This window comes from Mesorhizobium sp. M7A.F.Ca.US.010.02.1.1 (assembly GCF_004023085.1).
GTDB lineage: Bacteria > Pseudomonadota > Alphaproteobacteria > Rhizobiales > Rhizobiaceae > Mesorhizobium.
In genome coordinates this window covers 1-95,231 of record NZ_RZRV01000001.1, presented here as the reverse complement: position 1 = coordinate 95,231, position 95,231 = coordinate 1, and the positions used below count along the sequence as shown (strand labels likewise).

Genomic DNA, 95,231 nt, shown 5'->3' with positions numbered 1-95,231 from the left:
GCAAGGTGACAGCGTCAGTGTCATCCCGCCGCAATCGATGATCCGCTGGCCGGCCTATGGCGATCTTGCCACCTACCCCGCCCGACTTGTCGTCAAGCATCCGCAGTCGCTTGACTGGCAAACGGCAGCGGCGGTCTGGATGCAATATCTCACCGCTTATGGCGCGCTGATCGACATCGCCGGGCTGCACAGCGGAGACGCCGTCGTCATCACAGCAGCATCGAGCAGTGTCGGGCTTGCGGCGATCCAGATCGCCAACAAGGTCGGCGCGACCGCGATCGCGGTGACGCGGACATCGGCGAAGATGCGGGCGCTGCTCGAGGCCGGCGCGGCCGACGTCGTGGCCTCGACGGAGGAGGATCTGGCGGCGCGATTGAACCAGATCGCCGGGCCGCGAGGCGTGCGCGTCGTGTTTGATGCGGTCGGCGGCCCGATCTTCGAGCCGCTGACGGCGGCCATGTCGCATAGCGGCATCCTCATCGAATATGGCGGACTGAGCCACGCGCCGACGCCATTCCCGCTGCCAGCGTTGCTGAGCAAGACGCTGACACTGCGCGGCTACCTCGTGCACCAGATCACCGGTAACCCGGTAAAGCTGGAGGCCGCCAAGGCGTTCATCGTCGAAGGCCTGCAGAGTGGGGCACTAAGACCGATCATCGACCGGACCTTTGCGTTCGACCAGATCGTCGAAGCGCATCGGTATCTGGAATCAAACGAGCAGTTCGGCAAAATCGTGGTGATGATTTGAGCGGAGTTGACAAACAAATCGTTCCTGGGGGCGATATCGCTCTTGAAGGCGCCGAGTTGCATTCCTAACTGTCTCACGCGGGCCGGGCCCCTCTGACTATCGCTTTTGGCGATCGTGATGTCGGACCGCTTTAACGGGCCCGTTTCCATGTTTTCGGTCAAGCGGGCTCAATCTTTTTCGGTTTGGAGCCCCGTATGACATCTTCTCTTCTTGGCATGACTTGCCCCTCCTGCCGCGTTGCGCTCGTGATGAGCGAACGCCAGGGTATCGAAATCGACTACTGTCCGCAGTGCCGCGGCGTCTGGCTTGATCGGGGAGAACTCGACAAAATCATCGAGCGTTCCGGCAGGGAAGCGGCGCCCGCGCCGCAGCCACAGCCGGCAGCATTCTCCCAGCCGCAACACGGCCAGGGCCGCGACGACGATTATTCCCGCTCCCACGGCCACCGCTATCCGAAGCGGAAGAAATCATTTTTCGAAGAGTTGTTCGATTGACCGCATGACGCCGGCACCCGGCGGCGGCTGAAAACTTCCGAAACCGCAGAGACAAAGGTTCATCTCCGATGACTTCCCGTACAAGCCGATTTGCAGCCCTCTTTGCAGGACTGTTCCTGGCGTTTTCGATGGTTGCGATAGACCATGCCGAGGCGCGCCGCGGCGGCAGTTTCGGCAGTCGTGGCATGCGCACGTTCCAATCGGCACCGCCGACCAGGACCGCACCGGCCCCGACCGCTCCAGTCGAGCGTTCGATGACGCCCAACACCGGTGCGAACAACGCGGCCCGGCAGCCGCAGGCCGGCCCGCAGAGGCCCGGCTTCATGAGCGGTTTCGGTGGAACGATGATGCGCGGCCTGCTGCTCGGCGGCCTGCTCGGCCTGCTCGTCGGCCAAGGCTTCGGCGGCCTGGCCGGCGTGTTCGGTTTCCTGCTTCAGGCCCTGCTCATCGGTGGCGCGATCATGCTGGCTATCCGCTTCTTCCGCTCGCAATCGGCGCGTGGTCCTGCGCCAGCGCTCGCCGGTGTCGGCAATGCCCAGGCTTCGCAATTTGAGAACCGCGCAACGGCAGGGCAGCAGACTGCAGGCTCCTTCACAATTCCCGGCTTTGGCGGTGGTTCGGGCGGAAGCTCTCCGGCCATCGGTTCTGATGAGATCACGCTGGCTCAGACCGACCTCGACGCATTCCAGCAGCTGTTGACCGATGTCCAGGAAGCATTCGGGCGCGAAGACCATGCCGCTCTGCGCCGGGCTGTTACCCCCGAAATGGTGTCCTATCTGTCGGAAGAACTGGCCGACAACGCCCAGAAAGGTCTCAGGAACGAGGTAACGGACATCACCTTGCTGCAGGCCGACGTCGCTGAAAGCTGGCGCGAGGATGACCGCGACTATGCCACGGCCGCATTGCGCTACGAGTCTCGTGACGTGACGCGCGAACGGGCCAGCGGCAAGGTCGTCGAAGGCGACGAAGACCATTCGACAGAGACGACCGAGCTGTGGACCTTCGTGCGTGAGAATGGATCGAGCTGGAAGCTCTCCGCAATACAGCAGGCTTGAGCCCGGCCGGTTTCGCCCGAGGCCTCGATGCGGATGTGGTTGCGGTCGTTTAGCGCACGATCTTGACGCACATCGGCGTGCCGATCTCGATGGCGCGCCCGGTGTCGATCAGCATGCCGCTGTCGGCGTCGCGCGCGAAGATCGAGATGCGGTCGGCATTCTGGTTGGCCGAGAACAAATGGCCGCCTGACGGCGTCAACGCCAGGTTGCGCGGCGTCGCACCGCCGCAAGGGACATAGCCGACCAGGCTCAGCGCGCCGGTGTTCTGGTCGACCGCCATGATGACGACGCTGTCATGGCCGCGGTTGGAACCGTAGACAAAGCGGCCATCCGGCGACATCTGGATATCGGCGCAATGATTGCTGTCGCGCGCCTCGGCCGGCACCGCCGGCTTTGTGTCGACAATTGACAGCTTGCCGCTGGCTTCGTCCAGCGCCATCGACACGATGGTCGAATCCAACTCATTCATGACGAAGACGAAACGCCCGTTCGGATGCAGCGCCAGATGGCGCGGGCCGGCGCCCGGCGGCAAGGCGGATTCGGCAAGCTTGGTCAGGCTGCCATCCTGCTCGATCCGGTAGGACACCAGCCGGTCGATGCCGAGATCGGCAACGATGGCTGTTCCGCCGGCAATTGTTTCGGTGACGCTGTGGGCGTGCGAACGTTCCTGCCGCGCGGCATTCGGGCCGCTGCCCCTATGCGAGATGCTGGCCAGCGGCGCCGACAGCGCGCCGTCCTTCTCGAAACCATAGACAGCCACGGCCCGATCCGGACCGCCCTCGCCCATGCCGTAATTGGCGACCAGCAGCTTCGTCCCGTCGTGGGTGATGGTGTTGTGGGCGGTGATGCTGCCGAGCGATGGCTGCTTGTTCAGATAGCGGAGCGCGCCTGAGCCACGATCGAAGCTGTAGGCGGAGACGGTTCCCTCGCGCCAGGTGAAGACTTCCGAATTGGCGTAGATGTGCGAGCCGTTCGGCGTCACCGAGAGGAAGGTCGGATTGTCGACGTCATTGGTCTCGGCCAGTTTTCGTGTTTCCAGCGTCGTCTGGTCAAAGCTGTAGACGCCGAGACCGACACCCCGAGCGCCCTGAAAATACGGCGCCTCGCGGTTCAGGCTGCCGACAAAGACCAGACAATCCTCGCGCATGATTTCCTCCCTGCCCGCCTGCGCTTCGGCGCGCGGGAGCAGCCAAAATTTCGCCTGTTCACGCTTGCAACGCAACCCCATATGTGAAAATACTATTTACAAAAGAAGATTGACGGGAGGAGACGTCTTGCATTTCGACGCCTTGATGCGTTTTCCGGCAGCTGTGACGTGCCCCATACAAGGCTGGCGGTGCCGGCCATGAACGATTTCGCGCCCACCGTCGGTGTCGCCTCGACGCATCCCAAGAACATGCCTGGGGATCACGCCGCGCTGCCGGTGTGGAACGCCGAAAACTGGTTCTATGAGGATTGGCCGGTCGGGCAGAAGATCCGCTCGTTGCGACGGACCATGGCCGAAGGCGATAGCCATTTGTTCAACACGCTGGTGCTCGACATCCACCCCTATGTGCAGGACCAGATATTTGCCGAGAGCGAAGGCGTTTTCGGCAAGCGGCTGATCGCCGGCGCCTTTGTCTTCTCGGCTGGCCTCGGCCTGGTCGCCACCAATTGCGTCAACGCCTTTTCCTATGGCTACGACAAGCTCCGTTTCATAAAGCCTGTCTTCATTGGCGACACGATCTATTCGATCCGCTCCAACCTCGACAAGAAGCCCCGCTACAAGGAGATGGGGCTGATCCGCGCCAGCTATGAGGTTTTCAAGGGCGAAGGCGAGCTCGTTCTCTATTGCGAGCATCTGCAGACGGTGAAGTACCGCAACCCGGCCGACTTCGTCGGCAAGACGGAGAAATAGCATGCCGGCAGCAGCCGAATTGCCGCTCGCCGGTCTCGTCGTCGTCGACACGAGCCAGTTCCTGTCGGGCCCGTACTGCTCACTCAGGCTGCTCGATCTCGGCGCCCGCGTGATCAAGATCGAGCGTCCGGATGGCGGCGACCTGTCGCGCCGGCTCTATCTCAGCGACACCGAGATCGGCGGCGATTCCACCATCTTCCACGCCATCAACCGGGCCAAGGAAAGTCTTGCCATCGACCTCAAGAACGAGGCCGATCTCGAAGCGTTGCGCGGCCTCCTGGCCAGGGCTGACGTGCTGATCCAGAATTTCCGGCCGGGCGTCATCGAACGGCTCGGCCTGGACTATGAAGCGGTCCGCAAGATCAACCCGCGGCTCGTCTATGCTTCGATCAGCGGCTACGGCGAAGATGGGCCATGGGTCAAGCGGCCCGGCCAGGATCTCCTGGCGCAGGCGCGTTCAGGCGTGATGTGGCTGAACGGCGACGAGGACCAGGGACCGGTGCCGTTCGGCCTCGCCATCGGCGACATGCTGGCGGGTGCCGCCTGTGCGCAGGGCATTCTGGCCGCACTGGTGCGGCGCGGCATCACCGACCAGGGCAGCCATATCGAAACCAGCCTGCTGGAAGCGCTGGTCGATTTCCAGTTCGAGGTGCTGACGACGCATCTCAATGACGGCCGCCGGCTGCCCAGGCGCTCCAGCTTCCGCAGCGCGCATGCCTATCTGTCGGCGCCTTACGGTGTCTACCCGGCCAAGGACGGCTACCTCGCCATCGCTATGACGCCGATCCCCAAGCTGGCCGACCTCTTGTCGCTCAGCGAGTTGGCACCCTATCGCGACAAGCCTGCATCGTGGTTCACCGCGCGCGACGACATCAAGGCGATCATCGCGCAGCGGATCGCCACCAAAACCATCGACGAATGGCTTGATATCCTCGAGCCGGCCGACATCTGGTGCGCCAAGGTACTGACCTGGCCCGAGATGCTGGCAAGCGAGGGGTTTCAATCGCTCGATATGCTGCAGACGGTGACGCGCGAGGATGACGTCTCGATCCTCACGACGAGTTCGCCGCTCCGGGTCGATGGCATCAGGGCCAAGGTCGATCGGGCGGCGCCGCGCATCGGCGAGCACAGTGCCGCAATCCGCGCGGAGTTCGGCCTGTGAGCGTGCCCACACTCAAGGGCATGACCTGGAGCCACGCGCGCGGCTACGATCCGATGGTCGCCTGCTCGGCGCTGTGGCAGCAGAAGACCGGCATTGCCATCAACTGGGCCAAGCGCTCGCTGCAGGATTTCGAATCCTTCCCGGTGGAGGATCTGGCGCGCGCCTATGATCTCATCGTCATCGACCATCCGCATGTCGGCCAGATCACGGCCGAAGGCTGCCTGGAGCCGCTGGATGTCGCCGGACGCGAGGCGGAACGCACGGCCCTTGCCTCGGGCAGCGTCGGCCAGTCCTATCCGAGCTACAACTGGCAAGGACGGCAATGGGCTTTCCCGATCGATGCGGCAACCCAGGTCCAGGCATGGCGGCCGGATGCGATCGAGGCGCCACCGGCGCGCTGGAGCGAGGTGCTCGATCTCGCCCGGCAAGGCCGTGTGCTGCTGCCGCTGCGGCCGCCTCACGTGTTGATGGTGTTTTACACATTCGCAGGCAATCTCGGCCGTCCTTGCACCACCGATCCATCCCACGATCTCATCGATGTTGACGCCGGTAGCGAAGTGTTTGAAGCAATGCGCGAGATTGCAGCGCTCGTTGATCCGGCTTGCTTGGAGATGGATCCGATTGCCGTCTCGGAGCGCATGGCGGAGGCCGGTTCCAGGTTCGTCTGCGCGCCACTGATCTATGGCTATGTTTCCTATGCGACGACTGGCTTTCGGGCGAACCGGCTGGCCTTTGCCGATGTTCCGGTCATCGGTTCCGGCGGCCCGATCGGTTCGGCGCTCGGCGGCACCGGCATAGCCGTATCAGCCTTTTCCAAAGCCAGGGATGCCGCGATCAACTTTGCCTATTGGGTCTCGAGCGGCGATGTCCAGCGCGGCGCCTATGCCGCCGCCGGCGGCCAGCCCGGCCATGCAGCGGCCTGGGAAGATCAGGCCGTCAATGAAGCGACCGGCAATTTCTACCGGGACACGCGCGCGACGCTGGAGGGTGCATGGGTGCGGCCGCGCCATGACGGCTACATGGCGTTCCAGCAGGCCGCGTCCGAACGCATCCTTTCCGGCATGACCTTCCGGCATCAAGCCCGACAGGTCGTTGCCGATCTCAATCGCCTGTTTCGGGAGAGTTCCCCGGTGCAGGTGTCCGGCGCTGCCGGTGGAGGAGCCTGAACCAAACCGAACGGAGGAGAACAAGAATGACAGGAATGATCCGCGGCCTGCTGGCCGCAACGGCGCTTGCCTCGCTTGCAACGGCCGCCTTTGCACAGGATGTGCAAGGCGTCATCGGTGGACTGCCGACCGAACTCAAGGCGCAGTATGACGGAGCGCCCCAGAAGGTATTGCCTTCGGCCTGGGAGAATTTCAACGCGCCGCCAAAGCCGTGGAAATGGTGCCACTCGGAATCCTACCAGGGCAACCCGTGGCGGGTCACGGTGACCAAGGAGTTGAAGCGTCTTGTCGACGGGCTGATCGCCGACGGCACCGTCTCCAGCTTCGAGGTGTCGGATTCCAACAACGACGCCAGCCAGCAGATCAACCAGATCCGCGCCTTCATCGACAAGAAATGCTCTATCATCACGTCGGTGCCGGGCTCGGCGACGGCGCTCGACGATGCAATCGACGCTGCCGCCAAGTCCGGCATTCCGTTCATCACAGCGGCCGGCTCGGTGACGAGCCCCAACGCGATCAATGTCGATTCCAACTATGCGCGCTGGGGCTATGACATGATGACGGCGATCGCCAAGGCGCAGCCGGACGGCGCCAGCATCCTTCTGGTCGAAGGCATCGCCGGACACCCGATCGTGGTGCAGGAGCGCCAGGGCGCGGACAAGGCGCTGGCCGAAAATCCGAAGCTGAAGATTTCGCGCAACGTCAACGGCAACTGGACAGCCAACGTCACCAAGACCGTGGTGCTGCAGGCGATCGCCACCAACCCGGCGCCGATCGATGCGGTGTGGACGACAGGCAGCGAAAGCCGCGTCGTTGCCGAAGCCTTCGCAGAAGCCGGCCGGCCGGCGCCATTGATCACCGGCTCGATCACCGGCGATGCTTTGGGCTACTGGAAGGCCAACCCCGACAAGTACCGCTTCGAAGGCCATGCGGTGCTGCCGCACTGGACCGCGCAGACGCTGTTCCGCGTCGGCGAGCGTATGCTCGACGGCCAGAAGCCGAAGCTGAACACGCTGCTGATCCCGATCCCGCCTGTCCACACCGCCGATCTCGGTGCCTGGTACAAGGACTGCATGACGACGGATGCGGTGTCGATCTTCCCGATCCCGCCGACGGATCCGATGCCGGAGGAATGGCTCGACGCCTATTTCTCGAACCCGGCGCCGACCAAGGGCTGGGATTATTCGAAGGTGCCCGACGCCTGCGCAAAATAACGCTGCGCGAAACTAGCCTCTCAGCAGGCCGGCTCCTTTCGGGAAGCCGGCCTGCCAGCATCGAAATGCGACATGCTTGAAATCAAAACCATATCCAGACGCTATGGCGAGACGATCGCGCTCGCGGACGCATCGATCGCGTTTCGGGCGGGAACCATCCACACCATCCTGGGCGAGAACGGTTCGGGCAAGAGCACGATGGTCAAGCTGTTGTCCGGCATCGTCCAGCCGGACAGCGGCGTGATCCTGCTGCACGGCAAACCATTCTCTGGCGCCAATCCATCGGCCTTCCAGGCGCAAGGCTTCGCCACGGTGTTCCAGGAGGTGCTGATCGCGCCGGACTGCAGCGTCATCGATAACATCCTGCTCGGCCTCGACGGGCTGGTCCGGCGCGCTGTTCCCCGCAACGAGCGCCGTGACCGGGCGAAAGCCGCGCTGAAGCGCTTCGCGGTTACCGACGTCCCCCTCGACAAGCCAGCCGGCCTGCTGCCGCTTGCCGCGCAGCAATTGGTCGTTCTCGCCCGCGCGATCGTGCGCAACCCAAAGATCCTGATCCTCGACGAGGTCACCGCCGCGCTCGACTTCGCCGATCGCGAATCCGTCTTTTCCCTGATGCGCGCGCTGGCCGGCGAAGGCTGCCTGATCCTGTTCATCACCCACCGCATGGACGAGGTGATGTCGCTGTCGGATCGCATCTCGATCCTGCGCGGCGGCAGCGTCGTGCGCACCGAGGAGCGCGGCGCTTCGACGCCGGCTGAACTTCTCAAGGCGATGGCGCCACGCACGGCGGCGGAGCTGCAGCATGGCTGATCGCGCCGCCCTCACAGTTCGCGACCTCATCATCGCGCCCGGCGCCAGCCCGATCACGCAGGCGATCGCTCCAGGTGAGATCGTAGGCCTTGCCGGCCTCGACGGCCATGGCCAGGAACTGTTCCTCAAGATGCTGGTCGGCCTGGAGCCGCCGCATGGGGGCACAATCGTGCTCGACCTGCCCGGTGGTGAGCCTCGCAAGATCACCGGATTCCGCAAAGCCGTCTCCAGCGGCATTGCCTATCTACCGCGCGACCGGCGTGCGAACGGCATTTTCCCGTCGCAGTCGGTGCTCGACAATTTCGCCGTTTCGACTCTGTCGCGCGACACACGGCTCGGCCTGATCAGCCCGGCGGCGCGCAAGGCGCGCTACGACATCTACCGCGAAAAATTGTCGATCGCCGCACCCCGGCCCGATGCACCGATCACCACTTTGTCGGGTGGCAACCAGCAGAAGGTGCTGCTGGCGCGGGCCTTGGCGCTGGAGCCCGCGATCCTGCTCCTCAACGATCCAACGCGTGGCGTCGACGTGGCGACGCGGCATGTGCTCTACGACGTCTTTCGCGGGCTGGCGGCCGGCGGCATGGGGCTCGTCATCCTGTCCAGCGAGATCGAGGAGATTCTTCTCCTGTGCCAGCGCGTGCTGGTGTTCCGTGAGAATGAAGTCGCCGCCGAGATCGCCGGCGATGCGCTAACCACCGACAGCGTGATATTAGCCATGTTCGGACGTGCGGCATGAGCCAGATCTCCCGCCTCCTGTCACTTGGGCGAAGCGTCGGTTTGGCCGTCGTGCTGCTGATCTTGTTGCTTGCGATCAATCTTATTCTCAGCCCCGGACGGTTCCAGCCTGGATCCTGGGGCGCGCTGGTTGGCTTGGCGGCGCCCTTGATCGGTGCGGCCATTGCGTCCACGCCTGTCATCCTCGCCGGGCGTGGCGGCATCGACATCTCGGTCGGGCCATTGATGGGCTTCGTCAACGCTTTGACGATCCAGGTGCTGTTCCTCGGCGCCGGCATCTCATCACCCCTGGTGCTCGTTCCGGCGGCGCTGCTCGTCGGCGCGCTGGTGGGTGCTGCGAACGGCTTTCTGGCGACAATCGTGCGCATCCAGCCGATCGTCGCCACGCTCGGCACCTATTTGATCCTGACCGGCGTGACGCTGACCATCCTGCCGGCGCCAATCGGCCCGGCGCCGGCCTGGCTCAAGGCACTGTCCGGCCCGCTGTCGATGCTGCCGCTGGCACTGATGTTCATTGCCTGGTGGCTGGTGCGGCGTACGCCTTATTACGACCAGCTGATGGCGGTCGGCAGCGACGACCGGGCCGCCTACACCGCCGGCGTCGATGTCACGCGCGTGCGCTTCATCGCCTATGTCATGACCGGCATCTTCAGCGGATGCGCCGGGCTGATGCTAACCGCGCTGATCGGCTCCGCCGACCCCAATATCGGGCCGACCTACACGCTGATCGCCATTGCCGCCGTAGCACTCGGTGGCGTCAGCCTGGCCGGCGGCCGTGGCGGGGTCGCGGGTGCCGCGATCGGCGCCATCGATATCTTCCTGCTGCAAAGCGTGCTGACGACGTTCAACGTCTCGACCTTCGTGCTGCAGATCGCCTATGGCGCCATACTGGTGCTGGCCGTGATGCTGACAGCGCTGCAGGAACGTCTTGCCATGGGGAGACGCTGACATGGTTTTGCGCCAAAACCTCTTCGCGACAACCAACGCCCGCGTCGTCGGGGCCTTCTGTGTCGCCGTCCTTCTGCACCTTGCCGGTACGGTTCTCATTCCTGGCTACTCCTCGCCGTTTGCGGTGCGCGCCATGTTGGTCCTCGCTTCGCTGCTCGCCGTCGCCTCGATCGGCCAGACGCTGGTCGTCATCATGGGCGGCATCGACCTTTCGATCCCTTTCGTCATCGGCTTTGCCAATGTCGTGGCGGCGCAGCTTTATGGCGATGGCTGGAATTTTGTCCTGGTCTGCGTCCTCGTCAGTATGCTGGCGCTCTTCATCGGCGGGCTGAACGGGCTGATCTCGCGCAGCCTCGACATCCAGCCGCTCATCGTCACGCTCGGCATCGGCATGGTCGTGCAAGGGCTGGTGCTGCTGTGGACAGCCGGCTTCCCGTCGGGCTCCGCGCCGCAAGCGGTTTCCAGCTTCGTGTCGATCGGGGGATCGGCCGGACCGCTCCCGGTGCCGTGGCTGGTGCCGAGCCTTGTCGTGCTGGCCGCACTCGTCGTCCTGGTGCTGGAGCGAACGCCCTATGGCCGCCGGCTTTACGCGCTGGGCAGCAATCCGGGCGCGGCGCCACTGGCGCTGATTGACCCGGTTCGCATGTGGGTCATCACCTATGCGGCAAGCGCTTTCTTCGCCGCCGTGGCAGGGGTGCTGCTGCTCGGCTTCACCGGTTCGGCCTATGGCGATGTCGGCCAGCCCTATCTGTTCCAGACCATCGCGGCGGTCGTCGTAGGAGGCGCAGCACTTGTCGGTGGCCGGGGAAGCTATCTCGGCACGATCGCCGGCGTGCTGGTGCTGACCGAGATCAACACGCTGCTGATCGGCCTCGGCTTCCAGCCCGCAGCGGTGCAGGCCGCGCTCGGCTTCGTCATCGTGCTGCTGGTTTCGCTCTATGGCCGCGAACGGCACGTCTCGACAACCATCTGAAAGGACCAGTCAGTCGAGCCGCCACAGCTTGCGGGCATTGCCGGACAACAGCCTGTCGCGCTCGGAGATGCTGCAGCCCGAGAGCAATGCATGGGTCGCCGCCACCCAGGTCGACAGACCGCCGCCTAGCGTGCAGACCGGCCAGTCGCTGCCCCAGACGACGCGGTCCCAGCCGAATGAATTGATGGTGTGCTCGACGTACGGCCGCAACGTCTCAACCGTCCAGCTGCCGGCATCGGCATAGGCGACGACACCGGAGATTTTGGCCATGACATTCGGGCGCCGGGCGATGTCGCTCATATGCTCGCGCCATGGATGTTCGCTCTTGCCTTTGATGTCGGGGACGCCGCAATGGTCGAGGACGAACGTCACATCGGGTGCCAGGTCGGCAAGCACGATCGCCCTGGGGATCTGGTGCGGCAGCACGACGAGATCGAAGGTCAGGCCGGTGCCGCCAAGCCGCTTTATGCTGGCGCGAAACACCGCACCTTCCGAGAGCTCGTCGGGCACGACGTGGAGGACGCGGCGAAAGCCTTTTACGAACAGGTTTGCCCGCTGCCGTTCGAGATAGGCCGCGAAGTCCCCTTCCTCAGGACGGCAGGACGCGATCACCCCGGCCAGCATGCTGCTGGGCTGCCGTGACAGGCCTTCGACCCGAGCGGTTTCAGCCTCGATGTCGGCCGCATCGACATCGACCTCCATATGCAGCACGCGCTCGACGCCGACACGCTGCGCCTCCACGGCGTAGTCCTCATAGGAGAAATCGCGGTTGAGCGCCGGCACGCCGGCGAGCCAGGGATAGCGCAGGGCCGAGCGATCGATGAGATGCAGATGGGTATCGATGATCATGGTGAGGCTCCTCCCTCTGGCTTTTCAAATCATCTCACGGGGGAATTCTTCATTCAAATAAGAATTCACACCGATGAGCCGACTGCTGATCCAGCAAGGTGCGACAGCTTTTCACACGTTGCCAGCAACAGTTCGATCGTCCTGGTGATGTCGGGCGCGGAAGGCGCGTTGACCACGGTGATGTAGGGAATCGACAGCGCGGCGATCGCCTTGCCGTCGGAACTGCGCACCGGGGCGGACAGGTTGAAGACGCCGGCTGTCTGCATCGAGGCCATCATCTCGTAGCCACGGTCGCGGATCTGGTCGAGACGGGTGAAGAACTCGGTCGATTGCGCCGTCTTGTCGGTGCTGCGGACGTGTTCGGAAATCATCATCTGGCGCTCTTCCGGTGAGCGGAAGGCGAGCAGCACATGTCCCGAGCCGGTGTCGAACAGACTGATATGGGAGCCGACCCGGATCGATATGCCCCAGTAGTTCGGTGCTTCTTGCTGGCCGATGACGACGGCAGAACCGCGATCAAAAACAACGAGTTGGTTGGCCTGCTGCGATGTCTCGGCAAGCTCACGCATCAGCGGCGTCGCATAGGAGACCAGCCGCCGAACCGGCGCGTGCAACTGTGCCAGACCGAACAGTTTGAGCGTTAGCGAATAGCGGTCGCCGTCGAGGCGCGTGACGTAGCCGCGCCGCACCAGCCGGTCGAGCATGCGATAGAATTCGTTGGGACTGCGGTCGAGTTTCTTGGCGATTTCGGCCTGGGTCAGGCCGCCGTCGACGCCCGCCAGCAGTTCAAGGATATCGAGCCCCTTGTCGAGCGCCGGCGCGCGATAGCGCTCGTCTTCGCTGTCGTCCATGGGCTCATCCTCCAGTGAATTTCACCCTTCATATACGCAGGAACGTGCGCGGCGGAAACAAATTTCGCCTTGACGTGTCTATGAATGTTTTGTTTGTATATGAATGTAGCACTTCTTGTCATCAGACGAGTTGCGGTCGCCGCGGAGGCGGCACCAAGGGAGGATACCAATGAACAGACTGCTGTCCGGCGTGTGCGCCGGTGCATTGTTGCTCGCGTCAGGTGCGGGCGCTGCCCTTGCCGGCGACCTGCCCGGCAAGTTCGAAGGCGTGACCGTCGACGTGAAGCTGATCGGCGGCCAGCAATATGAAAAGCTCTACGAGCGCATTCCCGAATGGGAGAAGGCGACCGGCGCCAAGGTCAACATCCTGACCAAGAAGAACGGCTTCGACATCGACAAGGAGCTCAAGTCCGACATCGCCTCGGGCAGCACCAACTGGTGCGTCGGCTGGAACCATTCGTCCTTTGCGCCGCAATATACGGGCCTTTACACCGACCTCAGCAAATTGCTGCCCAAGGAAGAGATCGACGCTTTCGTGCCGTCGACGATCACGTCCGCAACCATCGACGGCAAGCTGGAGATGCTGCCGCGTGCGCAGTTCGACGTTTCGGCGCTCTACTACCAGAAGAGCCTGTACGAGAACGCCGACAACAAGACCAAGTTCAAGGCGAAGTACGGCTATGATTTGGTGCCGCCGGACACCTGGAAGGAAGTGACCGACCAGGCCCAGTTCTTCGCCAACCCACCCAATTTCTACGGCACGCAGTTCGCCGGCAAGGAAGAGGCGATCAACGGCCGCTTCTACGAGATGGTTGTCGCTGAAGGCGGCGAGTATCTCGACAAGGACGGCAAGCCGGTCTTCAATTCCGAGGCCGGCATCCGGGCGCTCGACTGGTTCGTTAACCTCTACAAGGCCAAGGCCGTACCGGCCGGAACCACCAACTATCTCTGGGACGATCTCGGCCAGGGTTTTGCGTCCGGCACCGTCGCCATCAACCTGGACTGGCCGGGCTGGGCTGGCTTCTTCAACGATCCGAAGTCGTCGAAGGTCGCCGGCAATGTCGGCGTGAAAGTCGCGCCGAAGGGCTCGTCCGGCAAACGCACCGGCTGGTCGGGTTTCCATGGCTTCTCGGTGACCGAGAATTGCCCCAACAAGGAGGCCGCGGCTTCCCTGGTGTGGTGGCTGACCAACGAAGACAGCCAGAAGCTCGAGGCCGCCGCAGGCCCGCTGCCGACCCGCACCGCGGTGTGGGACTGGGATTTGAAGCAGGCCGAAAACGATCCTTACAAGAAGGAGGTTCTTACCGCCTTCCAGGAAGAGGCCAAGCACGCGTTTGCCGTGCCGCAGACGCCTGAATGGATCGAGATCTCGAACGCCGTCTATCCCGAATTGCAGGCGGCGATCCTCGGTGACAAGACCTCCAAGCAGGCACTGGACGATGCGGCCGCCAAGGCGACGCAAATCCTCCAGGACGCCGGCAAGCTCTAGAAACGGGCTCCCAAGGCTGCCTCCCCCATCGGAAATGGGGGAGGCGATCGTGTTTCGCGGCCAGCGATTTACGCTAACCCATCGCCCCCGGCCCACTCACGGCCGTCCAAATGCAAACACCTCAAGGATTCTGATGAAGGGCTTCAAGCCATCCGCGCCATTCCTGCTGCTGCTTCCGGCCATGATCGTGCTGGCGGCGGTTGTCGTTGTGCCGTTGCTGTTGTCCCTTTACTCCAGCTTCACGCCGTTCCGCCTGACGCGGCCCGAAACGTTCTACGTCTTCATCGGCATCCGGAACTATCTTTCGATCCTGTCCAACACTGATTTCTGGTGGGCGTTCGGTCGCACGGTGCTGCTGCTGACCATCGCGCTCAATCTCGAAATGCTGCTTGGCCTTGGGCTTGCCATGCTGGTCGAGAAAGCGACACGCGGCCAGCGCATCCTGCGCACGCTGATGATGTTTCCGATGATGTTTTCGCCGATCCTGGTCGGCTTTCAGTTCAAGTTTATGTTCAACGACAATATCGGCCTGGTGAACAATGCGCTGCAGTCGCTCGGCATCACGCAAGACGCCATACCGTGGCTGATCGAGGGCCATCTCGCCTTCATCGCCATCTCGATCGCCGAGATCTGGTCGTCGACGGCGATCTTCGCCATCCTGATCCTCGCCGGCCTGCTCGCCATGCCCAAGGAGCCGATCGAGGCGGCGCGGGTCGACGGCTGCACGCCGTGGCAGACATTCCGCTATGTGACGTGGCCGTTCGTCATGCCTTTCGCGTACATCGCCATGACCATTCGCTCGCTCGACGTCGCGCGCGCCTATGACATCGTCAAGATCATGACCGATGGCGGACCGGCGGGCCGCACCGAACTGCTATGGACCCTGGTGGCCCGCACCGCCTACAGCGACGGGCGCATGGGCATGGCCAACGCCATGGCCTATTTCTCGATCCTGCTGTCGATCGCCTTCACTGTCTACTTCTTCAACAAGCTCGCCGCGGCGCGCACGCAGATCGGTGCGGAGTGGTGATGGACGAGAATTCTTCCGCCCGCCTGAAGCGCCGGCTGCTGGGCGTCGTCTATCGCATCGGCCTGTTCCTGGCGATGCTGACCATCTGCCTGCCGGGCCTGTGGATCGTCATCTCGTCGCTGCGGCCGGCGGTCGAGATCATGGCCAAGCCACCGGTGTGGATCCCTCAGGAGATCTCGTTCGACGCTTATGTCGCCATGTTCTCAGGCATCGGCAAGGGCGGCATCCCTGTCATCGAATATTTCCGCAACTCGCTGATCATCTCGGTGACCTCGACAGTCATTGCGGTGGCCATCGGCATGGCCGGCGGCTATGCCTTCGCGCGCTACCGCTTCCGCGGCAAATCCAGCGTCTTCCTCAGCCTGATGCTGACGCGCACCGTGCCGGGCATTGCGCTCTCGCTACCGCTGTTCTTCCTCTATGTGCGGCTTGGCATCATCGACACGCATTTCGGGCTGATCCTTGCCTATGTCGCGCTCAACGTGCCGTTCACCATCTGGCTGATCGACGGCTTCTTCCGCCAGGTGCCCAAGGACCTCGCGGAGGCGGCGCAGATCGATGGCTGCACGCGCTGGCAGGCGTTCTGGCAGGTCGAGTTCCCGCTTGCCGGACCGGGCATCGCTTCGGCCGCCATCTTCGCCTTCCTGACCTGCTGGAACGAGTTCGCGCTGGCCTCGCAGCTGACCCGCTCGGTGAGCGCCAAGACGCTGCCGGTCGGCCTGCTCGATTACACGGCCGAGTTCACCATCGATTGGCGTGGCATGTGCGCGCTGGCCGTGGTGATGATCATTCCGGCGCTCACCCTCACCTACGTCGTCCAGAAACACCTTGTCGGCGGCCTGACCTCCGGCGCGGTGAAAGGCTGATACCATGGCAACCGTTACCCTCACCAAGCTGACCAAGCGCTACGGCAACATCGGGATCGTGCACGGCATCGATCTCGACATCGCCGACCGCGAATTCATCGCGCTGGTCGGCCCGTCCGGCTGCGGCAAGTCGACGACGCTGCGCATGATCGCCGGGCTGGAAGAGATCAGTGCCGGCTCGATCGAGATCGGCGGGCGCGTCGTCAACGACCTGCCGCCGCGCTCGCGCAACATCTCGATGGTGTTCCAGTCCTATGCGCTCTATCCGCACATGACGGTGCGCGAGAATCTCGGCTTCTCGCTGAAGATCGCCGGTGCCGCCAAGGAAGACATGGACCGCCGTGTCGCCGAGGCCTCGGCCATTCTTGGCCTCGACACACTGCTGGACCGACGCCCCTCGCAACTCTCCGGCGGTCAGCGCCAGCGCGTCGCCATGGGCCGCGCCATCGTGCGCGATCCTGACGTCTTCCTGTTCGACGAGCCGCTTTCCAATCTCGACGCCAAATTACGCACGCAGATGCGCACCGAGATCAAGAAGCTTCATGCCAAGGTGCAATCGACGGTGATCTACGTCACCCATGATCAGGTCGAGGCGATGACGCTTGCCGACCGCATCGTCATCATGCGCGACGGCCATATCGAACAAGTCGGCACGCCCGACGAGGTGTTCCGGCAGCCGGCGACGCGCTTCGTCGCAGGCTTCATCGGCTCGCCGCCGATGAACCTGCATGAAGCCACGATCGATGATGGCCAGATGGTTTTCGCCAGCGGCGAAAAGCTGCCGCTGCCCGCCCAGTTCAAGACCAACGTCGCCACCGGCGACAAGGTCGTGTTCGGGCTGCGGCCGGACGACATCTATCCGACCGGCCATGGCATCAGCTCCGGTGGTGCGGCCGATGTCCACCAGATCGAACTGCCGATCACGGTCACCGAACCGCTCGGCAACGAGACACTGGTGTTCGTCGAATTCAACGGTACGGACTGGGTGTCGCGCATGCTGAACCCGAGGCCACTGCGGCCGGGCGAGCGGGTCGCCATGAGCCTCGACATGTCGCAGGCGCACCTGTTTGCCACCGAGACCGGAAAGACATTGCGGAGCTGATCGGCATGGCCAAAATTGAGAAAGTCGACCTTCGGATGGTGGACCTTGTGCCCAAGGTCAAGCGCACCGACGCCATCCAGAGCTTCGTCAGCCAGGAAACGCCTATCGTCACCATCACCGATTCCGACGGTGCGGTCGGCACCGGCTACAGCTACACGATCGGCACCGGCGGCTCGTCGGTGATGCGGCTTTTGTCCGACCATCTGGTGCCGCGCCTGATCGGCCGCGACCCCGACATGATCGAGGCAATCTGGCACGATCTCGAATTCGCCACGCATGCCACGACCATCGGCGCCATCACCGCCATCGCCATCGCGGCCATCGATACAGCACTGTGGGACCTACGGGCAAAGAAGCAGAACCTGCCTTTGTGGAAGCTGGCCGGCGGCGCCAAGGACCGCTGCCCGCTGTACACGACCGAAGGCGGCTGGCTGCACATCGAGACGCAGGCGCTGGTCGACGATGCGCTGGCCGCCAAGGCCAAGGGCTTTCGCGGCTCGAAGGTGAAGATCGGCAGGCCGCACGGCTCGGAAGATCTGGCGCGCCTGTCGGCGGTGCGCAAGGCGGTCGGCGACGGCTACGAGATCATGACCGACGCCAATCAGGGCTTTTCGGTCGACGAGGCGATCCGGCGCGCGGCAAGATTACGCGACCTCGACCTCGCCTGGATCGAGGAGCCACTGCCGGCCGACGACATTGACGGGCATGTGCGGTTGTCGAACTCGACGCCGACGCCGATTGCCATCGGCGAGTCGCTCTACTCCATTCGCCATTTTCGCGAGTACATGCAGAAAGGCGCCTGCTCGATCGTGCAGGTCGATGTCGGCCGCATCGGCGGCATCACGCCCTGGCTCAAGATCGCGCACGCGGCGGAGGCCTTCGACATTCCGGTCTGCCCGCATTTCCTGATGGAGCTGCATGTCAGCCTGACCTGCGCTGTTCAGAACGGCCGATATGTCGAGTACATTCCGCAACTCGACCAGTTGACCGGCAAGCGCCTCCGCATCGAGGATGGCCAGGCGCTGGCGCCCGACGAACCCGGCATCGGCATCGATTGGGACTGGGACGCGGTCAAGGCCATGAGCATCGCCGAATTCACCACGGCGATCACGAAATAGGAGAATGATATGCAGCGGATGGGAATGGTTCTGGGGCTGAAGCCGGAAAAGGTCGAGGAGTATGTCCGCCTCCATGCCGCCGTCTGGCCCGACGTGCTGGCCATGATCTCCGCCTGCAACATCAAGAACTACTCGATCTACCTGAAGCGGCCGGAGAACGTGCTGTTCAGCACCTTCGAATACCACGGCAGCGACTACGAGGCCGACATGGCGAAGATGGCGGCCGATCCGAAGACGCAGGAATGGTGGGCGGTCTGCATGCCGTGCCAGGAGCCGCTGGCGACGCGCAAAGAGGGCGAGTGGTGGGCCGAGATGGATGAGGTCTTCCATCATGACTGAAGGCGGTTTCGACCCTGCCTTGCTCGTTCAATCCTGGCCAAAACCCTCCAAGCCCCGGCAGATCGTCACCTTCGGCGCCGGATCGATCGTCGGCGACGCGCATTTCCCGGCCTACCGGAAGGCCGGCTTTCCGGTTGCCGGGCTTTATGATCCTGATCATACCAGGGCCGAAAAGCTGGCCAGCCAATGGGGCGTGACGGCCTTTGGGTCGGTCGAAGAAGCTGCTGCCGTCGAGGGCGCGATCTTCGACCTTGCCACCCCGCCGTCGCGTCATGCCGATGTGCTGAAGTCCTTGCCTGATGGCGCGGTGGCGCTGATCCAGAAGCCGATGGGCAGCAATCTTGCCGAGGCGACCGCGATCCTCGAGATCTGCCGCGCCCGGAAGCTGCACGCAGCGGTGAACTTCCAATTGCGCTTCGCGCCGATGATGCTGGCGCTCCAAGATGCCGTCGGCAAGGGCTGGCTCGGCGAGATCGTCGACTTCGATGCCTGGCTGGCGCTGGCGACACCGTGGCAGCTTTGGGAATTCCTGCTCAAGGCGCCGCGCGTCGAGATCGCCATGCATTCGATCCACTATCTCGACCTAATCAGGCAATTGCTCGGCGACCCCAAGGGCGTGCACGCTAAGACGCTCGGCCATCCCAATCATGCCGTGGCGCAGACGCGCACCAGCGCCATTCTCGACTATGGCAACACCATGCGCTGCGCGCTGTCGATCAACCACGACCACAAGTTCGGCCGCCGGCACCAAGCCTGCGAGTTCCGCATCTGCGGCACCGAGGGAGCAGCCTATCTCAAGTTGGGTCTCAACCTCGATTATCCCACAGGTGAGCCGGATGTGCTGGAAATCTATCCGAAAGGCGGGACGGACTGGATCGCAGTGCCCTTGGCCGGCGAGTGGTTTCCCGACGCCTTCGTCGGCCGCATGGCCAATGTCCAGCGTTTTGCCACCGGAGAAGATGCTACGCTGATCAGCCCGGTCGAGGACGCGTGGAGCACGATGGCGCTGGTCGAGGCGGCGTATCAGTCGAGTGCGGCACCGGCGACGCCGATTGCGGAAAGACCCTGATGGAACGGATTCAGTATTTCGAAGACTATGAGATTGGCGCGTCGCGCCTGACCAGCGGCCGCACCATCACCGAGACCGACTTCATCGTCCATGCCGGCCACACCGGCGATTTCTTCCCGCACCACATGGACGCCGAGTTCATGAAGACGACGCCATTCGGCCAGCGCATCGCGCACGGCACGCTGGTGTTCTCGGTCGGCATCGGGCTGACGGCAACCGTCATCAATCCTGTTGCCTTTTCCTATGGCTATGACCGGCTGCGCTTCATCAAGCCGGTGTTCATCGGCGACACGATCCGGACGCGCACGACAATTACGGCCAGGGAAGACGACCCGAAGAGGCCGGGGGCGGGACGGGTGATCGAACGCTGCGAGGTGATCAACCAGCGCGGCGAAGTGGTGCTGGCGGCCGACCACATCTACATCGTCGAACGCAGGCCGGCGCAGGGCTGAAGCCCATCGCATGCCCATGAGCCACGCCGTCAGGATTCTCGCGACAGGCCATCTTCCCTGATCGCGCGGACCAGCGTCTCGCTTCCTTCGCGAAGATGCTGCCTCAGAATGCTTATGGCCCTGTCGCCGTCGCGCCGCCGGCAGGCGGCCAGCAGCTCGCGATGCTCCGTCTGCGAGCGGCTGCGATAGTCCAGGTTCGACAGCAGGATGCGGACGTAGCGATCGGCGGCATTGTGGTGCGCCTCGATCAGGCCGAGCAATCGATGGTTGCCACAGGCATCGTAGAGAGCCAGATGAAAGGCACGGTTCAGCGCACCCCATCGGCCGACATTGCGCTCCGCGTCGATCTGGTCGAGCACCTGTTCGGCCTCGTCGAACTTCGCGCCGGAGAGGCTGGGTACCGAAAGCCGGAGCGCCTCGCTTTCGAGCAGCTCGCGTAGCGCGTAGATTTCACTGATCTCGGCGCCGTCCATCCGGGCGACCTGCGCGCCTTTTGTGGGATGAATGGAAACAATACCTTCGGCTTCCAATTGGCGAAGGGCGTCACGAATTGGCATGCGGCTGAAGCCAAACTGCTCGGCCAATTCATCCTGGCGCAGCGGCGTGCCCGCCCTGATGGTTCCACTGGCAATCGCTTCGCGCAGGACATTGGCGACCTGTTCGGCCACGGTCCGCGGCCCCTGCATCACGCTTTCCGCAAATCCTCGCAATCGATGCTCCCCGTTTTCACACAGCATCGAGCCTAATTGAAAAACCCATGCGGATATAGGTATGCCCGTATACACACTGCCCGCGCCAAGCAGACTTCCTCCGCAAGACGCCACCCGCCTCCGCAAGGCAACGTCCCGATTCGCGCATATGAGACGATCGTCTGAAGCACTGAAGGCGCGGCTCGCCCAGCCCTGCGGGCTTTCAGCCAGTCTGCGGCAGGTCAAGCGCGGAGCGCATCCGCCCGACACCACGCTTGTAGAGCATCGCGCCTTGAGCTGGGGCGAGCAGATCAGCATGCGGCGTGAAGTCGGCAACGCACTTGTTGAAGGCGATCTCGCCACACCCGGGAACCAGGCAGTCGAGCTTTCCCTTCGGACACTGACTGAACTTGCAGAGCCGGCCCAGATATCTGTCGCTGCCGGGTTCGATCAGAAAAACGTCTAGCTGGTGATCGGCAACGCTGATCCCTGTTCCCTTCTCAAACGCCTCACGCAGGGCAAGAACGGCGGCGCGACGCAGTTCGCCTAGACGAGCCTGCGAGTCAAGCCAAAGCGCCAGGTCGAGATCGCTACATTCATGCCAGACCTCGATCCGAGCGCGCCGGAATTCGCTGAAGCGCGGCACCTCTTTCCAAAGCGGCTTCGCGACAGAGCCGATAACGGCCACCGCCCCCACCTCTCGAAAACGCGTCCAAGCATCGGTGACGACATCCGCCGCCGCGCGGAACTGCTGCTGGCGTTCCAGCATGTAGCGATTTTGCTCGTCAATCGCCGCGCGCCGCATGTCAGGCCAACAGTTTCATGAAATTGCGCTTGCGGCCGAAGCGGTCTTTCACATCCGCCAGATACGCGGCATGTTCGGACGCGCCGCGCAGGCCGGCCATACGGCCGATCAGGGTTGACGCTTCTGCATAGGCGCCGTTACCGCCAAACTGGGCCAGTTGGTTTACGCGTTCCGCATAGATCTTCAGTGCCTCGCGCGGATGCGTGGCTTCACTGACCTGCGCGAGCTTTTCCTTCAGTCCTTCGGAAGCGCCATGTGCGCGCGTGTTCGCCCACGCCAGATCAAACTGCTTCTCCTCAATCAAGATGCTGATGAGCAGATCGGCCGGATAATGCCAGGCGGACGGCTTCTCGCGCGCTAGCCTGGACTGGAGGCGCTCGATTACTCGATCGCGCGTCGCCGTGCCCGTCTTGCACAGCCGTTGATACAGTCCGAAGCTCGGTGCCTTCTCGAATGCGCGCCACAGATGCGCTTCGGCGTCCGCATCGCGACCGGCCGTGGTCAGCAGGTCGACTACAAAGGAAATGAGCCGCTCGTCGGGTCGATCATCCTCGAACACCCACAGGCCGTCCTCGGCCCTGCGCAAAGCCTCTTCGGCGCGACCGTGCGAGAGGCAGAATTTGGCGACTTGCAGATAGGCTTGCTGTGAGGACAGATGCTTGGCGCGAAGGGCGATGCGTGCCTCGAGGTCGCCATCGCGGTCAGCAAAGAAGTCGAGGATTTCCTGCAGCCTGAAATGGTCGCCGGACAGTCCGTGACCTATCCGATTCTTGCCGGCGGTTGCGGGCAGTTCATTCCAGGCTTCGTTGGCCAGGCGACGGTATTCGGCCAATCCTTCCTCGCCGAGGATATCGCCATAGCGCTCAGCCGCGCCACCGAAGGTGTCGTAGCCACCATTCATCTCGCGCGCGAACAGGTCAAGCGCCAGGGACAAGGGTTCGCAAGGCGCCTCCGAGACAGCGTTGCAGTGAATTTCGCATGCCCGGTCGAGAAGTGGGGCGCAATGGCCATCGGAATCGTCCACGACCTCGATGGCAGCCTCGATCCGATCGATGGCTCGCATAGCGAGCCGTATAACGATGCCCGCATGCTTGCTCGAGACCGAGGCGATCACATCGAGCGCCTCGTCCACACCTTGGGCCCAGTCGGGCGCCTCGCGGTAATCTATGAAGCCATTCGTGGCGGTTGCGCCGTCGATCATCTTGCCGAGACGCGCCTCGATGGCCGCCTCGTCGCCGTCTTGCGTAGTCAGCGTGGCCATTTCCAGCCTACGCAACAGGATAGGATCGCGCTCGACGACATCCATGATCATATCGACAAGCGCCGCCTTGTTCTTGCCTTCCAGATGTTCGCGTATACGCGTGAACACATCGATGCTTTGCGCTTCCGTGTCGCTGCCCATCGCGTTTGCCGCCAGCGCCGTCGCCACCAAATGCTTGCAATAGCCCCAGTCGCCGAAGGCGCGGCAGGAACACGAACCGTCGACCGACTCGCCACGCCCCGTCAGTTCAACACGGTAGTCCTCCGTGCCGGCAACCTGCGCCAGCACGCGCTTGGGCCCAACGGTCAGCAGTTGCACCAGCCCGTCACGCCAGTAGGCCTCGCCGCGCGAGTACACCTTGGTGCCGACAAGATCGCGCAGGGCATCGACATCGAAACGGGGTCGGCTGTTCTTGCGGTTCATAGTGGCGGCTGGAGCCTCGAGTCAGCCGAGATGAGACGCAGGGCTTCGTCCAACGTAACGGTCGCATGCAGCCGCCCACATGCTCCGGTGTGCCTGTGCCACATGAGGTCGAACCGGGTCTCGGCGAGATGCTCCTCCACATGATCGAGCCGGGCGAAGGGAGCGTTGAATTCTTCACCGTCATCCGAACGGTAGCGCGCTGAGAAACCGTATTTGCTTCCTCGCCACTTGCCGAAAATGTCTAGCGGATGGTCGAGCCGATTCGGCTGGCCGTGGATGAACCGAGGCTTCAGAACCTCGGCGATGAAACGCTCGCAAGTGGCAGCCATGGCCAGCTTCTCGTCAGCCGAAGGCTTCTTAACCCACACCATCGCGTTTTCCCGTTTCGCCAGCGCGATCATTTCCCACTATCCGCCGCCAAGAGCGCTGTGGGGCTGCCCTCAGCCATACGGTATCGCCGTTCATGATAATCGACCGATCCGGCGAGGCAATCCTTTTTGAACGCAGAATGCATCTGGCATCATTTGCGAGAATTACCCGATCGAACATGACCGCTGACCTGCACGCCGTCCTCGGCACGCAGGTACAGGAAGCCGGGGACGGACAGCAACGGGATGACCGCGGTCAGCAGGAACACCTGGTGGAAGCGTTCCGCTGTCACGATGTGGGTTTCTCCTGCGACAAGGCCCAGCACCATGGCGGCGATCGAAACGCCCAGGGAAACGCTGAGTTGCTGCAGGACGCCGCCGAGACTGGTGGCGCGGCTGAGCTTGTCGGCCGGCAGGTCGGCGTAGGAAAGCGTGTTGGAGGTCATGAACTGCGCCGACCGGATGACCCCGAAGACAAAGGCGTAAAGGCCGATCATCCAGTGCGGCGTATCGGCTTCGATCAAGGCGAAGCCCCCGACAGCGGCGGAACCAACCACCGCGCTGCCGATCAGCACGACATTGAAACCGAAGCGCCGCAACAGCGGCGACAGCAGCGGCCGAATGAGCAAGGCGCCGAAGCTGCCGACGAATGTCAGCGAGCCCGAGGTGACCGGGCTCATGCCAAAGCCGACCTGCAGCATCAGCGGCAACAGGAAAGGCACGCCATTGAGGCCAACGCGGCACAGGCCGCCTGCGAGCGTACCGACCCAGAACGAGCGAAATCGAAACAGTGTCAGATCGACTGCCGGTGCAACGACGCGGCGCGCATAGCGCCCGAAGGCGAGCAGCAGCAGGATCGCCGCGGCCAACACCAACGCTGTCGCCGAAACGGAGATGATTGGCCTACCGATGCTTTCCAGTCCGAACTGCAGCAGCGCGACTCCGCATCCGACCATCAGGAACCCGGCAAAGTCGAAGCGTTGCACCGCTTCCTCGCGGAAATCGTCGACGAAGCGCAGCGCCGCCAGAATGCCGAGGCAACCGAATGGCACGTTGACATAGAATATCCAGCGCCATGAGGCATAAGTGGTCAACAGGCCGCCGAGCAGCGGCCCGATCACAGGCCCCATGATGGCGGGCAAGGTCGTGTAGGTCATGGCGGTGATCAGCCCGCTGCGTGGGAAGCTGCGCAGCAGGATCAGCCGCCCGACCGGCGTCATCATGGCGCCGCCCAGCCCCTGCAGGGCGCGCATCGCCAGCAGCATGCCGAAACTGTTGGCCATGCCGCACAGCGCCGAGCCGAGGGTGAAGGTGAAAAGCGCCAGCGCGAACACTTTTCGCGCACCGAACCTGTCGGCGAACCAGCCGCTGACGGGAATGAATACGGCCAGCGTCAGAATGTAGGTGGTGATCGCCAGGTTCAGCCTGACGGGCGTCGTGTCGAGACTGCGTGCGATGGCGGGGATCGCGGTGGTGATGATGGTGGAATCGAGCTGCTCCATCAGAAAGGCGATGGCGACGATGATTGGGATGATCAATCTCAGCCTCGGGTCGCGCTCGGTGGCAAATTGAGGCTGTTCCAATTCTATTGCCAATTCCGTCATGCAAGCGGCTGCTCTATTCCAGGTGGCGCGTCCGCGTTCAAAGGCAAGGTCGCCTTCCGTGCGGCAAGCCAGCCGAGGCCCGATCACACGGCCTGTCTTATGGTCCGACAAGCAGGCAAGCGGTAGTCATTTCCTCTTTGATGGAAGTCAACAAATTTTGACTGCCGACCCCTTCGAGAGGAGATCGGCAGGACAGCGCATTGGGAGTCCGAACTGCCGTCGCCAGGCACATTTGCGTTTCAGCGGACGCCCGTCCCGATTTCGTGAAGGAACGTGTCAGGTAAGAGGCCGTCTTACCGCCGCCATGAGCGCTTGCGTCTTGACGGCACAGCGAGATTGAGCCACTTGTCGACTAGTATACAAGTGGTGAGGCCATGCTTGAAGTTCTCGTTCGCGCACCGCAGTCGCTGGAAGTCCGGCAGGGCGCCATGCCAGAGCCCGGCACTGGCGAAGTCGTCGTTCATGTCAGCCGTGCCGGCATCTGCGGCTCCGACATTCACATATTGCACGGCTCCAATCCGTTCGCCGTCTATCCGCGCATCATCGGCCATGAATTCGCCGGCACCGTAACAGCGCTCGGACGCAATGTGACCGGCATAGCGGTGGGAGACCGCGTGGTGGTCGATCCCGTGGTGTCGTGCGGCCACTGCTATCCCTGCCGGGTCGGCCGCTCCAATGTCTGCGCCAACCTCGAAGTGATGGGCGTTCACCGCGACGGCGGTTTTCGCGCCTTCGTGGCGGTGCCGGCGGCAAATGTCATACCGGTTCCAAGGGATATGCCGTTTGGGCTGGCGGCACTGGCCGAGCCGTTTTCCATCGCCGCCAATGTGCTTGATCGTACCGGTTGCGGACCCGAGGACACGGCGCTGATCTATGGCGCCGGCACGGTCGGCGTCACTGTCCTGCAGGTCGCCAAGCTCAAGGGCGCACGCTGCATCGTTGCCGATATCGACGAAGCCCGCCTGGAGCGAGCGCTCCGCTTCGGCGCCGACAGGGTGATTCACTCCGTGCGCGATCCCGTGCCGGCCGCGGTGCGCGGTGAAAATGACGGTCTTGGCCCGACGCTGGTCATTGACGGCGCCGGCATTCCCGCACTTCTTGACGAGGCTTGCCGGCTGGCCAGCCCGGCGGGCCGCATCGGCCTGCTCGGCTTTTCGGACGCCCCATCCAACCTCAGCCAGCAGGAAGTGGTGCGCAAGGAACTGACCATCGTCGGCTCGCGCCTGAACCGCCGGCTGTTGCCGCGCGTCGTCGAATGGCTGGCCGACAAGCGGCTCGATCCGCAAGGCATGATCACACAGGTCTTCGCGGCGACGGAGGCGCGCGCCGCCTTCGACCTGATCGAGAAGGAACCTCAGCGCACGCTCAAGGTCCAGCTGGATTTCTCTTGAGCCGGTTTAGCCCTCGACCAGCGCGATGGCGCGCAGCGGCGATCCGCTGCCGCCCTCGATCGCCAGCGGCAAGCTGATCAGGAAGCACCGAGGCGGCAAGTCACCAAGCCGTGCGAAATTCTCGCCGATCAGGATGCCGGCTGAAAGCAACGTATTGTGCGCCGGGAAATCCTCGCTGCCGAAACAATCGATCGACAGGCAGTCCGAACCGACGATGCGCGCACCGCGCTCGACCAGCAATTCGCTTGCTTGCCGCGACAGGCCGGGCCAGTCGGCGAGAAACGCGGCCGGATCGTCCCAGAACCGGTCCCAGCCGAAACGGAAGAACACGGCGTCGCCCTGCCGTACGCAGCCCTGTTCGGCCTCGAAAGCGAAGATAGAATCCGGCTCGACCGCCTGCCGGGGCGCGCAGTCCCGCGCATCGATCGTCACCATGCGGCCGAAGAAACGCTCGACCGGAATGTCCGAGATGGCAGCACCGCCGCGGATGAAATGGACCGGCGCGTCGAAATGCGTGCCGGTGTGCTCGCTCATAGCCAACGCATGGTTGCAGGCGACGTCGCCGCGGTCATAGGATTCCACCATCTCCTGGCAGTAATGCGGGTGCGTCGGCCACACCGGCATGCCGGGCTTCATCGGATGCGTCAGGTCGACGAAGGAAACTGCCTTTGTTTCGAACAGCCCGGCGAGCGTATCGGTGGCGGGTGTCATCTGACGCGAGGCCTCGGCACGAGAGCGACGATCAGGATGATCAGCACGCCGGTCAAAAGGAAGCGCACGCCTGCCTGGATGCCAAAGGTGTTGAGCATGGTGGACATCAGGTTGAAGAACAGCGCAGCCCCCCATATGCCTACCGCGTTGGCCTGTCCACCGGCGACGCTGGTGCCGCCAAGCACCACCACGGCGATCGATTCCATCAGATAGGCGTCGCCCATGTTGAGTGCTGCCCCGCCGCTGAAGCCGGCAAGCAGGAAGCCGGCGAGCGCGGCGGCCGTGCCGCACAGCATATAGGCCATCAGCCGCACCCGGGCGACCTCGACACCGGCAAGCCGTGCCGCCGGTTCGCTTTGGCCTGTGGCCAGCAATTGCCGGCCCCAGACCGTGCGTTTGAGAGCGACCATGGCGACCAGCGTCAGCACCATCACGGCGATCGGCATGAATTGCACGCCGCCAAGGCTCATCGAGGTAAAGCGGGAAAGGCCGGCCGGCGGCTTGAGTGTCGCCTGGCCGCCGAGATTGAAGGCAAGCGACTGGAAGACGAAGCTCCAGGCAAGCGTGGCGATGATCGGCGGCAGCCTGAGCGCGACGATGGCAAGGAAGTTCGCGGCACCTGCGGCAGCGCCAACCGCAAGTGCTGCAAGCAGGCCGGGCAACAGCATGCCGTCGGACCCCTGCATGACCGTCATCGACACATAGGCAGCCAGTGTCAGCACGGATGGCACGGACAGATCGATATTGCCCGGTCCGGAGGCGACGACGAACATCTGTCCGGTTCCCACCACGACGCTGAAGGCGCCGAAGGCGAGTGCCCCCGAAAGCGTGGCGCCGGCGCTGCCGATACCCGAATAGGCCGTCGTCGCCAGCCACATGGCGAGTGCCACGATGAAGCCGTAGGTCCATGGCGCGAGGCTCAGTCTTCGGGTCATCGCGTCCGCTCCGACAAAAGCACGCGCCCAGCCAGCACGAGAAACAGGATGACGCCCTGGGCGCCGATCTGCCATGTCGGCGGCACCTGCAGGAAAGACAAAAGCGAGCCCGCGAGCGACAGCGTCAGAGCGCCGACCACCGTGCCGACCGGCGAGACGACGCCACCGGTGAAAGCGCCACCGCCGAGGATCACCGCGCCGACGCCGAGCAGCGTATAGGCCGGCGCGACATTGGCGTCGCCCGATGTGGTGAGGCCGGTCAGCGTCAGCCCGGCCAGACAGGCGAGCAGGCCGGCGGCGGCATAGACAGCGACGCGGATGCCGACAACGGACCAGCCGGCGCGCTGGACGGCGCGCGGATTGCCGCCTGCGCCGCGCAACACCACGCCATAGGAGGAGCGTGAGATGACGAGATGGCCGGCAAGCGCCGCCAGTGCCGCCAGCCAGATCGACAGCGGCATCAAAGGCGGCTGCCAGCTCATGAAGGCGGCAAGCCATGCGGGTGCCGAGCCACCCGGTGCCGGCAACAGGATGACGGCGATGCCTAGCCAGATGAAGGACATGCCCAGCGTCACGATGATCGAGGGCAATTGCCGAGCATGAATAAGCAGGCCTAAACCGGCATAGGCGGCGATCAGGACCAGGTAGCACAGCGCCGCAATTGCCGGCGCATCCCCGAGATAGAGCGCCGTGATGCAGGTGATCAGCCCGACAAAGGCGCCGTTCGACAGGTCGATGTCGCCCAGCATGATCACCATCATCTGCGCCAGTGCGGCAAAGACCAGCGGCACCGAGAGCTTGAACAGCAGATGGAAGCCGAAATAGCTCATCGCCGCCGGGCGGATGCTGAAGATGATGGCCAGCATGACCAGCAGCGCGATTGCCGGCAGGCCGACCTGCATCGCATTGAGCAAGGCCGAGCGCGGATTGGAAGGAGAACGGGCCGGAACTCGGGCAGGCGCGTCAGACATGGTCGCCTCCGAACGACGCCTGCAGGATACGGCCGGTCTCGATGGCCTCGCCTTCCAACCTGGTCACGGCGCGGCCCTCGCGGAAGACATAGATGCGCTCGCAATTGGTCAGCTCTTCGAGTTCGGTTGTGTACCAGACGAAGGCGCGTCCGTTCTCGGCTTCCGCGCGGATCAGCCGGTAGACCTCCTGCTTGGTGCCGACATCGACGCCGCGCATCGGATCGTCGAGGAAGATCACCTCGGCGTCCGACGACAGCGCGCGGGCGAACAGCACCTTCTGCTGGTTGCCGCCGGACAGCGACAGGATCGGCGTGTCGATCGAAGGCGCCTTGACGTTGAGCCTGTTCGACCAGGTCTCGGCCAGCTTGCGGGCGGCGGCGCCTGAAATCATGCCGCCCCGCGTCAGTGCATTCAGGCTGCGGATGGTCAGATTGTCGGCGATAGACCACAGCGAAAACACGCCTTCCGAGCCGCGGTCGCCGGCGACATAGGCACCCGGCAAGGCCTCGCGTTGCCGGCGCGAGGCATAAAACATCGCGCGCAGCCGCTCGCGCTGGCCGTGGCCGTCGAGCCCGGCGAAGCCGATGACCTCACCCTTGCCGACGTCGATGGTCAGATCTGTGGTGTCGCGACCCGCATGCCGGATAACCGGAGCTTGCACCGAGGCCACCTTGCCGGCCGTGCGCTCACGCGGCCGTTCGATGCTTCCCATCAACTCGACCAGCGCGGCGCGTGACAGGCCGGCGGTGGGCCGCTCGGCGACGACCTTGCCGTCGACCATGACGACGGTGCGGTCGCAGACGGCGAGGATCTCGTTGAGGCGATGGGTGATCAGGATGCAGGCGATGCCACGCCCTGCGGCACGACGAATGTGGGCGAGCAGTTGTTCCGTCGCCTCATGGCCGAGCGCCGAGGTCGGCTCATCGAGAATGACGGCGCGCAATTTGATGCTGGTCTGCGTGAAGGCGCGGGCGATCTCGACCATCTGTCGCTCGCCGATCGGCAGGTCGGCGACCTTCCTGTCGAGATCGATGCCGTGGCCAGGGAAGATCTCGTCCAGCACCGGACCAATCACCTGGCGCGCGCGCCGCCGCCAGCCCAACCCACGCAAGGACCTGTGCACGATGCGGGTGTTTTCCGCCGACGTCAAATTGGCGCAGAGCGACAGTTCCTGGAAGATACAGCGCAGACCGGCCTGCTGGGCACTGGCCGCACTCCAGGCACCGATCTCACGTCCGCCGAGGCGAAAGCTGCCGCTGCTGCGCTCGATGGTGCCGGCCAGCACGTTCATCAGCGTCGACTTGCCGGCGCCGTTGTGACCGACAAGGCCAACGACCTCGCCGGGTTTGAGATGAAAATCCACGCCGCCCAGGGCATGCACGGCATCATAGTGCTTGCGGACATCGCGCACCTCGATGAGGAGGCCGTCGGCATTGACCGTCTCTGCTGCGTCCCTTTTGGGCGACGTGGGATCGTTCATCATTCGGCCATGCTGCTCATTTCGGCGCGGGAACGCCCGGCAGAGGCTCCTTCTTTACGTTGGCGTCGATGATCTTGGCCACCAGCTCCTGCGGGTATTCGGCATTGACCACGCCGCCTGCGGGAACCGTCTTCAGCCAGGCGTCGAGGTCAGGCTGATTGATCTGCAGGAGCGGCACCTCGACGAATTTCGGCACCTGCTTGCCGGCCAGGATCTGCTGCGCGACCCAGAACGCGACCTGCGAGACGCTGGGCGTGGCGCCCAGCGAGAAGGTTTCGTAGCCGCCGGCATCATGCTCCTGCTTCCACAGCGCCAATTCGTCCTGGCGGTTGCCCATGATGATGATCGGCAGCGGCCGGCTGGCGGCCTTGAATGCCTGCGCCGCGCCATAGCCGTCGCCGCCCTGCGTCAGCACCGCATCGACCTGAGGCAACGACGGCAGGATGCCCGACACTTCCTTTTGTGCCACGGTGGCCGTCCACTGACCATAGACCTCGCCGACAGCCTTGTAGCTGGCGTGCGCCTTCATCGCCTTCTCGACGCCCTCATGCAGGCGCTTGTCGAAACCGTCGCCGGCCATACCGCGGATCTCGAGGATGTTGGCCGGCTTGTCACCGAGCTTGCTGGAGATGAAATCCAGTTCTGCCTTGGCATAGGAATCGAGGTTGTAGTCGACGACATAGGCGCAAGGCTCGGTGACGCCGCTGGCGAAGGCAACCACGGTGATACCGGCATTGCAGGCATCCTTGATGGCACCGTTGAGTGCGGTGTCGGAGCCGGCAAGCACGATGATCGCGTCATAGCCCTGCAGGATCAGGTTCTCGATCTGCGCCGCCTGCTCGGTCACCGAATTGTTCGAGCTGACGACGGCGGTGGCGGCGACCTGCTTGTCGGCCACGGCCTTGGCGCCCATCTCCTCGAAACTCTTGATCATCACCTGGCGGAAGGAATTGCCGGCGTAGGAATTGCTGAAGGCAATCTTCTTGGCCGAGGTGTCGCCCTTGGCGACACCGTCATCGGCGCGCGCGCCTGTCATGGCAAGGGTCGTGCAGGAAAGCAGCGCCGCGATAAGGAAGGCCCTGCCAGCTGTTCTGGTTCTGCTCATTTCGTTCTCCTCCTGTTGAAAGTCATAGCGTCCTCCCGCCGACCATTTCGAGCGGAAAATCTCACCCCAGCCCGAGGTCGGGCACGGTATCGTTCAAATGGTCGGCGAAATTGGTGTTGGGCAGCAGCGGATACCAGCCCGGACGGCCAGGATCGCGGTCGTAGGCATAGCCGCCCAGCGAGCGGTAGAGCTCGGCATAGGTTGCGAGCTTGTCGCGGTCGAGTTCGACACCGAGGCCCGGCGCCTCCGGCACCGCGATCGCACCGTTCTCGTAACGCATCTTGCCGCCGACGATGATGTCATCGGCAAGGTGGTGGTAGTGAGCATCCGCGGTGAAGACGAGGTTGGGCAGCACAGCGCCAAGATGCAGCATGGTGGCGAGCTGGATACCGAGTTCGCCAGAGGAATGCACCGCAATGCCGAGACCGAACGTGTCGCAGATCTGCGCCGCGCGCACGCAGGCGCGGATGCCGCCCCAGAAGGTGGTGTCGAGCAGGATCACGTCAACCGCAGGGTCGCGCACATTGGTGGCGAGCTGTTCGAAATCGATGACGATGGTGTTGGTGGCCAGCGGGATGGAGAGCTTCTCGCGCAAGCGGCGCATGGCGGCCAGGCCCCAGGTCGGGTCCTCGAAATAGTCGTTCCTGAGATCGGAGATGGCTTGGCCGAAACGCAGCGCCTCTTCGACCGACAGGGCTGCGTTCGGATCGTAGCGCAGCGTATCGGCAGGAAATTCGGCGGCGAGCGCCCTGAAACATTCCAACTCATAGTCGGGGTGAAACACGCCGGCCTTGAGCTTGTGGGCGTGAAAACCATGTTCGTCCTTGAGCGCGCGGGCATGCTCGAGCAATTGATCGATGGTGCGGACTTCGCCCTTGCCGCTGCGGCGGTCGGCATAACGGAAGAACAGATAGGAGGCGAAGCCGATCCGGTCGCGCACGCGCCCGCCAAGCAATTGGTAGACCGGCACGCCGAGCTTCTTGCCGATGATGTCGAGACAGGCGAATTCCAGCGCTGCGTGGAGCTGCGTGCGGTTGTTGTAGAGCGACGCCGTCGGATTGCAGATGGCGTAGCGCATCCGGTTGAGATCGAAAGGGTCATGGCCGACCAGGTAGGATTTCAGGCCGGCGAAAGCGAGTTCGGCGCCGGCGCCACCACCGCCCATCTCGCCCAGCCCAACAATGCCTTCGTCGGTCTCGACCTCGACCACGGTGCGGACAAAGCGTCCCCAATGCGTACCGTTGCTGTGCCGCAATGCTGCTTCCAGCGGAACGGTGATGGTGGTCGCCTTGATGTCCGTGATCTTCATGCCGGCTCCTCTCCCCTAGCCCGCTGGGGTCATACACACTACCATGGTAGTATGTCAATACAGCTTCAATCCTGCTTGCCGCTTGAGTTGCGACGTGCGCGGTGTCATGACCGGAGCAGTGCAGCGCCATTCACAGCAACGGATTCGTCATGGGGACCAAGCTTTCGGGGGCGACCAGATTTTCAGGCAGTGCTGCCAGGCTGAAAACCGCCGGTCAGCGCGAACCCTCGCGGGTGCTGGAGCCGGTCAACAATCGCATGCCGATCTCACCGCAGATCTACGAGCGCCTGCGCCGCGCCATCACGACGCTGGCGATGTTGCCGTCGGAAGCGCTCAGCGAACAGGACCTTGCCCAGCAGCTCGGTGTCAGCCGTACACCCGTGCGCGAGGCGCTGATCCGGCTTGCCGATGAAGGGCTGATCGACATCCTGCCGCAACGCGGCAGCTTCGTCGCGCCGATCCGGCTAAGTGACGTCGAGGAAGCGCAGTTCATTCGCGAGGCACTCGAAGTCTCCGTCGTGCAGAAGCTGGCCGGCCACGGTTCGAGCGCCTTCATCGCGGCAGGCAGGGTGAATCTTGCCCAGCAGGCCAAGGCAGTGGCCGAGGGCGACCGCGAGCTGTTTCTTGAGCTCGACGAGGGCTTCCATCGTAGCCTTTGCGAAGAGGCCGGCCTGCCCAAGAGCTGGCGGGTGATCCAAGTGGTCAAGCTGCAGATGGACCGTGTGCGCTATCTGAGCCTGCCCGAGCCGGGTCACCTCGAGACGCTGCTCGCTCAGCATGTGGCGATCTTCGAGGCCGTGGAGACCGGCGAGGCAAAGCAGGCAGGCGCGCGTATGGCGGCGCATCTGCGCGAAGTGCTGCGCACGGTGCAACGGCTCAACGTGGCTCGCCCGGACCTGTTTGGCCAATGATCCGTTGACCGCTCATTGGGATGCCTGCGCGAAGGCCTGATCCGCGTATGCTACGGGCGCTTCGCTTGTCTGGCGTCAGCTGCCGAAGCGGGGCTCCGCAACGCCTTTGACGCCAAGGCCCGTGATGGCGAACAGGCTGCCGCGCAAAACGCCGTCGCCGGGAAAACGCGGCAACGGCGGCTTGGCCATCGAGGTGACGTAAAGGATATCTAGCTTCGGTCCGCCGAACATGACGCTGGTGATCTTCTTGACCGGCATGTCGATGATGCGATCGATGCTGCCATCGGGCGCATAGCGCACCAGTCTTCCGTCATAGACCAGCGCATTCCACAGATAGCCCTCGGCATCGACGGTCGAGCCGTCCGCCGCACCGCCCCGGCTGGTGTCGACGCGCACGAAGGTACGCCTGTTGGTGGCGGCACCGGTGGCGATGTCGTAGTCGTAGGCCCATATCTCGCCGGTCCAGGTGTCGGCGAAATAGAAGGTGCGGTCGTCGGGGCTCCAGCATGGACCGTTGGAACAGATGATGCCGGAATCGATCCGGGTGACGGAGAAATCCGGATCCAGCCTGTAGAGACCGCCGGACGGCCCCTCTTCCATCGTGTCCATCGAGCCGGCGAAGAAGCGGCCGCGCCGGTCGACCTTGCCGTCGTTGAGCCGGTTCATTGGCCTGTCCGGCTCGGGATCGTGGATCAGCGTCACATCGCCGGAGGCGAAATCGAGCAGATGGAAACCGCGCTGCAGCGACACCACGGCGCCGCTACCGTCCTTGCGTAGCGCCATTGAGCCGATCTTCATCGGCACGTCCCATGACCGGATCTCGCGTCCGTCGGCGGTCGCCCGAAACACGCGCCCGTCGAAGCTGTCGATCCAGTAGAGTCGTTCCTGTTCGACGTCCCACAGCGGTCCTTCGCCCAGTGTGGTCTTCACGTCCACCACGACTTCGATCTTCATGCCGTCCTCCTCCGTTTTTGCGTCTCGCGGCGATTGCTCGGGCCGCCTCAGAAAGCGACCTTGTCCCCGCCTTTCAATGACAGGATTTCGCGTGCCTCATCGGGCGTCGCCACCTCCATGCCGAGCCCTTCGATGATCTTGCGGGCCAGCAAGACCTGCTCAGCGTTCGATTTGGCAAGCTTGCCTTTGCCCGCCCACAGACTGTCCTCCAGCCCGACGCGGATGTTGCCGCCAAGCGCTGCCGATTGCGCGGCGATGCGGAGCTGGCTGGCGCCAGCGCCGAGAACCGACCAGCGGAACTGGTCGCCGAACAGCCGGTCGGCAGTGCGCTTCATATGGGCGACGTCTTCGGGATGGGTGCCGATACCGCCGAGCAGTCCGAACACCGACTGCACGAAGAAAGGCGGCTTCACCAACCCGCGGTCGGCGAAGTGCGAGAGGTTGTAAAGATGAGCGATGTCGTAGCACTCGAACTCGAAGCGCGTGCCGTTGTCGTAGCAGGTCGCCAGGATGTACTCGATGTCCTTGAACGAGTTGCGAAAGACGAGGTCGCGGGTCGCTTCCAGATGCGGCTTTTCCCAGTCGAACTTGAAGGTCTCGTATTTGTCGGCGAGGTGATAGAGCCCGAAATTGATCGAGCCCATGTTGAGCGAGGCGACTTCCGGTTTGAACTGGGCGGCCGGGCGCACGCGCTCCTCGAGCTTCATGTACGGGCTGCCACCGGTGGTGATGTTGATGGCGGCGTTGGTGCCTTTCTTGACGCGCGGCAGGAAGCGAGCGAAGGCCTCCGGCGTCTGGTCGGGCTTGCCGGTTTCCGGATCGCGCGCATGCAGATGCAGGATTGCGGCACCGGCTTCGGCAGCCGCGATCGCCTCAGAAGCGATCTGGTCAGGAGTGATCGGCAGATACGGCGACATGGTCGGCGTGTGGATGGCGCCCGTCACCGCGCAGGTGATGATGACCTTGCCCCTGGTCTGCGCAGCACCTGGCTTGCGGCTCGTTTCGATCATTGTCCGTACTCCTGGTCCGATTTTTTCTTGTGTGCCGCCAGCGCCATCAGCCGACGATCACGCCATACCTGCCGTTCGCCGAGGTTTTCGCGTGGCAGGCGTTCGCGGCGGTCGGCTTCGACGGTTTTCATCACCTCGCCCGCCCAGTCGACGCGCCGCAGCATCTGCGGGAAAATGTTCGAATAGATCGACTGATAACGCTCGACATAGTCGCGCACGCCGCCAGGTGCATTGAGATCGATGGTCTCGAAAGGCCCCATGAACGACCAACGCAGCGCCAGCCCGTCGCGGATGCCGATGTCGACATCCTCGACGCTGGCGTAGCCGTCGGCGACAAGCCGGAAAGCCTCCTCAAGCAACGCGCCTTGCAGGCGGTTCATGATGAAGCCGTCGAGTTCGCGCTTCATCACCAGGGGCGCATGACCGGCGTCGATGAGGAAGGCGCGGGTTCTCTCGACCGTCTCGGCGGACGTCCATGGCGCCGGCACGATTTCGGCCGCCGGAATGAGATAGGGCGGATTGATCGGATGCACGACCAGACAGCGATGCCGTCCTTGCAGATGGTCGGTGAATTTCGACGGCAACAGCGCCGAGGTGGAACTGGCGATGACTGTCCGCGGATCGGCAAGCGTGTCGATCAGCGAGAATACCTCCCGCTTCACCTCGAGGTTTTCAGGCGTGTTCTCCTGGATATGGACGGCACCCGCCAGCGCCTTTGCCAGCTCCGCGACAATGGTGATCCGGCCAAGCACAGTGTCGACGGACTGACCGCGCAGCAGGTCGTTTGCGGCAAGGTCACCGAGCACGCCGGCAATGTAGTCGCGGGCGCCGCCGGTCGCAGCGGGCGACTGATCCCACATCCGCACGTCATGGCCGGCACGGGCAAAGCTGATTGCCCAGGCCCGCCCGATGAACCCGCTTCCGACAATTGCGACATTGGCCATGGATCGGCTCCTCAAAGTGTTTCGACATTGCCGTCGACGCCGAGCGACTGGCCGGAAATGTTGATCCCCGCATCGGAGAGCAGGAAGGCGACCATCGATGCGACATCATAGGGGCTGGTCATGCGGCGCAGCGAGATATTCTGCAGATAGCGTCCGGTCATTTCCTCGTGGCTGATACCGACCTGCTTGGCGCGCGCCGAGATAACACCTTCGATGCGCGGCCCTTCGATGATGCCGGGCAGGATGGCGTTGACCCTGATAGCGTGCGGCCCGAGCTCCTTGGCGAGACTCTGCGTGAAACCGATGACACCGAACTTGGCCGCCGAATAGGGTGTGCGGAAGGCGTAGCCATGGCGGCCGGCGGCCGACGACATCGAGACGATCGAGCCGCCGCCCGCCGCCTTGATCAGCGGCACGGCGCGCCGGGCGCACAGGAACTGGCCAGTCAGGCAGATGTCGATGCAGCGCCGCCAGTCGGCCGGGTCGATTTCGTCGACACCGCCGGTCGGCCCGGCAATGCCGGCATTGTTGATCAGCGCGTCGAGCCCGCCGAGTTCTTTCTCGACCGCCTCGAACAGCCGGTCGACGTCATCGTCGCGCGAAACATCCGCCTTCACAGCGGCGACCAGATCGATCTTGCCGGGAGCAGCGGCCAGCGCCTCGTCGGAAACGTCGCAGACGACGATGCGGGCACCGAGGCGTGACAGCGTGTCGGCTATGGCAAAACCGATGCCGCCGGCGCCTGCCGTCACCAGCACGCGCTGGCCTTTCAGCCCAGTCAGAAATTCGTCCGCAGATGCCGGGGCTCTTGTGCTCATCGTCCTGTCCTTCTCATTGCAGCCGCCGTTCGCGCAGCGCCATGACGGCGCCCAGAACGACCAGTCCGTAAAGAATTGCCCTCGTGGCATAGGGAAGCGTGGTGCCGGCGAGCAGCATCTGCAGCGCGGTCAGCAACAACACGCCGCCGAGCATGCCGAGATAGTGGCCGCGCCCACCGGTGATCAGCGCGCCGCCGACCACCACCACGGCGATCGACGGCAACAGATAGTCGTCGCCCATGCCGAGGCTTGCCTGACCCGAAAAGCCGGTCAGCATGACGCCGACAACAGCCGCGCAGACGGCCGAAAGCATATAGACCAGGATCAGCGTGCGCTCGACGCCGATGCCCGACAAGCGCGCCGCGCGCAGCCCATTGCCGATGCCGTAGACGCGTCGTCCGAACGGGGTGCGGCCAAGCAGCAGTACCGCTGCGACGACAAAGACGACCATCAGCAGGACGATTGGGGTCAGCAGGCCGGCGAGCTTGGCCGTCATGACCCAGCGCAGCATCGGCGAGGAAAACCCGGCCGGCGTTCCCTGCGAATAGAGCAGCGCACAGCCTTGCAGAATGCCGTTGGTGGCAAGCGTCATGACGATCGGCGATATGCCGAGATAGACGATGCCGAAACCATTGGCGAAGCCGATGGCGCAAGCCATCACCAGAACGACCGGCAAGGCGTAGACAAGGGCCGCGTCGGAGCCGTTGACCATGCCGGCCAGGATGATGCCGGAGATGCCGATCGTCCACGGCACGGAGAGATCGAGGCCGCCGGTCAGGATGACGGTTCCCTGCCCGAGCGCTAGGACGGCGAGGAAGGACGACAGCACCAGCAGCGAATTCCAGTAACCCGGATTGAGGATGGCGCGGCCGAGCCAGACCTGCGTGACGACCACGATGAGCAACAGGCAGACATAGGCGGGCAGCGCATAGCGCAACGTTTCCGCGTTGCGTAGATGGAAGGCAGGGCGCGGCGATGCCGGATTGCGCTGGGCATGGGCTGGCTCGGCGATCTTGAGACGCCGGTCCACGCGCTCGAGTTGCGAGGGCAATATGCCGGCGCGCCAAGCGGCAAGCCGGGCGCGCGCGGCGCGCAATTGCACGGCAAGCACCGATGCATGGGAGATCGAGCCGGCAAGTGCTGCCAGCACCAGAATGGTGCCTTCGGCAATGGTCGAATAATAGGCCGATACGTTGAGCACCAGCAGGATGTTCACCACGATCATCAGGATGTAGGCGCCGAAGACAGAGCCCACCGGGCCGCCCTGCCCGCCACCGAGGCGCGTGCCGCCGACGACGACCGCCGCGAACATCGACAAGAGCAGCGGATTGCCGACCAGCGGATCGCCGCTGCCGGTCTGGGCGCTGATGAACACGCCGGCAAGGCCATAGCAGCCGCCGGCGATGACATAGACGGCAAAGCGCACCAGCACGACATTGATGCCGACGGAAGCGGCCGAGTCCGGATCGCTGCCAACCGCATAAAGTGCTGTGCCGAAGCGGGTTCCCTTCAGCCAGAACCAGGCGAGCAGGACGACGCCGATCACCACCAGCGGCATCGGCAGCCAGCCGGCGATCGCGTCGCCGAGATAGAAGGTACCGAGATCGGGCGACACGAAGCCACCGGGCTTGTCCATCACCAGCAGCGTCACGCCTTGCAGGATGAACATGGTCGACAGCGTCACCACGATCGGCTGCATGCGCAGCACCGCAATGAAGAAGCCGTTGAAGGCGCCCACCGCCATGCCGACGCCGATGCCGACGGCGGTCCACAGGATGATGCTGGCGCCCGGCGCCATCGGGTCCATGCTCGATGCCAGCACGGCATTGACCAGCGATATCACCGCGCCGGCGGACAGGTCGAAGCCGCCCGACAGGATGACGATGGTCTGGCCGATCGCCGCGAGCGCCGAGGTGGCGGCGCCGCTCGACAGGAACGACACGTCGAAATATGTCAGCGGCCCGGCGCTGATCCAGTCGACAACGAAGAGCAGGATCGCCAGGACGGCCGCGGCGATCAGCGCGCCGCGATTGCGCATCAGCGCACGGCGCAGTCCGACGCCGCCGGTAGCGGGGGATGAGGCTGCTGCGCTGCTCATGCGGCGGCTTCCCCGGCATGCCCGAGCGCCGGGCGCATGATGGCCGGTTCGGTGATGGCGTCGCCTTCGAGTTCGGCGGCGATGCGCCCGTCGTAGAGGACCAGGACCCGGTCGCACTGGTGGACAAGTTCGGGGATCTCCGTCGAGTGCAGCAGGATCGAGCCGCCGGCGGCGACGTAGTTTCGCATCATCACATAGAGCTCGTGCTTGGTGCCGACGTCGATGCCGCGGGTGGGATCGAACAAAAGCAGGATGCGGCTCTGCGCCACCAGCCATTTTGCGATGGCGATCTTCTGCTGATTGCCGCCGGAAAATGCGGCGGCCCGCGTCCACAGCGCACGATCATCGACTTCGACAGTGGCGAACGCCGCCTCGACGGAGCGGGTCTCGGCTTGCGCGTCGACAAGGCCTAGCCGTGTGAAGCGCGATATCACGGGCAGCGTGGCGTTCTGGCTTCCCGACAGTTTCAGGAACAGGCCTTCGGATTTGCGGTCTTCCGGCACCAGGCCGATCGCCATGTTGGGGAGCACGGCATCGGCGGGCGATCCCAGCCAGACCTTGCGGCCATCGACGAGGATGTCGCCGCGGGTGATTTCGGCCATGCCGAAGCAGGCCAGGAACAGATCCTGCTGGCCCATGCCCTGCAGTCCGGCGACGCCGAGGATCTCGCCTTTGCGCAAGTCGAATCCGGCACCGTCGAGCTTGCGCCCGACCTTCAGGTCGCGCACGCCCAGAACCGGCGGGCCGAAGGCCTGGGCACTGTCGGGCTTGGGCGGGAAGGTCTGCTCGATGCTGCGGCCGATGATCTTTTCGATGACGTCGGCGTCAGAGACATCGGCAACCGGCGCGGTGACGATGTGGCGGCCGTTTCTCAGGATCGTCAACGTCTCGCAAAAAGCGCGAACCTCGCGCATGCGGTGGGTGATGAAGACGATGGTGGTGCCCGCCGCCTTCAGCCTGGCGATGATGTCGCCCAGCCAGTCGACGTCGCGGCCGGCGAGCGTCGAGGTCGGTTCGTCGAGCAGCAGGATGCGCGGCTTGCGGTAGACGGCACGCGCGATCTCGATCTTCTGGCGCACCGAAAGCTCGAGTTCGCTCACCTCGGCGTCGAGATCGACGGAAAAACCGAGATCGTCGATGTGGCGGCGGACAGCCTTGCGGGCAGCGCTGCGCCGGATCAGGCCGGAGACGCCGACGGGAGCATAGGGCAGCAGCATGTTGTCGAGGACGGAGAGATCGCGCACCAGGGTCATCTCCTGGAACGCGGTCTGCATGCCGAGCGCATGTGCCGCGCGCGGTGCGCCGTAAGCGATCTCCTTGCCAAAGACGCGGACATGGCCTTGGCTCGGCCGGACCAGCCCGGACAGCAGCTTCACAAGTGTCGACTTGCCGGCTCCGTTTTCACCGAGCAGGGCATGGACGCTGCCGGGCGCGATCCGAAACGACACGCCGTCCAGCGCGACGGTCGGGCCGAACGCCTTGCTGATGCCGTCGATCTCGATGGCGGGAAGCTCGGAATGTTCTGTCATTGTCCTCGATCGCCGGGCTTGGCATGGACCGACGATGCACGGACAGAAAATGTCCGCGCATCGTCAAGATCGCCTTGGGAGGCTTATTCTTCCGGTTGTCCGACGAGGGCAGCCGCGAGGCCGACCTCGGGTGTCTGGTCCGAGAAGATCGAGGCAAACCAGCCCGGATTGGAGACCAGCGACGGCTTGAAGGCGTTGCAGCCGGCCTTCATCTCCGCCCATGTGCCTTCGTCGCACAGCTTGATCGTCTCATTGGTGACGAGCGGCAGCGGCAGGATGGTGGTCTTCGGCACGTCCTTGCCTTCGATCGCCTCGACGGCAAGCTTCAGCGCCAGCGCACCCGAATAAGGCGGCGAGGCGTAGGAAATGCGTTGTGCGCCGGCCGGCGCGTAAGGGGCGGCCGCACCTTCGACTTCGGTGCCCTCCGGCAGCATCTGGATGCGGCCGCCATTGGAACCTTCGCCGGCGCAAGGCAGGAGTTCGCTTGTCTTCTTGCCGGCCTCGAGCTGCATCGAGTTGGCGGTGAAGCAGCCGACCTGCATCCACAGCCCGTTGATGTCGTCCCAATTGCGGGTGGCCAGGATTTTCGAAAGTTCGGTGCGGGCGACCGCCTGGCTCCACATGCCGACAGCCTCGCCGACGATCTTGATATCAGGATATTTGGCGAAGACTTCCTTGGCGGCTTTTGTCCGCTGATCGTCGACGGATGTTCCCGGGACACCCGTGATGGCGATGATGTTGCCCTTGCCGTTGAGCTTCTTGACCAGCCATTCGGCGGTCACCCTGCCGGCTTCCAGCTGGTCGATGTGGACGTTGTAGGCACAAGGCTCGGTGATCTCGGCGTCGTAGGCAAAGACCTTCACGCCCTTGTCGCAGGCATTCTTGACGACCTGGTTGAGCGCGGTCGGCGAGATCGGATATACGACGATGGCCTCGGCGCCGCTTTGCACCATTGCGTTGATCTGCTGAATCTGGCGTTGCGCGTTGGGGCCAGCGACCTGGACCTGCAGGTCGACCTTGTCGGCCAGGCTCTTGTGGGCGGCCATGGCCTTGACCATGTTGGCCGCCTCCGCTTGCCAATCATTGCCTATGTAGCTCATGCTGAGAAAGATCTTGTGCTTCTCGGCTGCCTGCGCGGCGGACAGGCCGAAGGCGCATGCAGCCATGCCGGCCAGCAGCGCGAGCCGCCGGACTTTCGATCCGATACCCATGTGAACTCCTCCCAAACAGAACGATCGAATGCCTCCCAAGGGCACAAAACGTAACCCTTGCCATTCGATGCCGACGACCGTAACATGATTTGATCAAAGATCAATGATGAAATCGCTTAATATCAAAACGGGCGCCCGTGGGCGCTTGACGCGGCACCTTGAACCTTGCATTCCGGATGCAGGTAGCGTCGCCCTTGGGCGGGAAGGTTGACGGGAGATGGCTGGATCGGCGTTCAGAAAGCCGGGGGTCGAGATCGCACCCCTGTCCAGGGAAACCCTGCAGGACAGGGTCTATCGCCATGTCACCGAACTGATCCTCGACGGTAGCATCGTGCCGGGCGAGATGGTCACGGTTCAGAGCCTTGCCGATGCTTTTGGCGTCAGCCCGATGCCGGTCAGGGAAGCGTTGCGGCGCCTGACGGCCGCCAACGCGCTGATGGTGGTTTCAGGTCGGTCGATCGGCATTCCGGCATTAAGCCGCGCACGCCTCGTCGACCTCAGGAATGTCCGGTTCGAGATCGAGGCGATCGCGGCCGCATGGGCTGCGGAGCGTATGGGCGACCAGGCCGTGGCGCAGTTGCGCCAGCATCTGGATGCGCTCGAACAGGCCAATGCCGCCGGCGACGTCAAATCCTACCTGCGCGCCAACTACGCCTTTCATTTCTCGATCTATCGGGCAGCCGGTTCCGAGAACATGCTCAACATCATCGAGAACCTGTGGCTGCAGATCAGCCCCTACTTCAACATGCTGCACGATTCAGGAAACTACTCGACCGCCAACGAACACCATCAGGCGATGTTCGCGGCATTGAGAAACCGGGACGCGGAAGCCGTCAGGGCCGCGGTCCGCGCCGACATCGACGCCGCTTTCGACGTGCTGGTCGATCTTTTGAAGTAGCGCCCGACCCAGTCTCCGACCGCCTATCACATGCCGGCTCATCCCTGGTGATGGCAGAGCGCCAATGCGCATTAACGGCCAGTGCGGGCTTCTTCGGGCTGATCGTATCCCCTGAGCGCGCCATCCAAGGTTCTGTTCACGGAGCAGTTCGTGGGCGAAACATCATTGTCATCTTCGTGCTGGAGCTTGCTGGGCGGCAGGCGATTACGCCGCAAACGCATGACCCTGCGCGCACGGTCATTATCGATTGCCAAAATCTGGTAGCGTGATTATACCAGTTGATAAGTAGACGACGGGCGATACCGTCGGCTGAGATGGAGTAGTGACCAGATGACAACGATTGCGCTGTTCGGGGCTGGCGGAAAAATGGGCTACCGCCTGTCGACCAATTTTCGCGGGTCGCCCTACACGATACGCCATGTCGAAGTCAGCGATGCCGGCCGCGAACGGCTGAAGACCGGACTGGGTTTCGATACGGTCAGTGCCGACGAGGCGCTCAAGGACGCCGATGTGGTGATCCTGGCCGTCCCAGACACGCATATCGGCAAGGTAGCGGCCAGCATCGAGAGCAAGCTGGTATCAGGCACGATGGTGGTGGTGCTCGACGCGGCAGCACCCTTTGCCGGCCATCTGCCGAAGCGGCCGGACCTCACCTATTTCGTCACCCACCCCTGCCATCCGCCGATCTTCAATGACGAGACGGACATGGCCGCGAAGAAGGATTATTTCGGCGGCGTGAAGGCCAAGCAGCATATGGTCAGCGCCCTGATGCAGGGGCCGGAAGAGGACTACGCCAAGGGCGAGGCGATCGCGAAGATCATATGGGCGCCGGTGATGCGTTCGCACCGCGTCAGCGTCGAACAGATGGCGCTGCTCGAGCCTGGCCTTTCGGAGACGGTGTGCGCCTCGTTGCTGGTGGTCATGAAAGAAGCCGTCGACGAGGTCGTGGCGCGCGGCGTCGACCAGCAGGCGGCACTCGACTTCCTGCTCGGCCATATGAACGTGCTCGGCGCCGTCATTTTCGGCGAGACCAAGGGCGTTTTCTCGGACGCCTGCAACAAGGCGATCGAGTTCGGCAAGCCGGTGCTGATGCGTGACGACTGGAAGCGGGTGTTCGAACCGGAAGAGATCGCCGCCAGCATTCAGCGGATCACCTGAGAGAAGACAGGTGCTTGACGCAGCACCTCGAGGGCCCGGCATGTCATTGCCGACCCTCGGTTTTGGTAGCTCATCAGGTACATGTCACCTGAATTTGTGGTTGACTCATCATACCAGTTGGCTTAGCTGTTCATGGCTCGGATCGACAAGGTTTCGCAGGGAGCAGGATGCCTGGGCGAGTGGAGGAGGGCTGGGGAGCAACGATCCGTCTTGGGTAAGCCGGCAACGGTTTTTTGACCCAAGCGATCCGCGGCCCGCGCTGCCTGACGAATTCGGATGCAGACAAAGCCATTGGCCGATCAAGGCAATTTTTTCAAACGGGAGGACTTCATGAAACTCACACGCAGAATGACGCTTGCGGCTTTCGCCGGCATGCTGGCGCTTGGCACGGCAGTGCCCGCCTACGCGGCGGATCTCATCGCCATTATCACGCCCTCGCACGACAATCCGTTCTTCAAGGCGGAAGCCGTCGGCGCCGAAGCCAAAGCCAAGGAACTCGGCTACGAAGCGCTGGTGCTGGTCCATGACGACGACGCCAACAAGCAGTCCGAGCTGATCGACACCGCGATCGGCCGTGGCGCCAAGGCGATCATCCTCGACAATGCAGGCGCCGACGCCACCGTCGCCGCCGTGCAGAAGGCCAAGGACGCAGGCATTCCGTCCTTCCTGATCGACCGCGAGATCAACGCCACCGGCGTCGCCGTGGCGCAGATCGTGTCCAACAACTACCAGGGTGCCCAGCTCGGCGCGCAGGAGTTCGTCAAGCTGATGGGCGAGAAGGGCAATTTCGTCGAACTGGTCGGCAAGGAATCCGACACCAATGCAGGCATTCGCTCCAAGGGTTATCACGACGTAATCGACGACTATCCGGACCTGAAGATGGTCGCCCAGCAGTCGGCCAACTGGAGCCAGACGGAAGCCTATTCCAAGATGGAATCGATCCTTCAGGCCAACCCCGACATCAAGGGTGTGATCTCCGGCAACGACACGATGGCGATGGGCGCCTATGCGGCACTTGCCGCGGCGAACCGCAAGGACGTCATCGTCGTCGGCTTCGACGGATCGAACGACGTACGGGACTCCATCACGTCGGGCGGTATCAAGGCAACCGTGCTGCAGCCGGCCTTCGCGCAGGCGCAGATGGCGGTCGAGCAGGCCAACGACTTCATCAAGAACAAGAAGTCGCCGGCCAAGGAAAAGCAGTTGATGGACTGCGTTCTGATCAATGGCGACAATGCCGCCAAGCTGGAGACCTTCGCGCTGACGAACTGAGCCAGCGTGATTTCAATAGCGAGGGGCGAAAATCGGTTTTCGCCCCTCGCCGCCATTTTCCGTGGGTCGCCCACGATGCTGAACGACAGGCCGCCATGCTGAACACCAAGCCGAACTGGCCGATCCTTACCGTGATGGTCGGCATCAGCCTGACCGCCTGCAAGATCCTGCCTACGAAATCGGAAGCCGGAGACAACGCTCCCGCCTTCAATCCAGACAAGATGGTCGAAGAGACATGGGCGGCAAAGGTCGTGCCCTATCTCCAGCAGAAAGCCGGACCGTTTGCGCAGGTTCACACCCTGGCGACAACCGATCCATCGGCTGCCGGCGCCAAATACGGCAATCCGAACAAGCAGGCGAATTCGCCTTGGACTTTCGCGGTTCGCCTGGAAGGCAAGATCGTCGCGGCCAACACGCAGTCGCGGGCGGCAACCGTCGACGTCGATGTCGACGGCGACGGCAAGGCCGATGCACGGGTGCAGATCGGACCGGCGGTGCGCGGCACCGCGCTGCGCGACAGCCTGGACTTCATCCAGTTCAACGACTTCACCAACCAGATCGACTTCGCCCAGTTCGGCAAGGCGTTCAACAGCTACACCGACAAGACGGTGCTGTCCAAGCTGCCGCGCGAGGCGCTGGAAGGCCGCAGTGCCAAAGTGCTGGGTGCCTATACGCTGGGCAACGGCCAGGACCTGCCGCTGGTGACGCCGGCGGAGGCAGAGATCGGGCCGAAGCCATGAGCGCGACAGCAGAGCGCGAAATCATCCTGAAGCTCGAGGACGTCTCCAAGGTCTATTCCGGCACCGTTGCGGTCAAGCGCGCCAATTTCGAGGTGCGCAAGGGCGCGGTCAACGTGCTGGTCGGTGAAAACGGCGCCGGCAAGTCGACGCTGATGAAGATCATCGCCGGTGTGGAACGGCCGACCGCCGGCCGCATCCTGCTGGAAGGCGAAGAGGTTTCCTTCTCGTCATCCGGCGATGCGGTGAACCGTGGCATCGGCATGGTGTTCCAGGAGTTGAACCTGTTCGGCAACATGAGCGTCGCCGAGAATATTTTCGCCACCCGGGAGATCACCAACCGCTTCGGCAAGATCGACCGCGAGCAACAGGAAAACCGCGCTGCGGAATTTCTGGAACGCCTGCAAGCCGGCATCCGGCCCGATATGCTGGTCGAGGATCTGCGCATCGGTCAGCAGCAGCTGGTCGAGATCGCCAAGGCGGTCTCGCTCGACGCGCGCATCCTGATCATGGATGAGCCGACCTCGGCGCTGAGCGCGGCGGAGGTCGAAATCCTGTTCAAGGTGATCGCCGACCTCAAGGCGCGCGGCGTCGCCATCGTCTACATCTCGCACCGGCTGGAAGAGCTGATCCGCATCGGCGACTACATCACCGTGCTGCGGGACGGCCGCATCACCGGCCATGAGGAGATGAAGAACGTCGACACGCAGTGGATCGTTCGCCAGATGATCGGCTCCGATGCCAAGGACTTCGCCAAGGCCGACGGCCATCTTCCGGGAGAAGAGATTTTTCGTGCCGAGGAGATCTGCCTGCCCCGCGCCACCGGCGGACTTGCCGTCGACCATGTCTCGCTGTCGCTGCGCACCGGCGAGATTCTTGGCATCTACGGCCTGATGGGCGCCGGCCGCAGCGAATTGTTCGACTGCATCATGGGCCGCCACGGCCATTCGACGGGTGCGATCTTCATTGGCGGTAAACAGGTCAAGGAGCGCGATACGACGCGGCGCATCCGGCGCGGCCTGGCGCTGATCCCCGAAGACCGCCAGCGTGAAGGGCTGGTGTCGATCCTCTCGGTCGCCAGCAATTTGACGCTGGCCAGCCTGTCGCGATTTGCCCGCCTGTTCCATATTCGTGGCGCCGACGAAAGGCAGGCGGTGACACAGATGGTGCGGGAACTGGCGATCAAGGTCGCCGACCCGGCGCAGGAAGTGTCGTCGCTGTCGGGCGGCAACCAGCAGAAGGTGGTGATCGGCAAGGCGCTGCTTACCGAACCCAAGGTGCTGTTGATGGACGAGCCCAGCCGAGGCATCGATGTCGGCGCCAAGGCAGACGTCTTCCGCACCATGCGCAAACTGTCCCGCGACGGTTTGGGGATATTGTTCGCAACCTCCGATCTCGATGAGGTGATGGCACTGTCCGACCGCATCGCTGTGATGAGCAACGGAAAACTGACCGGCATGTTCGATCGCGCCGAGGCGACGGAGGCGGCACTCGTCGCTGCCTCGGCGCTTGGCCACGGACCGGTTCGACAGATGGAGAGCACCGCCCATGACTGACATTCCAGCCAAGGCGGCCGCTCCCTCCGCTTCCAGCGGCTCGGTGCTGTTGACGCTGATGAAGCTCAGGACCTTCATCGCGCTGATCGCCGTCCTGATCTTCTTCTCGATCGCGGCGCCGAATTTCCTGTCGACCGCCAACTTGATCCTGATGTCGAAACACGTGGCGCTGAACGCGTTCCTGGCGATGGGCATGACCTTCGTCATCATCACCGGCGGCATCGACCTTTCGGTCGGCTCGATCGTCGGCCTGTGCGGTATGGTGGCCGGCTATCTCGTGCTCAACGGCATCGACCTGCAGATCGGCTACACCATCTATTTCAACGTCTTCGAGATCGCGCTGATCACGCTGGCGGTCGGCATATTGATCGGCGCCGTCAACGGATTGCTGATCACCAGGCTGAACGTCGCGCCGTTCATCGCCACGCTCGGCGTGCTCTATGTCGCGCGCGGCCTGGCGCTGCTGTCGTCGGATGGCCGCACCTTCCCCAACCTCGTCGGCAAGCCGGAACTGGGCACCACCGGCTTCGGCTTCCTCGGTGCCGGCCGGCTGCTTGGCCTGCCGGTGGCGATCTGGATCCTGATCGTCGTTGCCCTGGGGGCTGCCTATCTGGCCAAGTACACGCCGCTCGGTCGCCACATCTTCGCTGTCGGCGGCAATGAGCGGGCATCGCGGATTTCGGGCGTGCGTGTCAACATGGTGAAGATGTTCGTCTATATGTTCTCCGGTTTCTGTGCGGCGATCGTCGGCCTGATCATCTCGTCCGAGCTGATGGCCTCGCATCCGGCGACAGGCGAAAGTTTCGAGCTCAACGCCATTGCAGCAGCGGTGCTCGGCGGCACCTCGATGTCGGGCGGGCGCGGCACGATCGGCGGCACCATCGTCGGCGCCTTCGTCATCGGCATTCTTTCGGACGGGTTGGTGATGATGGGTGTGAGTTCGTTCTGGCAAATGGTGATCAAGGGCCTCGTCATCATCGTCGCCGTCGTCGTCGACCAGGCGCAGCGCCGGCTGCAGAGCCGGGTAACGCTGATGCAGATGGCAAAGGCAGGCTGAGCATGGCGGAGTTGCGTGGAGCGCTGATCGGCTGCGGCTTCTTTGCCGTCAACCAGATGCATGCCTGGCGCGACATTGCGGGCGCCGCGATCGTCGCCATCTGCGATCGCGATCCGGAACGGCTCAAGATCGTCGGCGATCAGTTCGGCATTGCGAAGCGCTATACCGATGCGGCGGAACTTCTTGCCGGCGAAAGCCTGGACTTCGTCGATATCGCCACTACCGCGCCCAGCCATCGTCCGCTTGTCGAAATGGCGGCCGCCAATCGCGTTCCGGTGATCTGCCAAAAGCCGTTCGCGCCGACGCTCGCCGACGCCAAGGCGATGGTGAAGGCATGCGGGGAAGCCGGCGTGCCGCTGATGATACATGAGAATTTTCGCTGGCAATCGCCGATCCAGGCGGTGCGTGCCGTGCTCGACAGTGGCGAGATCGGCACGCCTTTCTTCGGGCGCATCTCCTTCCGCTCCGCCTATGACGTGTTTTCCGGCCAGCCTTATTTGGCGACGGGAAAGCGCTTCATCATCGAGGACCTCGGCATCCACATCCTCGACATCGCCCGTTTCCTGTTGGGCGACGTGTCTGTCATCACGACACGAACCATGCGCATCAATCCCGGCATATCAGGCGAGGACGTCGCGACGATGCTGATGGATCACAACAGCGGTGCGACGTCTGTGGTCGACTGCAGCTACGCGACGAAGCTTGCCACCGAGCCGTTTCCCGAGACGCTGATCGAGATCGACGGCAGCGACGGAACGATCCGGCTGGCGCAGGGATACCGGCTCACCGTCACCGGCAAGAACGGCACGGTCGTCACCGACGTCTCGCCGCCGCTGCTGCCATGGGCGTCGCGGCCCTGGCACAACATCCAGGAAAGCGTTGTCGCCATCCAGCAGCACTGGGTAGACTGCCTGGCAAAGGGGATCGAACCGGCGACCTCGGGAGCGGACAATCTCAAGACGTTCGCGCTCGTCGAGGCCGCCTATGCTGGTGCCGCGAGCCGGCAACCGGTGCAACTCGACGCCTTGCTGAAATGACCGCCGACACTTTCCTGCTCTACGGCACGCGTGCTCTCGAGGCCGAGCCAGTCAGGCTGAGCGCGGGCGCGCTCAGCGCCGACTTCGTCAACGGCAATCTGCGCACCATCCGCCATCGCGGCACCGAAGTGCTGCGCGCCATCGCCTATATCGTACGTGACCGCGACTGGGGCACCTATGAGCCAAATTTGACGGACCTGATCATCAACCAGGCTGCCGACGCTTTTTCGGTCAGCTATTCGGCAAGCTGCCTGGCCCCGGATCGAAGCCGGCTCGGCTTCCGCGCCACCATCAAAGGCTCTGCCGATGGTCGTCTGGTCTTCGAGGTCAGCGCCCTTCCCGAAAGCGATTTCGAAACCAACCGCTGCGGCTTCTGCATCCTGCATCCTATCGCCGACCTCGCCGGCAGCCCGGTCACGGTAGAGCATACGGACGGCAGCATCGTCGCGACGAAACTTCCCGAGTTGATCGACCCCTGGCAGCCTTTCAAAAATCTGCGGACGATCACGCATGAGGTTCGGCCTGGTGTCACCGCCGAATGCCGGATGGAAGGTGACGTGTTCGAAATGGAGGACCAGCGCAACTGGTCGGACGCCTCCTACAAGACCTATGTGCGGCCGCTGGCGCTGCCATGGCCCTATGTGCTGCCTGCCGGCCAAACCCTGCGCCAGACGATCAGCCTGCGCATCACAGGTGAAGGCAAAGCACCGGCTGCCACCGTGACCAGCGAACCGGTCCGCGTTGAACTCGGCGAGGTCGGGCCAAGGCTGCCCGATGTCGGCGTGGTCATCTATCCCGAGGATGTCGAGACGGCGCTGGCGAACCTCTCCACGCTGGCGGCACTCGGCCCACAACAGCTGCTGTTTCACTACGATCCGACGCGCGGCCACGGACTTGACGCCTTGCGCGCTTTCGCCCGACTGGCAACTGCCTACGCGGCCGAAACAACCCTCGAATGCGTCGTTGCCTGCGCCGGCGATCTTGACGCCGAGATGTCTGGCGTCGCCAATCTGGTGCGCGAGGCCGGGCTGAAACTCTCGGCCATTGCCGTGTCGCCGTCGGTCGACCGACAGTCGACTCCGCCGGGCAGTGCGTGGCCGGACTGTCCATCGCTCGAAGAGGTCTATGCCGCGGCGCGGCGTGCCTTTCCCGATATCCGCCTCGGCGGCGGCATGTTCAGCTATTTCACCGAACTCAACCGCAAGCGCGTGCCGGCAGACCGGCTCGATTTCGTCACCCATTGCACCTGCCCGATCGTGCACGCCGCCGACGACCTCAGCATCATGCAATCACTGGAGGCGCTGCCTTTCATCACCCAATCGGCACAGGCGATCTTCGGGGCAAAGCCCTACCGGATCGGACCGTCGACCATCGCCATGCGCCAGAACCCCTATGGCGGAGCGACTAAACCCAATCCCGGCGGACAGCGCATCGCCATGGCCGACAGCGATCCGCGCCATGCCGGCCAGTTCGCGGCGGCATGGACGATCGGCTACGCTGCGCGTGTCGCACCGGCCGGACTGGAGATGCTGACACTTTCCAGCTTCACTGGACCTTTCGGCGTGCTCGCTTCATCAGGGGAACCTGTCGCGGAAGGATCGCGCCGGCCGATCTTCAAGGCCATCAAGGGGCTTTGCGAACTGGCTGGCCTTTCGCATGTGGCGGCCAGGACGAGCGATGAGACCAAGGCGCTGGCGCTGGCCGGGCGCTCCGCCTCGGGCAAGACAATCGCGTGGCTGGCGAACCTGACGGCGGACGACGTGCCGGTCGACATTTCAGCTTTTGGCCGCGGCCATCTCGTGATGACGCCTTACGCGATCGTTCGGATCGCCTGAAGTTACTTTTCGGAGTTCATCACATAGAGCGCGCGTGAGCGCTCGAGATGCTTGATCATCGCCTTCTCGGCGCCATCCGCATCCTTTTTCTCGATGCGACCGATGATCTCTTCGTGCTCGGTCAGCGTGAACTTTTCCTTGCCGGTCCAGATCAGCATTTCGGTGTGGTATTCCTTCAGCCAGCCCAGCATCGCCTCGCTGACGGCAACATAGATCGGGTTGCCGGAGATCGCGGCGATCTGTGTATGGAACTTCATGTCAGCGGAGATGAAGGCTTCGGAATCGCCGCGAAAGCCGCGCTGTTCGGCGACGGTCGCCCGCAGCCGCAGCACATCCTCGGCGGTGGCCTTTTCGGCGGCTTCCCTGACCATGCCGCGCTCGAAGAAGATGCGCGCGGTTTTCAGATGCTCAAGCGTGTCCTTCGACGACGACAGGATGATCTTGGCGGCACCATCGACCTGCTTGATGATCGACTTGGCGGTCAGTTGCAGCACCTTGGCGCGCTCGCCATGCGAGATCGCGACCAGGCCCATATTGCTCAGCGCCTGCATCGCCTCGCGAATCGCCGGCCTGCCGACCTCGAAACGCTCCATCAGTTCGCGTTCCGACGGCATGTCGTCGCCCGGCATCAATTCGCCGCTGGTAATGAGGCGTTTCAGCCGCAAGAAGACCTCATCGGAAAGCTTGCGCCGGACAATCGGTTCCGAACGGTGCATCGTCGCGAATCACTCCCTTGACCCGGCCTATCTAACACTGCCGCCACAATTCCCGGAATTGCCGTCTGTCGATCCGGCTGCCGGATATGGCTTGCAATACTTATGTACTCATTATACCAGATTTGAAACACCAGTGAACCTTTTTCGAACGCCTCGGCTTGAGACAGCGGACCATGATCACTCTCACCTACCGCATCGAAACGCCAGGAAGCATCGAAGCGCTGGCGGCCAAGATCGCCAGCGACCAGTCGACCGGCACCTTCGTCGCGCTGCCCGGCGAGACCGAGGAACTGAAAGCCCGGGTGGCGGCGCGCGTGCTGGCGATACGGCCTCTGGCCGATGCCGAGCGGCCGTCGCTTCCCGACAGCGGCAACGGGCCGTTCAGGCGCGCCGATGTCGATATCGCCTTTCCATTCGATGCCATCGGCACCGACCTTTCGGCACTGATGACCATTGCCATCGGCGGCACCTATTCGATCAAGGGCCTCACCGGGATCCGCGTCGTCGACATGAAGCTGCCGGAGGATTTTCGCGGCGCGCATCCCGGCCCACAGTTTGGTGTCGCCGGCAGCCGCCGATTGACCGGGGTGACGGACCGCCCGATCATCGGCACCATCGTCAAGCCGGCGCTGGGCTTGAGGCCGCGCGAGACGGCGGCAATGGTGGCGGAACTGATCGCTGCCGGCGTCGACTTCATCAAGGACGACGAGAAGCTCATGAGCCCAGGCTACTCGCCGCTGGCCGAGCGGGTGAATGCGATCATGCCGCTGATCCTCGACCATGAGCAGAAGACCGGCAAGAAGGTGATGTATGCCTTCGGCATCTCGCACGCCGATCCGGACGAGATGATGCGCAACCACGATCTGGTGGCGAAGGCCGGCGGCAATTGCGCTGTTGTCAACATCAATTCGATCGGCTTTGGTGGCATGGCGTTCCTGAGGAAGCGCTCCAGTCTGGTGCTGCATGCTCACCGCAACGGCTGGGACATCCTCACCCGGCACCCCGGGCTAGGCATGGGCTTCAAGGTCTGGCAGCAATTCTGGCGACTGCTCGGCGTCGACCAATTCCAGATCAACGGCATCGCCTCGAAATATTGGGAGCCGGATGACTCCTTCGTCGAGTCGTTCAAGGCGGTGACGACGCCGATCTTCTCACCTGAGGACTGCGCCTTGCCGGTCGCCGGCTCCGGCCAGTGGGGGGGGCAGGCGCCCGAGACATATGCGCGGACCGGCCGGACGGTCGATCTTCTCTATCTCTGCGGCGGCGGCATCGTCAGCCATCCGGACGGGCCGGGCGCCGGCGTGCGTGCCGTGCAGCAAGCCTGGCAAGCGGCGGTCGACGGCATTCCGCTGGCGGACTTCGCCCTGAATCATCCCGAACTGGCGCGGTCGATCGAACAATTCGGCGACGGCAAGGCAGCCTGAGACGATGCAGGACCTGCTTCTCAGCTATTATGGCGACGACCTGACCGGCTCGACCGACGTCATGGAGGCGCTCGAGCTCGGTGGTGTGCCGACCGTGCTGTTCATGCGCCAGCCGGACGATGCCTTGCTTTCACGATTTGCCCATTGCCGGGCGATCGGCCTCGCCGGCACCAGCCGCAGCGAGACGCCGCATTGGATGGACACGCATCTGCGCGACTCCTTCGCCTGGCTGAAGACACTGAACGCCGCGATCTGCCACTACAAGGTCTGCTCGACCTTCGATTCCAGCCCGACGATCGGCAGCATCGGCCGGGCCATCGAGATCGGCCGCTCGGTGTTCGAGCAGGACAGCGTGCCGCTGCTGGTCGGCGCGCCGCAGCTCAAGCGCTACACCGCCTTCGGGCACCTGTTCGCCGCCTATCGCGACCAATATTTCCGCATCGACCGCCACCCGGTGATGAGCCGCCACCCGACGACGCCGATGGATGAGTCGGACCTGCTGATCCATCTGTCGCGGCAGACGGCGCTGAGCTCGGGGCTGGTCGACCTTGCGACGCTGCAGTCCGCGTCGCGGTGTTTGGCGTTCGATCGCATGATCGGAAACGGCACCGCCATCGTGCTTGTCGATGTCGACAATCTGGAAACGCAGGCTCTGGCCGGCAAGGAGTTGTGGCGCGTTCGCAAGCCCGGCGGCTCTTTTGCCGTCGGCTCATCCGGAGTCGAGTATGCGTTGCTGGCCGAATGGGCGTCGAATGGCATTGTCGGCGCTGAGCCAGGTTTCACGCCGCCGGGAGTTGCCGACCGGCTAGCCGTCGTGTCGGGCAGTTGCTCGCCGACCACGGAACGGCAGATCCGGCATGCCCTGACCGACGGTTTCGACGGCATCGAGATCGATCCGGTCGAACTGGTTTCGGAGGCTTCGCAGCAGGCGATCACGCGCGCAACGGCAAGCGGCCGTGCCAGTCTGCAAGCCGGGCGCAGCGTCATCCTCTACACCGCGCTTGGTCCCACTGCCGACAGGGGCACCGAAATCGACCGGCAGGAAGGCGCCCGCCACAGGCTTGGCCGCGGACTCGGAGAAATCCTTCGCGCCCTGACGATCGAACAGAGCCTGCGGCGCGTGGTCATTGCCGGCGGCGACACGTCGAGCCACGCGCTGGGCGAGATGGGTGTCGATGCCCTGACAATCCGCATGCCGCTGCCCGCTTCGCCGGGTTCGCCGCTCTGCGTTGCTCACTCGCGCGTCAAGGCGATCGACGGACTGGAGGTCGCGCTCAAGGGCGGCCAGGTCGGAACCGATCGCTATTTCTCAGCCATCCGCGACGGCCTCGGCACTTGAACCAGCCGACACCTGGATTTCAGGAGCCGCTGTGCGAGAGCACTTCAACACGCGAAATGCGCCTTGCCGGGTGGAAATCCCGGTAACACCCGGTACTATCTGCGAAAATGCCGAAATCGGGAGGACGTCGGGTGCAGACCAAGAAGATCATCAACGATGGCAACCGCGCCGTCGACGAGATGCTGGAAGGCATCCTGGCAGCGCATCCCCGCCATCTCAAAAGCGTGGACGGCAGTCCACGCTCCATCATCGCCCGCGACGGACCGCGCCAGGGCAAGGTGGGCCTCGTGATTGGCGGCGGTTCGGGCCACGAGCCGAGCTTTCTCGGCTTTGTCGGCAAGGGATTGGCTGACGCTGCGGCCATCGGCAATGTCTTTGCCTCGCCGCCGCCGGACCCGATCCTCGAATGCGCCAAGGCAGTCAGCGGCGGCGCCGGCGTGCTCTTCATGTACGGCAATTATGCCGGCGACGTGATGAATTTCGACATGGCGGCCGAGATGGCCGCCATGGACGACATCGAGGTGCGCACGGTGCTGAGCACCGACGACGTCGCCTCGGCACCGCGCGACCAGCGGCACAAGAGGCGCGGCGTCGCCGGCAATTTCTTCATCTTCAAGGCGGCCGGTGCTGCCTGCGACCGGATGCTGTCCTTCGACGAATGCGAGCGCATTGCCGGCAAGGCCAACGACCACACCTTCACCATGGGCGTGGCGCTGTCGCCCTGTTCGCTGCCACAGACCCGCCGGCCGAATTTCGAGATCGGGCCGGACGAGATGGAGATCGGCATGGGCATCCACGGCGAGCCCGGCATCGCGCGCGAAAAGTTGAAAACAGCCGACGAGATCACCGACGAGATGCTGGACAGGATCCTCAGCGAGATGGCGCCGGCGCGCGGCGACAAGGTCGCGGTGCTCGTCAACTCGCTGGGCTCGACGCCACTGATGGAGCTTTACATCATGAACCGGCGGGTAAAACAGCGGCTCGACGACATCGGTGTGTCCATTCATGCGACCTGGGTCGGCAATTACTGCACCTCGCTCGAAATGGCTGGTGCATCGATCACGCTGCACCAACTCGACAGCGAGTTGCAGACGATGCTGGACCACCCCTGCGACTGCGCCATGTTTCGCGCCGGCTAAACCCACTTCTGTGGCAAGGACTAAGACATGACGACAATCGACACCGCCCACCTTGTCGCGATGTTCGCGGCGATCGCAACCGCCATGTCCGCCGACCGGGACCGACTATGCGCGCTTGACGGGGTTATCGGCGACGCCGACCACGGCATCGCGATGGAGCTTGGATTTTCCGCTGCACGCGATGCAGTCGCCGCATTGGATACGGGCGCAACCGACCCTACCACCTTGCTGAACACCGCCGCAAAATCGTTCCTGAATGCCGTCGGCGCCTCCTCCGGTCCGCTCTATGCGACCGCGTTCATGCGCGGCGCGGCAGCCGTCAAGGGCAAGACGACGCTCGACGATTCGGACGTGGTCGCTCTGTTTCAGTCCATGGCCAAGGGCATTCAGGATCGCGGCAAGGCAGAGCCTGGCGAAAAGACGATGATCGATGCGTGGGCGCCGGCTGCGCAGGCGGCGGGCGAAGCGCTGACCTCCGGCAAGGATCTGGCGGGCAGTCTCGAAGCTGCTGCACAAGCGGCAAACGCAGGCGCGGAGGCGACCAAGTCGATGGTTGCCACGAAAGGCCGGGCATCGCGCCTCGGCGAACGCTCGCTTGGCCACATGGACCCGGGCGCCGCCTCCGCCGTAACCGTGATCGAGGCGATGCGGGTCGCCTTGACCAGTTAACTCAGTAACGGGTTTCCCGCGTCTTTCAGCGCTTGGCGTCGAGCTTGTCGATGGCCTGCACGTTTGTGGCGGAGGGGCCATTCGGATCGAACTCCGAGGCCAACCATGCGTCGGCGATCGATTTCGCCAGTTCGGGACCGATGACGCGGGCGCCCATGGTGATGATCTGGGCGTTGTTGGACTTGGCGGCGCGCTCAGCGGAATAGGTGTCGTGGGTCAATGCGGCGCGAATGCCCGGGACCTTGTTGGCGGAGATGCTGACGCCGATGCCGGTGCCGCAAAACAGGATGGCCCGGTCGTAATTGCCGTCGAGAATTTCGTGGCCGACCGAGGCGGCGATATCGGCGTAGAATCCGGCCTGGCTTAGGTCGACGACCTGCAGTTCCGGCTTGGTGGCGAGATGCTTGGCGATGACGTCGAGCAACGGCTTGCCGGCGCTGTCGGCTCCGAGTGCGATCTTCATGATGATGAGCTCCTTTGCTTGGTCTTTCAGCGGTCAGCGCGCGATGGCGGCCGACGCCTTTTTCAGAATGTCGATATAGCCTTCCGCTTGCCACGCCGAGCGGCCGATGAACAGGCCATCGATATGCGGCTGGCCGATGAGTTCGGCCGCGTTGCCGGGATTGACGCTGCCGCCGTAAAGCACAGGCGGGGCAGCCGGCAGCCGGTCGGCGGCAACCTGCTTGATCAGCGCCTGCTGCCTGTCGGCATAGTCGGCGCTGGCGGGAATGCCCTTCTCGCCGATCGCCCAGACGGGCTCGTAGGCAAAGAGGATTTCAGCCTTCAGTTGATCGCCGCTCAGCTCTTGCAGCGCGCCGAGAACCTGTGCCGTCAACACCGCCTCGGCGCGGCCTGATTCACGCTCAGCCAGCGTCTCGCCGACGCAAATCAGCGGCACGAACCCGTGCCTGACAGCGGCCGCCGTTTTCAGTCCCACAGTCGCGTCCGTTTCGCCGAAATGCTCGCGACGCTCGCTATGGCCGAGTTCGATCACATCCAGCCCACAGTCTTTCAGCATCACTGGCGAGATCTCTCCCGTCCAGGCACCGGCGTCGGCCCAATGCATGTTCTGGGCGCCGACTTTCACGCGGGTGTTGGCCAGCGCCGCTTTGACCTGGCGCGCGGCGGTGAACGGCGGAATGACGAAAGGCTGTATCGCCTGATCGAAGTCAGGCACGAAGGCCGCCAACGCATCGGCGAACTGCAGCGCCTCGGCAAGCGTCTTGTTCATCTTCCAGCTCGTGCCGACCCAATATGGGGTCATTCTTTTCTCCTTCAACGCGCGTTTTTCCTGGCCACCATCGGTGCCGGCGTCTAGCCAGCATTTCACTCAAGCCCGAGGCTTGAGACTGTCGCGACCGCTGTCGATATGAGGCGCCCAGAAATCCACCGACTCGCGGATCATCTCGATAACCTGATGGTCGACTGGTTCCCTCTCCCTGAAGGAAAGTTCAAGGCAAATTTCATTGTCGGTTCCACCGCCCTGCCGAACCGCGTCCAGCAACTTCTGCGGCACTATGCGGCCATCCTTGTTGTAGGCGGCCGTGAACGGCCAGTGCCCGCCCTTATTCATCGACGACTGCTTGATGTGGATGATCGGCGATTGCAAGGGAAACGCTTTCGCCCAGGCATAGGGATCGGTGTCGGCAGGGTTGGGCGAAGTGACGTCGCCATGGTCGATGTCGACCATCATTTTCATCGGTATGGGCAGCTTCGCCGCGTCGATGGCGCCTTGCAGCGTGGCGCAGCTTTCGATCGTGTGGCCGAACTCGCGGCCGACCGACATCGGCTCCCAGAACAGGTATGTCAGACCCGCCGCCTTGGCGTGTTCGGCCACCTCGCGCCAGCATTCGAGGGCGATATCGAGAAGCACTGCCCGCCGTTGCGGATCGTCAAAGTCCTTGTGGGTGAAGATGGCGAACTGCGTGCCCATGCCCGACGCACCGAGTTCCGCGGAAATATCGGCGAAGGTCTTGAACCAGTCGACATAGTAGCGCCGGACATCCGCGTCCGGATGGCCGAAGTGATTGAGCCGGCCATAAGGTCCGGTCATGCCGGAGGTGATCCGCACGCCGGTCCGCGAAAGCGCCCTGTCGAACAGGCGCAGGAATTTGGCAATCGTTGCCGCCGGCCAGCCCGGATTGACGAATTCATGCGTCAGCTGCACGTCGCGGATACCGATGCCATAGGCAATCGCGTCGATCAAATCGTCCGGATCGGCGAAACGGTTGACCAGCGGATTGGTGTTGAGGGAAAGCGTGAAGGCCATCAGTCTGCCGTCGCCATGATGTTATCGAACCAGTCTTCGAATGCTTTCCGCTCGGCCGCATTGAGATGCAGGCCATGTTTGGTGCGGCGTTCCAGAATATCGGCTGATGTGCCGGCCCATTCGGTCTCGGCCAGGAACCTTGCCTCCCGCTCATACAGGTCGGGACCGAAGCGGCGGCCGAGATCCGCCTCGCGCTGTGCGCCGGCGAGCAATTGCCTGGCACGGGTGCCGTAGCTTCGAGCGTAGTGCTTCACCAGCGACGGGCTGAGCCATAAAAACTCGGAATGCAGATCGCTCAGGAACTGCTCGAAGTCCGCATTGGGCAGGTCGCCTCCCGGCAAGGGGATTTTGGCCGTCCAGGCTTTCTTCATCATCGGAAAAAACGGCTGGATCTTTTCCAGCGCATGTTCCGACAGCTTGCGGAAGGTGGTGATCTTGCCGCCGAACACCGACAGCAGCGGCGCGTTGCCATTGGAGGCGTCGAGTTCGAAAATATAGTCGCGCGTCACCGCGCTTGGATTGTCGGCATTGTCGTCATAGAGCGGACGCACGCCTGAGAAACTATGGACCACGTCCTGTGACGTCAGCTGTCGCTTGAAATAGCGATTGACCACCTTGATCAGGTAATCGACTTCGCTTGCCTCGGCGACCACTTCCTCGGGCCTGCCTTCGTAGGGAATGTCGGTCGTGCCGATCAGCGCCAGATCGTTCTCGTAGGGGTTGACGAAGATCACTCGCTTGTCGTTGTTCTGGATGAGATAGGCCTGCCGCCCCTCCCAGAATTTGGGCACGACGATATGACTGCCTTTCACCAGGCGAACATTGCGGGTGGAGTTCTGCCCGGCGACTCGGCTGACAATGTCGTTGACCCACGGCCCGGCCGCGTTGACCAGCGCCCGCGCCCGGACCTTCGTCACCGCACCCGTGCGACCATCCTGCATGTCGATCGACCATAGTCCGTTTTCGCGGCGGGCCGCGACACAGGCGGTGCGCGTGAGCACTCTGGCACCGCGCTGCCTGGCATCCAGGGCGTTGAGCAGCACCAGGCGCGCATCGTCGACCCAGCAGTCGGAATATTCGAAACCGCGCTTGAATTCGTCCTTGATCGGCGCGCCTTCCGGCGCAGTCCTGAGGTTCAGTGTTCGTGTCCCCGGCAGGCGTTTACGGCCGCCAAGGTGGTCGTAGAGAAACAGCCCGAGCCGGACCAGCCATGCCGGCCTGTCTTGCGGGCTGTGCGGAAGAACGAAGCGCATCGGCCAGATGATGTGCGGCGCTGCCTCGAGCAGCACCTCGCGTTCGATCAGTGCTTCGCGAACCAGCCGGAATTCATAATATTCGAGGTAGCGCAGGCCGCCATGCACCAGCTTGCCGGAGCGCGAGCTCGTGCCTTGCGCGAGATCGTCCTTTTCGCACAGGATGACGGACAGCCCGCGACCTGCCGCATCACGCGCTATGCCGGCTCCATTGACGCCGCCGCCGATCACGAAGAGATCGACGACATCTGTTGTATTGCTCAAGATCTTGCTCCTGTGCGGTGCGCCATGCCCTTCCACACCGGCCGAAGCGCCTGACGCGCTGCAACGAAGGAAGGAAAGAGGGCATCGTAGGTATGCGAAAGCGCCTCGTCATAGGCATCGCAGTCGCCGAGAAGCGGCGTCACCCATTCGGCGGCGCAGTCTTCCATCGAGCCATAGACGCCGAGGCCGACGGCCGCCATCATCGCGGCGCCTGCCGCGCCGGCTTCCTGGCGACTGCTGGTGCGCACCTGCGCCCGGGTCGCCGCCGCGATGATGCGGCGTAGGGAGGGGCTGCGCGCGGCGCCGCCCGACAGGCGGATCTCGCTCGGCACGGCGCCCATCGCCTGGTAGCAATCGCGTGCGGCGAAGGCCAGTCCCTCGAGGACGCCGCGTGCCAGATCGCCAAAGCCGTGCTTGACCGAAAGGCCGATGAAGCCAGCGCGTGCGTCAGGATCGACGAACGGTCCTCTTTCACCGGCCAGCGATATATAGGGCTGGTAGATCAGCGAACCAGGCTCCGATGCTTCCACCCAAGCGTCGAGGGCCTTCAGCAACTCGTCATGAGAAGGCTTGCCGCCAGCCGTCGCGAGCACGTCGCGCGCAAGGCCAAGCACCCAGTCTATGTTGAGCGTCGCCGCCATGTTGGATTGCAATTGTGCAAAGGCGCCTGGAATAGGCATGGCGATCGTGTAGCCGGAGCCATCGTCGTTCAGCACGACATCGTCGGGAGTGGCGGCAAAGCGTGTGTGTATGCCGGTCGAGCCGATGACCGTGCAGCCGACATTGCCCGAGGGATCATAGAGGCCGGCTCCGAGCGCCGTCATGACCATATCGACGTAACCCAGCACCACCGGCGTGCCTTCGAGCAGGCCAGTCTCTGCCGCCGCCGATCGCGACAGCGGATGATGGTCGGTGGTGCCTTCGAGCATGGGAGGCAACAGGCGGCGATGCGTCGTCAGATCCAGGATGTCGAGGGCTTCGTCGGAATAGCTGCGCGACCGAAAATCGCCGAAGGTGAAGGTTCCCTCGGAGGGATCCGTGGCGCGTTCGCCCGTCATCTTGAAGTAGAGCCAATCCTTGCAATGCAGTGCGGTCGCCGCCCGCTCCAGCATGTCGGGATGGTTCTTTTTCATGAAGGCAAGCTGGGCGCCTTGCTGGCAGGAATTCAGCCCCGTGCCGGTCAGCTCGAACCGCCTGCGATCCCGGGGATCGGCGCGCATCTCGTCCACCAGATGTCCAGCTCGGGCATCAAGCCACAGCCAGGCGCGCGAGACAGGCAAGCCGTCGCCATCGATCAGCCAGGTTCCGTCGCCCTGCCCGGTGATGGCCACCGCCGCGGTTCGTTGCGCGAGGTCGGGAACCTTGGCCGCGAGATCGCGAACGGTCCGCGCCATGTCGCGCCAGGTCTGGTCGAGGTCCTGCTCGGCGCCGCCGCCTTCCAGCGTGACGAAGCTATTGGGCACCGACGTCATGGCGAGCTGCCGCCCGGACAGGTCGAAAGCGATCGATTTGATCACCGACGTTCCCGCGTCGATGCCGATCAGCAGGTCTTTCATGCCGCAAATTCCGGTTGGTTGCGAAGGCGGTTCACGAGGGCAGTCATTTCGTAGAAGAGGCAGGGAGTGTCCGCAAGGACACCCCCTGTACAGGTATTACTCAGACAACACGAAGGGTGCGGTGTACTTGTCGACATTGTCCTTGGTGATGAGAAGGCAATCGAACAGCTGCTTCTCGGTCGCCGCACCGGTGGCACCCGTCTTGATAAACGAATCCGCCTGCTGCACGGCCTTGGCCGAGAAGATGGCGACCGGCTGAAGCACGGTGTACTGCAGTTCGCCGGACTTGATCGCCGCAACCGCATCCGGGGAGCCGTCGAAGCCACCGACCTTGATGCCGGCGAGCTTGCCGGCTTCCTTCAGCGCCGCAACCGCGCCAAGCGCCATCTCGTCATTGCCGCTGATCACGGCGATGATGTCGGGATTGGCCTGCAGCATGCTCTGCATCTTGTCGTGGCCCTGGGTACGATCCCAGTTGGCGACCTGCGAAGCAGCCTTTTCGAGATCCGGGTACTGGCTCAGCACAGTCGCGTACCCGTTCGAGCGCGTGGCGGCGTTGTTGTCAGACGGGGCGCCGAGCAGTTCGACATATTTGCCCTTTTCGCCGACGGCCTGCACCCACTGCTGGGCACCGAGAGCAGCACCCTGCGCGTTATTGGAAACGAGCTGACCCTTGGCGAGGCCTTCCTGATTGATCTCGGCATTGACGAGGAACACCGGGATGTTGGCTGCAATCGCCTTCTTCACCGCACCGACAGAGCCGTCGGCGTTGGCCGGATCGAGGATGATCGCCACCGACTTGTTGGTGATGGCGGTGTCGATCAAATTGCTTTCGGTATTGGTATCGCCCTTGTGGGCACCGACATTGGCCGTATAGCCAAGCTTTTCAGCCTCGGCCTTGGCGACGTTGCCCTCGGTCAGCCAGTAGGGGTTGGCCGGATCGTTGACGATGATCGAGATCAGGCCCGCGGCTGACGCGGCGGCCGTGAACCCGACGACCATCGCGGCGGCGAGCAGACTTTTCAGCATGGTTTTCATGTACATTCCTCCAATGATTACGCGGTGTTGCTGCCAGTTCACCTGGCAGTCTTCCCTTGGGCAGGATTGGCCGGTTCGGCCTTCCCCCGTTTCTGAGAAGTCGGTTGGCCACCTGACGCGCTTGGGAGCTTGCTACGGCGGCGATACTGAACGGCATTGAGGAGCACGGCGAGCACGATGACCGCGCCCGTGAACACTGTCTGCCAGTAGGATGAGATGCCGATGATCACCAGACCGTCGGACAGGAAGCCGATGACGAAGGCCCCAAGCAGGGTTCCGCGGATGTTGCCGCGCCCGCCGGTCAGTGCCGCGCCGCCGATGACGACGGCCGCGATGGCCGTCAGTTCGTAGGTGGTGCCGGCGGTCGGTCCAGCCGACGTCAACTGCGAGGACAGGATCAGGCCGGCGATGGCGGCACAGATGCCCGACAGCACATAGACGGAAATCTGCACCGTCTTGACCGGAACGCCGGAGAGTTCGGCCGCGCGCTCGTTGCCGCCCGAGGCGTAGAGCCAGCGCCCGAAAGCGGTGCGGTTCAAGACGATGCTGCCAATGAGCGCGATGACCACGAGAACCACGACGCCCGTCGGCACGCCGAACAGGCGGTTGAAGCCAAGCGCATCGAAGCCGGTGTTTCCGAGCTCGGGCTTGCCGCCGAGATTGTTATAGGTCAGGCCGCTGGTCATCAGCAGCGCCAGGCCGCGTGCCATGTACATGACGCCGAGCGTGGCGACGAAAGCCGGAACCTTGAAGCGCGCGATGAGCACGCCGTTGATCAGTCCGACGACGGCGCCGAGCATGCAGGCCAACACCGCGACCACCCAGACCGGCGGATAGAGAACGACACCCAGCCAGGTCAGCGTCACGCCTTGCATCAGGAACCCGGCAACGACACCGGCCAAGCCCAGCGTCGACCCCACCGACAGGTCGATACCGCCATTGAGGATGACGAGCAGCATGCCGATCGCGAGGATTCCGAAGATGGCGACATGCGAGGCCATGGTCAGGAAATTCGCCACCGAGAGATAGTAGGGCGACAGGATCGAGAACACGACGATGATGACGATCAGGGCAAAGAAAGCGCGACCCTCGAGCAGCAGCTTGGCGAGATCGAAGCCTTCGCCGCCCGCGCTTGGACTGGACTGTTTTCTGGCCTGGCTGACGTCGGTCATTGGTCTGGGCTCCGAAATTCTGGTGATCAGGCGACCACGGCTTCGCCAGAGGCGGCCATGATCTGCTCTTTGGTGGCGTTGGCGCCGAATTCAGCTGAAATCCTGCCACGCCGCATGACGACGATGCGGTGGGCAATGCTGAGGCATTCGTTGACCTCAGAGGTCGAGAAGACGACCGCAAGCCCTTGCGCGGCGCGTTCGCTCAGCAAGCGGAAGACCTCGGCCTTGGCGCCGACATCGATGCCACGGCTCGGTTCGTCGAGAAGGATGACTTTTGGGTTGGTCGTCAGCATCTTGCCGATGACGACCTTCTGCTGATTGCCGCCCGACAGCGATCCGATCATGGCATTGCCGCCTGCGGTCTTTATGGTCACCTTGCGGATCGAATCCTCGACCAGCCCACGCTCCTTGGAACGGGACAGAAACAGCCCCTTGGCGAACGCCTCGATGCTGGCCAGCGAGAGATTGCGGCCGACGGTCATCGTCTGCACCAGCCCGTCGCGCTGGCGGTCCTCGGGGACCAGCACAAGACCTCTGGAGATGCGCTGGGCAATGCTCAGTCCCGAAACGTCCTCGCCTTCCAGAAGCGCGCGGCCGCCCGCCATCGGCACCCGTCCGGCGACGGCTTCCAGCAATTCCGTGCGCCCGGCGCCCATCAGCCCATAGATGCAGACGATCTCGCCTGCCCGGACATCCAGCGACAGGTGGTCGACGACGGAATAGCCCGAGCCCGAAGTGTCGACGACGCTGACATCCTCGATCGACAGGGCGACCTCACCGAACGCATGGCCGGTCGGCGGCGAGCCGAGATCGAAGTTCTCGCCGACCATGTTGCGGACGATCCACTCGAGGTCGATGTTTCTGGCTTCAGCCGTCGCCGTTATCGCCCCGTCGCGCAGGACAACGGCGTAGTCGGTGATCTGCAGCGCCTCTTCGAGGTGATGTGAGATGTAGACGATGGAAACGCCGCGGCTGGTCAAATCGCGGATCACCTTGAACAGCACCTCCACCTCTGTGGCGCTGAGCGCCGAGGTCGGCTCGTCCATGATCAGGATGCGCGAATCGACCGACAGCGCCCGCGCGATCTCGACGATCTGCTGTTGGCCCAGGCGCAGATCCTCGACCAGGGTCATCGGGTCGATGTCCTCTTCGAGATCAGCCATCAGCGCGCGCGCCTGGCGCGATTCTTCGGCGAAGTCGAGGCCGGTCCTGGTGCGCAGTTCGCGGCCCATGAAGATGTTGTCGCGAACGCTGAGATTGGGCGCCAGGCTCAGTTCCTGGTGAATGATCGAGATGCCGCGATCGCGTGCGTCCGAGGATGAGGAAAAACTGACGAGATTGCCGTCGAGCACGATGTCGCCGGATGTCGGCGTGACCACGCCGGAGAGGATCTTCATCAGCGTCGACTTGCCGGCGCCATTTTCTCCGAACAGCGTGGTGACCTTGCCGCGATGGATGTCGAAATTGACGCCCTTGAGTGCATGGACGCCGCCATACGACATGACGATGTTGCGCGCCGAAAGCACGGCGTCGCCATTCGCGGGTCCGGTGTCGGCAGCCGCGCTCATTTGACCTCCAGCCTCACCGGAGTGACCAGCCAGCTCTTCGGGTTGACCAGCTTGAATGCGCCGACCACCGATATGGTCTTGCCGGTCAAGGTGCTCGTATCGACCTTGGCCAGGATTTCCTTCTTCATCTCGTTGTTCAGCGCCGAACCGGCGTCCTGGTATTCGATCTGGTTGGTGAACTGGCCGAATGTGATCTTGCCGGTGGCGTCGCGAAGCTCGGTGCCGTTGATCGCCGGTCCCGTCTGCACGCGGATCATCAGCGTGTCCGGCACACCTTCGACGGCGACTTTGTAGATGCCCGATTTTCCTTCGCCGACGACGCCGGTGAACTTCACCGAGATGACCGGCCCAACGCCCGCCGGCACGCCGTATTCCTTTTCCGCCGTTGCCCTGTCCTTGGTGATCGCCGTCGCCACCGTTGCCGCGTCGGCGGCACGCGCTTCGACATCGGCCTGCACCTTGGGAAACTCCGACTTGCCGTAGTCGGCGGCGGAAAAGACGGCGCTGCGGACATCGCCGGCAGAGCCGATCCTGACCACGTTGGTGTCGAGCGCCATGGCGCCGAGCAGGACGACAACCGCAGCGCCGGCAAGTACCCGACGCAAGCCGGGCGAAGCCGGCCTGGTTGGTGCGGGGGCGGCCTTCGCGCTCATGACGCAACCGCCGGCAAGGCTGATCCGCGCTTGTCACGCATTTGACGATCCTCCGTTCACATGGCGCTTCGCACCATTGGGTTTGTTCTGTTCGACAAGGGCACGGGCGGTGGACTCGTCAGTGATCAGCCCGCTCAGATAGCGGCTTTCGAGCACCGCCTTGATGGCGCGTATTTTCACCTTGCCGCCGGCGACTGCGACGATCCGACGGCCCTTCAACTGGTCCCGCGGAAGCGCCAGGATTCTGTCCGACAGCGCCGTTTCCACCGGGCGTCCCTTGTCGTCGAAGAAGTGGGCGAGCAGCTCGCCGACGCCGCCATCCCGTTTGACCTCATCGATTTCGGAATGTTCGATCATGGCGGTAGCGACCAGCGAGGCTTCCCGTTCGGCGGTGCCTATGCCGACGAACATCAGGTCGGACCGGCTTGCGAGGTCGAAGACATCGCTGATGCCGCGCTGGCCAAGCAGCACTTCACGGTCCTCGGCGGTGTTGGCGACGAAAGGCACCGGCATCACATAGGCCTGCGCGCCGGTCCGCTCGGCCAGCCGATGCATGACATCGTGCGGGTTGGCCGCGAATTTGCGCGTCACGCCGCCAAGCAGCGAGACGAAACGGATATGGGCAGCGGCGGTGCGCGTCAGATACTCGACGCTTGCGGCAAGGGTACGGCCATGGCCGACGCCGATCAGCATGTCCTCGCCGCGATCGATCTCCCGCTTCAGAAACTGAGCGCCGGCGATGCCAAGGGCCTTCAGCGGCAGCTCGTCCTGATCGAGATCAGGAACGACCTCGCAGTAATCCAGCCCGTAAGCATTGATCAGCTGCTGCTCGAGGTCGATGCATTCGCCGACATCGCCGTCGATGATTACCCTGACAAGGCCATCCTGGGTGGCCCGGGTGATGAGCCGATGCGCCTTGAGGCTGGTCAGGCCGAGCCGCTTGGCCACCTGGGCCTGTGTGAGCCCCCCGGCATAGTGAAGCCAGGCCGCGCGCGTGGCGAGGCTGGACTCATGGTCGCGGTTAGCGGTTCCGCCGGATTTCAAGCCATCTCCTCCCCAGGATGATATTATTATCTTTGTGTGCAAAAATTTTCACATCCCTGCATCGCTGTCAATCCCTCGCCGGATTTGGCGCATGCACATACGGGGAATTCACAGTTCTCGCCCTTCCCGAAACGCCGGTCTGCCGGCATTTCGGCGGGCAACATCGACCTATTAGGAGGTGAGCATGTCACTTGATCATACGGCTATGTTAATTTAACGTCAATCTGTGTTATTTCGTGTCTGAGCCAGTAGAATTGCACAGCCATCGGCTATCCAATTTTTTGCTAACTAACTGTTTCTCAATAATAATATCTAATATCGCAAAATCCCAACCCGCCTGTGAGTTGAGCGATTGGGGATGCGGCGCATCCTTAGGCAAACCGACCGGATTGCCTTGGGAAAGAGCATCGGCGACGGAATGATCAGCCCAGCCGCATCAGGTTCCGGTCCTCGAGTTCCAGGGCGGCGGCCTCGACTTCCTCTGCGAGGCGCCCGGCGCTCCAGCCCAGCGCCCGTCCGGCAATCGTCGCAATCTCCTGCAGATCCCGGCCCGTCAGTGACCCTGATATCGCCAGGGTGCTGCGGCGCATGACGATATCGGCCAGATGTTCGACGAACTCGGTGCGGACGATGTAGTCGATTTCCGATTTGCTGTAGCTTTCTGAATCCGGCAGCCGACCCTCATCACCCGACCCATGCGTGGCGATCTGCGTGGCTCTGGTGCCATATCGCGACAGCAGCGCCTCGAGACGCCGTCCTCCAGCGCCCGTTTCCGAGTGAGCCAGAGCCAGCCAACTTGCTCGCGCTGCGGCATCGGCCGGGAAATCCCTGCCGCCGCCGATCGGCATGGCCTGCGTCGTCACCTTGCGGCTGCGCTGCAGGCGGCCGAGCACGGTGTCGGCGACTTCCTCGGCGAAGCCGCGAAAGGTCGTCCACTTGCCGCCGATCAGCGAGATGACTGCGAAAGGTCTGTTCCCATCCGGCTCGGCGACTGGCGCCGAGTGGTCACGGCTGATTAAGCCGGGCACCGATGCATCCGAGGCCGGCAGCGGCCGGATGCCGCTATAGGCATAGACGATCTGGTCGCGTTCGAACGCCATCCCCGGCAGCAGCGTGCGTACGCTGTCGAGCAGGTACTCCACTTCGTCAGGCTCGCAGCGTACCGCGTCGGGATTGTCGGCCTTGATGTCGGTAGAGCCGACCAGCGCCAGGCCGAGATAGTCGTAGACAAGGCAGATGCGGCCGTCATCGGCCTCGAAATAGAGCATGCGCCCGGCAAGGCTTTTGACCAGCTCGTCATGCTTCAGCAGGATGTGCGAGCCCTTGGTACCGCCGATCATCTTCGACGGCGCGCCTAGCAAATCGTTGACATCGTCGATCCATGGACCGGCGGCATTGACCACCAGCTTCGGCCGCACCGAAAAGGCCGCGCCGTTTTTTTTCGGCTGGAAGGTCAGCACGCCATCGGCGGACTTCGCCAGCGCCGTGTAGTTCGCGCTGGCCGAGGCCGTATTTGCCTGCAGCCCATCGAGGATCAGTTCGAGCACCAGCCTTTCGGGATGGCTTATCTTGGCGTCGTAATAGGTGCCGGTGGCGACGATCGAGGGGTTGAGCGCCGGCATCTTGCTGAGCGCCTGGCGCCGCCCGACCATGCGGTGGCGCGGCATGACCTGGTTTCGCGAGCCGTAGAAATCATAGATCATCAGGCCGATCTTGATCAGGATGGCGCCGCGGCTGCGCGGCGCGCTGGTCGAGCCGAACAGCGTCCGCAGCGCCGCCAGCATGCCTTTGCTCCAGGAGAAGATCGGGATGACGGTCGGCAACGGACTGACATAGTGCGGTGCGTTTTTCAGAAGCAAGTTGCGTTCGAGCGTCGACTGCGCCACGAGACCGAACTCGCCTGTTTCGAGATATTTCAGGCCACCATGAATGAGCCGCGACGGCGCGGCGCTGGTGCCCGAGCCGAAGTCGCTCTTGTCGACGATCAGGCAGCTGACGCCTTGCGCGCACAGATCGCGGAACAGGCCCGCCCCGTTGATGCCGGCGCCGAGAATGACGACGTCGACCTCGCCCGTCCCGGCCATGGCGGCCAACCGCCCGGCGGGATTTTCCGTAAATGTTGCTTCGCTTGAGCTCATGGCGCTTTCGTCTTGACGATGCGCAGCTTCACGCCGGCCCGTTCGAGGACTCGCGCCCGCGCATCGCCCAGGCCTTCGGTCGCCAGGACGACGTCGAAGCTGGTCAGATCGTCGAACACATGCAGTGCGATCCTGTCGAACTTGGCATGGTCGATCAGAAGGATGCGCTTCACCGATGCGGCCATCATCGCCTGCTTGACCCGCACGACATTGGGATCCTGGATGAAGGCCGTGGTTCCGGTGATGGCCGAAGCCGAACAGATCAGCACATTGGCGCGCAACTGCGCCACGGCGTTCTCGCAGACGATGCCGATATAGGCGTTGTAGGTGTTGTGGTACTGGCCGCCGAGACAGATGAAGTCGAGTTCGTCGACATTGGTCAGCAGTGATGCCGTCGCCACGGAGTTGGTGATGACGGTCAACGGCTTGATGTCGAGCAACAGCGTCGCGACGGCGTTTGCCGTCGAGGAATCGTCCAGCATCACCACTTGGCCGGCCTCGACATAATCGAGCGCTGCCCGCGCCAAGGCATCCTTCTCGGCCCGGTTGACCGTCACCCGGTAGCGGAAAGCGCTTTCGTAGAGGCCGGACGGCTGAACCGTCACCGCACCGTGCAGCTTGCGCAGCACACCCTGCTGCGCCAGCCGGTCGATGTGCCGGTGGATGGTCATGCGCGATACGCCGAAATGCTCGACCAGATTGTCGATGCGCACCTGGCCGAGCTTGATCACATAGTCGGCGATCTCTTCGCGTCGTTCGTCGGCCTTGATCATGCGGTTCCCCCAGTGTCTTGCCGCGCCAGCTTCTCGATCTCCGGCCAATGCGGTTCGAGCGCACCGGCTATGCGGCCATAGAGGGAAAAGCGCTCGTTGAACACAGCACTTGAGGCCGCCTTCGGCTCGTATTGGCGTGCCGTCATGCCGACCTGCCTGGCGCCCTGTTGCGGCGTCGCGAAGATGCCAACCGCGGCACCCGCGCAAAGGGCAGCGCCAAAGGCCGCGGCCTCGTCGGTCGAGGTGACGATGACCGGGGCGTTCAGCACATCGGCAAACATCTGGACGAAGGCCGGATTGCGCGAGCCGCCGCCGGTCAGGCGGATCTCGCTGATAGCAAAGCCGTCGCGCAAGGCTTCGACATGGGTACGATGATTGAAAGCAATGCCCTCCAGGACCGCCTTGAGCATATCGCCGCGATCGTGCCAGCCGTGAAGGCCGACAAAGCTGGCGCTGGCGACATCGCCAAAGGGGGAGCCGAACAGATAGGGATGAAACAGGATGGTCGACCGCTTTTTCAGCGCCGCGTCGATCTCGCCTGCCAGAAACTCGTGGATCGAGCCACCACCGACCGATGCCCTCTCCTGTTCCGAGCGGCAGAACGTGTCGAGAAACCAATCGTAGTTCGCGGTCGAGGCCGGCGATATCGCCATGTTGTTCCAGCGGCCGGCGTCGATGGCGTTGCGACAGAGCCAACGCGGATCGACGCGCGGTTGCGAAGAGACTACTTCGTTGATGGAATAGGTCCCGGCGACAATGGCGAGCACGCCCTCCTCATGGCCGCCCATGCCAAGTGCGGAGCCAGTTACGTCATGCAGGCCGCTCGCGACCGGTGTCCCCTTGGCAAGGCCGGTCATGTCGGCGGCCTCGGCGGTAACGTGGCCGGCGATCTCGGCCGAATGCGCCATCGGCGGCAGCGCGTCGAAAAGATCGTCCAGTTCGAAGATGCGCATCGCTTCCAGCGCGTAATCCTGCGTGCGGAAATCCGTGAATGAGGTGCTGGCCTCGGTACGGTCGGTGCCGATCGTGCCGGTCAGGCAAAAGCGCAGCCAGTCCTTGCAGGCCAGTATATGCCCGATGCGGCCATAGCGGTCGGGTTGGTTCTTCCTGATCCAGGCCAGCAGCGCCGACGGAGCCGAAACGTGCGGCGCCTGTCCGGTGCGCGCCAACGCATTTTGGAAGACCCCGTCCGCCGACCATTGTTCGACAATCTCGCCGGCGCGGCTGTCAAGCGACAGGATACCGGGGCCTAGCGGCCGGCGATCCTTGTCGAGCAAATAGAGACCATCGCCGTGTGCGGTCGCCGCCACCGCCTTGATATCGTTGGCGGGCCGGCCGCACAATGCGATCGCTTCGCGGATGGCATCGGCGGTGGCTTGCCATAGCCTTGCCATGTCGCGCTCCACCCAGCGCGCATGGGGCATCAATTGCGGAACCCGCCGACGCGACACCGACAACTGCGTGCCATCGGCATCAAAGATCACCGCCTTGGTGACCGTGAGACCGTTATCGATTCCGAGCAAACTGGGCATGGGCGCCGCCGCTTTCAGCAACTGGTGAAGGGCGCTGCAAGGCAAACCTGCAGGTTGGGATAGGGAGGACAGTCATGACGACAATCAACGAGCAACGGTGATACAAAAGCGACGCATCCGACGCGGTAAACAGACCATAATAGCATGTTAAGTTAACGTCAACATGTGAGATATTTTTGCGGAAAAGTCTGACGTCATCTGCGACAAAAATTGCCATCCACTCGTACCGCATCCGATGCGGGACGAAGTTCCGGCCAATGCCCAACTGGCCGGATGACCCTCAACCCTGCGCGGCGAGCCAGGGAGCGCGGTACGACTGACGCCGAACGCGCTTCGACTGGCTTTGCAAGTCCCGTGCGCAACGACCGGACAACCCGCGCTTCGGCGCCGTTCAAAGAAAACGCGACGACTCAAGAAGCTCAGCCACCCCGTCCAGTTCCTTGTGCAGGCGATGCCAGCGACGGTCGAGATAAACAAGCGAATGCGCCTCCGGGGGGACCTCGTCCGGCTGCACCTCGCCGTCAAGGAGTTCGGCCGCGACCAGCGTCGCGCCCTCGATCGGCAGGATGCCGAGCCGACGGGCGCGGAACCAGGTCGAAACGCCGGTATAGCGGGGTTCGCCCGTAGGCAGCCGCGCCCAGGCGCCTCCCGGCGGGAAACGTTCCGCGCCGCTCGACGCGCAGAGCTGCGCCAGGTCGATATCGGTGAAGCGCAGCAGGTGGATCACCATGGTCTCGGCCCGTAGCAAGGGCTCTGACGAAGTCGATTTCATCGACAGCGAGAAAGCGACGACCGGCGGCGCAGCACTTACCGAGATCAGCGAGGATACGGTCATTGCCACCGGCCTGTCGCCGGGATCGGCCGTGATCACGGCAACACCGGCCGGATGGTGGCGAAAGGCTTCGCGGAAGGCGTTGGTCATCGGATGCGGGAAGCTCATCGACGTCTCTCTTCTGCAGCGTGAATAAGGGCCGGACGGCGTCCGCCGTCCGGCCCTTGCGGGCTACTTCTTCTCGATCAGGTCGTAGAACTGCCAGGTGCGATCGCTCCACAGGCCGCCGATGTCGCGACCGGCCGAGGTGACGATCGACGGCGCGATCGTGAAATGGTTGGCCGCCACCATCATCTCGCGGAAGGTGCGCTGGATCACGCCGGCACGCAGCGACGCGCCGCCGCCGGCGCGGTAGGCGAAGTTGCAGATATCGACGCCAACCTCGTGAATCTCGGATTTGGCCAGGTGGACAAGGCTGATCTGCCGCGTCGATACGCTGTTGCCGGCTTCGACCGTCGCCTCGATGTCGCGCCAGACTTCGAAGACAAAGGCGCGGGCAGCGCGATAGCGGGCTTCGGCGCGGCCATAGTCGTGCCAGAACTTCTCGCTCTCGCCGATCAGCCCAGCGCGGCCTGACTTCGTGCGGGCGAACTTGGCGATCTCGTCCAGCATCCGCCGCCCAGTGCCGAGAGCCCAACCGGTATGCCCGATGGCGGCGAGGCCGACGACACCGAGACTGAAGAACTCCTTCTGACGCAGCGGCGGTGCGGTCAGGATCGGGAAAACGAGATCGTCGGCGATGAAGACGTCCTCGGCCGCATAGTCGATGCTGCCGGTGCCACCGAGGCCCAGAACGTCCCAATTGCCGAGCTGCTTGTGCTGAGAGATCGGGGCATGGGCGCACATGATGATCAAGTTGCCCTTCTCGTCCTTGGCGGGCTTGCCGGTGCCGTCGTCGACAAAGGCGGCACTGTGGCTGTAGGTGGCGTGGCTGAAGCCGCTGCCATAGCTCCACTTGCCATTCAGCCGGTAGCCGCCATCGACTTTCTTCAGCATACCGAGCGGCGCGCCCTGCCCCGAGAACCGGTTTTCGGTGCCCGGCGCGAAAAGCCGCTCGACTGCGCTGTCCGGCAGAAAGGCAGCCGACATCGCACCGATGCAGCAATGCACCATGGAAACCCAACCAGCCGCCCCGGAGTGCCAGGTGATCGCCGCCAGCAGTTCGAGACCCTGGGTGGGTCGCAGCTGCGCACCGCCGAGGCTCTCCGCGGCGAAGATATGCGACATGCGCAGCGGCTTCAGCAGCTCGAACGTGGCCGCAGTCAGTTCGCCATTCTCCTCATCGGTGGTGGCGTTGGCTTCCAGGGCCGGCCCGATCTCCGCGATCTTGCTGAGCAAGTCGCGATAGTCGGTGGTCGTCCCCCACGAGCCGTGCTTGATGGGTTTGTTCATTGTCTTCTCCTCCTTTTCAAATGCGGTCAGCCGGCGAGGAAATCGCCGATCTTCCTGAGTGTTTCGGGTTTCTCCAGCATGACGAAATGGCCGGCATCCTCGACCAGGATCAGGCGTGCGTCGGGCAGGGCTTCGACGAAGAGCGGCGCCTGGCCAGCTGGCAGCAGACGGTCCCTGGTGCCCCAGACGACCAGCGTCGGATTGGCGATGCGCGCCAGGAAGCGCCGCAGGTTCGGATGGCCCATGCCGAACGGCGCCAGCAACCGGCCGAGCGTCTCTCCTTCGCGGGCGCGATCGGCGCCGAAGGCCTCCGCAAAGGCGGGATCCGAGCCGTCCGGGAAATAGCGCAGCGCCACCGAGACGTCATGCGCCAGATAGGCCGGCAGCTCCTGCGGCGCGACCGCGCCCAGATCGGTGGCCGGATGCGCGGGGTCGTTGAGCCCTGCCGGCGCGATCAGCACCACCTTGTCGAAACGCTCGCGCGCAAGGCCGGCGAGCTCCGTCGCCATCCAGCCGCCCATGGAAAAGCCGATGAGATGAGGCTTCTCCGGCAGGTTCAGAACATCGAGCAGGTTCAGGTAGTGCAGAACCATGTCGGACATCCCGGTCACATGCGGCGCAGCGCCCGAAAAGCCGAAGCCCGGATGGCTCGCGCAAAGCACGCGGAAACGGTCGGCGAGGCCTTCGGCGAAGTCGAAACTTTCAAGCGTCGAGGCGCCGTGCAGGAACAGCACGGGCTTGCCCTGACCGATGGCCTTCACCACCGTTTTCGTGCCACCGACATCGTATTCGAGCGTATCGAATTGAACGGCCATATTCACTCTCCTCAAACAAGGTCCGGCTGGATCAGCACTTTGCATTGCGTGGTGCGGCGGCGAAGGCTCTCGAATATCTGCGGAACCGGCGAGAGGTCGATCCGATCGGTGATCAGCGCCTGCGGTGCGAAAGGTCCGCCGCGCAGCGCATCGAGGGCGACGCCGAATTCGTTGCGCTGATGGAAGAAGACCGAGAAGAGCAGGTTCACTTCCTTGGTCAGCGCGACGAACGGATCCCATTCGTCGCCGCCGATACACAGGCCGACGCCGACCACCGTGCCCTGCAACCGGACCGCCTTGACCGCTGCGTCGATGAGGCCGCGCTTGCCGACGCATTCGAAGACGATATCGGTTGCACCGCCGCAGAGATCGGCAAGGTTCTCCGCCAGCCTGTTGCCCGATAGCGCGAAACCGGTCGCGCCAAGCGCAAGCGCACGGTCACGCTGATGGCTGTGGATATCGGCCACGACCACACACGACGCTCCCAGCCGCCGCGCCCAGAAGGCGACGAGCAGGCCGATCGGCCCGGCGCCCAGGATGGCGACCCGGTCTCCCGGTTTCATACCCGAGCGGATGATGCAATGCAGCGCGACCGAGAGCGGTTCGGCCAGCGCGCCATCCTCCAGCGCAACGTCGTCGGGCAAGACATGGCACTGGCGCGCGGCGACGGCCGCGTATTGCGCATAGCCGCCACCAATCAGCACCATGTCGGGACAGCGGCCTGGATCGCCGCGCCTGCAGGCCTGGCAGTGCCCGCAGCCGTGCATCGGCACGACGGCCACACGCTCACCGATCCGAAGGCTCGCCACCCGTGATCCCAGCGCGATGATGTCGCCGGCGAATTCATGGCCAAGAACGAAACCTCCACCGATGCCGAAAGGCACCGGATCCTCGGTGATATGCAGGTCGCTGCCGCAGATGCCGCAGGCTGCGATGCGCAAGACGACCTCATCCGGCGCCGGCGTCGGATCCGGCACCGTGCCGATCCGCAGCGGACTGCCGACCGTATCGAAGATGGCTGCTTTCATAAAAACCCTCCCTCTCAGCGGTTCGGATCGACGAGCCTGCGTCGGATCGGGAACCATGGCGCATCCCACCGTTTCGAGATCAGGCCCCAGATGCCGGTGCGGGCGTAGAGCGCCACCAGCAGCGTCATCAGGCCGAGGACGACGAAATAGCTCGCGCCGTATTCACCGAACCAGCGGTCCGCGATGAAGAAAATCAGGGATCCGATCAGAACGCCCTCGATGGACCCTATCCCGCCGACCATGACGATGAAGATCGCGACGTTCGCCCACATCGGATCAAAGGCCGAACCCGGGGTGATGCGCAGTTGCGCCATGAAATAGATGGCGCCCGCAAGGCCGCAGCCGACCGCCGACGCGACGTAGATCAGGAAGCGCAGCTTGACGACATTCACGCCCTGGCTCGCGGCCGCGACCGGATTGTCGCGCATGGCGATCAGCGCAAGGCCGAAGCGCGAGCGAAGCAGCCAATAGCTGCCGCCCAGCGTGACGAGCAGCATCCCCGCGCAGAGCAGCGACATGGCGACATTCCGCTCGAAGGCCGAATAGTCCTTCATCACGCGAAGCGACATCCCCGCGCCGGAATTGACGAGCGGGAGATTCGAGGCGGCCAGCCGGAATACCTCGGCCACCACCCATGTGCCGATCGAAAAATAGGGGCCATCCAGGCGATGCAGCAGCAGGTAGATCGGCACGGCCAGCGCGGCCGGCACCAGGAGCGAAAGGAAGACCGCCAGAAACGGATTGATGCCGTAAGTCTGCGCCAACACGAAAAGCGCATAGCCGGCCGCCCCCATGAACGCGTGCTGGCCCACCGAGACGAGGCCGGCATAGCCGGCGAGCAGGTTCCACATCTGCGCGACGGCGATATAGCAGCACAGCACCAGAACCGATCGGATCGTGCCGGTCGACGCCCACCACGGCATGATAGCGACCCCAATCAGCACCAGCACCGCCAGCGTCATCGCGATCCGACCCGACCGGGTCTGGCGCTGGACCAGGACCTCGGGCACTTCGGTTGCAGCATAGGGGATTGCGCTCATGACAATGCCTTTCCGAACAGGCCCTGTGGACGGGTCGCCAGCACGATCAGGAAGACGATATGTCCGGCAAGCACGCCGAAGCCCGGATCGATGCGGAAGCCGATGGCCTGCGAGATGCCGAGCACCATCGAGCCGGCGAAGGCGCCCCATACCGTACCCATGCCGCCGATGATCACCGCTTCGAACGCGTAGATCAGCTGGGCAGGTCCATCGGCCGGCGCAACGGTCGACCGCAACGCCTGGAAGACGGCGGCAAAGCCGAGGATGCCGACCGCCGCCGCTGTCGCCATCGCATAGACGGCGCGCGGGTTGATGCCGGTCATCGCCGCCGCCTCGACATCGGCCGACGCGGCGCGGAGCGCGCGGCCGAAGCGCGTGCGCTTTAGCGTCAGGTCGAGGCCTCCTGTCAATCCCGTGGCGACGGCCAGCACGATCAGCGGCAGGAGGCCGACATAGATACCGCCGATCTCGATGGATTGACTCTCTATTCCATGGCCGGGCAACGATCGGCTGTTCGCGGACCATATCTGCAGCATCAGGTTCTGCAGCGCGATCGACAGTCCGAAGGTCGCGATCAGCGAGGGCAGCGGATCGCTCCCTACCACCCGGTTCAGCACGGCCTTCTGCAGCACCCAGCCCATCAGCACCGCGAGCGGCACCAGTACGATCAGCACAGGCAGCGGCCCCAGACCCCAGGCCGTGGCGATCGAGATGCCAATCAGCGACAAAAGGATCACAAGATCGCCATGGCTGATGTTGACGATCCGCATGACGCCGAACATCAACGCCATGCCGAGCGCATACTGGGCATACATGCCGCCCAGCAGGATCCCTTGCACCAAGGCGTCAAACCACTCCATGGCCTGCTCCAAAATAGGCTTTGCCGATTTGTTCGCGCGTGATTTCGGCGGACCTGCCGGTCAGGGTCACGCGCCCCTCGAGCATGCAGTAGAGGCGGTCCGAGGCGGACCGGGCGAGGCCGACATCCTGTTCGACCACGATCATCGCCGTTCCCGTGGCGCGGATTTCGGGCAAGGCGGCATAGATCTCGCGGATCACCTTCGGCGCAAGACCAAGGCTGATCTCGTCGCAGAGCAGCACGCGCGGCTGGCAGAGCAGCGCGCGGCCGATCGCCACCATCTGTTGCTGCCCGCCCGAGAGGCTCTGGACCTGCGTGCGGGCCTTCTCCTTGAGGATCGGGAACAGCTGATGCAACCGCGGCAGCGTCCATCCGCCCTTGGCGCCTATGCGCGCGGCCTGGTCGATGGCGACGCGCAGATTGTCCTCGACCGACATGCCGGTGAAGAGCCGGCGGCCCTCCGGCACGATGGCGACACCCTTCTGCACCATGCGGTCGGTGGTGGTGCCGCCAACGGCCTCCCCGTGCAGCAGCACCATCTCGCGCCGGACCGGGAGCAGGCCCATGATCGAACGCAGGAGTGTAGATTTTCCTGCCCCGTTGGCGCCGATCAAGGCCACGGCCTCACCCTGGTGCAGCTCGATGTCGACGCCGTAGAGCGCCTGGAAATCGCCATAGCGGGCCAATAGCCCGTGGGTGGAAAGAACGGCCGTCATGCCTCGATCCCCATGTAGACGCGTTGGACCTCGAGCAGCGCAATCACTTCGGCAGGCACGCCTTCAGCGATCTTCTCGCCGAAGTTCAGCACCAACAACCGGTCGGCCACCGCCAGTAGCGCGTGCAACACATGCTCGATCCACACGATGGTGATGCCACGGTCGCGGATGCGGCGCACCAGCGCTACCAGCGCCTTCGATTCATCGTCGGTCAGCCCACCCGCGATCTCGTCCAGCAGCAGCAGCTTCGGATCCGACGCCAGCGCGCGCGCCAACTCCAGCCGCTTGCGATCGAGCAGAGTGAGAGCGCCGGCCGAGACATTGGCCTTGTCGGAGAGCTCGCAATCGCGCAGGACCTGGGCGCAGAAAGCATAGCTCTGCTTCTCGGACCGGCCGCCGCCGAAAGCGGCGGCGACCAGCAGGTTTTCGAAGGTGGTCATGCCGGAATAGGGACGCGGGATCTGATAGGTCCGCCCGATCCCCATCTGGCAACGCCGGAAGGGCGGCTCGCCGCGAAGCGCGGTGTCGCCGAGCTGGATCTCGCCGCCGGACGTCTTCAAATCGCCGCTGATCATGTTGAACAGCGTCGTTTTGCCCGCGCCATTCGGGCCTAGGATGCCCAGGACCTCGCCCCTATGCACGTCGAAACTCACGTCATGCAGGACGCGGACAGCGCCGAAGGACTTCGACACGCCGTGCGCTTTCAGCAGGATTTCCCTACCCATAACTCTGCCCGCGTTCCCGCTCATGTCACCAGGCGATCGGCTGGATAGCCTGCTGCGGCGCGAAGAGCTGATTGACCGTGTTGTCGACGATCTTCAGGTCATAAGGCCATTTCTCACCCTTCACCCACTGGCCGCCGAAGATCGGCGTCTTGCAGATGTTCTTGTGGGGCGAGCCGTCGAACTTGATATGACCGACCAGCGTCTGCAGATCGGTAGCGACCAGAGCGTCACGATTGGCCGCACGGTCGAGCGGATTGGAAGAGCGCTTCAGGATGTCGAGCGCGACCTCGAGCAAGGCATGCGAATAGCCCAGCGGCTGCGTCCACTGGCGCTTCGAATCGGCCTCCCATTGGCTGGCGATGTCGCTGCTGATCTGCCCGGTCAGCGACGACTTGAACGGGAAGGCCGGGGTCCACCAGACCTCCGAGGACATGCCGTTGCCAAGCGGCCCCATCGCCTCGACACCGCCCGGGAACAGGAGCGCCGCCGCCACCGTGACCGCCTTCGGCTTGAAGCCCTGCTGGTTGCACTGGGTGACGAACGTCTTCAGATCGTCGGGATAGGTGATGCCGCCGATGATCTCGCAGCCCTGCTTCTTGAACTCGGCGATCTGCGCGGAGAAATCATTGGTGCGCGGCTGGAAATAACCGGGCACCACGACCTCGTAGCCGGCCTTGCGGGTCGGCGCCGGCAGGCCATATTCGTCGTTGCCCCAGGTCTCGCCGTCGATGTTCTGGGGAAACAGCATCCCGACCTTCTTGTTGGTCTCCAGATGGTTCCAGAGTCCGACGAAGGTGTTCAGCGCCTCGTCGAGGCCCCAGAAGAAATGATAGGTCCAGTCGAAGGTCTGCTTGCCGCCGCCGCGCGGCATGATCACCGCTTGCCAGGGAGCGCCGGAGGAAATGCAAGGGGTCTCATAGAGCTCGGCCTGCTCGGCGGCGGGCAGGATCGTGTCGGTGGTCGACGCCGGGACGAGCAGATGCACCTCGTCGTTCAGGATGAGGTTGCCGGCGATTTCCGATGCCTTGTTCGGATTGGACTGGCTGTCGCGATCGAGGATCTCGATCTCGTAAGTATTGCCGTCGGCGCACTGCAGCTGGCCGCCGAGCAGAGCGCGGATCTTCTGCAAGGTGTAGCCATCCGTTTCGCCGAAGAGGGCGAGCGGACCGGTCGTGGGGCTGAGGTAGCCCAGCTTGATCTTCCCCGCCGTCGCGGCGCGCACATAGGCCGGCATGCCCAGCGTGCTGGCGGCAACGCCGGCTCCAATCCCCTTCAGCACGCTTCGACGGCTGGGCCGCAAGCCCGATTTCACCAGTCTGTTGTAGTAGCTCATCGTCGGTTCCTCCCTGGGTTAAGTTTCTCCGGCCCACGGGACCGGTCTCAGTTCAAAGCGTGTTCAGGTCATCCGCAGCAGCGAGCCGCCATCGATGACGATCAGCGAGCCCGTCACGTAGGAAGCGGCAGGCGACGCCAGATAAAGCGCCAGGCCCTTGATCTCTTCCGGGTCGCCGATCCGACCGAGCAGCGACTGGGCCTCGAAGGCCTCGCGGTCCGCCGGATTGCGCAGCCGACCGCCGGCGATGTTGGTGATGAACGGTCCGGGCAGGATGGCATTGATGCGGATGTTGTAGGCGCCAAGCTCCATCGCCATGTGGCGAACGAGATGGTTCACCGCGGCCTTGGCGGGCATGTAGGGCGTGCCCACGATGCTCTCGTTGATCAGCGATGCAATGGACGACGTGACGATGATCTGGCCGCCGCCATTCGGCTTCATGTGCCGGACGGCATGTTTGATCGTGGTGTAGACCGAGGTCAGGTTGATCTCGATCACCTTGTCCCAGTGCTCGTCGGGCAGGTTCTCGATGGCGCCCTCGGGGTTCCTTTCGCCCGTCGGGGTGTTGAAGCCCGGTCCGGCATCAATCCCGGCATTGGCGAACACCACGTCGATCGAGCCCGCTTTCCCGGCCACCTTGTCGAAGGCTGCGGCCATGGCCGCACGGTCGCCGACGTCGACGGCCTCGCCCCAGACATCGCCACCCGCCGCCTTGATCGCCGTCACGGTCTTCTCCAGCCCCGTTGGGTTCAGGTCGAAGATGCAGACTTTTGCCCCATGCTCGGCCATGATCTCGGCATAGGCCTGTCCGATGCCGCTGGCGCCGCCGGTGACGATCACCGACTTGCCCCTGACATCGAACATCTTCTCAAGTGCAGCCATCAGTTTCCTCCCTTGCGCGACAGCACGAAATCGAACTCCACGTCGTAGAACGGGGACGCAACCTCGACCCTGGCGGCAGCTTCGGCGTCCTCGACCTTGCGGAATTCGGCGAGCAGGCTCTTCTTCACGCCGAAGACGGCATCTGAATCGATGTACGGGTCGTCCGGGTCGAAGATGTGCGTGGTCAGCGCTTCGAAGCCCTCGGCCTCGACGATGTAGTGGAGATGCGCCGGACGATTGGGGTGACGCCCCAGCGCGCCCAGCAGCTTGCCGACTGGGCCATCATCCGGGATCGGGTAGTATTTGGGCTTCACGCCCCGAAACCAGTAGCGCCCGTCCGTGCCGGTGCGAAAGACGCCGCGCAAGTTGAAGTCGGGCTGGATGCCCTTCTGCTGCACGTCGTAGAAGCCCTCGTCATTGGCCTGCCAGACGTCGATCTTGGCGCCTGCGATCGGGTTGCCCTCGGTATCAAGGATGCGGCCATGCACGAACATGGGCTCGCCCTTCTGGTCGAGGCAGATGTTGGAGCCCATCGGCAGCTCGGGGGCGTCGGCGACGTGGAAGGGTCCCAGCACCGTCGATTCCGAGGCGCCCGACGGCTTGCGGTTGTTGATCGCATCGACCAGCATCGAGATACCGAGAACATCCGACAACAGGATGTATTCCTGCCGCCACTCGTTGCAGATCTGGCCTGTCCGCGTCAGGAACATGATCGCGCCGAACCATTCCTCCTGTGTCGGCTCGATCTCTTTCACCGCCTCGTGCAGCTTGCGGGTGATGACCTCCATCACCTCTTTGAGCCGCTCGTCCTTGGCGTTCCTGTTCCGCGCCACCACGACCTCGGCCGAGTTCGCTTCGGTGAAATAGCCGGATTCGTGTTCGTCGATCATGCGATCCTCCTCAGCGCGCCAGAACGGATTTGAAGATCCGGCGCAGTTCGGCCGCCGGCTCGGCCGCCAGCGTTTCGGAGCGCCAGGCGACGTGGTGGTCGGGACGGACGATCAGGCAGCCGGTGTCGCGGATCTCCCGTGCGCCGGCCCAGTCGCCGGTATGATCCTCGATCGCGCGGCGCGGGCCGATCACATGGCTGCGGATCGGCAGACCGAGCTCCGCGCCCACCGTCTCCGCCGCGGCGACCCACGCCTCTCCGCCAATGCCGGTCAACAGCGTGAACTCGCCATGCCCGCAAAGATCGAGCGTCGAGACCTTCCTGCCCGAGCGCTCGAAGACCCAGACATGCGGCAAGCGCGCGCCCGGCCAGGTTGTCGGCGCATAGTGCAGCTCGCGATCCTTCTCGAAGGCCGGCTCGCGCTGGCCGTCGGTCACCACCGCGCCCGAGGCATAGCGCTGGTTCATCTCGACGCCATGGGCGTCGAACTCGTACTTCTTGAAGGCGATGGCCTTGCGGAGCGCCTCGCGCTGCGCTTCGGCGACGGGCGTCGCATCGGCGCGAGCCTCCATGTTCCTCTGGATCTTGTCGTGATCCACGCCGCCGTCCATGCCGAGCGCCTCGAAGATCGGTCCGAATTCGGCGATGGACTGGTTCGCCCGTGTCACGATCTGGCGCGCGATCGGTGCGCGCTCGGCCGAGAAGCTGTCCAGAAGCCCGACCCCCGCCTGCCCCTTGATGACCTTGGCAAGCTTCCAGGCGAGGTTGAACCCGTCCTGGATCGATGTGTTCGAGCCGAGCCCGTTCGAGGGCGGATGCCGGTGCGCGGCATCGCCCATGATAAACACCCGCCCCTTCTGCATGTGCGTGGCGAAGCAGTTGTTCACGGTCCAGGTGTTCGCGCCCAGGAGCTCGATCTCGAGCGCGGGATCTCCGACCAGTTGACGCGCGACGCTGGTGGCCAGTTCCGGCGTCACGTCCGGCGGCGGCTGGTTGATGTCGTAGCCCCAGACGATCAGCCACTCGGTCCACGGCCTCACCATGCGAACCAGACCCATGCCGATGCCGCCGACATCGGCGCCGGGCTGCATGACCCAGTAGAGGACGCTCGGTCGGTGGGCGACATACTTCGAGAGATCGGCCCTGAACAGGATGTTCATCGACCCGCCGACGCCCATCTTGCCCTCGAGCGGCAGGCCCAGATGCTCGGCCACCAGCGAGTTGCCGCCGTCGGCACCGACGAAGAACTTCGACCGCACGGTGAAATCCTTGCCCGACAGCCGATCGCGGCAGGTCGTGGTCACGCCGTCCCCGTCCTGGACATGGCTGACATATTCCGTGCTCATGCGTGCTTGCGTCCCGTGGGCACACGCCGACTTGAACAGGATCGGCTCCATGAAGGTCTGCGGCAGATCGTTCATGAGGCAGGGCGACGACAGGAGATGTTCGGCCTTCGAGAGCGGGTGGATGCCCCAGCTCTTCATGCGGCCGATCTCCTCGCCGGCCAGGCTTTCGCAGAACACGTTCTCGCCCATCAGCTCCTGCGGCGAGGCGTGCATCATGGCCTCTGCCTCGACATCCGGACCGAGGTCGCGCAGCACTTCCATCGTGCGCTGGTTGGTGATGTGGGCACGCGGCGTGTTCGACAACCAGCGATAGCGATTGACGATCATGTTGGCGACGCCGTAGCTGGACAGCAGCGCGGCGGTGGCCGAGCCGGCTGGGCCAGTGCCGACGATCAGCACGTCGGTTTCGATATCCGCCATCAAATTCCTCCCTTGATCTTCGGACCGGTCAGCCTGCGGCGGACCGGAAACAGGTGCAGGCCCTTGCGGGACGCAATCAGCCCCCACAGCCCCTTTGGCGCAAAAAGCATCACGACGACGGCGATGAGGCCGAGCGTCATCAAGTACCAGCTGCCGTAATCGGCCAGCGCCGAGCGCAGCGCGAAGAAGACCAGCACACCGAGGATCGGCCCCTCGATGGTGCCGATGCCGCCGATGACGACAATGAAGATGACGTTGGCGGTCCAGTCGGTGACGGCAAAGGCCGCGCTCGGCGAGATGCGGGCCGTCTGCAGGAAGATCAGCGCGCCGGTCAGCCCGGTGGCGGCCGCGGCGATCAGAAAGACCGCCCATCTGAGCCGGCCGGTATCGACGCCCACCGATTGCGCCGCGTCGACATTGTCGCGCACGGCCGCCAGCGCCAGCCCGAGGCGACTGCGCAGCAGCCAATAAATGCCTCCCGTCACGGCCACGAGCAGCGCCAAAGCCAGCCAGTAGGCCATAACATCGCGTGCCGCGGCCTCGCGGACCCCGAACAGCGCCCGGACCGCATCGGTGCCCAGGATACTGCTCGTCGCCTCGCGCGGCAGCGAGGTGCCGGTGCCGCCACCGAGCGCCTTCCACTGCGCGACCAGCAGTCGCGTCACTTCGGCGATCACCCAGGTGCCGATGGCGAAATAGGCGCCCTGCAAACGGAACGCGAAGAAGGCCGTCGGAACCGCCAGCACCAGAGCGGCAAGGCCGCCCAGCGGGATCGCCAGGACCGGATTCCAGCCGAGCAGGATCACGCCGGCGAACATCGCATAGGCGCCGATGCCAACGAAAGCCTGCTGGCCCACCGACACCAGGCCGCCATAGCCCGCCAGCAGGTTCCATATCTGCGCCAGCGTCAGCATGGTGAGGATGAAGAAGAGATCCTGTATGACGCCACGCGAGGCCACGGCAGGCAGCGCGAGCGCGGCGACGATGAAGATCGGCACGATGATCGCGGTCACGGTTCCGGCGCGGGTGCGGGTTGTCAGTCGATACATGCCGCCCCCTCAATCCACTGCGCGCGGAAAAAGCCCGCGCGGCTTGAGCAGCATCACGGCCAGGAAGGCGATGTGGCCGGCCAGGATCTGCCATTCCGGACTGAGCGCGGCGCCAAACGTCTGCGCCACGCCGATGATGATCCCGCCCGCGAGCGTCCCCCACAGGCTGCCGAGGCCGCCGATGATCACCGCCTCGAAGGCATAGATCAGCCGCGCCGGTCCGATCGAAGGATCGAAGTTCGCCCGCATGCCGAGATAGAGTGCCGCCAGCGTCACGACGACCATGGCGATCCCGGTGGCGATCGCGAAGATCCGCTTCGGCTCTATCCCCATCAGCCCCGCCGTCACGACGTCGTCCGAGGTGGCGCGGAAGGCACGGCCGAGGGCGGTGTGGTAGAAGAGCGCGTTGAGCGCAATGATCATCACGATCGCCGAGGCAAAGGTCATCAGCGGCATGATCCCCACCGTGACCAGCCCGAGATCGAGCGATGCCCCTTCCAACGCGCCCACCGGGATGCGGCGGCTGTCGGCGGAGAAGGCCTCGAGCAGGCCGTTCTGCAGGGCGACCGACAGGCCGAAGGTGACCAAAAGCGGCGGCAGGATGTCCTTGCCCAGCACGCGGTTCAGAACGGCGGTCTGCAGCAGCCAGCCGAGCGCGAACATCACCGGCATGGCGACCAGAGCGGCAATCCAGGGCGACAGGCCGAGCAGCGTGACGCCCATCAAAACCAGATAGGCGGCAAGAATGATGAGGTCGCCATGGGCGAGGTTCACCAGCCGCATGATACCGAAGACGAGGCTCAATCCCGCTGCGAACAAGGCATAGAGCCCGCCCAGCAGAATCCCTTGCACGAGGGTGTCCAGCCAGATCATCGCCGCGCCACCTCGATCAGGCCATAAGAGCGCTGCGCGAGCAGATGACAGAGCCTCGGTTGCCGCGTCATGCCGCCACTCCGAAATAGGCGGAATGGATGTCATCGCGTGTGACCTCGGCCGTCCTGGCGGCCAGCGTGACGCGACCCTCCATCATACAGTAGACGCGGTCGGCGACCGCCAGCGCCCTGCCGATATCCTGCTCCACCAGCACGATCGCGGCGCCTCCTGCGCGGATCTTGGGAAGGGCTGCGTAGATATCGCGGATGACGACCGGCGCCAGGCCGAGGCTGATCTCGTCGCAGAGCAGTAATTCGGGGTTCGACATCAGCGCCCGGCCGATCGCCACCATCTGCTGCTGGCCACCCGAGAGCGCTGTGCCGGGCCTCTTGCGCCGCTCGCGCAGGATCGGAAAAAGGTCATAGACGGCGTCGAGGTTCCACGGCCCCGGCACCTTGCGCGCGTGCGCGCCGACCAGCAGGTTTTCCTCGACGGTAAGCGAAGGGAACAGCCGGCGTCCTTCCGGCACCATGGCGATGCCGCGCTTCATGATCTCGGCCGAAGACAGCGCGCCAATCGGCTCGCCCCGGTGCAGCACCATGCCGGGCGCGTTGCCGATCACACCCGTGATCGAGCGCATCAGCGTGGATTTGCCGGCGCCGTTGGCGCCGATGATCGCCACGCATTCGCCCACCGCGACAGTGATATCCACACCGAACAGCGCCCGGAACTGGCCGTAATTCGCGGTGAGGCCGCGCGTTTCCAGCATCAGACCTCGAGCCCCAGATAGATTTCGCGAACCGCCTTCGAGGCCATGATCTCATCAGGCGCACCGATCCCGATCACACGCCCGAAATCCAGCACGAGAAGCCGCTCTACCACCGAATTCAGGGCGTGCAGCACATGCTCGATCCAGATGATTGTCGTGCCCCTGGCATGGATCGCCTTGATCGTCGCGACCAGGGCCTTGCATTCGCCCTCCGTCAGACCGCCGGCGATCTCGTCCAGAAGCAGAAGCTCAGGGCCTGTCGCCAGGGCGCGGGCGAGTTCGAGGCGCTTGCGGTCGAGAAGGCTCAGCGAGCCGGCCACGAAATTGGCCTTCCTGAGAAGCTCCGTCTCCTCGAGGATACCAGCGCAATCGTCGACCATCTCGGCCTCGCGTGCGCCGCGGCCGAAGGCGGCAGCGGTCAAGAGATTTTCGAACACGGTCAGCCCCTCGAAAGGCTGCGGAATCTGGAAGCTGCGGCCAACGCCCATGCGCGCCCGCTCCATCGCCGGAGCACGGGTCACGTCGCGGCCGAGCAATTCGATGCGACCCTCATTTGCAAACAAGTTGCCGGTGATCAGGTTGAAGAGCGTCGATTTTCCGGCGCCGTTCGGGCCGATAATGCCCAGCGCTTCGCCGCGCGGCACGCTGACGGTCACGGAATCCGCAACCTTCAAGGCGCCGAAGGACTTCGAAACGTTTTCCAGCCTCAGTATCATCACTGTCATCCTTGGGTCGCGCCGAACGAGGGCGGCGGTATCAGCCGCCCTCGGCAGCGTCAGGCCAGGGCTTCCATCTTGCCGGCGGTGGGTATCTGGGAGGCGCCGGCGTTTTCGACGATCACCAGATCGAAGCCGCCACCGGCCTTCTTGCGCCACTGCCCGCCGACGAGCGGCGTCTTGCAGACGTTCTTCGCGGCGAAAGGTGGCAATCCCGCACCGCTCCAGGCCACCTTGCCCACTACCGTCGTCATGTCGGTGGCCGCTATCGCCGCCGCGATCGCCTCGGCATTGGTTGGATCCGACACGCGGCCCATGACATTGGCCGCCACCTCGAACAGCGAATGGACAAAACCGATCGGCTGGGTCCAGGGACGGCCGGTCTTGGCGGTGAAATCCGCAGCGAGTTCGGCCGAACTCTCGCCCGTCAGCGACGATTTGAACGGATGCGAGGCCGACCACCAGACCTCGGACGAGAGGTTGTGGCCGGCGTCGCCGAGCGTCTCGACCGATTGCGGGAAAAGGATCGCCTTGGCCACCGTCACCGCCTTGGGCTTGAAGCCCTGCTGGCGGGCCTGGTTCCAGAAGGTGGTGAAGTCGGGCGGAATGACCACCCCGGTAACGATCTCGGCATTGGCGGCTTTGAAGGCGTTGACCTGCGCGGTGAAATCGTCCGAAAGGTTCTGATAGCGGCCAGGATCGGCAAGGCTGAAGCCGGCGGCGTCGAGGCCGGGCTTCAACCCATTCTTCGGGTCGCCCCAGGCATTGCCGTCGGCATCGTTGGGGAACAGCCCGCCCACCTTGCCGTTGGTGGAAAGCTGCTTCCACATGCCGGTGTAGACGGCGATGATGTCTTCGAGACCCCAGAAATAATGATAGGCGAAGTTGAAAGGCTTCCACGAGGCCGGATCGGCCGGACTGCCCTGCTGGCCGATGAACCAGGGCTGCCACGGCGCCATCGTCGAGATGACCGGCACGCCCTCCGCCTCGCAGGTGGTGGCCACTGGGTTGGTGTTCTCGGGCGTCGAGCCGACGAGCATCAGGTTGATCTCGTCATCGACGATCAGGCTCTTCGCCACCTCGGCCGCGCGATTGGGGTTCGACTGGCTGTCCTTGACGATGACCTCGAAGTTCTTGCCTGCCTCGGAAGCGAGGAAGGCCTTGATGTTGTAGGCATCGCTCTCCGCGAAGCCGGCAAGCGGCCCGGTCTGCGGCGAAACATAGCCCAGGCGGATCTTGGCGCCTTGCGCGATGGCCGGCGTCGCCAGGCGCGAACCGGCCAGCGCCAGGCCTGTCGCCGCCGAGGCTTTCAGTAGGCTACGTCTTGTGATCATGTGTAGTTCCTCCCTCTCGTTTTATTCTCAAGCCCCCGGACGGCGTCCCTCCCACGCCGCCTGAAGGAGTTCCCTTATCGATCCTGGATCGATTGGCCTCGGATTCGCATAGGCATTCTTGACCGCGATCGCCGCCGCGCGGTCGAGATCGGCCTCCTCGATGCCGATCGCCTTCAGGCTCAGCGGGGAGCCGACCGACTGTGCGAAATCCCAGAGCCCGCCGCCCGCCGAGCCACCACCGAATGCCCTAGTGATCGGACGCAACAGATCAGGCACCGCCGTTTCGTTGAAGGCGGTCGTGTACGGCAGCAGGATGGCGTGGGTCTCGGCATGCGGCGTATCGAACGAGCCGCCGAAGACATGCGCCAGCTTGTGATGCAGCGCCATCGAGACATAGCCGAGCGCGGTCGAGCAGCACCAGGCCGCATAGAGCGCCTGCGTCCGCGCCGCGCGATCCTGCGGGTCGCGGATCAGCCTTGGAATGCCGTCCTTGAAGGCAATCATGGCATCCCTGCACATGAGCACGATCACCGGGTTGCGATCGGGGGCATACAAGGCCTCCATCGCATGAGCGATCGCGTTCATCGCCGAGGTGACGGTGAGACTTACCGGCAGGCTCAGTGTCGGATCGACGTCGTAGATCACCGTCTCGGGGCGAATGTCCGGCGAGCGGCGGGTAGTCTTCTCGCCGGCCGCCGTCTCGCCGAGGATGTCGGTCATTTCCGAGCCGGCATAGGTGGTGGGAATGACCACCTGGTCGGCGCCCGTGCGCACGGCAATGGCCTTGCCGAGCCCGGTGGTCGAGCCGCCGCCGAGGCTGACGACCGCCGAAGCGCCGCTGCCGCGGAAGGCACCGACGGCCTTTTCCGTGACCTCGACAGGGGTATGCATGACCGCGCCGGCAAAGATCCCGGCGGCGAGGCCACCAAGGCTTACGGCCAGTCTTTCCGCATCGCCCATCTGATGCGGTGTCGAAAGCACCATCACCTTGTCATGGCCGAGCCGCCGGACTTCCTCTTCGACGCGAGCTATGGTGCCGGCACCGAAGACCACCCGTGTCGTCAGGCCCGGAAAGGTGAAGCTGTCCATCATCGCGCCGCCTCCATGCGCGGGCCGCGCCCGGCCGCGAGGTCGTCGAGGATCGTGCCCAGCATGACGATCTCGGCGTCCGAGACCTCATGGGCCCGTCCCGGGAAGAGATCGGCCCGCAGGCTCGCGCCAATGCGGCCCAGCGACTGCGCGGCATCGGCAAACGCCGAGACTGGTATCCAGGGATCGGCATCGCCGCCGGAAAGATAGATCGGCATTCCGGCCGGCGCGGCCTCGGATCTTTCGTCCGCCGGAACGCCGACACGGCAGCCCGTGAAGGCCGCCAAAGCATCCGGCGGCGGCAGCCCCGCGCAGAGGTATTCGATCGACAGACACGCCCCTTGCGAGAAGCCCGCGAGAAGAAGCGGCAGTCCGGGCAGTTCGGCCCGCGCCGCGACCATTGCGGCCGCAAGGTGGTCGAGCGCGTCGGAAAGCTGCGCCCGGGCGACCGGCGTCAACGGGTCGACGGCACGCGCCTCCCACCACATGCCGTGTGGTGCACGCGGCAGGATAAAGGCCACGGCGGTTGCGGAAAGCCGCGACAGCACATGGGACTGCATCTCTTCGGGCGATTGGCCACGGCCGTGGACGAAGACGCAGATCGCCTTCGCCTCCGGGCCTCTTGGCCCAAGCCGGAGCGGACCGCTGCCTGAACTCACGTGAAGTCCGCCTCTTCCAGGCCGACCTGCAATTCGCTCTCACGATCTTTGAACCACGGCGGGAAGACCAGCGTCTTGCCGATCTGGCCCGGAGGCTCGTCCTTGGCCCAGCCTTCCGGCGTGGTCCAGGCAATTTCGAACAGCGCGCCGCCGGGCGAGCGGACATAGCAGGACTTGAAGTAGTTGCGGTCCTTCTGCTCCGATATATCCGTGAAGCCGAGACCCTCGATATGAGCGCGCAGTTTCAGCTGGTTCTCTTCGTCGCCGGTGTTGAGGGCGAGGTGGTGGATCGTACCGCCCGCCAGCGTCCAGGTGCCCTGCGGGCTGTCGCGGTCGACAATGACCTCCACGCGCTGAGCGACGCCGGTCGCGTCGGGCACGCGGAACACCAGTCCCTCATGGTCGTCAGCCTCTTTCTCCAGCGGCAACGCGATGGTCAGGAAGTCGTCCATCGCAGTGCGGTCCATCACCGCCACCACGGCGCCGTATATTCCCTTGATGCCGTGCGCCTTGCCGATGCCCTGCGCCTCGTTGGTGATCGGCGCGCGCGTATCCCTGTCGCTTTCCACCAGCTCGTGCGGAATGCCGCAGGGATGTGCGAAAGCCGCACGGTCGGCGCCAAAACGAGTGATCTTGATGGCCTCGATGCCGCGCGCGTTCAACCGGTCGACCCAGAAATCCGCGGCCCCCTTGGGAATCGACTGCATGATGGTGCGCGACTGGTTGGACCCGCGGCGGCCATAGACGCCTGGCTTGCGGAACGGGAAGGTGGTGATGATCGTCGAGGCATCGCCGTTGGGCGAGCCGTAATAGAGGTGATAGACAGGGATGACGCCGTCGAACAAGACGGTGCGCTTCACCGAATGCAGGCCCAGTGCCTTGGTATAGAAATCAAAATCTTCCTGAGCGCTGTCGGTCGAGAGCGTCAAATGGTGGTAGCCGCTGACACGTGCCATCGGTCATCTCCTCCCAGAGGTTTCGGTTTCGCCCCGCCGCTGTGGACAGAGCACGAGGTTGAGGTCGAGCGCGTGCTTCCGTTTTCCTCCGTTGGGCGGCAGCGCGCGGAACTCGGCCATGAGTTCGGGTTTGACCCCGAAAATCGCATCCCGGCCGATCGCAGGGTCCGACCGGTCGAAGATGTGGGTCGTCAGCGTCTCGAAGCCCTCCGCCGAGACGCGAAAATGGATATGGGCCGGCCGCTCGAGGCCAAGGCCAAGCGCTGACATCAATTGACCGACCGGTCCATCCGACGGCAGCGTGTAGCCCTTCGGCTTCACCGTCACGAAGACGAAGCATCCCTGCGGATCGGTGCGGAACCGTCCACGCAGATTGAATTCCGGCTGCCTGTCGGGTTCCTGGTTCTCGTAGAGACCCTCGGCATTGGCCTGCCAGATCTCGACCATCGCATCGCCGATCGCATCGCCGTCGAGCGCGACGATCCGGCCCGCAACCTCCAGAGGCTCGCCCTTGTGATCGCGCGAGATATTCGCGCCGAGCGGCATCTCCGGCACGTCGGCCCGGTAGAAGGGGCCGGCCAGGGTGTTTGGGGTCGCCCCAACAGGGCGCGGGCTGTTCTGATCCTCGATCAGCGACGACACGCCCAGGACGTCGGCGAACAGCACCCATTCCTGGCGCCGCGCATCGGCGTAGTGGCCAACCTCGGTCAGGAAATCGATCGCCTGACGGAACTCCTCGCCCGAGGGTCGCAGCTCGACGATCAGCGCGTGCAAACCGTCGACGGCTGCCTGCGCCGCCGCCGCCAGGCGGGACTGGCCCATTGCCGTCAGGCGCCGTGAGAATTCCTCGGCCTGCGTCGAGATCGCCTTGGGGAATTCATCTCGCTTCGGGTCGTGCTGGCCGTGCATTCCGCCGGGGCCTCCCTTCCCCTTGCCAAGCGGGATAGCACGGCCCGACGCGATGCTTGATGAGATGTGGCGTCCCTTGTATAGCGTTTTGCTATGAAGCTGAGCGAGCGCCACCTCATGCAGCTCGCCGCGGTGCTGGATGCCGGCGGCGTGTCGGAAGGAGCCGCTATGCTGGGCCTGACCCAGCCGGCGGTCAGTCGATCGCTGGCCATGCTGGAGGCGCGGGTGGGCGAGCCGCTTTTCCTCAAGGGTCGCCGGCCGCTGCAGGCGACACCGCTCGGCTTCCAGTTGGCGGCGCAGGGCCGCACGATCATCACCGCGTCGCGCAAGGCGTCGGATGCGGTCCAGGGCTTCATGAAAGGCACGAAGGGCGTCGTCCGTGTCGGCGGCGTGCCCTTCTTCATGGATGCGATGATCAGCCGGATGATCGGAGAATTCCAGAAGCTCGAACCCGAGGTCACCGTTCAGCAAAGCTATATGAACCTGCCCGAGATGGTCGCGGCGCTGGAGAGCAACCAGATCGATCTCGGGATCGTGCCGATCGGCGTGCTCGACCTGGGACCCGGCTTCGAATTCACCGAAATCCTGCCCGGACGCAACGTCGTGGCTTGCCGGCCCGACCATCCCCTGCTGCGAAATCGCCGCCTCAGGGCGCATGACCTGACCAGCTTTCCCTGGGTAGCCCCCCTACCCGGCTCTCCGCTGATGTCGGACCTGCAGATGATCCTGATGAGCATCGGCATGTCGGACCTCAACGTCCGCTATTCGGGAGGCTCGCTGATGAGCGTGATCAACTTCCTTGCCGAAACCGATGCGCTGGCGGTGCTGCCATTCTCCGTGGTCTTCGCGCAGCGCAAGGAAAACCGGGTGACGGTGCTGCCCTATGAAATTCCGCAGCCCAGCCGCTCGCTTGGTATCCTGCGCCGGGTCAGCGGACCGCGCTCGCCCGCGGCAGAGCGCTTCGCGGGCCACGTCACGACCGCCTTCGAGAATCTGAAGCACATCATCAAACGGCACGAGAATGCCGTCGTCTGGGGGCGGTAATCCAGCCGACATGGCGCCCCTTACAGCTCCAAGAGCCAGGAGCGGACGTTTGGAGCAGCGAGACGATCGGGCGTCCATTGGCCAGTCTCGTTTTTCCCGAACGGGATCCCGGTTTGAGGAGCTGAAGGGCACACCGGTGAGCGCCAGTATCAGCGAAGCTGGTTCATGGCGCCTATTCAGCATCGCCAGCAATGAAGTGCGGCTCTCCCACCCCATTCCGTGCAGGAATGGAACTCCCGTGCCTGTATTCGGTTGGGTACAAAGCCGGCGTCCCACACGCGCTGGCAAGGGTGCGCTGAGGTGACAGATGCTCGACGACGAAGAGGCCGAAGGTTTGTAAGTGCGAATATCGATCTTGGTTGAGCCTCCTATCACCGGTTTGCCTTCACCTCACGGCGAGGGCAACTCCGCGCGACCAGATCAGCTAATGTCCTCCAAGACCCCGGGCGTCATCTACGACATCAAGGGTCTGTTCCCCAGGCATGTTACGGATGGGCGCTTCTGATGAGGGTTCTGGTCACCGGCGCGGCCGGCTTCATAGGGTATCACGTAGCCAAGCGGC

91 protein-coding genes are annotated in these 95,231 nt (G+C 63.8%); 35 read left to right on the top strand and 56 right to left on the bottom strand.

Translation table 11 applies throughout. The annotated features are described in order from the left end of the window. From EOA19_RS00455 to EOA19_RS00445, 3 genes are all read left to right on the top strand, one after another. Positions 1–748 (top strand): zinc-dependent alcohol dehydrogenase family protein (locus tag EOA19_RS00455; RefSeq protein ID WP_245486010.1); only part of this gene is annotated, 748 nt, incomplete at its 5' end. A 194-nt stretch (positions 749–942) separates the two neighbouring features. Further along, entirely contained in the window at positions 943–1,242 is a 300-nt protein-coding gene (locus EOA19_RS00450; protein ID WP_023808853.1) for a zf-TFIIB domain-containing protein, read from the top strand. A 68-nt stretch (positions 1,243–1,310) separates the two neighbouring features. Then, a complete protein-coding gene (locus tag EOA19_RS00445) occupies positions 1,311–2,297 on the top strand; it encodes a Tim44 domain-containing protein (RefSeq protein ID WP_128302361.1) in 987 nt (328 codons plus the stop codon). A 49-nt stretch (positions 2,298–2,346) separates the two neighbouring features. Here EOA19_RS00445 and EOA19_RS00440 read toward each other — a convergent pair whose 3' ends face one another. Further along, entirely contained in the window at positions 2,347–3,444 is a 1,098-nt protein-coding gene (locus EOA19_RS00440; protein WP_128302360.1) for a lactonase family protein, read from the bottom strand. 198 nt (positions 3,445–3,642) lie between these two features. Here EOA19_RS00440 and EOA19_RS00435 point away from each other — a divergent pair, with 198 nt between their 5' ends. The 8 genes from EOA19_RS00435 to EOA19_RS00400 all read left to right on the top strand — a co-directional run bounded on the left by EOA19_RS00435 (position 3,643) and on the right by EOA19_RS00400 (position 11,205). Beyond that, the gene (locus tag EOA19_RS00435; protein WP_023808855.1) at positions 3,643–4,194 is read left to right on the top strand and encodes a MaoC family dehydratase; all 552 of its coding nucleotides are present in this window, start codon (positions 3,643–3,645) and stop codon (positions 4,192–4,194) included. 1 nt (position 4,195) lies between these two features. Further along, positions 4,196–5,356, top strand: a complete 1,161-nt coding sequence (locus EOA19_RS00430) for a CaiB/BaiF CoA-transferase family protein (protein WP_128302359.1) — start codon at positions 4,196–4,198, stop codon at positions 5,354–5,356. After that, positions 5,353–6,522 (top strand): extracellular solute-binding protein, encoded by a 1,170-nt coding sequence (locus EOA19_RS00425; RefSeq protein WP_128302358.1) that lies wholly within the window; start codon positions 5,353–5,355, stop codon positions 6,520–6,522. Before EOA19_RS00430 ends, EOA19_RS00425 begins: the two co-directional genes overlap by 4 nt. Before the next feature lie 26 nt (positions 6,523–6,548). Next, positions 6,549–7,736 (top strand): ABC transporter substrate-binding protein, encoded by a 1,188-nt coding sequence (locus EOA19_RS00420; RefSeq protein ID WP_128302357.1) that lies wholly within the window; start codon positions 6,549–6,551, stop codon positions 7,734–7,736. 72 nt (positions 7,737–7,808) lie between these two features. Then, positions 7,809–8,546 (top strand): ATP-binding cassette domain-containing protein, encoded by a 738-nt coding sequence (locus EOA19_RS00415; RefSeq protein ID WP_128302356.1) that lies wholly within the window; start codon positions 7,809–7,811, stop codon positions 8,544–8,546. Next, positions 8,539–9,285 carry an ATP-binding cassette domain-containing protein gene (locus tag EOA19_RS00410; protein ID WP_128302355.1) on the top strand — a complete coding sequence of 249 codons (747 nt, stop codon included), beginning with the start codon at positions 8,539–8,541 and terminating at the stop codon, positions 9,283–9,285. The genes EOA19_RS00415 and EOA19_RS00410 overlap by 8 nt, the downstream gene beginning before the upstream one ends. Further along, positions 9,282–10,232, top strand: a complete 951-nt coding sequence (locus EOA19_RS00405; protein ID WP_128302354.1) for an ABC transporter permease — start codon at positions 9,282–9,284, stop codon at positions 10,230–10,232. The genes EOA19_RS00410 and EOA19_RS00405 overlap by 4 nt, the downstream gene beginning before the upstream one ends. Position 10,233: 1 nt before the next feature. Beyond that, positions 10,234–11,205 (top strand): ABC transporter permease, encoded by a 972-nt coding sequence (locus EOA19_RS00400; protein ID WP_128302353.1) that lies wholly within the window; start codon positions 10,234–10,236, stop codon positions 11,203–11,205. A 9-nt stretch (positions 11,206–11,214) separates the two neighbouring features. Here EOA19_RS00400 and EOA19_RS00395 read toward each other — a convergent pair whose 3' ends face one another. Beyond that, positions 11,215–12,054, bottom strand: coding sequence for an amidohydrolase (locus EOA19_RS00395; RefSeq protein ID WP_128302352.1), 840 nt, complete (start codon positions 12,052–12,054; stop codon positions 11,215–11,217). A 65-nt stretch (positions 12,055–12,119) separates the two neighbouring features. Beyond that, positions 12,120–12,905: an IclR family transcriptional regulator gene (locus tag EOA19_RS00390; RefSeq protein WP_023808863.1), complete on the bottom strand. Its 786-nt coding sequence runs from the start codon at positions 12,903–12,905 to the stop codon at positions 12,120–12,122. 169 nt (positions 12,906–13,074) lie between these two features. Here EOA19_RS00390 and EOA19_RS00385 point away from each other — a divergent pair, with 169 nt between their 5' ends. The 8 genes from EOA19_RS00385 (at position 13,075) to EOA19_RS00350 (ending at position 20,370) form a co-directional block, all read left to right on the top strand. Next, positions 13,075–14,394 carry a sugar ABC transporter substrate-binding protein gene (locus tag EOA19_RS00385; RefSeq protein WP_128302351.1) on the top strand — a complete coding sequence of 440 codons (1,320 nt, stop codon included), beginning with the start codon at positions 13,075–13,077 and terminating at the stop codon, positions 14,392–14,394. Positions 14,395–14,527: 133 nt separating this feature from the next. Next, on the top strand, positions 14,528–15,424 hold the full coding sequence (locus EOA19_RS00380; protein WP_023808865.1) for a sugar ABC transporter permease: 897 nt from the start codon (positions 14,528–14,530) through the stop codon (positions 15,422–15,424). Further along, positions 15,424–16,290, top strand: coding sequence for a carbohydrate ABC transporter permease (locus EOA19_RS00375; protein ID WP_023808866.1), 867 nt, complete (start codon positions 15,424–15,426; stop codon positions 16,288–16,290). The genes EOA19_RS00380 and EOA19_RS00375 overlap by 1 nt, the downstream gene beginning before the upstream one ends. A 4-nt stretch (positions 16,291–16,294) precedes the next feature. Beyond that, a complete protein-coding gene (gene ugpC, locus EOA19_RS00370; RefSeq protein ID WP_023808867.1) occupies positions 16,295–17,392 on the top strand; it encodes a sn-glycerol-3-phosphate ABC transporter ATP-binding protein UgpC in 1,098 nt (365 codons plus the stop codon). 5 nt (positions 17,393–17,397) lie between these two features. After that, the gene (locus EOA19_RS00365) at positions 17,398–18,510 is read left to right on the top strand and encodes a mandelate racemase/muconate lactonizing enzyme family protein (protein WP_023808868.1); all 1,113 of its coding nucleotides are present in this window, start codon (positions 17,398–17,400) and stop codon (positions 18,508–18,510) included. A gap of 9 nt (positions 18,511–18,519) precedes the next feature. Then, positions 18,520–18,849 (top strand): L-rhamnose mutarotase, encoded by a 330-nt coding sequence (locus tag EOA19_RS00360; protein ID WP_023808869.1) that lies wholly within the window; start codon positions 18,520–18,522, stop codon positions 18,847–18,849. Beyond that, on the top strand, positions 18,842–19,918 hold the full coding sequence (locus EOA19_RS00355; protein WP_128302350.1) for a Gfo/Idh/MocA family oxidoreductase: 1,077 nt from the start codon (positions 18,842–18,844) through the stop codon (positions 19,916–19,918). The genes EOA19_RS00360 and EOA19_RS00355 overlap by 8 nt, the downstream gene beginning before the upstream one ends. Further along, a complete protein-coding gene (locus EOA19_RS00350; RefSeq protein WP_164892815.1) occupies positions 19,915–20,370 on the top strand; it encodes a MaoC/PaaZ C-terminal domain-containing protein in 456 nt (151 codons plus the stop codon). Before EOA19_RS00355 ends, EOA19_RS00350 begins: the two co-directional genes overlap by 4 nt. Positions 20,371–20,399: 29 nt before the next feature. Here EOA19_RS00350 and EOA19_RS00345 read toward each other — a convergent pair whose 3' ends face one another. The 5 genes from EOA19_RS00345 to EOA19_RS00325 all read right to left on the bottom strand — a co-directional run bounded on the left by EOA19_RS00345 (position 20,400) and on the right by EOA19_RS00325 (position 25,499). Then, entirely contained in the window at positions 20,400–21,056 is a 657-nt protein-coding gene (locus tag EOA19_RS00345; protein WP_023808872.1) for a GntR family transcriptional regulator, read from the bottom strand. A gap of 226 nt (positions 21,057–21,282) precedes the next feature. Beyond that, positions 21,283–21,864 carry a hypothetical protein gene (locus EOA19_RS00340; RefSeq protein ID WP_128302348.1) on the bottom strand — a complete coding sequence of 194 codons (582 nt, stop codon included), beginning with the start codon at positions 21,862–21,864 and terminating at the stop codon, positions 21,283–21,285. Position 21,865: 1 nt separating this feature from the next. Continuing rightward, entirely contained in the window at positions 21,866–23,443 is a 1,578-nt protein-coding gene (locus EOA19_RS00335) for a DUF6880 family protein (protein ID WP_245486008.1), read from the bottom strand. Between the two features lie 101 nt (positions 23,444–23,544). Further along, a complete protein-coding gene (locus tag EOA19_RS00330; protein ID WP_245273055.1) occupies positions 23,545–23,949 on the bottom strand; it encodes a hypothetical protein in 405 nt (134 codons plus the stop codon). A 119-nt stretch (positions 23,950–24,068) separates the two neighbouring features. Then, entirely contained in the window at positions 24,069–25,499 is a 1,431-nt protein-coding gene (locus EOA19_RS00325) for a DHA2 family efflux MFS transporter permease subunit (protein WP_245486006.1), read from the bottom strand. A gap of 395 nt (positions 25,500–25,894) precedes the next feature. Between EOA19_RS00325 and EOA19_RS00320 the strand changes: the two genes are divergently transcribed. Beyond that, the gene (locus tag EOA19_RS00320) at positions 25,895–26,911 is read left to right on the top strand and encodes a Zn-dependent oxidoreductase (protein ID WP_128302346.1); all 1,017 of its coding nucleotides are present in this window, start codon (positions 25,895–25,897) and stop codon (positions 26,909–26,911) included. Positions 26,912–26,917: 6 nt separating this feature from the next. Here EOA19_RS00320 and EOA19_RS00315 read toward each other — a convergent pair whose 3' ends face one another. From EOA19_RS00315 to EOA19_RS00290, 6 genes are all read right to left on the bottom strand, one after another. Further along, entirely contained in the window at positions 26,918–27,622 is a 705-nt protein-coding gene (locus EOA19_RS00315) for a cyclase family protein (RefSeq protein WP_164892805.1), read from the bottom strand. Next, positions 27,619–28,557, bottom strand: coding sequence for an ABC transporter permease (locus EOA19_RS00310; RefSeq protein WP_128302344.1), 939 nt, complete (start codon positions 28,555–28,557; stop codon positions 27,619–27,621). The genes EOA19_RS00315 and EOA19_RS00310 overlap by 4 nt, the downstream gene beginning before the upstream one ends. Next, positions 28,554–29,459, bottom strand: coding sequence for an ABC transporter permease (locus tag EOA19_RS00305; protein WP_245486027.1), 906 nt, complete (start codon positions 29,457–29,459; stop codon positions 28,554–28,556). Before EOA19_RS00305 ends, EOA19_RS00310 begins: the two co-directional genes overlap by 4 nt. A 61-nt stretch (positions 29,460–29,520) precedes the next feature. Next, positions 29,521–31,011, bottom strand: a complete 1,491-nt coding sequence (locus tag EOA19_RS00300) for a sugar ABC transporter ATP-binding protein (protein ID WP_023808881.1) — start codon at positions 31,009–31,011, stop codon at positions 29,521–29,523. A 13-nt stretch (positions 31,012–31,024) separates the two neighbouring features. Next, on the bottom strand, positions 31,025–32,113 hold the full coding sequence (locus tag EOA19_RS00295) for an ABC transporter substrate-binding protein (protein ID WP_128302342.1): 1,089 nt from the start codon (positions 32,111–32,113) through the stop codon (positions 31,025–31,027). A gap of 61 nt (positions 32,114–32,174) precedes the next feature. Next, positions 32,175–33,422, bottom strand: coding sequence for an enolase C-terminal domain-like protein (locus EOA19_RS00290; RefSeq protein ID WP_128302341.1), 1,248 nt, complete (start codon positions 33,420–33,422; stop codon positions 32,175–32,177). Positions 33,423–33,571: 149 nt separating this feature from the next. On the opposite strand from EOA19_RS00290, the gene EOA19_RS00285 reads away from it, so the two are divergent. Next, positions 33,572–34,333 (top strand): GntR family transcriptional regulator, encoded by a 762-nt coding sequence (locus tag EOA19_RS00285; protein ID WP_128302340.1) that lies wholly within the window; start codon positions 33,572–33,574, stop codon positions 34,331–34,333. Between the two features lie 75 nt (positions 34,334–34,408). Here EOA19_RS00285 and EOA19_RS00280 read toward each other — a convergent pair whose 3' ends face one another. From EOA19_RS00280 to EOA19_RS00250, 7 genes are all read right to left on the bottom strand, one after another. After that, entirely contained in the window at positions 34,409–35,287 is an 879-nt protein-coding gene (locus EOA19_RS00280) for an SMP-30/gluconolactonase/LRE family protein (protein ID WP_023808885.1), read from the bottom strand. A 47-nt stretch (positions 35,288–35,334) separates the two neighbouring features. Beyond that, positions 35,335–36,297 (bottom strand): 3-keto-5-aminohexanoate cleavage protein, encoded by a 963-nt coding sequence (locus tag EOA19_RS00275; RefSeq protein WP_128302339.1) that lies wholly within the window; start codon positions 36,295–36,297, stop codon positions 35,335–35,337. Then, entirely contained in the window at positions 36,294–37,241 is a 948-nt protein-coding gene (locus EOA19_RS00270) for a 3-hydroxyacyl-CoA dehydrogenase (protein WP_128302338.1), read from the bottom strand. The genes EOA19_RS00275 and EOA19_RS00270 overlap by 4 nt, the downstream gene beginning before the upstream one ends. An 11-nt stretch (positions 37,242–37,252) precedes the next feature. Continuing rightward, on the bottom strand, positions 37,253–38,059 hold the full coding sequence (locus EOA19_RS00265; RefSeq protein WP_023808888.1) for an SDR family oxidoreductase: 807 nt from the start codon (positions 38,057–38,059) through the stop codon (positions 37,253–37,255). A 13-nt stretch (positions 38,060–38,072) separates the two neighbouring features. Continuing rightward, the gene (locus EOA19_RS00260) at positions 38,073–40,157 is read right to left on the bottom strand and encodes an ABC transporter permease (protein WP_128302337.1); all 2,085 of its coding nucleotides are present in this window, start codon (positions 40,155–40,157) and stop codon (positions 38,073–38,075) included. Continuing rightward, positions 40,154–41,686 (bottom strand): sugar ABC transporter ATP-binding protein, encoded by a 1,533-nt coding sequence (locus EOA19_RS00255; RefSeq protein ID WP_128302336.1) that lies wholly within the window; start codon positions 41,684–41,686, stop codon positions 40,154–40,156. Before EOA19_RS00255 ends, EOA19_RS00260 begins: the two co-directional genes overlap by 4 nt. An 83-nt stretch (positions 41,687–41,769) precedes the next feature. Continuing rightward, positions 41,770–42,897 (bottom strand): sugar ABC transporter substrate-binding protein, encoded by a 1,128-nt coding sequence (locus EOA19_RS00250; protein ID WP_128302335.1) that lies wholly within the window; start codon positions 42,895–42,897, stop codon positions 41,770–41,772. Between the two features lie 217 nt (positions 42,898–43,114). Between EOA19_RS00250 and EOA19_RS00245 the strand changes: the two genes are divergently transcribed. From EOA19_RS00245 to EOA19_RS00205, 9 genes are all read left to right on the top strand, one after another. Further along, on the top strand, positions 43,115–43,795 hold the full coding sequence (locus tag EOA19_RS00245) for a GntR family transcriptional regulator (RefSeq protein WP_128302334.1): 681 nt from the start codon (positions 43,115–43,117) through the stop codon (positions 43,793–43,795). A 50-nt stretch (positions 43,796–43,845) separates the two neighbouring features. Then, positions 43,846–44,064, top strand: coding sequence for a hypothetical protein (locus EOA19_RS00240; protein ID WP_128302333.1), 219 nt, complete (start codon positions 43,846–43,848; stop codon positions 44,062–44,064). Between the two features lie 61 nt (positions 44,065–44,125). Then, positions 44,126–44,953, top strand: a complete 828-nt coding sequence (locus EOA19_RS00235; protein ID WP_128302332.1) for a phosphogluconate dehydrogenase C-terminal domain-containing protein — start codon at positions 44,126–44,128, stop codon at positions 44,951–44,953. Between the two features lie 330 nt (positions 44,954–45,283). Further along, positions 45,284–46,225 (top strand): D-ribose ABC transporter substrate-binding protein, encoded by a 942-nt coding sequence (locus EOA19_RS00230; protein WP_023808893.1) that lies wholly within the window; start codon positions 45,284–45,286, stop codon positions 46,223–46,225. Between the two features lie 95 nt (positions 46,226–46,320). Continuing rightward, positions 46,321–46,965 carry a DUF2291 family protein gene (locus EOA19_RS00225; RefSeq protein ID WP_128302331.1) on the top strand — a complete coding sequence of 215 codons (645 nt, stop codon included), beginning with the start codon at positions 46,321–46,323 and terminating at the stop codon, positions 46,963–46,965. Then, entirely contained in the window at positions 46,962–48,518 is a 1,557-nt protein-coding gene (locus tag EOA19_RS00220) for a sugar ABC transporter ATP-binding protein (protein WP_128302330.1), read from the top strand. The genes EOA19_RS00225 and EOA19_RS00220 overlap by 4 nt, the downstream gene beginning before the upstream one ends. Then, positions 48,511–49,575, top strand: coding sequence for an ABC transporter permease (locus EOA19_RS00215; RefSeq protein WP_127412150.1), 1,065 nt, complete (start codon positions 48,511–48,513; stop codon positions 49,573–49,575). The genes EOA19_RS00220 and EOA19_RS00215 overlap by 8 nt, the downstream gene beginning before the upstream one ends. Positions 49,576–49,577: 2 nt before the next feature. Next, on the top strand, positions 49,578–50,612 hold the full coding sequence (locus EOA19_RS00210) for a Gfo/Idh/MocA family oxidoreductase (RefSeq protein ID WP_128302329.1): 1,035 nt from the start codon (positions 49,578–49,580) through the stop codon (positions 50,610–50,612). Continuing rightward, positions 50,609–52,447 (top strand): hypothetical protein, encoded by a 1,839-nt coding sequence (locus tag EOA19_RS00205; RefSeq protein WP_128302328.1) that lies wholly within the window; start codon positions 50,609–50,611, stop codon positions 52,445–52,447. Before EOA19_RS00210 ends, EOA19_RS00205 begins: the two co-directional genes overlap by 4 nt. Before the next feature lie 2 nt (positions 52,448–52,449). Here EOA19_RS00205 and EOA19_RS00200 read toward each other — a convergent pair whose 3' ends face one another. Beyond that, positions 52,450–53,163 carry a transcriptional regulator NanR gene (locus EOA19_RS00200; RefSeq protein ID WP_128302327.1) on the bottom strand — a complete coding sequence of 238 codons (714 nt, stop codon included), beginning with the start codon at positions 53,161–53,163 and terminating at the stop codon, positions 52,450–52,452. A gap of 173 nt (positions 53,164–53,336) precedes the next feature. Between EOA19_RS00200 and oiaX the strand changes: the two genes are divergently transcribed. From oiaX to dhaL, 4 genes are all read left to right on the top strand, one after another. After that, positions 53,337–54,587, top strand: coding sequence for a 3-oxo-isoapionate-4-phosphate decarboxylase OiaX (gene oiaX, locus EOA19_RS00195; protein WP_128302326.1), 1,251 nt, complete (start codon positions 53,337–53,339; stop codon positions 54,585–54,587). Between the two features lie 4 nt (positions 54,588–54,591). Further along, the gene (locus EOA19_RS00190) at positions 54,592–55,926 is read left to right on the top strand and encodes a four-carbon acid sugar kinase family protein (RefSeq protein WP_128302325.1); all 1,335 of its coding nucleotides are present in this window, start codon (positions 54,592–54,594) and stop codon (positions 55,924–55,926) included. 131 nt (positions 55,927–56,057) lie between these two features. Then, entirely contained in the window at positions 56,058–57,065 is a 1,008-nt protein-coding gene (locus EOA19_RS00185; protein ID WP_128302324.1) for a dihydroxyacetone kinase subunit DhaK, read from the top strand. Between the two features lie 27 nt (positions 57,066–57,092). Then, positions 57,093–57,734, top strand: coding sequence for a dihydroxyacetone kinase subunit DhaL (gene dhaL / locus EOA19_RS00180; RefSeq protein WP_128302323.1), 642 nt, complete (start codon positions 57,093–57,095; stop codon positions 57,732–57,734). 25 nt (positions 57,735–57,759) lie between these two features. Here the strand turns inward: dhaL and EOA19_RS00175 are convergent, their stop codons facing one another. From EOA19_RS00175 to EOA19_RS00010, 34 genes are all read right to left on the bottom strand, one after another. After that, positions 57,760–58,197 (bottom strand): RpiB/LacA/LacB family sugar-phosphate isomerase, encoded by a 438-nt coding sequence (locus tag EOA19_RS00175; RefSeq protein WP_013533067.1) that lies wholly within the window; start codon positions 58,195–58,197, stop codon positions 57,760–57,762. Positions 58,198–58,230: 33 nt separating this feature from the next. Further along, positions 58,231–58,998: a triose-phosphate isomerase gene (locus EOA19_RS00170; RefSeq protein WP_023808904.1), complete on the bottom strand. Its 768-nt coding sequence runs from the start codon at positions 58,996–58,998 to the stop codon at positions 58,231–58,233. A 66-nt stretch (positions 58,999–59,064) separates the two neighbouring features. Further along, the gene (locus EOA19_RS00165) at positions 59,065–60,003 is read right to left on the bottom strand and encodes a TIM barrel protein (RefSeq protein ID WP_023808905.1); all 939 of its coding nucleotides are present in this window, start codon (positions 60,001–60,003) and stop codon (positions 59,065–59,067) included. After that, complete coding sequence (locus EOA19_RS00160) at positions 60,003–61,520, bottom strand: glycerol-3-phosphate dehydrogenase (protein WP_128302322.1); 1,518 nt, start codon at positions 61,518–61,520, stop codon at positions 60,003–60,005. Before EOA19_RS00160 ends, EOA19_RS00165 begins: the two co-directional genes overlap by 1 nt. Continuing rightward, positions 61,517–63,076 (bottom strand): FGGY-family carbohydrate kinase, encoded by a 1,560-nt coding sequence (locus tag EOA19_RS00155; RefSeq protein WP_128302321.1) that lies wholly within the window; start codon positions 63,074–63,076, stop codon positions 61,517–61,519. Before EOA19_RS00155 ends, EOA19_RS00160 begins: the two co-directional genes overlap by 4 nt. Before the next feature lie 96 nt (positions 63,077–63,172). Beyond that, positions 63,173–64,120 (bottom strand): D-ribose ABC transporter substrate-binding protein, encoded by a 948-nt coding sequence (locus EOA19_RS00150; RefSeq protein WP_023756738.1) that lies wholly within the window; start codon positions 64,118–64,120, stop codon positions 63,173–63,175. A 32-nt stretch (positions 64,121–64,152) separates the two neighbouring features. Then, entirely contained in the window at positions 64,153–65,286 is a 1,134-nt protein-coding gene (locus EOA19_RS00145; RefSeq protein WP_128302320.1) for an ABC transporter permease, read from the bottom strand. A gap of 26 nt (positions 65,287–65,312) precedes the next feature. After that, a complete protein-coding gene (locus EOA19_RS00140) occupies positions 65,313–66,854 on the bottom strand; it encodes a sugar ABC transporter ATP-binding protein (RefSeq protein WP_127296543.1) in 1,542 nt (513 codons plus the stop codon). After that, a complete protein-coding gene (locus tag EOA19_RS00135; RefSeq protein ID WP_127296544.1) occupies positions 66,851–67,507 on the bottom strand; it encodes a DUF2291 domain-containing protein in 657 nt (218 codons plus the stop codon). Before EOA19_RS00135 ends, EOA19_RS00140 begins: the two co-directional genes overlap by 4 nt. 33 nt (positions 67,508–67,540) lie before the next feature. Beyond that, positions 67,541–68,551, bottom strand: a complete 1,011-nt coding sequence (locus EOA19_RS00130) for a sugar-binding transcriptional regulator (protein WP_128302319.1) — start codon at positions 68,549–68,551, stop codon at positions 67,541–67,543. Between the two features lie 422 nt (positions 68,552–68,973). Next, positions 68,974–70,635 (bottom strand): glycerol-3-phosphate dehydrogenase/oxidase, encoded by a 1,662-nt coding sequence (locus EOA19_RS00125; protein WP_164892814.1) that lies wholly within the window; start codon positions 70,633–70,635, stop codon positions 68,974–68,976. Positions 70,636–70,685: 50 nt separating this feature from the next. Then, on the bottom strand, positions 70,686–71,462 hold the full coding sequence (locus EOA19_RS00120; RefSeq protein ID WP_128302317.1) for a DeoR/GlpR family DNA-binding transcription regulator: 777 nt from the start codon (positions 71,460–71,462) through the stop codon (positions 70,686–70,688). After that, a complete protein-coding gene (locus EOA19_RS00115) occupies positions 71,459–72,994 on the bottom strand; it encodes an FGGY-family carbohydrate kinase (RefSeq protein WP_128302316.1) in 1,536 nt (511 codons plus the stop codon). Before EOA19_RS00115 ends, EOA19_RS00120 begins: the two co-directional genes overlap by 4 nt. Positions 72,995–73,385: 391 nt before the next feature. Beyond that, positions 73,386–73,916 carry a flavin reductase family protein gene (locus tag EOA19_RS00110; protein WP_245455829.1) on the bottom strand — a complete coding sequence of 177 codons (531 nt, stop codon included), beginning with the start codon at positions 73,914–73,916 and terminating at the stop codon, positions 73,386–73,388. A gap of 81 nt (positions 73,917–73,997) precedes the next feature. Continuing rightward, positions 73,998–75,218: an acyl-CoA dehydrogenase family protein gene (locus EOA19_RS00105; protein ID WP_128302315.1), complete on the bottom strand. Its 1,221-nt coding sequence runs from the start codon at positions 75,216–75,218 to the stop codon at positions 73,998–74,000. Between the two features lie 26 nt (positions 75,219–75,244). Further along, the gene (locus EOA19_RS00100) at positions 75,245–76,033 is read right to left on the bottom strand and encodes an alpha/beta hydrolase (protein ID WP_128302314.1); all 789 of its coding nucleotides are present in this window, start codon (positions 76,031–76,033) and stop codon (positions 75,245–75,247) included. A gap of 11 nt (positions 76,034–76,044) precedes the next feature. After that, positions 76,045–77,061, bottom strand: coding sequence for an alcohol dehydrogenase catalytic domain-containing protein (locus tag EOA19_RS00095; RefSeq protein ID WP_128302313.1), 1,017 nt, complete (start codon positions 77,059–77,061; stop codon positions 76,045–76,047). A 14-nt stretch (positions 77,062–77,075) separates the two neighbouring features. Continuing rightward, positions 77,076–78,101 carry a branched-chain amino acid ABC transporter permease gene (locus EOA19_RS00090; protein ID WP_128302312.1) on the bottom strand — a complete coding sequence of 342 codons (1,026 nt, stop codon included), beginning with the start codon at positions 78,099–78,101 and terminating at the stop codon, positions 77,076–77,078. Then, on the bottom strand, positions 78,098–78,961 hold the full coding sequence (locus EOA19_RS00085; RefSeq protein ID WP_128302311.1) for a branched-chain amino acid ABC transporter permease: 864 nt from the start codon (positions 78,959–78,961) through the stop codon (positions 78,098–78,100). The genes EOA19_RS00090 and EOA19_RS00085 overlap by 4 nt, the downstream gene beginning before the upstream one ends. Then, on the bottom strand, positions 78,948–79,676 hold the full coding sequence (locus tag EOA19_RS00080; RefSeq protein ID WP_128302310.1) for an ABC transporter ATP-binding protein: 729 nt from the start codon (positions 79,674–79,676) through the stop codon (positions 78,948–78,950). The genes EOA19_RS00085 and EOA19_RS00080 overlap by 14 nt, the downstream gene beginning before the upstream one ends. Beyond that, the gene (locus EOA19_RS00075; RefSeq protein ID WP_128302309.1) at positions 79,673–80,401 is read right to left on the bottom strand and encodes an ABC transporter ATP-binding protein; all 729 of its coding nucleotides are present in this window, start codon (positions 80,399–80,401) and stop codon (positions 79,673–79,675) included. Before EOA19_RS00075 ends, EOA19_RS00080 begins: the two co-directional genes overlap by 4 nt. Before the next feature lie 25 nt (positions 80,402–80,426). Beyond that, a complete protein-coding gene (locus tag EOA19_RS00070; RefSeq protein WP_128302308.1) occupies positions 80,427–81,734 on the bottom strand; it encodes an ABC transporter substrate-binding protein in 1,308 nt (435 codons plus the stop codon). A 63-nt stretch (positions 81,735–81,797) separates the two neighbouring features. Next, on the bottom strand, positions 81,798–82,616 hold the full coding sequence (locus EOA19_RS00065; protein ID WP_128302307.1) for an SDR family NAD(P)-dependent oxidoreductase: 819 nt from the start codon (positions 82,614–82,616) through the stop codon (positions 81,798–81,800). Then, on the bottom strand, positions 82,616–83,506 hold the full coding sequence (locus EOA19_RS00060; RefSeq protein WP_128302306.1) for an intradiol ring-cleavage dioxygenase: 891 nt from the start codon (positions 83,504–83,506) through the stop codon (positions 82,616–82,618). Before EOA19_RS00060 ends, EOA19_RS00065 begins: the two co-directional genes overlap by 1 nt. Before the next feature lie 10 nt (positions 83,507–83,516). Next, complete coding sequence (locus EOA19_RS00055) at positions 83,517–85,271, bottom strand: FAD-dependent monooxygenase (RefSeq protein WP_128302305.1); 1,755 nt, start codon at positions 85,269–85,271, stop codon at positions 83,517–83,519. Continuing rightward, positions 85,271–86,320 (bottom strand): branched-chain amino acid ABC transporter permease, encoded by a 1,050-nt coding sequence (locus tag EOA19_RS00050; RefSeq protein WP_023808928.1) that lies wholly within the window; start codon positions 86,318–86,320, stop codon positions 85,271–85,273. The genes EOA19_RS00055 and EOA19_RS00050 overlap by 1 nt, the downstream gene beginning before the upstream one ends. A gap of 9 nt (positions 86,321–86,329) precedes the next feature. Beyond that, positions 86,330–87,193, bottom strand: coding sequence for a branched-chain amino acid ABC transporter permease (locus tag EOA19_RS00045; protein WP_128302304.1), 864 nt, complete (start codon positions 87,191–87,193; stop codon positions 86,330–86,332). A 67-nt stretch (positions 87,194–87,260) separates the two neighbouring features. Continuing rightward, the gene (locus tag EOA19_RS00040; protein ID WP_128302303.1) at positions 87,261–87,962 is read right to left on the bottom strand and encodes an ABC transporter ATP-binding protein; all 702 of its coding nucleotides are present in this window, start codon (positions 87,960–87,962) and stop codon (positions 87,261–87,263) included. Next, on the bottom strand, positions 87,962–88,678 hold the full coding sequence (locus tag EOA19_RS00035) for an ABC transporter ATP-binding protein (protein ID WP_128302302.1): 717 nt from the start codon (positions 88,676–88,678) through the stop codon (positions 87,962–87,964). Before EOA19_RS00035 ends, EOA19_RS00040 begins: the two co-directional genes overlap by 1 nt. Positions 88,679–88,737: 59 nt before the next feature. Next, positions 88,738–90,012 carry an ABC transporter substrate-binding protein gene (locus EOA19_RS00030; protein ID WP_128302301.1) on the bottom strand — a complete coding sequence of 425 codons (1,275 nt, stop codon included), beginning with the start codon at positions 90,010–90,012 and terminating at the stop codon, positions 88,738–88,740. A 27-nt stretch (positions 90,013–90,039) separates the two neighbouring features. Then, positions 90,040–91,101 carry a maleylacetate reductase gene (locus tag EOA19_RS00025; protein WP_245486026.1) on the bottom strand — a complete coding sequence of 354 codons (1,062 nt, stop codon included), beginning with the start codon at positions 91,099–91,101 and terminating at the stop codon, positions 90,040–90,042. Then, positions 91,101–91,760, bottom strand: a complete 660-nt coding sequence (locus EOA19_RS00020) for a dienelactone hydrolase family protein (protein ID WP_128302299.1) — start codon at positions 91,758–91,760, stop codon at positions 91,101–91,103. The genes EOA19_RS00025 and EOA19_RS00020 overlap by 1 nt, the downstream gene beginning before the upstream one ends. After that, positions 91,757–92,716 carry a VOC family protein gene (locus EOA19_RS00015; protein WP_023808935.1) on the bottom strand — a complete coding sequence of 320 codons (960 nt, stop codon included), beginning with the start codon at positions 92,714–92,716 and terminating at the stop codon, positions 91,757–91,759. Before EOA19_RS00015 ends, EOA19_RS00020 begins: the two co-directional genes overlap by 4 nt. A 3-nt stretch (positions 92,717–92,719) precedes the next feature. Next, a complete protein-coding gene (locus tag EOA19_RS00010) occupies positions 92,720–93,625 on the bottom strand; it encodes a dioxygenase (RefSeq protein WP_128302522.1) in 906 nt (301 codons plus the stop codon). A gap of 93 nt (positions 93,626–93,718) precedes the next feature. On the opposite strand from EOA19_RS00010, the gene EOA19_RS00005 reads away from it, so the two are divergent. After that, on the top strand, positions 93,719–94,669 hold the full coding sequence (locus tag EOA19_RS00005; RefSeq protein WP_128302298.1) for a LysR family transcriptional regulator: 951 nt from the start codon (positions 93,719–93,721) through the stop codon (positions 94,667–94,669). Positions 94,670–95,231 lie beyond the last annotated feature (562 nt).

Excerpts from the sequence above, each read along its gene's own strand:
- EOA19_RS00275 (WP_128302339.1), bottom strand. The coding sequence starts at position 36,297 with ATGATCGAAACGAGCCGCAAGCCAGGTGCTGCGCAGACCAGGGGCAAG.
- EOA19_RS00285 (WP_128302340.1), top strand. The coding sequence starts at position 33,572 with ATGGGGACCAAGCTTTCGGGGGCGACCAGATTTTCAGGCAGTGCTGCC.
- EOA19_RS00225 (WP_128302331.1), top strand. The coding sequence starts at position 46,321 with ATGCTGAACACCAAGCCGAACTGGCCGATCCTTACCGTGATGGTCGGC.
- EOA19_RS00035 (WP_128302302.1), bottom strand. The coding sequence starts at position 88,678 with ATGATACTGAGGCTGGAAAACGTTTCGAAGTCCTTCGGCGCCTTGAAG.
- EOA19_RS00270 (WP_128302338.1), bottom strand. The coding sequence starts at position 37,241 with ATGGCCAATGTCGCAATTGTCGGAAGCGGGTTCATCGGGCGGGCCTGG.
- EOA19_RS00315 (WP_164892805.1), bottom strand. The coding sequence starts at position 27,622 with ATGACACCCGCCACCGATACGCTCGCCGGGCTGTTCGAAACAAAGGCA.
- EOA19_RS00095 (WP_128302313.1), bottom strand. The coding sequence starts at position 77,061 with ATGAAAGCAGCCATCTTCGATACGGTCGGCAGTCCGCTGCGGATCGGC.
- EOA19_RS00100 (WP_128302314.1), bottom strand. The coding sequence starts at position 76,033 with ATGGCCGTTCAATTCGATACGCTCGAATACGATGTCGGTGGCACGAAA.
- EOA19_RS00120 (WP_128302317.1), bottom strand. The coding sequence starts at position 71,462 with ATGATCAAGGCCGACGAACGACGCGAAGAGATCGCCGACTATGTGATC.
- EOA19_RS00440 (WP_128302360.1), bottom strand. The coding sequence starts at position 3,444 with ATGCGCGAGGATTGTCTGGTCTTTGTCGGCAGCCTGAACCGCGAGGCG.
- EOA19_RS00385 (WP_128302351.1), top strand. The coding sequence starts at position 13,075 with ATGAACAGACTGCTGTCCGGCGTGTGCGCCGGTGCATTGTTGCTCGCG.
- EOA19_RS00175 (WP_013533067.1), bottom strand. The coding sequence starts at position 58,197 with ATGAAGATCGCACTCGGAGCCGACAGCGCCGGCAAGCCGTTGCTCGAC.
- EOA19_RS00075 (WP_128302309.1), bottom strand. The coding sequence starts at position 80,401 with ATGGGTAGGGAAATCCTGCTGAAAGCGCACGGCGTGTCGAAGTCCTTC.
- oiaX (WP_128302326.1), top strand. The coding sequence starts at position 53,337 with ATGATCACTCTCACCTACCGCATCGAAACGCCAGGAAGCATCGAAGCG.
- EOA19_RS00450 (WP_023808853.1), top strand. The coding sequence starts at position 943 with ATGACATCTTCTCTTCTTGGCATGACTTGCCCCTCCTGCCGCGTTGCG.
- EOA19_RS00255 (WP_128302336.1), bottom strand. The coding sequence starts at position 41,686 with ATGACAGAACATTCCGAGCTTCCCGCCATCGAGATCGACGGCATCAGC.
- EOA19_RS00050 (WP_023808928.1), bottom strand. The coding sequence starts at position 86,320 with ATGTATCGACTGACAACCCGCACCCGCGCCGGAACCGTGACCGCGATC.
- EOA19_RS00170 (WP_023808904.1), bottom strand. The coding sequence starts at position 58,998 with ATGACCCCATATTGGGTCGGCACGAGCTGGAAGATGAACAAGACGCTT.
- EOA19_RS00220 (WP_128302330.1), top strand. The coding sequence starts at position 46,962 with ATGAGCGCGACAGCAGAGCGCGAAATCATCCTGAAGCTCGAGGACGTC.
- EOA19_RS00065 (WP_128302307.1), bottom strand. The coding sequence starts at position 82,616 with ATGGCTGCACTTGAGAAGATGTTCGATGTCAGGGGCAAGTCGGTGATC.
- EOA19_RS00055 (WP_128302305.1), bottom strand. The coding sequence starts at position 85,271 with ATGGCGGATATCGAAACCGACGTGCTGATCGTCGGCACTGGCCCAGCC.
- EOA19_RS00280 (WP_023808885.1), bottom strand. The coding sequence starts at position 35,287 with ATGAAGATCGAAGTCGTGGTGGACGTGAAGACCACACTGGGCGAAGGA.
- EOA19_RS00260 (WP_128302337.1), bottom strand. The coding sequence starts at position 40,157 with ATGAGCAGCGCAGCAGCCTCATCCCCCGCTACCGGCGGCGTCGGACTG.
- EOA19_RS00290 (WP_128302341.1), bottom strand. The coding sequence starts at position 33,422 with ATGAAGATCACGGACATCAAGGCGACCACCATCACCGTTCCGCTGGAA.
- EOA19_RS00340 (WP_128302348.1), bottom strand. The coding sequence starts at position 21,864 with ATGCGGCGCGCGGCGATTGACGAGCAAAATCGCTACATGCTGGAACGC.
- EOA19_RS00125 (WP_164892814.1), bottom strand. The coding sequence starts at position 70,635 with ATGGCCGGGACGGGCGAGGTCGACGTCGTCATTCTCGGCGCCGGCATC.
- dhaL (WP_128302323.1), top strand. The coding sequence starts at position 57,093 with ATGACGACAATCGACACCGCCCACCTTGTCGCGATGTTCGCGGCGATC.
- EOA19_RS00410 (WP_128302355.1), top strand. The coding sequence starts at position 8,539 with ATGGCTGATCGCGCCGCCCTCACAGTTCGCGACCTCATCATCGCGCCC.
- EOA19_RS00165 (WP_023808905.1), bottom strand. The coding sequence starts at position 60,003 with ATGGCCTTCACGCTTTCCCTCAACACCAATCCGCTGGTCAACCGTTTC.
- EOA19_RS00405 (WP_128302354.1), top strand. The coding sequence starts at position 9,282 with ATGAGCCAGATCTCCCGCCTCCTGTCACTTGGGCGAAGCGTCGGTTTG.
- EOA19_RS00085 (WP_128302311.1), bottom strand. The coding sequence starts at position 78,961 with ATGGAGTGGTTTGACGCCTTGGTGCAAGGGATCCTGCTGGGCGGCATG.
- EOA19_RS00155 (WP_128302321.1), bottom strand. The coding sequence starts at position 63,076 with ATGAAAGACCTGCTGATCGGCATCGACGCGGGAACGTCGGTGATCAAA.
- EOA19_RS00375 (WP_023808866.1), top strand. The coding sequence starts at position 15,424 with ATGGACGAGAATTCTTCCGCCCGCCTGAAGCGCCGGCTGCTGGGCGTC.
- EOA19_RS00060 (WP_128302306.1), bottom strand. The coding sequence starts at position 83,506 with ATGATCGACGAACACGAATCCGGCTATTTCACCGAAGCGAACTCGGCC.
- EOA19_RS00140 (WP_127296543.1), bottom strand. The coding sequence starts at position 66,854 with ATGAGCGCGGCTGCCGACACCGGACCCGCGAATGGCGACGCCGTGCTT.
- EOA19_RS00330 (WP_245273055.1), bottom strand. The coding sequence starts at position 23,949 with ATGATCGCGCTGGCGAAACGGGAAAACGCGATGGTGTGGGTTAAGAAG.
- EOA19_RS00360 (WP_023808869.1), top strand. The coding sequence starts at position 18,520 with ATGCAGCGGATGGGAATGGTTCTGGGGCTGAAGCCGGAAAAGGTCGAG.
- EOA19_RS00305 (WP_245486027.1), bottom strand. The coding sequence starts at position 29,459 with ATGCAGGTCGGCCTGCCGGCAATCGCGCTGCTGGTCATGCTGGCCATC.
- EOA19_RS00445 (WP_128302361.1), top strand. The coding sequence starts at position 1,311 with ATGACTTCCCGTACAAGCCGATTTGCAGCCCTCTTTGCAGGACTGTTC.
- EOA19_RS00090 (WP_128302312.1), bottom strand. The coding sequence starts at position 78,101 with ATGAGCGCAATCCCCTATGCTGCAACCGAAGTGCCCGAGGTCCTGGTC.
- EOA19_RS00245 (WP_128302334.1), top strand. The coding sequence starts at position 43,115 with ATGGCTGGATCGGCGTTCAGAAAGCCGGGGGTCGAGATCGCACCCCTG.
- EOA19_RS00115 (WP_128302316.1), bottom strand. The coding sequence starts at position 72,994 with ATGCCCAGTTTGCTCGGAATCGATAACGGTCTCACGGTCACCAAGGCG.
- EOA19_RS00005 (WP_128302298.1), top strand. The coding sequence starts at position 93,719 with ATGAAGCTGAGCGAGCGCCACCTCATGCAGCTCGCCGCGGTGCTGGAT.
- EOA19_RS00150 (WP_023756738.1), bottom strand. The coding sequence starts at position 64,120 with ATGTACATGAAAACCATGCTGAAAAGTCTGCTCGCCGCCGCGATGGTC.
- EOA19_RS00080 (WP_128302310.1), bottom strand. The coding sequence starts at position 79,676 with ATGACGGCCGTTCTTTCCACCCACGGGCTATTGGCCCGCTATGGCGAT.
- EOA19_RS00045 (WP_128302304.1), bottom strand. The coding sequence starts at position 87,193 with ATGATCTGGCTGGACACCCTCGTGCAAGGGATTCTGCTGGGCGGGCTC.
- EOA19_RS00395 (WP_128302352.1), bottom strand. The coding sequence starts at position 12,054 with ATGATCATCGATACCCATCTGCATCTCATCGATCGCTCGGCCCTGCGC.
- EOA19_RS00070 (WP_128302308.1), bottom strand. The coding sequence starts at position 81,734 with ATGAGCTACTACAACAGACTGGTGAAATCGGGCTTGCGGCCCAGCCGT.
- EOA19_RS00105 (WP_128302315.1), bottom strand. The coding sequence starts at position 75,218 with ATGAACAAACCCATCAAGCACGGCTCGTGGGGGACGACCACCGACTAT.
- EOA19_RS00110 (WP_245455829.1), bottom strand. The coding sequence starts at position 73,916 with ATGACCAACGCCTTCCGCGAAGCCTTTCGCCACCATCCGGCCGGTGTT.
- EOA19_RS00240 (WP_128302333.1), top strand. The coding sequence starts at position 43,846 with ATGGCAGAGCGCCAATGCGCATTAACGGCCAGTGCGGGCTTCTTCGGG.
- ugpC (WP_023808867.1), top strand. The coding sequence starts at position 16,295 with ATGGCAACCGTTACCCTCACCAAGCTGACCAAGCGCTACGGCAACATC.
- EOA19_RS00210 (WP_128302329.1), top strand. The coding sequence starts at position 49,578 with ATGGCGGAGTTGCGTGGAGCGCTGATCGGCTGCGGCTTCTTTGCCGTC.
- EOA19_RS00420 (WP_128302357.1), top strand. The coding sequence starts at position 6,549 with ATGACAGGAATGATCCGCGGCCTGCTGGCCGCAACGGCGCTTGCCTCG.
- EOA19_RS00365 (WP_023808868.1), top strand. The coding sequence starts at position 17,398 with ATGGCCAAAATTGAGAAAGTCGACCTTCGGATGGTGGACCTTGTGCCC.
- EOA19_RS00040 (WP_128302303.1), bottom strand. The coding sequence starts at position 87,962 with ATGCTGGAAACGCGCGGCCTCACCGCGAATTACGGCCAGTTCCGGGCG.
- EOA19_RS00345 (WP_023808872.1), bottom strand. The coding sequence starts at position 21,056 with ATGCAGGGGCCGCGGACCGTGGCCGAACAGGTCGCCAATGTCCTGCGC.
- EOA19_RS00135 (WP_127296544.1), bottom strand. The coding sequence starts at position 67,507 with ATGAGCGCGAAGGCCGCCCCCGCACCAACCAGGCCGGCTTCGCCCGGC.
- EOA19_RS00200 (WP_128302327.1), bottom strand. The coding sequence starts at position 53,163 with ATGCACCGTTCGGAACCGATTGTCCGGCGCAAGCTTTCCGATGAGGTC.
- EOA19_RS00025 (WP_245486026.1), bottom strand. The coding sequence starts at position 91,101 with ATGGACAGCTTCACCTTTCCGGGCCTGACGACACGGGTGGTCTTCGGT.
- EOA19_RS00435 (WP_023808855.1), top strand. The coding sequence starts at position 3,643 with ATGAACGATTTCGCGCCCACCGTCGGTGTCGCCTCGACGCATCCCAAG.
- EOA19_RS00295 (WP_128302342.1), bottom strand. The coding sequence starts at position 32,113 with ATGAGCAGAACCAGAACAGCTGGCAGGGCCTTCCTTATCGCGGCGCTG.
- EOA19_RS00310 (WP_128302344.1), bottom strand. The coding sequence starts at position 28,557 with ATGACCCGAAGACTGAGCCTCGCGCCATGGACCTACGGCTTCATCGTG.
- EOA19_RS00015 (WP_023808935.1), bottom strand. The coding sequence starts at position 92,716 with ATGGCACGTGTCAGCGGCTACCACCATTTGACGCTCTCGACCGACAGC.
- EOA19_RS00390 (WP_023808863.1), bottom strand. The coding sequence starts at position 12,905 with ATGGACGACAGCGAAGACGAGCGCTATCGCGCGCCGGCGCTCGACAAG.
- EOA19_RS00215 (WP_127412150.1), top strand. The coding sequence starts at position 48,511 with ATGACTGACATTCCAGCCAAGGCGGCCGCTCCCTCCGCTTCCAGCGGC.
- EOA19_RS00380 (WP_023808865.1), top strand. The coding sequence starts at position 14,528 with ATGAAGGGCTTCAAGCCATCCGCGCCATTCCTGCTGCTGCTTCCGGCC.
- EOA19_RS00010 (WP_128302522.1), bottom strand. The coding sequence starts at position 93,625 with ATGCACGGCCAGCACGACCCGAAGCGAGATGAATTCCCCAAGGCGATC.
- EOA19_RS00250 (WP_128302335.1), bottom strand. The coding sequence starts at position 42,897 with ATGGGTATCGGATCGAAAGTCCGGCGGCTCGCGCTGCTGGCCGGCATG.
- EOA19_RS00265 (WP_023808888.1), bottom strand. The coding sequence starts at position 38,059 with ATGAGCACAAGAGCCCCGGCATCTGCGGACGAATTTCTGACTGGGCTG.
- EOA19_RS00300 (WP_023808881.1), bottom strand. The coding sequence starts at position 31,011 with ATGATGAACGATCCCACGTCGCCCAAAAGGGACGCAGCAGAGACGGTC.
- EOA19_RS00235 (WP_128302332.1), top strand. The coding sequence starts at position 44,126 with ATGACAACGATTGCGCTGTTCGGGGCTGGCGGAAAAATGGGCTACCGC.
- EOA19_RS00320 (WP_128302346.1), top strand. The coding sequence starts at position 25,895 with ATGCTTGAAGTTCTCGTTCGCGCACCGCAGTCGCTGGAAGTCCGGCAG.
- EOA19_RS00430 (WP_128302359.1), top strand. The coding sequence starts at position 4,196 with ATGCCGGCAGCAGCCGAATTGCCGCTCGCCGGTCTCGTCGTCGTCGAC.
- EOA19_RS00230 (WP_023808893.1), top strand. The coding sequence starts at position 45,284 with ATGAAACTCACACGCAGAATGACGCTTGCGGCTTTCGCCGGCATGCTG.
- EOA19_RS00400 (WP_128302353.1), top strand. The coding sequence starts at position 10,234 with ATGGTTTTGCGCCAAAACCTCTTCGCGACAACCAACGCCCGCGTCGTC.
- EOA19_RS00205 (WP_128302328.1), top strand. The coding sequence starts at position 50,609 with ATGACCGCCGACACTTTCCTGCTCTACGGCACGCGTGCTCTCGAGGCC.
- EOA19_RS00190 (WP_128302325.1), top strand. The coding sequence starts at position 54,592 with ATGCAGGACCTGCTTCTCAGCTATTATGGCGACGACCTGACCGGCTCG.
- EOA19_RS00030 (WP_128302301.1), bottom strand. The coding sequence starts at position 90,012 with ATGATCACAAGACGTAGCCTACTGAAAGCCTCGGCGGCGACAGGCCTG.
- EOA19_RS00415 (WP_128302356.1), top strand. The coding sequence starts at position 7,809 with ATGCTTGAAATCAAAACCATATCCAGACGCTATGGCGAGACGATCGCG.
- EOA19_RS00145 (WP_128302320.1), bottom strand. The coding sequence starts at position 65,286 with ATGACCGACGTCAGCCAGGCCAGAAAACAGTCCAGTCCAAGCGCGGGC.
- EOA19_RS00355 (WP_128302350.1), top strand. The coding sequence starts at position 18,842 with ATGACTGAAGGCGGTTTCGACCCTGCCTTGCTCGTTCAATCCTGGCCA.